A 115,343-nucleotide genomic window follows, 5' to 3' on the forward strand; every position below is an offset into this window, starting at 1 on the left:
TAAAGATCAACAGGCCTACGGCTTAGCCAGTCTGACCAATGCCATGCTCAATGAAGGCACCGGTACTCTAGATGCAGGGCAAATCGCGACACGTTTTGAAGACCTCGGTGCTGAATTTTCCAGTGGCTCATACCGTGATATGGCTGTTGTGACCTTACGCAGTCTCAGCGATCCTAAGCTAAGCACCCCCGCTTTAGAATTATTGAGCCAAGTCGCAGCGCAGCCAAGTTTTCCAGCCAACTCATTGGCACGGATTAAAAACCAACTGCTGGCAGGCTTTGAATACCAAAAACAAAACCCCGGCCAACTCGCCTCATTAGCGCTGTTTGAGCAACTGTATGGTAAACACCCCTATGCCCACTCTAGCTCGGGTAATGCCGAATCAGTGCCTGTAATAACCCGTCAACAATTACAGAATTTTCATCGCACCTACTACAGTGCAGAAAATGCACAGATTGCTCTAGTGGGTGACTTAACGATTACGCAAGCCAAAGCCATCAGTGAAACAGTCTCCGCCCGTTTGCCTCGCGGCACTGCGGCAGCCGTCACAGCAAAACCAATCGCAACCAAAGCGTCCACGACACACATTGAGTTTCCTTCAACACAAACCCATATTCTCTTAGCACAACTCGCAGTGAAACGTGGCGACCCTGATTATCCTGCGCTGTTTTTAGGTAATCAGATTCTCGGTGGTGGTGGCTTTGGTACTCGGTTAATGGAAGAGGTGCGTGAAAAACGCGGCCTAACCTATGGCATTTACTCCAGCTTCAGTCCCATGCAAGCGCCTGGTCCCTTTATGATTAACGTGCAGACTCGCGCACCACTCAGTGAGGCCACGTTGCAACTGGTACAAGAGCTCTTGCGCGATTACATTAGCAATGGCCCCACCGCAGCAGAACTGGCGGATGCTAAACGCGAAAGCCTTGGCAGCTTCCCTCTCAGCGCCGCCAGTAACTCAGCCATTGTCGGTCAGCTGGCCGCCATTGGTTTCTATGATATGCCGCTGACCTGGATGAGCGACTTTATGCAAGATTTGCAAAAACTCAGCGTGGCCGATGTACACGCGGCGTTTAAACGCCATCTTGATCCTGAGCAATTGGTGATTGTTACCGCTGGGCCAACCGTTGCACAGTTACCCCTGCCCGAGCCGGTTGAGCGCTCAGAGCAAACCGCACCTGTGGAGCGCCAGCACTAATGGCTAAGACAGCAACTAAAGCAACGCGTAGCAGCCAAGTTCGTATTATTGGTGGGCAATGGCGCTCCCGTAAACTCAACGTACCGGAGGCGCCAGGCTTACGTCCGACGCCTGATCGCGTGCGCGAAACGCTGTTTAACTGGCTCGCCCCTTATATCCAAGGTGCCCGCGTGCTAGACGCTTTTACCGGTAGCGGTGCTCTGTTTCTGGAGGCTATGTCGCGTGGCGCCAGCACAGGCTTAGCACTGGATTCCAATAGCGATGCGATTAACAACCTGCGCAGCAACCTCGCCTTACTGCAGTGCGATAACGCTGAGGCGCTACGGGTTGATGCCTTGCAGTATCTGGGCTCCAGTAGCGAGCAAGGTTTTGATATTGTCTTACTCGACCCACCTTTTCACCAAGATCTGCTGTTAAAAACCTGTGAGCTGTTAGAAGCCAATCACTGGCTCAATCCGCGCGCGTGGATTTACACCGAAAGCGAACAAGCACCCTCGACCTTAGGTGTACCCAACACGTGGCGTTTGCATCGGGAAAAACATAGCGGACAGGTACACTATGCGCTCTGGCAAACGCTTGCTTAAGCTTTGCTTGCTGACTTAATTCAACAAATCCAGTAACTTACTTATTTTTAATGATGTCATTGGGGTTAGTCGTGGAATCTTTAAAGGGCAAGCTGGCTCTGGGTGTTTTAAAACTGATTGCTTTATTACCTTGGCGCGGCGTGCAAGCTCTGGGTGGCGCAGTGGGTTGGCTGATGTGGAAAATACCGAACCGCTCACGCGAGATTGCCCGTCTTAACCTCAGCCACTGCTTCCCAGAACTGAGCACTGACGACATCGATCAACTGACCGGACGCAGTCTCAAAGGTATTGGTAAATCGTTTACCGAAAGTGCCTGCGCGTGGATTTGGCCACCCGCTAAAACGCTAGAGTACATCCGTGAAGTCGAAGGCTTAGACGTGCTGCAAGAAGCGCTGGCCAGTGGCAAAGGTGTGGTGGGTATTACCAGTCACCTGGGTAACTGGGAGGTGCTCAATCACTTTTACTGCGCGCAATGTAAACCTATTATTTTCTACCGCCCGCCCAAACTAAAAGCACTGGATGACTTATTAAAGACTCAGCGCGTACAACAAGGTAACCGCGTCGCACCCTCGACCCGCGAAGGTATTATTAGCGTGATTAAAGAAGTGCGTAATGGCGGTTCAGTGGGCATTCCTGCTGATCCAGAACCCAGTCGCAGCGCAGGTGAGTTTGTCCCGTTTTTAGGCACCACGGCACTGACCAGTAAGTTTGTAGCGAGCATGCTCGGGGGCAAACAAGACAAAGTCAGCGCAGTGTTTTTACATGCAATCCGCCTCGAAGACGGCAGCGGTTTTAAAGTCATTTTGGAAGCGGCGCCAGAGGCCATGTACAGCACCGATGCGTACACCTCAGTCAGCGCCATGAGCGATGTTCTGGCCAGCTACGTACAGCGCTGGCCAGATCAGTACATGTGGACGATGAAACGCTTTAAGCAGCGTCCAGAAGGCGAAAAGCGTTGGTACTAAGCCTGCTCAGCATGCTCGATAAAGCCTAACCGTCCTCTGCCGCTAAGCTTTATCGAAATCCAAATCCAAATCCTACTGAGCCGACATCGTTAGGCGGTTAAGCTGCGTCTAAAGCGTAGCAAAGCAATGAGGAAAAACACCACCCCAATCGCGATCAACGCCAGCATTTCTGGCCAGACTAGAGCAAGCCCAGCATCTCTAAATAAGATTGCTGTGGATAAACTGACAAAGTGTGTGGTCGGCGACAGTTGCATCACCCATTGCAGCCAAACGGGCATACTGTCGAGCGGCGTAACACCACCCGATAACAGGATCATCGGCATCACCACAGGGATGGCCAACAAGCCAAACTGTGGAATCGAGCGCGCCAAAGTGGTTAAGAAAACGGCAAGGGAAGTACTGGCAAACAAATACAGCCCAGTTACCAGCAAATATAAGCCCATGGAGCCAACCAAAGGCACACCCAAGGCCTTTTTCACAATCAACTCAAGCGACAACCATGTACAGAGCACCACCACCAACAAGCTGGTCCATATTTTTGCTAACATAATTTCAAAGGCAGTCAACGGCAGCACCAGTAAATGCTCTAAGGTGCCATGCTCACGCTCACGCAATAACGCCGTACCGGTCAGTAAAATAGCCAGAATAGTAACGTTGTTAATAATCTGAATAATCGCCAAAAACCAACCACTTTGCATATTGCTATTAAATAATGCCCGCGTTGTCAGCTTAATCGGCTGCTCTATCTCAACGCCGCTTAATTGCTGTAATTCACGTTGAAAAATACGCCCCATATAGCCTGCACCCATAAAGGCTTGGCTCATCGCCGTGGCATCCACATTGACCTGCAATTCAGGCTGTTTACCGGCGAGTAGATCTGCCTGAAACCCCACTGGCACATTGATCACAAAGGTATAACGACCGCTATCCATGACCTCATCAATTTGCGCATAAGGCAACATCACTGGAGTTTTAAACTCAGGTGGACGTAACACTTCCGCTAACTGCCGCGACAAACGACTATCATCTTCATCAACAATGGCCACACTGGCATTGTGCACACCCACGGACGAACCAGATGCGGGCATATAGATCGCCGCACTAAAGGCATACAACATAAACAGCAACAACACTGAGTCATAACGCAGGCTGATCAGTTCTTTAATGCCTAAGCGGTAAATATGAGAGAGCTTATTCATTGCTTAGACCTCCTGCTTTTTCAAAAGAAGCAAACTTAAGCCAGTAAAGGCCAAGAAAAAGCCCAGCAAAGCTAAGCATTGCAGCCAGAGATCACGCAAATTCAGCGCTTTAGTAAAGGTGCCCACGGCAATATCCAAGAAATATCCGGCGGGGAATAAAACCCCCATCCAGGCGGAGCCACCATCCAATGAGGAGCGCGGGGTAATCAAGCCGGAAAATTGAATAGTCGGTAATGTGGTCAAAATCATCGTTCCTAAAATCGCAGCAATTTGCGTTTTAGTAACTGTGGACACCAACAAACCAAAGCTTGTCGTAGCCAAGACATACAGCACACCACCCACCGCTAAGGCCACACCACTGCCTTTCAACGGAACATCAAACAGCCAACGGTTAATTGCCACTAACAGAGCAAGATTAAGCAAGCTCACCACGACGTAAGGTATTTGCTTACCGAGTAAAAACTCTAAACGAGTTAACGGCGTGGCATAAAAGTTGGTGATAGAGCCCAGTTCTTTTTCACGCACCACGCCTAATGCAGTCAGCATCGCGGGAATAAACACTAAAATCAGGGCCATCACCCCGGGGCCAATGGCATTGACGCTACTGACATCTTGGTTATAGCGAAAGCGTGTCTCTAAACGCACCGGCTGCGCTAGAGCAGGCACGGCAGCGCTGCCTTCGTCACGCAAACGCTGCAAACTCTCTTGGTGTACGGCCTGCACATAACCGCGACTGGTTTCCGCACGAAATGGCATACCGCCATCCAGCCACACACCCACTTCAGGATGACGGCCGGCATATAAATCACGACCAAAACCTGCGGGAATTTCTATCGCCAACTTAATATCAGCACGCTGTAAACGCGCATGTAAATCTTGCATATCTTTTAAAGGTTCGCGCTCAGCAAAATAGCGCGAGCCACGATAGGCTTCTAAATAGGCACGACTTTGCGCAGTATTGTCTTGATCTAGGGTAGCAAAGGCTAAGTCTTCAACATCAAGGGAAATACCAAAGCCCAAAATAATCATCATAAAAACTGCGCCCAGCAAAGCAAAACCTAAACGGACACGGTCCCGCAGCAGTTCTTTGCTTTCTCGTACCGCTAACGCGCGGGTCCGTTTTAAGCTAAAACCACGCCGAGGGATCGAGGTTAAGGCGGCCGTTGCGGTACTGGCCAACTCTTGTTGCTGATCACTGAGCCCTTGCGCTTCTTGTAAGCAGGTGACAAAGGCATCTTCAAGGGTCGCACCGGCAAACTGCTGCTGCAGTTCAGCAGGTGTGCCTACCGCAAGCACTTTCGCCGCGTGCATCAAAGAAATACGATCGCAACGCTCTGCTTCATTCATAAAGTGCGTAGAGAGGAAAATCGTTACCCCTTGCTCGCGAGACAATTCAAACAACAAACGCCAGAAATCATCCCGTGCGGCAGGGTCAACACCCGATGTTGGTTCATCAAGAATGAGCACTTCAGGCTCGTGGATCACGGCAACGGCCAAAGATAGACGTTGGCGTAAACCCAGCGGCAACGCGCCCGCTTGCTCATGCTTATACTCGTCTAACTCAAAGCGTTGAATCAGGCGCTGCGCACGCTCGGCACCAACCTCTTTGGGCAGATCAAACAAATGCGCATGCAACTCAAGATTTTGTAGCACCGTCAGTTCGCCATACAACGAAAAGCTTTGCGACATAAAGCCAACACGTTTACGGGTGGCGAGATCATCAGCATCCACCGACTTACCCAACAACCAAGCTTCGCCTTCTGTGGCAGGCAGTAAACCAGTGAGCACCTTCATGGTGGTGGTTTTACCGCAACCGTTGGAGCCTAAAAAGCCAAAAATCTCACCACGCTCAATCTCAAAACTAACTTTATTTACTGCGGTAAAATCGCCAAAGCGTAATGTGAGATCGGTGGCTTTGATCGCAATATCATGCTTATCCGGCGAAAAAGGGCTGATCTGTAACGGTTCAACTGCGCTTGCACCATCACCTTGATAATGGGTAAAGGCGTCATCGAGTTTACCGCTAGGCGTTACCGTCGCCAGCTCTTGGGTCGCACCAGAGGCAATCAAGCGTCCGCGATCCATCATTAAGCAATGTTCAAATTGCGCGGCTTCTTCCATATAGGCCGTCGCCACTAACAAGGTCAACTGCGGACGATCACTGCGCACTCGCTCAATCAAGTCCCAGAAATGTCGACGTGAAAGTGGATCGACACCGGTAGTGGGTTCATCCAGAATCAGTAAGTCGGGGTCATGGATCAACGCGCAACACAGCCCTAACTTTTGCTTCATACCGCCAGATAACTTACCTGCCGGTCGATCAGCAAAGTCAGTGAGATCAGTCGCCGCCAGTAAACTGGTCATGCGTACTTCACGCTCCTCACGACTTAAGCCAAATAACGTCGCGAAAAAACGAATATTTTCAACAATGGACAAATCAGGATAGAGGTTATGGCCCAAGCCCTGCGGCATAAAGGCAATGCGTTGGTACAAAGTCGCGCGATGACGGCGTTTATTAATCGGACCAGCCAACACCTCAAGCTCGCCTTTTTGCAGGATTTTCACCCCGGCAATTAAGCCGAGCAAACTGGATTTACCCGCACCGTCGGGACCAATCAGGCCACAGCGACTGCCCTCCGGCAGACTAAAACTGACATCCTCTAACGCACGTTGTTTGCCATAACGATGAGATATATGCGCGCCATTAATAACTTGCGTATCCATGCTTTACCTAACTGATTAACCCATTCACGACTCTGCTCTCACCGGCACAGTGCCAGCAAGCGCCTTCGACTGTTTGCTGACGTAGCAGTCTTACTGCATCGCCTCAGGCCAAGCAATCGTGGCATCTCGGCGTACATAGGCAGAGCCCGGCATACCCGGCTTGGCTTGCGGTGTAGCAGCAGGATCAGTCAAACGCAGCTTGACGCGAAACACCAGTTTCTGGCGTTCATCACGGGTTTCTACTTCTTTAGGGGTGAATTGTGCTTTAGCGGCGACAAAAGCTACTTGTGCCGGCAGTGGTTGTTCACGCAAGGCATCTAAAACAATTCGCGCCTCATCACCGGCCGCTAAACGCCCCGCTACAGCAGACGGCAGATACACATTCATATATTGATCAGACGGATCAATCAGTAAAAACACGCGTCCGCCAGCACCCAACACTTCACCTGGTTCAGCTAAACGCAACTGTACTAAACCGTTCATCGGTGCACGCAAACTGCTGTCATCAATTTCACTGGATAATTGCGCCACCATCGCTTCAGTCGCAGCAATCGTCGCCTGCGCCGCTTGTACTTGTGCTTTCGAAGCGTCTAACGCTGCAGAAGCAGTATCAAAGCGGGCTTGCTGTTGATCAATCTGCTGACCACTAGCATGTCCACGGGCATACAACTCACGGAAACGTTTTAAATCTTGTTGGGCTAAACGACGCTCACTTTCGCGCAAATGCACAGTCGCTTCAGCAGCAACCACATTTTCACGGGCACGCATCACTTCCGATTGCGCTTGCAGACGCTGCGCTTCTAAGGTGCGCGTATCAATGCGCGCCAAGAGCTGCCCTACCACCACACGATCGCCCTCCGCAACCAAGACTTCAGCTAAACGACCAGGATATTTAGTGGCAACTTGCACTTCGGTCGCTTCAAGACGGCCATTAGCCTCATAGATCCCTTCTGGCAATCGGTCTTGTAAGGACTTCCAATAGCCAAAACCGCCCGCAGCCAACAAAGCAATCACTAAGGGTATGGCAAATAAATGAGAGGGACTTTTGTGCTTTGACATGCTTGCTCCTTGCAAGAAAAACCATGCAGCCCTTAACAGCAGTGCACAGTCTATAAACTAAATAAAAACCAAATTCAGGCATAACAAAGGATTATTTATGTCTCTGCAATACCAAAGAATAATAGACAGCATTGTACCCTGCTCATATGAATCGTCTAGAGTCGCAGTAGGATTGATCTTAGCTAATTACATCGGCAGACAGCATAAAGTCAGTTTGATAAAGGGTTCAGCAACATTCAGTACAATATAAAAACTATTGAACCTTTATTTATGGTTGCAATCATTATCTATTAACGTACGATGCCGCTGTCAACACAGCCTCCATCGCACCCACTTCTATTTGATGGTGCAGCATGTAGGGCTGCTAACTTTTGCTGGAGAGCAAAGTCTCAATGAAACGCAAACCTGATTTAATGTGGATTTTGGTCATCATCCTCAGCTTAGGTGTGGTCACCACCGGTTACACACAAAGCCTATGGGAACGCAGCACTTATCCAAGTACGCCATCTGACGACCAAGCCCAAACTATGTTGTTGCCGCATACCACTGCTGGTCAGTAACCACAGCATGTAAAGGGACATCCCAAGGCGCCAGCGGTAATTGCTCAACACGCTGACACTCATGCGCCAAACCAATGCGCTGCGGTGTGATTAAAGCATCACGCTGATGCAGTTCGGCAAAACAGCGGTCATAAAAACCACCGCCCATGCCCAAACGTCCACCTGACGAATCAAAGCCCACCAAAGGCAAAAACACCGCATCGAGTGTCCATACTGCGCGCTGATCTGCCGCACACCAACGCGGCTGTAAAATACCAAAACGGTTTTTTCCCCACTGCTGTATGGGACGAACACGCTGAAACGTCATAGCTGTTTTTGGCCAACTCGACAGTACCGGCAAATACACATGCTTACCGCGACGCCAGGCTTCGCGGATCAATAGCTGCGTATCGATTTCGCCATCACCGGCAAGATATAAAGCAATATGTTGTGCACGTCGAAAGAGCGGATGCTGAACCAGTTGTTGATACAACTGCTGCGCCGCTTGTGCCTGTTGACTCGGGGATAAACAACGACGCCGTTGCCGCAGTACTGAGCGTAACTGAGCACGGGATAAAGACGTGTTGACTTGCATAATTGAAAAAGACTCCCCGGATGTGCCGCTGTCGACATAGCCCTTGAACCCGAAAGTTCAAGGTGGAGATTACGTCAGATCTTTAGGCTTTCCGCAAGCGGACATGCACACCGATCTAAAAATGTAACCTCCGGGTTGGTGTGAATCGGCTCAGGGACGTAGTCCACTGGCGCGCACTCTAGGGAGACGTCTCCAGTATACACAGTTCTTTGAGCGCCTCAAGCGCACATTATTCAGCGCTATCTAAACTCTTCTGCACGCGCGTTAGCAGCTGTTGGACTTGCTCAGTATCTTGACTGCTAAACAACTCATCATGCTTTCTACTGTGCAACTCATGGGTGATATTGAGTGCGGCCATCACCGCAATACGCTCCGCACCAATAACTTTCCCAGAGCGACGAATATCACGCATTTTTTTATCTAAATACTCAGCGGCACGCTCTAAATTAGTGCTCTCAGAAGCCGGACAGGAAATATGGTAGTCCTTATCCAAAATTCGCACAGTCACCGTCTGGGATTGAGTCATAAGTCCTGCTCCAACGCTTTAAGCCGAGAAATCATAGCCGCAACTTTTTGCTGTGCTATTTCGTTTTTTTCTATCAATTGTCCACGCTCTTCATGCAGCATTTTATTCTGCACTCTAAGTTCGGCGTTACGTTGAATCAGTTGCTCAACGGCCTGCACCAAGGCTTGCAAAGCAGTATTTTTCACCAGCCCTCCTGTCATCACCAAGTCATATCAGACAACTATTACTCTTGTTATTCTAACGCCCGTATGCGCCCGCGCACAGCGCTATACAGCACATCTAAAAAATAAACTTAAGTACCTCTACCTGACAGACCGCTCAATTTATACCCATTATGCGCTGTTACAGATGACCACTTTTTAGAGAACAGTATAGACAGGCTGCAAAGATCACTATTTAGCGCCATACTCAACAACGCGATATACTGTCACGCATTATTTAAACGACCTCCAAAACCACGTAACAGTTCCATTATTTCGGATTTTTCATGCCCCAATCTCAATCTGCTTACACCTCATTTGCCACCTTACTCAACACCAGTGGTCACGCGGTCTCACCCGCTGAACTACAAGGTTTACTCCTCGGACGCTGCTGTGCTGGCGCGGGCTTTACTGCTGAAGGCTGGCTGCAAGAAGCGCAAGACTTATTTGATAGCGAAGTACCCAGTAGCCTACATGCGGCCTTGCTTGGTCTACAAGAAATGGTCAAAACTGAATTAGTGGCTGAGAGCAGCGTGTCTTTAACGCTACTCTTACCCAGTGATGATGATCTGCTGTCAGAGCGAACCATTGCTATCGGTCAATGGGCACAAGGTTTCTTAAGTGGCTTTGGCGGCAACATTGGTAATACTGAGCTGTCCAAAGATGTACGGGAAATTCTCGAAGATTTTATCTCTATCGCACAAATCCAACCCGATGAGGAAGGCGATGAAGACGGCGAAGTGGCCTATATGGAGGTCAACGAGTACTTGCGCGTTGCGCCTTTATTTATCTTTACCGAATGCGCCAATTACACCCCTCCCAGCACTGAAGACGAAACACCCGCCGTACACTAAATTTACAGGAGCCACACCGCATGAGCTCAATCAGCACATTTGAATACGCACAACGACGCCAACAACTGATGCAGCGTATGACGCCCAATAGCATTGCGATTTTATCCGCTGCGGCAGTCAGTACCCGTAACAACAGCGTTGAATATCCGTATCGACAAGACAGTGATTTTTTTTACTTGTCAGGTTTTTCTGAGCCCGAAGCGGTGCTGGTACTTATACCTAAGCGCGAACACGGTGAATTTATTTTATTTTGTCGCGAGCGCAATCCTGAACGCGAACTGTGGGATGGCCTACGCGCCGGTCAAGAGGGTGCCATCGCTGACTATCAAGCCGATGACGCCTTCCCTATCAACGATATTGATGACATTTTGCCCGGTTTAATCGAAGGCCGTGAACGGGTCTACTACTCCATCGGCAATAATCCAGACTTTGATCAACAGATGATGGAGTGGCTTAATAGCATTCGCAGCAAAGCACGTATGGGCGCACAGCCACCCAAAGAATTCGTCATGCTCGACCATCTTTTACACGATGCGCGTCTCTATAAAAGTCCTGCAGAAATTGCCACGATGCAACACGCGGCAGATATTTCCTGCCGTGCGCATATCCGCGCCATGCAAGCCTCTCAACCTGGACTGTATGAATACCATCTGGAAGCCGAGTTGGATTACGAATTCCGCAAAGGCGGTGCACGTTTAGCCGCCTACTCTTCGATTGTCGCCAGTGGTAAAAACGCCTGTATTTTGCATTACACCGAAAACAATGCGCCTTTGCAGGATGGCGATTTGGTGTTGATTGATGCCGGCTGCGAGTTCGACTGCTATGCCAGTGATATCACCCGCACCTTCCCAGTCAACGGTCGTTTTAGCCCTGCACAGAAAGCTATTTACGAGCTGGTTCTTCAGGCCAATCTCGAAGCGATGGATTATATTTCACCACAACACCGCTGGAACGATGCGCACGATGTCACAGTGCGAGTGATTACGGCTGGCTTGCTGGAGCTGGGCTTGCTACAAGGCGAGCTGGACGAGCTGATTAGCAGCGAAGCCTATAAGCCTTTTTATATGCACCGCGCTGGACACTGGCTCGGCCTAGATGTGCATGATGTTGGCGAATACAAGGTCAATGGCGAATGGCGTGCTCTTGAGGCAGGAATGACCATGACTGTCGAACCTGGTATTTATATTGCCGTCGACAATCTTGATGTTGCTGCACAATGGCGCGGGATTGGCGTACGCATTGAAGATGATGTTGTGGTAACCGAAGACGGTTGCCGTGTTCTCACCAATGCCGTCCCCAAAACCGTGGCCGAGATAGAAGGTTTAATGGCTGCCGCACAGCAGCAAGGAGCGTAGTCATGAGCCGAGTGCAGATCGCAATTATTGGTGGTGGTTTAGTCGGCGCCAGCCTAGCGTTAGCCCTACAAGCGGGCGCACGTGAGCGGCAATGGAAAATTGTCCTGATTGAACCTTACGCACCGGGCGATAGCTATCAGCCTAGCTATGATGCACGCGGCTCAGCTTTATCCTATGGCAGCCAACTCATTTATCAGCGTTTAGGCCTCTGGAAGGCCATTGCTCCGCGCGCTGAAGCTATCAAAAACATCCATATTTCCGATCGTGGACGCTTTGCTGCGGCGCGCATCAGCGCTAGCGAAGAAGGTGTGCCTGCGTTAGGTTATGTCGTCGAAAATGCGTGGCTCGGCCATTGTTTATGGGCAGCCTTGGATAGCGATGTGGTTGAGTGGCGTTGTCCGGCACAGGTTGAGCACATGCAAGCGCTCAGCGATGGCTACCAGCTCCGTTTGGATGATGGCAGTAGCATTGATTGCGACTTAGCGATTTTAGCGGATGGCGGTCGTTCAGGGCTGCGCGAACAACTGGGTATTCATGCTAAAAGCACACCCTATGGGCAAACGGCATTAATCAGTAATATCAGTACCGCTCTACCGCATCAAGGCTTGGCTTTTGAGCGTTTCACCGATGACGGTCCACTGGCTTTATTACCCTTACCTGACAATCGCTGCGTACTGATTTGGACCCGAGAGCCCAAGGAAGCGCAACGACTCTATGATTTGCCTGATCAGCAGTTTCTACACGAGTTACAACGCTGCTTTGGTTACCGTCTTGGTGCCATACAGCAGGTGGGCAGCCGTCACCTTTACCCTTTAAGCTTAGTAGAAAGCAGCGAGCAAGTGCGTGCTAACTTAGTGGTGCTGGGTAACGCTGCACACAGCTTGCACCCTGTTGCCGGCCAAGGTTACAACCTTTCTCTACGTGACAGCATGGCGCTGGCAGACTGCTTATTAGCAGGCCCAGCGACACCGGGTGACTTAGCAACATTGCAACGCTTTCAAAGCAAGCAACAACTCGACCAAGCATTTACTATTGGCTTTTCTGATCAAGTCACACGCCTATTCTCTAATGGCCATCCTTGGTTAGCCGGTGGCAGAAACCTTGGTTTATTAGGACTGGATTTACTACCGCCGGCCAAACGCTGGTTTGCTCGCCAAGCCATGGGGCTGGGTGTACGCGGCGCAGAGGATAAAGCCTAGTGATACACGCTAAAAAACTAGCGCGCAAAGTGCGCTTTTTGCGCTGGCTGCTAACTATTTACCCACCCTATTTCGGTGCTGGCATCAAGGTGCGTTATATCAGTCCCGACTTTCGCAAAGTACAGGTAAGCATGGGTTTAAAGTGGTACAACCGCAATTATGTGCGCACTCAATTTGGAGGCTCGCTGTACTCCATGACTGACCCATTTTATATGCTGATGTTGATGGAAAATCTGGGCAGCGATTATATTGTCTGGGATAAAGCAGCGCATATTGAATTTGTCAGTCCCGGCAAAGGTGCAGTACACGCCGAATTCAAAATTGATCAAGCACTGCTTGACGATATCCGTGAACATACCGCCAACGGCGAGAAATACTTACCCAAATATAGAGCGATCGTACACGATGACCAGGGTACCCTCGTCGCACGAGTGGAAAAGACCTTATATATCCGTCGTAAACCTGCAGCGCAGCTTGCTGCCGCCACACAGTAGGACTTCACTATGCACGCAGATTTAATCATCGTTGGCGCCGGTATGGTGGGCAGTACGCTCGCGTTGGCGCTTAAAGACAGCGGTTTAAATATCCTCTTGGTTGACGGCAGTCCGCTTAGTGTGGCGCCGTTTCAGCCAGCACAAGCCTTCGAGCCACGCGTCAGTGCTCTGTCGATTGCCAGTCAACGTATTTTAGAGCGAGTTAATGCTTGGCCGGGCATAACCCAACGACGGGCCAGCCCCTATCGTGACATGCACGTTTGGGATGGTTCCGGCACCGGTAAGATTCATTTTTCCGCCAGTAGCGTGCATGCCGAGGTACTCGGGCATATTGTTGAAAACCGAGTAGTGCAAGACGCGTTACTAGAACAGCTCCACAACTCTGATATCGATTTATTAGCCCACTCACGCGTCGAGCAACTGCGTCACTCGGGCGATGGCTGGCTGCTTAAACTCGATGATGGTAACGAAATACGTAGCCCTTTAGTGATTGCCGCCGATGGTGCGAACTCCGCAGTACGTCGTTTGGCGGGCTGCGCTACTCGCGAGTGGGACTACCTCCATCATGCGATTGTCACCAGTATCCGCTGCGAGAAACCTCATCAAGAAACGGCATGGCAGCGCTTTACCGATCAAGGCCCTCTGGCCTTATTGCCCTTACAACACAGTGATGGCAAACACTGGTGCTCGATTGTCTGGTCTGTACCCAAAGAGCAAGCTGAGCAGATTATGGCCCTCGACGATACGGCTTTTTGCGCGGCTCTAGGCCAAGCCTGTGAGCACCGTTTAGGCGTTATTGAGCACGCCGATCCACGCTACAGTATTCCTCTGCGCCAGCGTCATGCCAAACGCTATATCCAGCCGGGCTTAGCGCTGATTGGCGATGCGGCACACACCATTCATCCGCTGGCAGGACAAGGGGTTAATCTCGGTTTTTTAGATGCCGCAGTGCTCGCTGAAGTACTACTTAACGCCTTACAACGCGGCGAAAATATTGCCAGCGAGCGCGTATTGAGCCGTTTTGAACGCCGACGTATGCCACATAATTTAGCCATGATGGCAGCGATGGAAGGCTTTCAGCACCTGTTTCAAGCCGATGCTTTAGCGGTACGCTGGCTACGCAATAGCGGACTTAAACTGGTAGATAATTTGAGCGAGGCAAAAGCCTTGTTTATTCGCCAAGCGCTAGGCTTAGGGATTGATTTGCCAGACTTAGCTAAGCTCTAGTACCCAGTAGCCACGCTCAAACAGCCTCTCAGCACAGCGTCCTGATGATAGATAAATTGATGTGCAGAGTGTCAGTAAAAGCGATGAAAGAGTTACAAAATTTACGTATTTGGTTGATAAACTAAATGCAAGTAACTATCATTTACATAATTCACCCCAACCCGAGGTTGCTATGTCGATTCGTAAACCCATTCTCGCAGCACTTGCATTGAGTGTTATTGCAGGCCATGTACAAGCAGCAGACGATATCGTTGTGTACTCCTCACGTATCGACGAGTTGATCAAACCAGTTTTTGATAAATACACCGAACAAACTGGCGTTAAGATCAAATTCATTACCGATAAAGAAGCTCCGTTGATGGCCCGTCTAAAAGCTGAAGGTGGCAACACCCCAGCAGATATTCTGATCACTGTCGATGCCGGCAACCTCTGGCAAGCTGAGCAAATGGGTATTTTACAGCCGCTCAACTCCGAAAAAATTAAAGCCAATATTCCTGCTCAATACCGCTCCAGCAGCGATGCATGGACAGGTCTATCTTTGCGCGCACGTACCATCGTGTATTCAACCGATCGTGTGGATCCCAAAGAGCTGAGCACCTACGAAGCCCTAGCAGATAAAAATTGGGACGGCCGTTTATGCTTACGTACCAGTAAAAAAGTGTATAACCAATCACTGACTGCCACTTTGATCGAAACTCATGGTGCAGAAAAAACTGAACAGCTGGTTAAAGGTTGGGTCAACAACCTCGCAACCGATGTTTTCTCAGATGATACGGCGCTGCTTGAAGCCATCAATGCTGGGCAATGTGATGTCGGTATCGTTAATACTTACTACTACGGCCGTTTGCACCAACAAAACCCCGATTTAAAAGTAAAACTATTCTGGCCTAACCAGGATGGTCGTGGTGTACACGTTAACTTATCGGGTGCGGGTATCACTAAATACGCACCGCACCCAGACCAAGCTCGCAAGCTTTTAGAGTGGATGACCACTGCAGAAGCGCAAAGTATCTTTGCTGGAGTCAATCAAGAGTTTCCGGCCAATCCAAGCGTTAAACCCTCTGCAGAAGTGGCCGCTTGGGGTGAATTCAAAGCTGACACTATCCCTGTGGAAGTCGCCGGTAAGCGTCAAGCCGAAGCCATCCGCTTAATGGACCGCGCTGACTGGCGTTAATCGCCGCAAGTCGATCACAACAGACCGCCTCTCGAGGGCGGTTTGTTCGTTTAGGGCAACGTAACTTCGTGCAAAACACTGGCACCGCGGGTGGCCTGACTGAGGATGTCTTGCAGTGCAGCAACCTGTGCGACTGGCACCGCGAGCTGCAACAGTGCACCCTCGGCGTCAAAGATTTCGCTATTGAGCACGGCGCCAGCGTCGGCAAGTCGTACTTTAAAGATATCCAAATAAGCGTATGGACAGTGCCCCACTAAGGTGATGCGCGGCACTAGCACTTCACTGGCGGCCGTCTGCAACACCTGGGTTGCACAGCCACCATAGGCACGCGCTAAACCGCCGGTGCCCAGCTGAATGCCACCATACCAACGTGTCACAACGACTAGCACCTGATCAAACTGTTGGTTTTCAATCGCCGCTAAAATCGGCCGACCGGCAGTACCACTCGGTTCGCCATCATCGTTAAAGCGGTATTGCTCGCCACAGCGCCACGCCCAGCAGTTATGCGAGACATTGGCCGTACTCAACTGTGCAATCAGCTCTGGTGCCTGTTGCGCACTCGACAGATACACCGCTTGTGCCAAAAAACGGCTCTTGCGAATGTCCTCTTGGTAGCTATGTGGAGCCTTGATAATACGCATCAACGTTTTCTTCATTGCTTCGGCATGCTCTGCTGCATACCGCTATCACTTCGTTCAAGCAACACAGCTATCACGCTCAGATAAAAACCCATACTGTGCCGGCTAATGCACAGTTCATGGGCTTAAATAAGCGTGAATAGATCCTCTGCAGCTAAGCGTGATTTCGGTAATTTGGCATTAAAATCAGTCTGCGCACGGTAACCTAACGCTACCGCCGCCACAGCAGTCAAGTCTCGTTCGTTTAAAGCAAACTCAGCATCCAGTATTGCTAGATCAAGACCTTCCATTGGTACCGCATCAATATCTAATAATCCGGCGCCCAACAAAAAACTGCCTATATTTAGATAAATTTGTTTTTCCAACCAGTGCGGCACATCTTTCTTATCGTATTGATGTTCATTTAAATACATCACGCGAGTTTTGTGCGCGGCTGCTTTAATTTCTGGTGCCGTAGCAAAACGGCCATCATGCTCTTCCGCAGCCAGTACCTTTTGTAGATGGGCATCATCAATCTGCGTACGCGCGCAAAACAGCACCACATGCGAGGCATTAAGAATCTTGCTTTCGTTATAGCTGTAACTACCCGCCGCACCTTTAGCCAAACGGGCCTTACCTTGCGCTGTACTGGCGACAATAAAATGCCAAGGCTGAATATTGGTGCTCGATGGGCTTAAACGTAACAAAGCTAAGAGCTGCTCAACCACCTCTTCAGGCAGCGTCTTGCTCGCATCAAAAGCTTTAGTCGCATAACGACGTTTCAAGACCTCAGTTAACTGCATAACATACCTCTTGTTTTAAGTATTCAGGCTTTACCAGCACGCCTCTACGCCTGCTTTCGCGCCTAATCGTGCACAATAACAGCCACATGGACCGACAGTATTTAATAGCCAACAATCATCTGCAACGCAGGTTGGTAAAGTCGCTCTTCGAAAAAACCACTAAGCACCAGCCTACAGTTATTTTGTCGTGAGCTAAAGCAGCCAGCCGTTCGTCTTGCACTTCAAGCTAAACCTTAGAGTCGATAAATAAATCACGATACGTCGTCTGTTCTAATACAAACGCGTTAGTCCAATAACTTTCGAGCGGATTATACTCGATGCAAACAATAATCCGCTTAGGAGATACCATGGCTCGTTTACAAGACAAAGTGATTATTATTACCGGTGCTGCACAAGGTATGGGCGCCACTCATGCTCGTCTCTGCATTGAGGCCGGTGCGAAGGTTGTTCTGACCGATATCAACGCTGAAAAAGGCCAAGCCTTAGCCACTGAGTTGGGTAGCAACGCTTTATTTATCAAGCACGACGTCACCAGTGAAGAGGGCTGGGCGCAGGTTGTGGCAACCACTGAAGCGCAGTTTGGAGCGGTTAATGTGCTGGTCAATAACGCCGGCATTACCATGGCTAAATCGATTTTAAATACAACCTTAGAGGATTACCGACGCATCATTGAGATTAACCAAGTCTCAGTGTTTTTGGGTATGAAGGCGGTTATTCCATCGATGCAAAACAGCCAACAAGGCTCGATTATTAATATTTCATCGATTAATGGTTTAGTCGGCGGTGCTATTGGCTATACCGACTCCAAATTTGCCGTGCGCGGTATGACCAAGGCCGCGGCTTTAGCCTGCGCACCCTACGGCATACGGGTTAACTCTGTGCATCCTGGGGTGATTGCTACGCCGATGGTGATGCAGGACGATACCAGAGCGGCCGTCGAAGCATTTGCCAAGAGCATTCCATTAAAACGCGTTGCCCAGCCGGAAGAAGTGAGCAATCTGGTGATTTATTTAGCCTCGGATGAGTCCAGCTACTCAACCGGTGCAGAGTTTATTGTGGACGGTGGTTTAACCGCACAATAGGCTTGTCTTTGGGCGGCGTTTAACGTCGCCCAAAGCGGCCTTCTACACAAACTAATGCTTATGCTGATGGTCGTGGCAATCACCTTCGTGCAGGCTCGACTCTTCAGCCTGAAGCTCACCCTTTAGGTAAAGCAACACAGCTGTGTCTGGATCACTTTCTTGCGTAATCAAACCTTTAATGCCTTTGCGTGCAAGACGCCTGACCATACCGCTGCCCATTCCTCCAGTGATCAATACATCCGTATCATCTAGCGGGTGCGCTGCATGTGCTGAACTCTCATGAAATGATTGCTCTATAGGCAACTCCAGCAACTGCTTATCTGCGATGGCATTGTCTTGGATACTGTATACCCAAAACTTGCGACAACGACCGACATGCTCAGTAATCGCTTTTCGATTTTGACTGGTAACTGCAATTTTCATACTGCCCCCTTGGCTTCACTACCTGCGACCAACATTCTTAGTGTGTGGCTATAGAAAACAAATAAACTTATATGTTATATAATATCATATATTGTCATACTGATAGAGCCAATAGATAGGACAGATTGCCGCCCTTCACACTAAACGATGATCGATGTAGAGCTAAAGAGTATTTTCACGCATAGAAGCTTGCAGTTCAGGCAGCATAACCTCATCAATACCACCCAGTGCAGGGATATGACTCAAAGGCACCCAAGATATGGCAAACTCAATCGGGCCAAAACCTTCAGATGAGTCACACTCAAAATGCCGCCAAGACGGTGCTGTCGCTTCATTGGTTTGCAAATGAAAAAACCAAGCCACAATGGTTTCATCACGGCCAATATCAGTTAAATCACGCTTAAAACTGCCTAGGCATTTAACCAGTTGCAACCTGGTTAAACCGGTTTCTTCTTGTGCTTCACGCAACGCAGCCTGCACTGGAGACTCACCAGCCTTAACTGTACCGCCAGGAATTTGTGCTTGTAGATAGCGTCCATCAACATACTCGAGAATCAGTAGTTGATCCGCGCGGGTGATATAGGTGAAAACTCGATGGCGCATTACTGTTACTCACAAAACGTCACACTTCACACGCTGTTAAGCCGATCTACCGGCACTGCAGCACACTCACTTCCAGCCCTGGCGCCAGTGCGCTGTATGAGTTAGCTCCTGCCAGTCAATGGCTACAGCCCGATTGGATATCACTGCCTCAAGCAAGCAATGAATCACATTATTTTCTTCATCAAACTCCAACTCAGTCACTAAAAAGTGCTTTTCTTTATTAACCGGATTGACCGCTGTCCACTTGCTGTGCAGTAGTTTTTTAGGATTGATTTTATTCACGGTAAACGCCTATAGAGTTGAATGTATTGCTGTGCATATAACGGATGCCGCTAACAAGCCATTATGATAATGGTTTATCTTATCCACCGAGGTGAAATCAGTTGTTGTTTTTTGTTACTCTTGATTGTGTCAGTGGCTTACTTAGTAACTCATAACATATAAGGTTGATACTGTGCCAGTCGTTCTACCCACTACAGAAAGTCTTACCGTTGAGTTTAAAAGTGATCGCAACGGCTACCCTGATCTCGAACTCATTGAAGCCCTAACCTGTCTGGCCAATACAGCAGGCGGTGAACTGTGGCTCGGCGTTGAAGACGATGGTTCGCTAGGCGGTCTGCATCCAAAGCATCAAGATATCACGCGCTTAACTGCGTTGATTGCCGAGCAAACCGTGCCGTCATTAAAAGTCTCAATCAAAAAATACACCACCAACACAGTGACTGTTGCACAAATTATGGTGCCACAGTCGAGCACGCTGATCGCTACTCAAGAAGGCGAATACTTACAGCGCCGCCTGAAAACAGATGGCACACCTGAGTGCATTCATATCACGCTTGACCTGTAATTTCTCAGCTACCGACACACCTGTAGCGCAGTCTAAGCATCAATAATGCCTGTACCCCGCCCATTATTTTATTCTTTTACACGAATGACTCACTGACTCTTTTAATCCATAACGCTCTCAAAACGCGATCAAGCAATGGTCTTTAAAGCGCCAGACCAGCACATTCCTTATACACTTTAGTCGCCTAAAACCCGCCACAGACAGCGTTATTCAGTCCTATCGAAGAATAATGTTATCGGTACTATTGCTTTCTTACTGAACACTTGTTTAGTATCGAGCTAAGCAAGGCTTTCTATGCAGCTAAGCGATGCGCCTTTAATTACAAAAACGATAAAGAGCGAGAATAACAATGAGCGAGCATCCCACACTACTGGTGCGCCATGACGACGGCGTGACCTGGATTCAACTGAATCGACCTGACCAGCGTAATGCGCTGGATATTCCGACCCTATCGGCATTAACCACTCTGCTTAAGGCACTTGAAGCCGATGCCAGCGTTCGCACTATTGTGCTGACCGGCAGTGGCCGTAGTTTTTGTGCGGGTGCCGATCTAGCAGAATGGGCCGCGGCGGAGGCCCGTGGCGAGCTGGAGTCCTATGGCTGGACCCAAGCAGCGCATCTGTTAATGGTCACGTTACATGATCTAAAAAAACCAACCATTGCTGCGGTGAACGGCACGGCAGTGGGCGCAGGAATGGACTTGACCCTCTGCTGCGATTTTCGCATTGCCGCTCGCTCGGCGCGCTTTAAAGCGGGCTACACCAGCATGGGTTACAGCCCCGACGCAGGCGCCAGCTGGCATTTACCGCGCTTGATCGGACTAGAAAATGCCAAGTTGTTTATTTTCCTAGATGAGCTATGGGCTGCTGAGCAAGCACATGCCGCTGGTCTGGTGGGACAACTGGCTGACGACGACGAGCTCCTCAGCGTTACTGCCACTTTCGCCGCACGTCTTGCGAGTGGCCCGACCTTAGCGCACAGCCTGACTAAACAACTGATGCATGACAGTACTCAACGCAGTCTCGCCGAGCACCTCAATGCCGAGCAAGATGCAGGCTTGATTTGTGGACGCAGTGAAGATGGCGCAGAAGCCCTGCGCGCGATTGCAGAAAAACGTTCTCCAAACTTTATCGGTAGGTAATTCAAGATGGATTTCAATCTAACCAGCGAACAAAATATGCTTGTCGAATCAGTCCGTAGCTTTGTCGAAAAAGAGCTACTGCCTTATGAAGAGGAGGTTGATCGCGCCAACTGTGTATCACCTGAATTGTCTGCACAAATTCGTGAAAGAGCCATCGCAGCCGGTTTCTATGCCTTTAATATGCCGGAAGAGGTCGGCGGTGGCGGTCTTGATTACCTGAGCCAAGCCTTAATTGAGCGTGAGCTGTCAAAATGCTCTTGGGCACTGCATGTGTTTGTAGCACGCCCATCAAAAATCTTAATGGCCTGCCGTGATCAGCAAATCGAAGATTACCTGTTGCCTTGCGTACGTGGCGAAAAAATTGACTGTTTTGCTCTGACTGAGCCAGGCGCAGGCTCTGACGCCAACTCGATTAAAACTCGCGCGGTACGTGACGGTGATGATTTTATTATCAATGGTGCCAAGCATTTTATCAGCCATGCTGGTGATGCTGACTTTGCCATTGTCTTTGCGGTCACCGGTAGCTATGAGCACAAAGGTCGCCAACGCAACAAAGTCACCGCCTTTTTAGTCGACTCTGACGCTGACGGCTTAACCGTTCGTCGTGGTCCTAACTGTGTCAGTAATCGTGGTTATCAAACCTACGAACTATTCTTCGATAACTGCCGTGTGCCAGCCGACAAAGTACTGGGTGAAATCGATAAAGGTTGGGATGTTGCCAACTCATGGCTGACTGCCGGACGTGTAATGGTCGCAGCCAACTGTGTTGGTCAAGCTCAGCGCGCAATGCAGGCGGCGTTGCAGTGGTCAGCTGACCGACAACAATTTGGTCAAGCCATCGGTAACTACCAAGGTATTTCTTTCAAGTTGGCCGATATGGCTACTGAAATTCAAGCAGCAGAGCTGTTGGCTCTAAATGCCGCATGGAAAATGGACCAAGGCACAATGACCGACGGCGATGCCGGCATGGCCAAGCTGTTTGCCAGCGAGGTTTTGGGTCGCGTAGTGGATGAGACCGTCCAGATTTACGGTGGCATGGGTTTGATGGACGAAGGTCCTGTTGAGCGCATGTGGCGTAACGCCCGTATCGAGCGCATCTGGGAAGGCACCTCTGAGATCCAGCGCCATATTATTTCCCGCGAATTACTGCGGCCTTTAATGAGCTAAGGAGAGGACGGCTATGACGGACAATACGATCAACAAAAAAAACAATATTAAGCGTCTTTTGGCTCCTAAACACCTCGCCTTTATTGGCGGTCGCAGCATGGCTAAAGCGCTGCAACGCTGTCTTGAAGGTGGTTTTACTGGATCCGTCTGGCTGGTCAATCCTATGCATAAAAGCATTGAGGGGATTGAGTGTTACCCCTCAGTGGACGCGCTACCAGAAGCACCCGATGCAGCCTTTATTGCCACTAACCGTGAGCAAACCCTAACTACCGTCGCCGAACTGGCAAAACGCGGTGCCGGCGGAGCGGTATGTTACGCCTCAGGTTTTGCCGAAGCCGGCGCTGAAGGCGAGCGACTGCAAGAAAAATTACTCGAAGTCGCTGGAGAGATGGCCTTATTAGGCCCTAACTGTTACGGCTTACTCGACTACTTACACGGCGCCGCACTCTGGCCAGTTGCCCACGGTGGCAAACGGGTCGACAAAGGCGTCAGTATTCTTACGCAAAGCGGTAACTTCGCCTACAACTTGTCAATGAGCGACCGTTCACTGCCGATCGCCTATATGGCCTCGGTCGGTAACCAAGCACAAATTGGTGTGGCTGAGCTGATTGAAGCCATGCTCGATGAGCCAAGAATCACCGCGATTGGCGTGCACTTGGAAGGACTAAACAACGTCCCAGCCTTTGCCCGTGCTGCGTATAAAGCCCTGCAAAAGCAGGTGCCTATTATTATTCTGAAAACCGGCGTGTCAGAAATTGGTGCCGAACTCGCATTAAGCCACACCAGTTCTTTGGCCGGCTCCGATGCTTTATACGATGCCCTGTTTAAGCGTCTCGGCGTGATTCGCGTCAGCGGTCCGGTCAGCTTTATGGAAACCTTGAAGGCGGCAGCCTGTGGACGTTTACCGGCAGGTAACAGCCTCGCCGCACTCGCCTGCTCCGGTGGTGATGCCGGACTGATTGCCGACTATGCTGAGCGCAATGGCCTAGAGTTACCGCGTCTATTGGAGACGCAAAAAATAGAATTGGCAAAAATCCTCCCAGCCTTTGCAAGCTTAGCGAATCCACTCGACTTTACCACCGCAGTCTGGGGCAATGCTGAAGCACTGACACAGCTATTTGAGCAGATGCTGTCTGGTAGTGCTGACGCAACCTTACTGGTATTGGATTACCCCTCTGAAGCCACCGGTGAACGTCCTGAGTGCGACTTAATTCTACAAATATTTTGTGACGCGCTCAAGCGTCATAATAAGCTCGGCTTAGTTGCCTCAGCTTTCCCAGAGTTATTACCGGCGAGCGCGCGTGAACGCTTGCATGCAAACGGCGTAGCCGCTCTACAAGGTGTTGAAGATGCTTTAGCCGCTTGGGCGCGCCTCGCGCACTACAGTCAACAACGCCACATTCTTCTCGAACGTGGTGAAGCCGCCTTACCTTTACTGCCGTCATTCACCCTTGACAATGAAGGCCAAGTATTTGACGAGTGGGACTCCAAACAAGCACTGAAAGCTTATGGTTTGCCGGTTCCAGAGGCCATTGTCAGCAGCCCTGCTACGGTTCTTGAGGATGCCGAACGTCTTGGCTATCCATTGGTACTCAAAGTGCTCAGTGCCGACCTGCCGCATAAAACCGAAGCCGGCGGTGTCGCCCTTAACCTAAAAACCCCTGCCGCACTGCAAGAAGCAGTCGAGCAGATGGCCAAGAGCTTGGCTGAGAAGCATCCTGAAATTCCTTTTCAGCAACTACTCCTCGAGAGCATGGGTGAAGCGCCAGTCGCAGAACTGATTGTCGGCGTCACCCGCTCACCAGGCTTTGGCTTAGCTTTAGTCATTGGTGCTGGCGGCATTTTGGTTGAGCTACTGCGCGACAGCCAAAGCCTACTGCTGCCGACTAATCGCGCGGCAATTGAGGCTGCACTGTTACAACTGAAAAGCGCAGTATTGCTGCAAGGTTTTAGAGGTAAACCGGCCGCAGACATGCCTTCTTTAGTTTCAGCCATTGAGGCTGTCGCTGAGTATGCATGCCAGAATGCCGAACAACTTATAGAGCTCGATGTGAACCCTTTATTGGTTGGTAGTCAGCGCACATTAGCAGTAGACGCGCTACTTCGCCTGGGTAACACTCAAGCGTGATACGGCCTCCGACTAACAATAATAAGCGAGACTTGATCAATGCAAACAGATAAAACCCTGACCGGCGGACAAGCGCTGGTACGTCTGCTAGCCAACTATGGCGTAGACACTGTATTTGGTATTCCCGGCGTGCATACCCTGGAGCTCTATCGCGGCTTACCCGGCAGTAACATTCGTCATGTCTTAACCCGGCACGAACAAGGTGCCGGCTTTATGGCCGACGGCTACGCCCGTGTGACTGGCAAGCCGGGTGTCTGCTTTGTGATCAGCGGACCAGGCGTCACCAACGCCGCCACACCAATTGGCCAGGCCTATGCTGACTCCATTCCGATGCTGGTGATTTCCAGCGTCAACAACAGTGATAGCCTCGGCAAAGGCTGGGGCAGTCTGCACGAAACGCAAGATCAACGGGCGATCACCGCACCGATTACCGCTTTTTCTGCTTTAGCTCTGCACACTGATGATCTACCAGAATTAGTCGCCCGGGCCTTCGCGGTGTTTAATAGCGAACGTCCACGACCCGTGCATATTTCCATTCCTCTGGATGTTATGAGCGCTTTAGTGACTCGTGACTGGAGCGCTGAAGTGCGCCAAGCGCCGAGCCGTGGCCGGCCTTCTGCCGAGGTATTAAATGATGCAGCGCAACGCCTGCAAGCAGCCAAGCGTCCGATGATTATCGCCGGCGGCGGCGCTTTAGCCGCCACTGCAGAAATTCAGCAACTGAGCGAAAAACTTGGTGCGGTAGTTTTCACCAGTGTCGCTGGTAAAGGTATTCTCGCGCCAGCACACCCTCTCAACGCGGGCTCAACACTTTGCCTAGCACCGGGCTGGGAGCTGATCAGCCAAGCCGATGTGGTCTTAGCTGTCGGCACGGAAATGGCCGATACCGATTTCTGGCGCGAGCGCTTACCGATCACTGGCGAGCTGCTGCGCATTGATATTGATTCGCGTAAATTCAATGACTTCTATCCTTGTACGGTTGCGCTACGTGGCGATGCTCAGCAAACTCTAGCGGCGCTCAATGAGCTGTTGCTCGACAGCAACAGCGATCAACAGCTCGCCCAGCAAGCGGTGAGCGATATACGCACAGCGGTCCGCGCTCAACATGAACCTTTACAGCGCGTGCACCAAGCAATTCTTGATGTGGTGGATCAAGTGATGCCGGCCAATACGGTGATCAGTGCGGATATGACGCAACTGGGCTACACCGGTAATTACGCGCTAACATCCCGTGCCGTACGCAGTTGGTTACACCCAACTGGCTACGGCACGCTCGGCTACGCTTTACCCGCGGCGATTGGCGCTAAATTAGGCGCACCGCAGCGTCCAGGCCTAGTCCTGGTGGGTGATGGCGGCTTCTTATACACCGCGCAAGAACTCGCCACCGCCACCGAAGAGCTGGATAGTCCATTGGTGGTTTTACTGTGGAATAACAATGCGCTTGGGCAGATTCGCGACGATATGCTCGATTTAGATATTGAACCGATCGGTGTGTTACCGCGCAACCCTGATTTTCAGTTACTGGGCCAAGCCTTTGGCTGCGTGATGCACAAACCTAACAGCCTCGCTGCGCTTGCTGAAAGCCTGAAAACAGCCTTTGCCTTGCCGGGAGTCTCGCTGGTTGAACTGAACTACATTGATGTGCTCGACGCTGAAAATACCTAGCCATAACCCTCGTCACAAGTTGGCGAGGGCACGCAAACTTATTTCAACAATTGAGCGATTTATCTAGCAGGAGCAATGCGTCTATGCATACCTACAGCGGACTTTTTATCGATGGTGCTTGGTCTCTATCATCAGGCCAAGCCACCAGTAATGTACTTAATCCAGCCACCGAAGAGGTTGTTGGCACAATCCCTTGCGGTAACCTAGAAGATGTTGATCGTGCGGTAAAAGCGGCGCGAAAAGCTTTTCCTGGCTGGTCTCGTACCTCAGCCAGCACGCGCGGCGCCTATATCCAAGCCTTAGTGACTAAACTACGTGAACATAGCCAGCAAATGGCTGCGCTGATTACCGATGAGCTCGGTATGCCCGTACAGTGGTGTCAGAGTATTCAGGTTGAAGGGCCGATCAGCGGCCTCGAAAGCTATATCGCCTTAGCTGAATCCATGGAGCACGTGAGCCAAGTGGGTAATGCACAGGTTTACCGTGAAGCTATCGGCGTCTGTGCCTTTATCAATCCGTGGAACTACCCATTGCACCAACTGATTGGCAAACTCGCACCAGCATTGGCCGCAGGCTGCACGGTAGTGGTCAAACCCAGCCAAGAAACACCATTACATGCATTTTTTCTTGCCGAACTGCTTGAGTCAATCGGTCTACCTGCTGGGGTTTTTAACCTCGTTAGCGGCCCCGGTGCTCTCATTGGTGAAGCGATGGCACGCCATCCCGATGTCGATATGCTGTCATTTACCGGCTCCACTGGTGCAGGGATCAATGTCTCACAAAGCGCCGCAACCACGGTCAAACGCGTCTGTCTTGAGCTCGGTGGTAAGTCGCCACTCTTGATTGCTCCTTCAGCTAATTTAGAGCGCGCGGTACGCCATGGCGTCAACGATATCATGATCAATTCAGGGCAAACCTGTACCGCCTTAAGCCGTATGCTCATTCCAGCCGAGCGCTACGCTGAAGCGCTGGACATTGCCATGGATGAAGTCAGCGGTATGCGCTTGGGCGATCCACAGGATCCACAGACGTTCCTTGGCCCCATGTGCTCCGCTCGGCAGCTACGCACCGTGCGTGAGTATATTGAAGCCGGTCAAGCGGAAGGCGCTCGCCTGCTCACCGATGCTGATGCGGGGCAGCGTTTTGACCGAGGTTACTACCAGAGTCCAGTGCTCTTCGCCGATGTCAATAACCGCATGCGTATCGCTCAGGAAGAAATTTTCGGACCAGTGCTGTGCATGATCCCTTATCAGGGTATCGAGGATGGTATCGCTCAAGCAAACGACTCGCCTTTTGGACTTTCTAGCGCCGTCTGGGCGGGTTCCAGCACTGAAGCCATCACTTTGGGCCGGCAGATTCGTGCCGGACAGTGCTTCCTCAACGGTGCTGATTTTAACTACCAAGCACCTTTTGGTGGCTATAAAGAATCGGGTAATGGTCGCGAATGGGGTGAGCATGGCTTGACTGAGTTTGTCGAAATCAAAGCACTGATGAGCTGAGATGACGCCAACCCTGCGGCAATACAGCAGGGTTGGCGTTCAGGTTTCAAGCCTGTTTTTCGTAAGGGATATCAAAGGCCACAAACAATTTATCAGCGGTAATTTGCTCTAAATTAAACCGCACATTGTTTTCTAGTAGACCAAACAGCTGAGTGAACACTTCAAAAACTTTGCAGTGATCCTCAAAGCCGGTAAAGGGGTTATCAATTTTTTCGGCAATTAAGGGGCTGTCCTGAACCGCATCGTAAACCTGCAGCAAATTAATTTGCTTAGGGTCGCGCGCGAGGGTCAAGCCACCACTGTTGCCTCGATAAGAAATAAGGATACCGGCCTTAACCAACTGTGACACCAGATTACGAACGCGAGTTGGATGCGTTTTTACCCACTTGGCAATGGTATCGGTACTCAAACGTTGCGGGGAGTTAGCTCCCACAAACGAGAGGATATAAGAAGCGGTAATCAAGCGAGTGGACTGGCTCATAATTATTATTGTTCCTCACAAATCTGTAACTATCAGAATAACGAAGTGAGCGCTCTCAGCGCTGTAGCTCATAGCAGCCTAGAGTAATGGCAATGGTTATTGTGCCCATAACAATTAGAAAATGCTCGTACATTCAACTATTTATTTTACAACAGCGTCTGGCATAGCCACGCCGAGAGAGGAAAACCCATGCACAACCTACTGACTCAGCTCACGCAAATACTTGGTACCAGCGGCATTGTTACCGGCAGCGCAGTCGCTGAGCGCATCGGCACCTACTGGCACCCACAACCGATGCAAGCCCTTGCTATTCTACGTCCGGCGAACACCGAGCAGCTCTGCGCCTGCCTAAAACTCTGCCACCAAGTCGGCCAAGTGCTGATTCCTTTGGGAGGCAACACGGGCCTTGCCGAAGCGACAGCCTGTACTGCACAAGACATCATGCTCTCTCTGGAACGCATGCAAGCCATTGAAGACATCGACAGTATTGGTCGTCATGTCACGGTACAAGCCGGTGCTATTCTTGAGCGCGTACAACAGGAAGTGAATAAGCACGACTTGTTGTTCCCTGTCGATCTTGGCGCACGCGGCAGCTGCACTATCGGCGGCATGTTAGCCACCAATGCTGGCGGTTTCGGCGTGCTCTGCCATGGCATGATGCGCGAGCAAGTCCTCGGTTTGGAAGTGGTACTGGCCGACGGCACGCTGATTTCAGCGCTCAATAGTTATCAGAAAAACAACAGCGGTTATGATCTCAAACAGCTATTTATCGGCAGCGAAGGCACCCTAGGAGTTATTACTCGCGCTGTTTTACGTTTGAAACCTTTGCCACGCGCGAACGCCACAGCACTACTCACGGCAAACAGTTTTAGCCAAGTCACCGCATTGCTGCAACACCTCGATCGTCACGGCATGGGCGCGCTCTGCGCGTTTGAGTTGATGTGGAAAAGCTTTTGGGAGATGAATATCGGCGACTACGCTGAGCTCAATCGCTCCTTTACCCAGAGTTATCCGTTCTATGTCCTGGTCGAATTTCAAGGCCAGCACACCGAACAGCTGACTGCGCTATTTGAAGCAACACTCGAGCAGGCCTATGAGCAGGAGTTATTCTGCGATGCCTTGATCGCACAGTCCGAAGCTGAGCGACACACATTTTGGGCAATTCGTGAAGCCTATGAAGCTGAAGAGCGCTACTTCGACCGCACGCAAGGTTTTGATGTCAGCTTAGCGATTCGCGAGATGGATACCTTTGTCAATCTTCTCGACTCGCGCCTGAAGGCGCTCGATCCACGCGCAATACTCTTAGTATTCGGACATCTCGCCGATGGTAATTTGCATCTGACCACTGGTTTTCACCAGCCACTGCCCGATCCGCAACAGGTTGAAGAGATTGTTTATAGCACTCTGGCTGAGTTTAAAGGCGCGGTTTCAGCTGAACATGGCATTGGTCTAGAGAAAAAGCCTTACTTGTCCTATAGCCGCAAACCTGAAGAGATTGACTTGATGCGTCGCCTGAAACACCTGTTGGACCCACAAGGGATACTCAACCCTGGCAAGGTCTTTGACCTGCAACCCAGCTCAACTGAGATACAGCAGACAGCTTTAAATGCGCTGTGTGGCGATCCACAGACATAAGCGTCTTTTAAACTTTCGTCTAAGATCTGATTTTTATCGTAAAAAAAGTATTGTACGGCTTTATTTTAATTGCTAATGTTACTGTGACAGTAACAATTGAATAACAAAGAACTGTCATACGACGTTACTGTCAAGTCGACCCCGTTTTCTATTACAACAACCAAGGGTGCCGCACATGGACAATAAAAACAAAAACAGCAATCCAACAATTTTTCAAGGCGGCACTGACCGTCGTGATTTCCTCAAACTCAGCGCGATGGCTGGAATGATCGGCGCAGTCTGCGCCATGGGTCTGCCCCTCAATAGCTGGGCTGCACAGCCTACGCCGAAAGCAGGTGGCGTACTCAAACTCGGTCTCGCTGGCAGCAGCACCTCAGACTCTCTCGATCCAGGCAGCTGGAGCGATACCTTCACCTTTGTCGGCTTTTCTGCAGTCTACAATACATTAGCTGAAATTGATGTGACAGGGGAAGTAATACCAGAACTGGCTGAATCTTGGGAAGCCTCTCCAGATGCGCGTATCTGGACCTTTAAACTGCGTCCGGGAGTCACCTTCCATAACGGCAAAACTCTGACTACCGAAGATGTGGTTGCCTCGATTCAACATCATCTGGGCGAAAACTCAACATCAGCGGCGAAGACCCTACTCGCTGCCGTGGTCGATGTGCGTACGCAAGGCAGCGATGCGGTGGTCTTTGAGCTGCAATCAGGCAACGCCGACTTCCCCTATATCGTTGCTGATTATCACCTCGCCATTATGCCGAGCGAAGATGGTGTTGCTAACTGGCGTGCAGGTATTGGTACCGGCGGCTATCAAATTAAACAGTTTGAGCCGGGCGTACGTCTCGTCCTTGATCGCAATAAAAACTACTGGAAACCTGGCCGTGCGCACTTCGATTCAGCACTGCTGCTCGGTATTTCTGATGGCGCAGCACGCGTTAATGCGTTAATGACCGGTCAAGTTGACGTAATCAATAAAGTCGACTTAAAAACCGTCGACCTACTTAAGCGTAATCCACGCTTAGTCATTGAAGAAACAAAAGGCTCGCAGCATTACACCTTCCCAATGATCTGCAGCAGTGACGAATTTAAAAATAACCACGTGCGTATGGCGATGAAGTACGGCATTGACCGTGAAGCCATTCTTAAATCAATCCTGCGTGGCTATGGCTCAGTGGGTAATGACCATCCATTGCAACCCAATCACCGCTTTATTAATAAAGATCTTGAACAGCGCCAATATGATCCTGATAAAGCGCGCTTCCACCTGCGTCAGGCTGGGATGGAATCATTCAAGGTCGATCTGCACGCCTCTGATGCCGCTTACTCGGGTGCAGTTGACTCCTCCGTTCTGTTCAAAGAACACGCCCGCAAAGCCAATATTGACCTTAATGTAATTCGCGAACCTGCAGATGGCTTTTTCTCCAACGTCTGGATGAAGCGTCCGCTGACCACCTCGTTCTTTTACAGCAGCCTAACCGCTGACCGTATGTTCAGTCTGGGCTATGCCAACAAGGCCGCTTGGAACGAAACCTACTGGAACAACCCGCGTTTCAATGAGTTATTGCTGCAAGCCCGCGGTGAGCTCAATGATGATTTACGTCGCGAGATGTACAACGAAATGCAGGTGCTCTGCCGTGATGATGGCGGCGCGATCATTCCAGTTTTTGCCAACTCAGTAGCGGCACGCTCAACTCGAGTGACGCACGGTGGAGTCACGGCACCGTACGGCGAATTGGATGGTTTACGCATTATCGAACGCTGGTGGCAGGCCTAAGAGTCTTCTGCTCCTTCGTCGATAACAAGAGGTTAAGTCAATGTCTGTTCTTAAATTACTGGGCCAGCGCATCGCGCTGGGTATCTTTTCGCTGTTTGCGGTTTCAGTGATCGTCTTTCTCGCCGTCGGTATGCTGCCGGGCGATATTGCCGAAGCCATGCTCGGTCAGTCGGCCACACCTGAAACGGTTGCAGCGCTGCGCACGCAATTGGGCATGGATCAAATGCCCCTGCAGCGCTTTATTAGTTGGTTTGGTCAACTGCTACAAGGTGATCTAGGGGTTTCTCTAGCCAACCAACGTCCTATTGCTGACTTAATCTCGACCCGTTTAGGCAACACGCTGTTGTTAGCAGCATTTGCCGCTATCGTCTCAGTTCCCATCGCTCTGACACTGGGCATCCTAACCGCGCTGTACCGTAACTCGTGGTTCGATCGAGTGATGAATACCATGGCTTTAAGCTCGGTATCCTTTCCTGAGTTCTTTGTTGCCTACCTATTGATTTTGCTGTTCTCAATCAAACTTGATTGGCTGCCCAGCATGTCTAATATCTCGCCTGATTCGTCCATCAGCGAAATACTGGTGAGTTCAATTCTACCGGTGATCACTCTAAGTCTCGTGGTTATCGCGCAGATGATGCGCATGACCCGAGCAGCATTAATTAATCTCTTGGCCAGTCCTTATATCGAAATGGCGCGCCTAAAAGGCATACGTCCAGCACGCATTATTTTCCACCATGCCTTACCCAATGCTCTCGCTCCCATTGTCAACGTGGTGGCACTTAACCTCGCGTACCTGGTGGTCGGTGTGGTCGTGGTCGAAGTGGTCTTTGTCTACCCAGGTCTTGGCCAATTGCTGGTCGACTCGGTGGCTAAGCGCGACATCCCTGTGGTGCAGGTCTGCTGTTTGATCTTTGCCATGACCTATATCTCCCTTAACACCTTAGCGGATGTGCTGGCCATTGCCAGTAACCCTCGCTTAATGCACCCAAGAGGTTAAATCATGAAAAAATGTCTGAGATGCCTCTGCCAAGCACCACTGAGCGCAAAAATAGGAATCCTATTAATTATAAGCTACAGCTTTGTCGCGATTTTTGCCCCTTGGTTAGCCCCTTATGGTGAAACTGAAGTCGTGGGCGACGGCTATGCTGCATGGAGTCCAGAGTTCTGGCTGGGCACCGACAACCTAGGACGCGACGTGCTCAGCCGGCTGATTTACGGCGCACGTAACACCATCAGTATCGCGTTTGTCACTACCATCTTGGCCTTCGTCGTCGGTGGGCTGGCTGGTTTAATGGCCGCGATCAAAGGTGGCTGGATCGATCAAGGTCTGTCGCGAGTGGTTGATATCCTGATGGCCATTCCACAGTTGATCTTCGCGCTACTGATTCTCAGTGTCGTTGGCACCAACGCGGTCTCTCTGATCTTAGTGATTGCCCTGCTGGATGCCACTCGCGTGTTTCGCTTATCCCGCGCCGTCGCCATGAACGTCGTGGTGCAAGATTTCGTCGAAGCCGCGCGTCTGCGTGGTGAAGGCTTAGTCTGGCTGATCTGGCGTGAAGTTTTACCCAACACTTTGCCGCCACTAGTGGCTGAGTTTGGTCTGCGCTTCTGCTTCGTCTTCTTGTTTATCAGTGCGTTGTCTTTCTTAGGCTTAGGCATTCAACCGCCGACCGCCGACTGGGGCAGCATGGTGCGCGAAAACGCAGTCATGATCTCCTTTGGTGACTTCACCCCCTTATTGCCTGCCATGGCCGTCGCCTTACTGACGATTGGGGTCAACTTTGTGGTGGATTGGGTGCTGCACAAAACCAGTGGTTTAAAGGGGTAATGACCATGTCAACAGAACAAGAAAAGCATACTGATGTGCTGCTAGAAATACGTAACCTACACCTTGAAGGCTTCTCCGATGAGAAGTGGAAGCCCATCGTTCGCGGTATCGATCTAACCCTGCACCGTGGCGAAGTTCTGGGATTAATAGGTGAGTCCGGTGCGGGTAAATCCACGCTTGGTTTAGCTGCAATGGGCTACACCAAAGATGGTTGCCGTATCACCCAAGGCAGTATTTGCTTCGATGGTATCGACTTAATCAACTGCAGTGCCGATGAACTACGACAGTTGCATGGTTTGCGTATTGCCTATGTCGCACAAAGTGCCGCGGCCTCTTTCAATCCAGCGCACCGTTTAATTGATCAGCATATTGAAACAGCCATTCGTAATGGCGGGATTAAACGCCAACAAGCCAAAGCCGAAGCGGTTGAGCTGTATCGAATTCTCGGTCTACCCGATCCGGAAAATATCGGTCAACGCTACCCACACCAACTCTCTGGTGGTCAACTGCAACGGGCGATGACAGCCATGGCGTTGGCCTGTCACCCAGATCTTATTATTTTTGATGAGCCGACCACGGCGTTGGATGTCACCACGCAAATTGATGTGCTGGCCGCCATTCGTAATGCTGTGTCACGCTTTCATACCGCAGCTATTTATATTACCCACGACCTCGCCGTCGTCGCCCAAATGGCCGACCGCATTATGGTGTTGCGCTACGGACAACTGGCCGAAGAAGCGCCAACCCGCAAGATGCTGAAAGCGCCGGAGAATCCTTACACGCTGTCGCTGTGGGCCGTGCGCTGTTTTAAAAGTGAAGCGAAACCGCGTCCTACTGCCGAAGCACCGCTGCTCGCAATCGAAAATATCTCTGCTAGTTATGGTAAAAACCCAGTCCTGAGTGACGTCTCGATGCAGCTGTTCAAAGGACAAACCCTAGCAGTTATCGGTGAATCCGGCAGTGGTAAAAGCACCACGGCGCGAGTGATCACTGGCTTGCTGCAGCCTGATCAGGGCCAGGTACTCTTTGCTGGAGAAGTGTTACCAAAAGATTTTCGTCAGCGCAGTAAAACCCAGCTGCAACAGATCCAGATGATCTATCAGCACCCAGATACCGCTCTGAATCCGCGCCAGCGCATTAATGAAATTATTGGTCGGCCGCTCGAGTTTTACCTTGGTTTAAAAGGCGCAGCCAAAGAGCAGCGCATTCGCGAACTGCTGAGCATGATCGAACTCGACCCTGAAGAGTTTATGTATCGCCGCCCTAGTGAGCTGTCGGGTGGACAAAAACAGCGCGTCTGTATTGCCCGAGCGCTGGCTGCAGAACCGGAATTAATCATCTGTGATGAAGTCACTTCAGCGCTAGATCAGCTGGTCGCCGAAGGCATCCTCAAGCTGCTGAAACAGGTTCAGGAGCAACTCGGCGTGTCGTATTTATTTATCACCCATGACGTCGCAACGGTACGCGCCATTTCTGATGAAGTGGTGATTATGCAACAGGGCAAAGTTGTCGATTACGGTGCGCGCGAAGCGATCTTTAAGCCGCCGTTCAAGCCCTATACCGACTTGCTGTTTTCATCCGAACCGCAAATGGATCCTGACTGGCTCGACACCCACCTCGCTCGACAGCAGGCGAATTAACGATATCACCCGCTGCCCACGGGCAGCTTAGAGTCCATCTTTGGAGTAAAAACTATGAATGTATTGATTGTCCATGCCCACCCTGAACCAAAGTCATTTACTAGCGCTATGCGTGATCAGGCCGTAACAACTCTAGAAAAACAAGGTCACGCCGTCCAAGTGTCTGATTTATATGCGATGAATTGGAACCCAATCGCCAGCGCTGAAGACTTTAATAACTGCGAAAACCCAGACTATTTGGTGTATGCCCTTGAGCAGCGTCAAGCGGTCAAAAACAAAAGCCTCGCCAGCGATATTCAGCAAGAACTGGACAAATTATTGTGGGCTGACTTGCTGATTCTTAACTTTCCGATTTACTGGTTTTCTGTGCCAGCGATTCTTAAAGGTTGGCTCGATCGCGTTTTGGTCTCTGGCGTCTGTTATGGCGGCAAGCGCTTCTATGATCAAGGCGGTTTACGCGGCAAAAAAGTCTTGGTCAGCCTAACTCTCGGTGGTCGCGAACATATGTTCGGCGAAGACGCCATCCATGGCCCACTTGAAGACATGTTGCGACCATTACTGCGTGGCACTCTCGCTTACACCGGGATGGAAGTGCTGCCGCCCTTTATCGCTTGGCATGTGCCGTATATCAGCCAAGATGCGCGTGAATCTTTTCTCAACGATTTTGCACAACGTCTGGACAATATTGATCAAGACCAAGCGCTAGTGTTCCCTCGCTTGGATCAATTTGACGAGCGTTTATATCCTTTACAGCCGGCTGTGCAGACCAATAACGGCTGATTACTAGGCACATCAACAGAGGTATCTCACTACGAGCACAGACATACACCTTCTATCCACTGCTAATCAATAAAAGTCAGCATTACTACACATCCTGAGAGACGATGACTATGAATAAAAATAAAATTGTCAGCCTAATAGCTTCTCCATTATTTGTTATGCAAGCCGCCTATGCGGCAGATCAAAGCGACAGCGGCTTTATCGCCGACAGCCACTTGTCTGTGTTAAACCGCAACTATTATTACAACAGTGATAATCACAGCGGAGGTAAAGATGGTCGTGAATGGGGGCACAGCATTCTGACTCACTTCACCTCAGGTTATACCGAAGGTTTGGTTGGTTTTGGTTTGGATGCACACGCCTATGCATCCTTTAAGCTGGACTCTGGCCGCGGACGTAATCGTACCGATATGTTCCCACTGCAGAGCAATGGTGATTCACGTGACCAGTCCGGCTCTGCGGGTGGCTCGGTGAAAATGCGCATTTCAAAAAGTGAGCTACATTACGGTAACTTACGTCCTTACAACCCAGTGTTTGCTCTAGCAGATACTCGCCTAACACCTGCAACCGCCACTGGCTTTATGCTGACCAGCAGTGAAATCGACGGCTTAGACTTAGATGCAGGACACTTCACGTCCGGCAAAGATTACAACCAGAGCCACAGTGATGGCGACTTTTATGCCGGTTATGCCGGTGTTAAAGGTGGCAATATCGACTATTTAGGCGGTTCTTACCGTATCAGCGACAACGCTAATGTCACCGCTTATACCTCGCGCTATGAAGACCTCTGGCGTCAGCACTACCTCAACGCCAACTATACGTTTGCCTTGGGCGAGCAGCGCAGCTTAAACCTGGATGCCAACCTCTACCGTACCGATGAGCAAGGACAAGCTTTAGCAGGTGATATCGATGTCACCGCAGGTTCATTGACCGCCGCCTATACCGTTAATGCGCACACCTTCAGCCTCGGCTATCAGAAAATCCATGGCGATCAGCCGCAGGATTACCTGATGATGAGTGGCGGTGGCTTCCAGGATTCGATTTACCTCGGCAACGCTTCACAATATGCCGACTTTAACGGACCCAATGAGCAATCATGGCTGATCGGCTACTCATTAAACCTCGCTTCTTACGGCGTACCCGGCGCCAGCTTCTCGATTCGCCATGTGCGTGGCAGTGATATCGATGGTAGCAAAACAGCAGCAAGCAGCCCTTACGCTTACTACGGCAAAAATGAAAAACACCACACCACCGATCTTGATGCACGCTATGTGGTACAAAGCGGCCCGGCCAAGGATCTGATGGTCCGCGTTCGTCACGCCAGCCACCGCATGACCTCGGGTAAATCAGACATTGATGTTGATCGTTTCCGCGTCGTTGTTGAATACCCTCTGAATATTTTCTAATACACCTTGAGCCTCATACCAGCTCGGCAGGTTGTTGCGAGCTGGTCCCTTCATTCTTCTATGTCGAGAGTCCGATGAACGCTAGTCAGTCAGCCAATATTCTTCTGGAACGGCGCGGCAATATCGCCCTAATTACCCTCAACCGCCCCGCTGCACGCAATGCTTTGGACCTGCAGAGTATGCAGCAATTACTGCAGATCGCCCGCACGCTAGCAGCCGATAGCCAATTGAAAGGCGTGTTATTGCTCGGTCAATCTGGATACTTCTGTGCCGGCGGCGATGTCCACTATTTTCAACAGTTGTGCAGCCTGCCTGAAGCGCAGCGCTTACCACTGTTGCACGATTATATCGCCACAGCGCAAGACGTTATTCGCGTTTTAGCCGCGCTGCCCTGCCCACTGATTGCCTGCGTTGATGGCGCGGCGGCAGGCTTTGGTCTGAGCTTGGCCTGCCTCGCTGATCAAGTCATCACCAGCCAGCGCAGTCGTTTACTACCAGCGTATACCGCCATCGCAGCCAGCCCAGATGGCGGTCTTAGCTATTTACTGACACAGTTAATTGGCGAACGCCGCGCTTTACAGTGGATACTGCACAATCACCCCATGCCTTTAGAGCAAGCGCTGGAGTGGGGCTTAATTAGCGAATTGCAGAGCAATGAAGATTTTACACAACGGCTTGACGCTCTGATTCAGACACTGGCAGCATCGCCAGCCTGTGCCTTTCGCAACAGCAAACGTCTGATTAAACACACATCACTTAGCGCGTTAGATAGACAATTGACCGAGGAACTACAGGCCTTTATAAATAGTGCCATGCATCCTGATTTTGCTGAAGGCATCGCTGCTTTCTCAGAGAAACGAGCAGCGTCATTTGCTCAATAGCTTAATGCTTTGAGCTCAAGCATTAAGCTGAGCTGCCTCTGATTGACAGAGGCGTTGGTAACCTCCCGCAAGTAAACCATCGACCCACGCCTCACAAATCAGCACCCCTTGCGCAGGGGTAAAGGTTTCAGGATCGAGACCATGCTCCAACCATAAGCCATCGATGAGCGCTGTCAGACTGATGGCTGCCAGCTGATAATTAAACTGCTGCCAGCCTTGCTCCAGGGCTAATTGCTCAAGCACCTGTTCTAGAATCGAACGGTACTCTTTGTAGGATTTATCATGTGCTTCACGAATAGTGTCTGCGGTTTTCACCGCTCCCCAAAACGCGAGCCACGCTTCAAGTAGAAAGGTATTCAATAGTTTTTCTGAAAAAGACGCTTGAAAGAAGGCCGATAGCTGGGTGCGTACCCCTTCGCCAACATTTTCAGCCATCGCAACACGCAGCTGCCCCATCACTTTGCGCGTAATGGTTTGGTACGCTTCAGCCACCAGCGCATCCTTACCTGAATAGTGATGGCTGATTAAGCCTGGTGAAACACCGGCCTGCGCACAAATCTTCCGTACAGACATACCTTGGAAACCATGCTGTTTAAGGCAGGTCAAAGTTGCATTAACCAAATGTGCCTTACGCACCTCAGGATCCATTCGCGTGAAGTTCACTTGTGGAGCTACTTTCATGTTCGCCAAGTCCTTGTTAATGGCTCTAAAGTCGACCTACAGTTTATTTTTATTTAATGTAAATACTAAAAATACAGCGCTCAATGAGCGGCTTAATCTGTGTCGTAAGTATAGCGTGATTACTCCCTCGTTGTTGGTCATTGATCAGGTGCGGCAAGACACTCTGACTATTAAATACGGGGCAATTATGATTTACAGACCGAGTCAGCAGCAGACGCCCGCTGTCCCGTAATGATCGGTGATCATGGCTTTTTATTATGCTGTCAGGGATTCACACGTTATCTCTTCGATTAAAATCAATAACCAATCGTCGTAAAGGTTGATCAAATACGTATGGATAGTCTAAAGCCTACGATATAATTAATGGTTATTAGCGATATTCGCCTGCTTTTGGCTCTTTTAGTCAATTTTTAAGCGCTGCTAGTTCAGACAATAGCGCCTGCAGACAAGTCGAATTAAACGTTATATAAAATAAAACTTAAGCATCAGTTCTATAGATAAAACATTAGTTTTGAGCAGCCCTACTTGCGCAGGTAACTGTTTGCTAGGACCACATTTGCTAAGAGAGTCAGCATGCTAACGAGCAATCTTTCCCATCACCGAACGTGGAAACGCATCGGTTTAACTTGGTTGTTTTTTTTAGCCCTTTTGATCACTTACTGGTTACGTTTAGACGCTTTTCATCAAAACGAAATCAACGAAGTCGAGCAAAATGCCAAGTTACGCGCCAGCCAAACGGCTCATGCACTGAGCATGCAAGCACGCTCGCAACTGTTAAGTATTAAGTTTGTTCTTGAACACTTGGCTGAGCACTGGTTCGAGCAAGATAAAACCATGTTTACCCAGCTGATTAAACTGACCAAACAAGGTGTTTTGAAAAACTCGCTGGATCTCATTCTTGTCAGAGACGCTGAGGGCCGTGTGCTGTTTAACAGCCATACGCCACTTGAACAGCCAATACCTAAACTCTCTAAGGCCGAGCGGGATCATTTTCAGCAACTCACTCAAAAAAACCAACCGATTTTTTCGATCAGCGAACCAATACATAATGAGATAACTCAGCGTTGGACGATACAATTTAATCATCGACTTGAGGTTAACGGACAGTTTGCTGGAACAATTACTGCTTCGGTACCTGGCGAATACCTGGCCGACGCATTTAGGCAGATTTATCCGACCAAGGACGACGTGGTCATGCTTACTCTAAATAATGGGCAATACCTTGCACGCACTTATAAGCTCGAAGAATCACTGCATAATAAAATACCGACTGAGATTGAGTTTATTCAGCGACCCGATAAGAGCAATGGTAACTACACTGCAATAGCGCCTCTCGATGGAGTCGAACGTATCTATGCTTGGCACCGTCTTCCAGACTTTCCTATTGTGCTTAATTTAGGCTTAGGGAAAGAAAAAGTGTTGAGCCCTGTATTGCTGTCAATTCAGCAAAGCAGGATACAAAACCTTATAGGTAGCATCCTGCTATTGCTAGCTGCGCTTTGGATTACTCGTTTGGTATGTCTTCAATCTCAGCAAAATAACTCTCTACTACAAGCTCAAGAACGCATAGCGGCACTCCTCAATCGTATTTCCTTCGGCGTTTTGATTGAAGACGAAAACAACTTTATTATCACTGCCAATGAAGCGTTGTGCTCGCTGCTTAACCTTGATGCAGAACCCTCGCACTTGACTGGATTACATCACAGCCAATTTCTAAGTGCTCTAAAACAGGAACAGAAACTGTGGCTACAGATGTCACCCAACACTATAGAGAAGCGCAAACTCGCTGAGGTTGAGGACAGTGCCGGTCATATTTTTGAAATTGATTGGGTTCCGATTCAACGTGGCCATAGTTATTTAGGTCATGTGTGGTTTATTCAAAATATAAGCTCACGCAAACAAAAGGAACAAGAACTGTTCACTTTAGCAACCACAGATACGCTCACCGGGTTGCACAACCGTCGCAGCTTTTTGGATATTTTGCATCAGCAAATCAAGCTTAGTCAGTCACATGCTCCAGGTGCTTTATTGATGATCGATATTGATCACTTTAAGCAGGTCAACGATACCTACGGTCATCCAACTGGCGACCGGGTTATCCAACATGTTACGCGCGCTATACACGATAGCCTGCGGCACGATGATTTTAGCGGCCGTTTGGGCGGAGAAGAGTTTGCAGCGCTGCTGCCCAAAGTAAATCTGCAGCAAGCCTTGCAACTGGCCGAACGTATCCGTGAGCGCATAGCGACAACCCCAACAGTCACCGAAGTAGCAACCATCTACGTCACCATTAGTATTGGCGTGGTATTGCTGTATGGACAAGACGAAACACGCGTACGAGAACAAGCGGATAAAGCGCTATATCAAGCCAAGAACTCGGGTCGTAATCGAGTCTGTAGTGCTGAAGAGATGACGATCAATATGCCTGATGTGTAGGTATTTCAGATGAAAAAATCAGATAAAAGCTGTTGTTGGCTCTCGACTGACTAGGGCTCTAACAAAAATGGCGCGCAATTATTCCAGCGCCATTTCTATACACACGACTCATTAACGACTAGATGGCTATCTTGTTGGATTTTTTCGTACAGAAAGACAAATTCAAAAAATGCTCAAGCGAGTCGTCAAGAATATCCAACCAAGGCTCAGGCAACTCAGGTGCCAAAGTGCCGGTTAAAGTCGAGCGGTAGGCCTTTTCTCTAAAGGTCATAATCCCAGCGTGCTTATCTTTTTGCCACTGCTTTAGAATATCGCCCTGTTTCTCTACGGCAAACTCGGGGTAATCCGTGGCATTGTTTAAATCACGAATATACTTGGCCTGAAAGTCGATATCACCACACACATCACTGACGCACTCATATTCAGCCAACCATTTTTGCTCGTCTGTTTGGCGCGCAGCTAAAGCAGGCAAAGTAATTTTACCGAGAATAACATCGCGCGCATACCAAGCTTGGGCATCAAACATATTGAAGGTGAAATACTGATCCTGCATACCTAAATAAATCAACTGTGGATTGGGCTGCCAGAAAACACCTTTATACAAATTCTCTGGGTATAAACAGTTATGCGTTTGTAAACGCAGCTCATCAGGCAGGAAGGGGAAGTGGAATAAATAGCCGGTACACATAATCACTGCATCAAAGCGCTGACTGCTGCCGTCAGAAAAACAGGCAACATCACCCTCAAAACGCGTAATAACCGGTACTTCTTTAATACTGTCAGGCCAGTCGTAACCCAGCGGCTGACTGCGATAGCTGATCGTGACCGATTTAGTGCCGTACTTATAGCACTGAGTACCAATATCTTCTGCAGAGTAACTACCACCCACCAGCAGAATATCTTTATCTTTAAACTCGAGGGCATCACGGAAATCATGTGCATGCATCACACGCCCCGGAAACTCTTCCAAACCTTCAAAATACGGCATATTTGGCGTAGAGAAGTGGCCCGTCGCAACAACGACATAATCAAACTCATCGGTCTCTTGCTCACCGGTTTTATGGTTCATCACCGTAACGGTAAACATCTTGCTCTCTTCGTCAAAAGTCACCCAACGCACGGGACACTCAAAACGGATGTATTTGCGGATATCCTGCTGATTGATGCGGCCCATGATGTAATCTTTAAGCACTTCACGCGGCGGATAAGACGGGATGGGCTGACCAAAATGTTCTTCAAAAGAATAGTCGGCAAACTCTAGACATTCTTTTGGTCCATTTGACCAGAGATAGCGGTACATACTGCCGTGGACTGGCTCACCGTTTCGATCTAACCCTGTACGCCATGTGTAATTCCACATGCCACCAATATCATTTTGTTTTTCATAACACACAATCTCTGGCAGATCCTTAACCCCCGCTAAACGCGCTGCTTCGAACGCACGTAACTGAGCCAAACCACTGGGACCTGCACCTAAAATAGCTATTTTTTTCTTAGTCAAAAGATACTCACATAAAAATAATCGCTTATAACTATAACACTTTTTAACTATTGGTGTTTTTATGACTAAATAGTCGAAAACTTCCCGCACCACAATTTGCTGCAAACAAAGCAGCCATACAAAATGACACCATAGGTATCGCGACGTAAGGACTCGATGGTGGGCTGAGTGGACACTTCGATTTCAATTAACCAGCCAGAATAGATCAAGGCGGCCATTGCTACTGCAGAGCGAACGAGCAGATGCGGCTATGTTTCAGTACCGCATTTCGGTAACCAACATACTATAACAACCGTTAGTCGCTTACACTTTACGCCATACAGCAGCAACACTGTCTGCACTGCAGATCAACTATTACGCGTATAGCAATGAGGTACGATACATATAGAAGTGACTGACCTGCTACAGTGCAGCAAGTCAGTCAGATGTCATTTTTAATGTAAGTCAGCCAGCTTTACATCTTTCATTTGCAACGCCTGGGCAACGTCATACATCGCTTGATTTAGAATCTTATGCGTGACTTTATCTTTTTCATAACCAGCACTGGCATTGATATCAATCATCACCTGATTATGCAGTTTGTTAGAGAGGGCTTTATCAAACAGATAGCCACTCCAGAAAGCACCATCCGGTGCCACGCCAGCTTCTACCAGTGTTTTCGCTAACTCTACGCCGGAAAGATCAGCCGGTTCTGGCATAATAACTCCCGCTTCACTCGCACGTTTAAGTCCGAATCCGATAGCCATATCCATGCCGCCAATAAAAGTATTAACCTCCTCTTCGCCGTATTGCTTGGTCAGCTTGGCTACTTCTGCGTTGACCGTTTCCTCGCCCAACATGGAAACTAAGGCGTTAGCAAAACTAAAGCTTTCAGCACCTCCGCCCGCTTTAACCAATGCGGCGGTGACAGCTAATGCCGGCTCACCAGTATAGATAGGACCGCCAAACATATTGATCGCTGCTTGCTCATGTTTAACATCCGCCGAATCAACAGATTCAGCCAACACAGGTCCGACAGCAAAAGCAGCCATTGCGGCTGCTAAAAATAGAGTTGTAGTTTTCATTGTTATTCTCCTTTCGGTTTTTAGAATAGTGGAATAATGCGCCAGCTCAGCCAGCCTTAATCATTCCCCTACAATGGAGTTCAGTCATTACATGCAAGGTGACGGCATCACAGCGCTTTCCTGCAAACTCAAAAGCAGTAAACGTATGCTTATCAAATTGCTGAAGTAGGTCATTGCGTAACATTTCGCGCGCTCGTGAGAGGCGTTTCTTAACCGCAGATTCGGTAACCTGCAAACAAAAAGCACTGTCTATAACTGACATGCCCTCGACCGCACGCAACATAAAAACACTGCGATACATTTCTGGTAAGCGCTCAATCGCAGCGTCTAAAAGAGACTTTATTTCTTGTTGGCTAGCCGCTATTTCTGGGGTTATATGATCAACTGCAGATGACACGGCCTGTTTCTCCTCAGGTTGCAAGCCGTGAAGAAAAATAACCTTCTCATCCAGTGAAACGTCAGGGCGCTGTCGGCGTTTGCTGCTAATGGCCTGATTGATGACAATCCGAGTTAACCAAGTCTTCAGTGATGCACGACTTTGATAAGAATCCAGATGTATAAATGCACTCAAGTACGCGTCTTGCACGGCTTCTTGTGCTAGATGCTCATTATTAAGAACACCTCTTGCCGCACGAAATAGCGAACTATTATGGCGTCGAACAATCAGTTCAAAAGCGGCGCCATCACCCAAACGAGCGTGCTCTAGCAAACTCACATCGGTCAAATCAGCGCGTGATATTTTTGCTTCAACGTTTGAGTGATTCATATAGAAACTCTCTAATAAGTTTTTGCTTTTCACACTATTAGACGTGTCAAATCAAAATTGGTGACACTATCTTTAACACGATATTCAGATTGATAAGAGTTGATTAACCCCGACACGTCTTCTCGTCAACCCTAACAGGTGAAATATGAGCATAGGTTATCGTTATCAACGATGAATTTAAGCAAGAAACAGCCAGCTAAGTGACAGCCAACGACTCTACTGTTGCAGAGGTTGCAACGCACTGACGCCTCAGTCATAAGAGGCGCTATAACAGGATTAAGATGTTTTCCAAATCAACGAAGAAAAGCGATTGCAGACTGAGATGTAAGACAGCGCTTGTGACAGTTGCATAAAAACTGCAATAAAAGGGAGTGCTGCTCTTGCGAGACAACTGTCAAAAAAGTGTAGAGAGGTGTGATTGATCTTCAAGAAATGGCGCACCAGGCGGGATTCGAACCCACGACCCCTGCCTTCGGAGGGCAGTACTCTATCCAGCTGAGCTACTGGTGCACGCGGCCGTCATGATACGCATGTGCTTCGCATTCGTCCATGCTATTGCACGCTAGAAGATGCATATTGCTATGTGTCTTCGATAGGCTCTTAGTATTCACGTATCAGTACTAGCTTAACTTGTATTTATTGCTTAGCAGTCGCCTAATAAACTCACTGAGTACGCCAGTCGTTTGTACAACAGCAAACGGATACTCTCATTACGCCGTATTCCGGAGGTCATCATGCTTTTAAGCGATCCCACACTTTTTCGCCAACACGCCTTTATTGCTGGGCAATGGTGCGCAGCTGATTCTGAGCAGGTTATCGCGGTGCATAACCCTGCCAACGCCGAGCGCTTAGGTTCAGTGCCTAATATGGGCGCAGCAGAAACACAACGGGCAATTAACGCGGCTCATAGCGCCCTCCCCGATTGGCGTGGCAAAACTGCAGCGCAGCGTGGGCAGATAATGCGCCGTTGGTTTGAGCTGATCATGCAGAACCAAGAGGATTTAGCGTTATTAATGACCCTTGAGCAGGGTAAGCCCTTGACCGAAGCTCGCGGAGAAATTGCTTACGCCGCATCCTTTATCGAGTGGTTCGCTGAAGAAGGTAAACGCGCGTATGGAGACATGCTACCCAGCCCGTCTAACAGCTCGCGCTTAATGGTGATTAAACAACCGATTGGCGTGTGTGCGGCGATTACCCCGTGGAACTTCCCCGCGGCGATGATCACCCGTAAAGCCGGTGCAGCGCTGGCTGCAGGTTGTACCATGGTGATTAAACCGGCTTCTGCCACACCTTTTAGTGCGCTAGCGTTAATGGTCTTAGCCCAACAAGCAGGCATTCCTGACGGTGTATTATCGGTAGTGACCGGTAGCGCCAGCGCCATTGGTGGTGAGCTGACGGGCAATCCACTGGTGCGTAAGTTGTCGTTTACTGGCTCAACTGAGGTGGGTCGTAGCCTACTGCGTCAATGTGCCGATGATATTAAGAAAGTCTCGTTAGAGCTGGGCGGTAATGCGCCCTTTATTGTCTTTGCTGATGCTGACATCGAGGCTGCAGTAACGGGCGCCATCGCGGCGAAGTTTCGTAATGCGGGGCAAACCTGTGTCTGTGTTAATCGTTTCTATGTGCACGACTCTGTCTACGCAGACTTTGCTCAGCGCTTAACTGCAGCAGTGCAGCAATTGCGTATGGGCGATGGCCGTCGCGAAGGTGTGACCATTGGTCCATTGATTGATCAAGCTGCGGTAGATAAAGCGCAGGCACATATCGCTGACGCCGTACAGATGGGTGCAACGCTAGAGTTCGGAGGACAGGTTACAGAAGGTACATTTTTACAACCCGCAGTGCTAACCGGTGTGCCCCACAATGCACTGCTGAGTCGTGAAGAAACCTTTGGTCCTGTCGCGGCATTAATGCGCTTTAGTGATGATCAAGAAGCCATACAACTCGCCAATGATACCGAGTTTGGTTTAGCAGCATATTTCTATAGTCGTGATATTGGTCGCTGTTTCCGCGTCTCTGAAGCCTTGGAATACGGGATGGTTGGCGTGAATAGCGGAATAATCTCGAATGAAGTAGCACCTTTTGGTGGGGTTAAAGCTTCTGGTCTGGGTCGTGAAGGTTCTAAGTACGGGCTGGATGAATACTTAGAAATCAAATACATCAATTTTGGCGGGATCAGTTAAGCAGGCAGCTAGGCGACCCGTTTTTCTCAGGTCGCCTAGGCTTAATTTTGTACCATTTAATCTTGCAGTAGTAATGGCAAAATCTGTCCGGCAGCACCCACTAAACTGAGCTCACGGGACTGCCGGCAGGGCATCGCCTCGGGATTGATATGCGCAACCCAAGCGCCGCTACGTAAGGCCAACGCAGGAATTTGTGCGGCAGGTTGCACGACACCGGAAGTCCCCACCGAGAGCAATACATCACAGTTTTCGGCAGCAGTAAACGCAGCCTCCAGCGCCACCTGTGGTAAGGCCTCACCAAACCAGACCACGCCAGGACGAATCATTCCTTGGCAATGGCTGCAGATCGGTGGTGCTAACGCGTGTTCATGGCTCATCTCTGGTGCGTGAGTTAAAACGTACGGCTGAGTACAGGTAAAGCAGCGCGGGTTAAAGATACTGCCATGCAAGTGCAACACATCAGCACTGCCGGCTCGCTCATGCAGATCATCTACGTTCTGGGTTATCACCGTCAGTTTCGGCACACGCTGCGCTAATTTAACAATGGCATGGTGTGCAGGATTGGGTTGCGCCTTTAGCAATAATTGTCGACGCCATTCATACCAGCCCCAGACTAAAGCGGGGTCGGCTAAAAAAGCCTCTGGTGTGGCCAATTGCAGCGGATCAAAACGCGCCCATAAGCCAGTTAACGCATCACGAAAAGTACTGACTCCGCTTTCTGCAGAAACCCCAGCGCCAGTAAACACCACCACATGTTTAGCCTTATGCAGCGCATTAAGTAGCTCTGCCGGTACCTGTAAACAGTTTTTCCGCATCATTATTCTCCAGCCAAAGCTCAGCCTAGAAAGGCTGTAAAGTCGTGTTCTAATTATGACCATAGCGTACTGTTAAAAATATACTAGGACAGCATAGCCTTAGCGCTGGATAACCTTCAAAATAGGCACTCCTCTGGCACGGTTTAACAGCGTGTACACGACTTAATTTTCTGCATCACCCATTCCATAGGCAACAACGTGCTCAACTCTTACTCTTCTCGTGCCATTTGCAGTGCCATCCTCAGTGTTATTCTGTTGAGTGGCTGTGCTGGGGTGAAATCTGTCTCAGTCAGTACCAATGATTATATATCGCAACGTCGTGGTGATATTTTAACCACCGGTGAGCTCAGTTCGGCAGTCGGTGTTGCTTTACAAGTTGCTGGCATCAGCGAAAAACAGTGCCGCGCCGCGCCGCAGCAATGCCGTAGCCAGTTGACAGACAATATAGGTCTGGATGATGAGCAACGCATGTCGGCTTTGGCTGAACTCTGGCTGCAAGAAGCACTCTCTATCGATCAGAAGATCAATGAAGGCCTGCTTGCCGATGAGGTCCTCAATGCCTATTTAGAAAGTGCTCGGCATGCTTACGCTTATTTGTTTTTGACCCCTCGCTCCCCGAGCCAGCGTTCACTGGAAGATAGACAAACACAAGTTCGTGACTACTATAACTTTGCCGTACAGCAGACCGTTACGCGCACCTTTAATCATCACTTGCAAAATCTACGCGAGAGTATGGATGAGGATGGGACGTTCAGCGTGACCTCAAAGCAATGGACGATTGCCGGTCAGCTCAATGAAGTGCGTTTGGCCGAGCGCCAGCGAATACCCGAGCAATTGATTCCAGCCTCCTCATTGACCTTTAAAGGCCTGCGCAATCAATACCGCCGCGATGGTATTGGTGCTGAATTAGTGGCCGTTACGGCCAAGCGCGTGGTCAGTAAAAACAGTCGCGAGGAGGCGTTTAGCGAAACACCATTTCCGGCAATTACGGCCATATTACATTTTAAGGGCGACACCTTAGAAGAAGTTCTCCACACTCACGATGTTGAATTACTAGGTTTCGACCCCTACAAGCGTAGCAGTGTGCGGTTATCGGGTACCCAAGTACCGTTGGCAGCCAATTTCACCTCAGGTTACGGCTTATGGCTGGCACGCTCAGGTTTTGCTCGGCAATCGCTGCTGACCTTAGTCGGACGTGGAGAAGTGTTAGAAAAACCTCGCGTCTACTTAATGCAGCCTTATGATCCCAAACGTCGGGTGATCATTATGCTGCACGGCTTAGCCAGTAGCCCAGAGGCTTGGATTAATGTTGCCAATGAGGTGCTCGGCGATGAAGTCTTGCGTAAAAACTTCCAAGTCTGGCAGGTCTATTATCCAACCAATGCGCCGTTAGCGTTCAATCAGCACGCCATTCGCCAAGCGATCCAAGACACTTTGCAAGCGTTTGACCCAAAAGGCCAGAATCGTGCTTCTCAAGATGTCGTGTTGATTGGTCACAGTATGGGCGGTGTCTTAGCCCGTCTCTTGATTTCCGACTCAGGCGATCGTTTCTGGAAGCCCATTGTAAAATCTTATGGATTACAAGGTGAACGTAAGGAGCAAGCACGAAAAAAGTTACTTGATTATGCGTGGTTTAAGCCGATGCCAGAAGTCAGTCGTGCAGTCTTTATTGCCGCACCCCACCGTGGCACACCCTTTGCAGAAAACCGCTTCTCACGTTGGGCAGCGGGTGTGGTTAAGTTACCGGTCTCTGTACTCGGCCGCGTCACTGAAATTGCCCAGTTGTTAGTTGATCCCAGCTCTGCCAGTGCGGCACCGATAACGCGACCGCTGAACAGTATTTCGAACCTCAGCAATCAAGATCCCTTTGTGCGCTTAGCCGCCGACTTGCCGATTGCGGCCAATGTGCCCTATCACTCTATTATCGGCAATGACACACCATCACTCAGCCTGCAACTGTCCAGCGACGGCGTTGTCCCCTATAACAGCGCGCATTTAGCGGGTGCACAATCAGAGAAAGTTATCCGTTCATGGCACAGCGTGCAAGAAACACCGGCAGCTATTGTTGAAGTCAGACGCATTTTGCATCAGCATTTACAAGACACCAATGAGGTTTCTTATGTCAACTAGCCTACGTTCATTGCTGCCAATCAGCTTACTACTGCTATTGTCGTTAACTATTCTCTGCGCTGCGGCATGGGGCACTTTAGCACTCTATTATCAATTGCCTCTGCGTATGCCTTGGCTTGCTGCAGGTCTGTTGCTCTGGGTCGGTTTGTCCATATATGCTCTAGTACGCTTATGGCAGACAGGCCCACTGCAAGGTGCCTTGATCTACCTCGCCCTGCATGCAGCGCTGTTGCTATGGTGGAATAGTTTAACGCCAACCAATCAACACCGATGGGAAGATGATGTCGCTGAAATGACCTCAGGCCGTATCGAAGGCGATCACGTCACTTTATTTAATGTGCGCAACTTTACCTGGCGCTCAAAAACCGATTACACCCCTCGCTGGGAAACCCGCCAATATGATCTCAGCAAACTGCAATCTGTGGATATGCTGACCTCATACTGGGGCATGGATGCAATTGCACACGTTCTCGTCTCGTTTGGCTTTGATGACGGTCAGTTCGTTACCTTTTCGGTGGAGATACGCAAAAAGAAAGGCCAGCAATTTTCCGAAATTGCCGGTTTTTTCAAACAATATGAACTGAGCATTCTAGCCACCGATGAACGTGATGCGATCGCAGTACGCCCCAATGTGCGCGGTGAAGATACGTTTTTATACCGTATTGATATGTCTAAACAGATTGCTCGACAACTGTTTTTATCTTATGTCGAGCAGGCCAATCAACTGATCGAACAGCCACGCTTTTACAACACCGTCACCGCCAATTGCACCACTCTAGTGTTCGGCATGATGCAACATATCAGCGGCAGTTTCCCGCTTGACTCGCGCCTGTTACTGAGCGGCTACCTGCCCAGCTATGTTGAAGAACAAGATGGCCTGACAGATGGCTTTGATTTAGCTCAGTTACGCAGCGCAGGACGCATCACAGAACGCTCAAAGCAGGCCCAAAACAACGACAATTACTCAAAAATCATCCGCCAAGGTGTGCCAGGCTGGTAATCAAAAAAATCAAAAGTGGTGAAAAAATACCATTTTCAACTGCTTTTTAGCGATTACTTAGCCTGCTAAATGTATTTTTTCGTAGATTTACCGCTTAAAAAGAGTGTTTTATCAAAAAAAACAAAAATAATTTAAATGTTTTTTTAAGCGTTTTTAATCTGAGTTTGTCATTCCCGTTTCGGCAAGCTATAGCGCTGCGAAACGGGAATTGCTGTTGATCAAAAAATAGCCTTTTTAGCCGCCTATATAGCCATATTCACATAAATGCGCGGTTGTTATTATTTTTTAAGCTGCCTACTCTAATAAGGCTAAATAAATAACCACAAGGATTTATTTTGAGTTTTGCTACCGTCAAACTCCGTCAACCTACTGACGGTGACGGCCATGCCCTGCATCAACTGGTCGCTCGCTGCCAGCCCCTAGACACCAATTCGGTGTACTGCAATTTACTTCAGTGCACTGACTTTGCGGATACTGCTATTGCTGCGGAAAATGCCGATGGGAACCTGGTGGGTTTCATTTCTGGCTACCGTCCTCCAGCACGCCAAGACACTCTTTTCGTCTGGCAAGTTGCTGTCGACAGCAGTATGCGAGGTCAAGGTTTAGCGCTGCGCATGCTTTTAGCCCTCACTGCACGGGTTGCCGCACAAGGCGTTCGGTTTATAGAAACCACCATTTCTCCGGACAATGCCGCCTCTCAGGCTTTATTTTTAAAAGCCTTTAATCAATTAGGAATCTCTCACAGTACCTCCGTACTTTTCTCAAGTCAGCGGCATTTTGCTGGCCTGCATGAAGACGAAGTGCTGTACCGAGCGGGCCCATTGCCTCTCGATTCCAAACAATAAATATTACAGGATTGAATATGAAAGCTTTTGAACAGAATTTTGAACAGAACGAATCAGGCGTAAGAAGTTATTGCCGCTCATTCCCTGTGATGTTTAAACAAGCACAGGGTGCTGAACTGGTGACCACTGACGGTACACGTTACATCGACTTTTTAGCCGGTGCCGGTACCCTCAACTACGGTCACAACCACCCCGTTTTGAAAAAAGCATTAATCGAATACATTCAGAACGATGGTTTAGCCCACGGTTTGGATATGTATTCAGAAGCGAAAGAGCGTTTTTTAGAAACCTTTAATCGCCTAATTTTGACGCCACGTAAAATGCAAGATTACCTTATTCAATTTACTGGCCCAACCGGTACCAACGCAGTTGAAGCAGCATTGAAACTGGCGCGTAAAGTCACGGGACGTAATAACGTCATCAGTTTCACCAACGGTTTCCATGGTTGCTCAATTGGTGCGCTAGCGGTAACCGGTAACCAACACCACCGTGGTGCTGCTGGCGTAACCTTATCTGATGTCAGCCGTATGCCTTACGCCAACTATTTTGGCGATAAGGTCAATACCATTGCCATGATGGACAAGATGCTGTCTGACCCAAGCAGTGGTATCGACAAACCAGCTGCTGTGATTGTTGAAGTTGTACAAGGTGAAGGTGGTCTCAACGCTGCTTCTGCTGACTGGGTACGCAAGCTAGAAAAACTGTGCCGTAAGCACGATATGCTGCTGATTGTTGATGACATTCAAGCCGGTTGTGGTCGTACAGGTACCTTCTTCAGCTTTGAAGAAATGGGCATTAAGCCTGACATGATCACCCTGTCAAAATCGATCAGTGGTTTTGGCCTGCCATTTGCTATCGTGTTATTACGCGAGAAGCTGGATGAATGGGAGCCCGGTGAGCACAACGGTACGTTCCGTGGTAACAACCATGCCTTTGTCACCGCCGCGGCAGCTTTAGAAGAGTTCTGGCAGGACGATACCTTTGCCAAAAGCGTACGTGAAAAAGGTGAAATGATTGCCAAGCGCATGCATAAAATCACCCGTCGCCACAGCGAACATAATTTGTTTGTTAAAGGTCGCGGCATGATGATTGGTATCAGTTGTGCCAATGGCGATGTGGCTGCACAAATTTGCCAACATGCCTTTGCTAACGGTTTAGTGATTGAAACCAGTGGTAACCACAGCCAAGTCGTTAAGTGCCTGTGCCCTCTGACGATTACCCATGAGCAAATTAATAAAGCCATGGATATTTTAGATGAGTCCTTTGCTGCGGTATTACCCAGCCAAGCAGCGGTGAAAGCGTCTTAAGTGGCCCCGCTCAACACGCTTAACTAACCTTATTTATAAGTGCTGCTGCCACTATTAATAGTCAGCAGCACCCGCAGGAGTTTTTAATGATTGTTCGTACCCTTAAAGAAGCAGAAAACAGTGATCGTCGCGTTGTCACAAAAACGTGGGAAAGTACGCGTATGCTGCTAAAAGAAGACAATATGGGCTTCTCATTTCACATCACGACTATCTATGCCAACACTGAAACTCATATCTGGTATCAAAACCACCTTGAGTCAGTGTATTGCATGAGCGGTAATGGTGAGATTGAAACGCTAAAAGACGGCAAGATCTACCCCATCGAAGCTGGTACTTTATATATCCTAGATAAGCACGATGAACACTTATTACGTGGTGGTAGCGAAGACATGAAAATGGCTTGCGTGTTTAACCCACCGCTTAATGGTAAAGAAGTACACGATGAGAATGGTGTTTACCCACTCTAAGCTCAGTTTTGTGTATTCAGCGTGAAAAATCTAAGCGGCTCTATAGTCATTCTGACGCCGCTTACATTACACTTCGAGTGTCCGTGCCACCTACACGCTTGGTGGCGACACTCAACTATATGGGCAGCGCAGTCTGCGCAAACCCCATTCTTCTTGATTAACTTATTGATAACGGACGCGCATTCATGCATACCGTAGAGAAAATTGGCGGCACTTCAATGAGCTGCTTCAAGGACGTTTTAGATAACATCTTCTTAACTGAACATCCTAAACACGGCCTGTACCAACGTATTTTTGTGGTATCTGCCTATAGCGGCATGACCAACGATTTACTGGAACACAAAAAAACGGGGCAAGCAGGCGTCTATCAGCGCTTTGCCGAAGCCAGTGGTGAAGAAGCATGGCAAGAGCCTCTCGAAAAAGTACGTGAGGCTATGCTGGCAAAAAATGCGGAAATTTTTACTGAGAGCACGCATGCTTTAGAGCAAGCCAATCAGTTTATTAATAGCCGTATTGATGACTGCGCAGACGTCATGCACAGCTTGCACCAACTGTGTAACTTCGGTCATTTTCAGCTGACCGAACACTTGATGAAAGTACGTGAAATGCTCGCCTCTCTAGGTGAAGCGCACAGTGCCTTCAATACCGTGCTGGCATTGAAGCTCAGAGGTGTTAACGCACGCTTTGCTGATCTAACCGGTTGGCAAGCGGCAACACCGCTGCCTTTTGCCGACATGATCGTGCATCATTTTAAAGATATCGACTTCAGCAAAGAGTTGGTAATTGCTCCAGGTTACACCCATTGCACCGAAGGCTTGATGAATACCTTTGATCGTGGTTATACCGAAATCACCTTTGCCCAAATTGCTGCGGCAACTGGGGCCAAAGAAGCCATTATTCACAAAGAATTTCACCTCAGCACTGCAGATCCAAACTTAGTAGGCGCCGATAAAGTGGTGACTTTGGGTATGACCAACTACGACGTTGCCGATCAGCTGTCTAACCTCGGTATGGAAGCGATTCACCCGCGCGCCGGCAAAACCTTACGCCGTGCTGGGGTTGAACTGCGCATCAAAAACGCTTTTGAGCCAGAACATGCGGGAACGCTGATCAGCCAAGATTATGCCAGCGCGACGCCGCGCGTCGAGATTATTGCGGGCCGTAAAGATATGTTCGGCATCGAAGTATTCGACCAAGAAATGCTTGGCGATATGAGCTACGACACTGAAATCACCAACATTATCAAACAGCTCAAGTTGTATGTGGTGAATAAGTCTCGCGATGCCAACAGCATTACTTATTATTGTGCAGGTTCACGCAAGATTATTAATCGCGCGGCACGCATGATTGAAGAGCACTACTCCAGTGCCGAAGTGACAGTACATAACGTAGCCATTGTTTCGGCGATTGGCTCAAACATGAAGGTTAAAGGCATTCTGGCTAAAACTGCGACGGCCTTAGCGGATGCGGGCATCAGTATTCAAGCGTTGCAACAAACCATCCGTCAGGTGGAAATGCAGATAGTGGTGCAAGAAAGCGATTACGATGCGGCAATTATTGCTTTACACCGTGCGCTGATTGAACCAGAAAACTACACTGATGTGATTGTCTTCCCCGAAGCATCCAGAGCTTAATAAGCAACCATCGACCACTGTATCCGCAGGGGTCGATGGCTATCCTTGTGAGTCATTATGTATGTCCGTAAAACCAAATGTGCTTACTTTTAAGCATATTGAACACAGCGCTATCTTGTCACACGCTCTAAAATACAAGTGCACCGGCGTAGATCTCAGCGACAGCCGATAATCCTTTTTGCGCTAGCTGTGCGCCTGCGTTAAGATTGCACAACTTTTTCACGCCCTAAAGGACGTCGCAATGAATCGTGTTTTGTACCCGGGAACCTTCGACCCGATCACCCGTGGCCACAGCGATCTAATTGAACGTGCTGCGCGTATTTTTGACCATGTGATTATTGCCGTGGCCGCCAGCCCGAAAAAAAACCCTCTATTTGATTTAGAGCAGCGTGTGGCTTTAGCTAAAGAAGTCACGGCCCACCTGCCTAACGTTGAAGTACTGGGTTTTAATAACCTCTTAGCGCACTTCGTTAAAGAAGTAGATGCCAACATCCTGATGCGTGGTTTACGTGCGGTATCTGACTTTGAATATGAGTTTCAACTGGCTAATATGAATCGCAAGTTAGCACCTGATGTTGAAAGCTTATTTCTCACCCCATCGGAAAAATATTCCTTTATTTCATCAACTTTAGTGCGCGAAATTGCTGCCTTGGATGGTGATATTTCTGAATTTGTTCATCCTTCGGTGTCCCTTGCTTTAGCAGAACGCTTCAAAAAGTGATTTACAGCAAGCATTCGTCTTGCTAATGCTGCGCGCAAGCTTAGATTGCGGCACAATGACGGTATTCAATTATCATTGTGCCCTTACTGCTCAATAGGAGTCGCTCCATGTCGCTAATCATTACGGATGACTGCATCAACTGTGATGTTTGTGAACCTGAATGCCCAAACAGCGCTATTTCACAAGGTGAAGAGATCTACGAAATTGATCCAAACCTGTGTACTGAGTGTGTTGGCCACTACGATGAACCACAATGTGTGCAGGTTTGTCCTGTCGATTGCATCCCATTAGACGCAAACAATGTAGAAAGCAAAGACGAGCTGATGGAAAAGTACAAAATCATCACAGGTCAGGCTTAACTCGCGCCGTGGCTCGCTTACAAGCTGCTGTACTGAGTGTTCTCCTGTGCTGGTTGGTGGTTGCCTCTGCCGAGCAACTACCCCAGCGCGCCTATGTCAGCAGCGCTCATCCTCTAGCCAGTGCGGTAGGGATTGAGATCCTCAAACAAGGTGGCAATGCCATTGATGCGGCTATCGCCGTGACTGCTGCTCTAGCGGTTGTTGAGCCATATGGTTCTGGCTTAGGCGGCGGCGGTTTTTATCTATTACGTCGTACCGGCAAAAGTGTTGATTATCAGTTTCTTGATGCCCGCGAACGTGCGCCTTTGGCGGCGCATACCAACCTCTACCGCGTTGATGGTGTTATTGAGCCAACGCTGTCACTTGATGGTGCGCTGGCTGCTGCCATTCCTGGCATACCGGCAGCACTCGATGCGCTGAGTCAGCGTCATGCCAAACTCTCGCTAGCAGACAATCTTGCACCGGCGATTGCCTTAGCACGTAATGGTTTTGCCATTGATGCGGTCTATCAAGAACGTGCGGGCTGGCGTTTAGCTGCGTTACAAAATGACCCAGAGTCAGCGCGTTTATTTCTGCATCAACAGGTGATCCCCCAGCAGGGTTGGATACTGCGCCAGCCTGAATTAGCAGCAACCTTGAGTATGCTAGCGCAACAGGGTGGTCGTAGCTTTTATCAAGGCCCCTTCGCTGAAAAATTAGTCAACGCCGTACAAAATGCCGGCGGTATTTGGGCATTGAAAGATTTGACCGACTATAGCGTTAAGTGGCGCGCACCACTCATTGTCTCACTAGCTGAACAGCGTCAATTGATTAGCGCGCCGCCGCCCTCCGCGGGCGGTATTGCCATTGCGCAAAGCTTATTGATGTTGCAACGCTTGCCGTGGCAACAAGCTGAACCGGCACAACGCGCGCACTATCTTGCCGAAGTCTTTAGACGCGCCTACCGCGATCGCGGTTTACTTGGCGATCCTGACTTTATTGATAACCCCGTCCAGACACTACTCGCGCGTCAACATATTGTGCAAATGGCCGACAGCATCCGTGTCGATCAAGCGACCCCTAGCGCCAGCCTAGCACCCAGTCCAGCGCTACATGAAGGTGACCACACCACGCATTTTGCTGTGCTCGACCAGCAAGGCAATGCCGTGGCGGCTACTTTGTCATTAAACATGATGTTTGGCGCAGCCTTTACCGTGCCCGGTACCGGTGTGTTACTCAACGATGAAATGGATGACTTTGCTGCCGATTTAGAAGGCAGTAATGCCTATGGTCTGAGCGCAAGCGTGGCTAATAAAGTGCAAGCCGGCAAACGACCGCTGTCGTCAATGAGCCCCAGTTTCTTAGAGGGTCCTAATGATTTCGCCGCCTTTGGTACACCCGGTGGTAGCCGTATTCCGAGCATGAACGTATTGTCGATGCTGGAATATTTAGACGGCCAAACACCTAATCAATGGGTGGCCAGCCCACGCGTGCATCATCAGTATTTACCCGATGTCCTAGGTTTTGAACCGGGCGCTTTAACCTTAGAGCAGCAACAGCGCTTACAGAAAAAAGGCCACGCACTAGAAGAGTTAACCCGTAACTACGGTAATCAGCAAGTGCTGTGGTGGCAGAAAGACTCAGGTCAGAGCGCGGCCGCCAGTGATCCTCGTGGGCAAGGCGTCAGTCTCAGCCACTAGTCCTGCTAGCGCAGCTGAATCAACGGAAAATCATCATCGTCACCGCCCAAGCGACGTACTTCGCGCAACAGTTCATTTTCACCCACCAAGCCCAACTGCATGACATTGCGTAAGCTTTGCGTAATACGACTGGCATAGCCCAAGTCATTCATTAACGAGCTGGCCTGCATATTATCCAATTGCTGCTTACGCACTTCACTGAAAATACGGTGACGGAAATCTGCATCAAACTTAGCTGCCTGCCCTTCCATCCAGTCCAAGCGACTCCTCCAAACATCATCCGGCAAATCTAATCGCCCGATCTCACGTACTTGCCGTAATACCCAAAGCACATGGCGGCGCAAGTCCAAGTAATGGTTATGGACAAAGGAGTGCTCATCACGCAAATAACGACCCAGATTTTTCTGTAAATGCTTGGCGTCTTTAACTGCATCCACCAGCTGCAAAGCCACCACTTGGCAGGTCATCCAAAACTTTTGATGCTCTTCATCCATCGTCACATCAAGACGACTCATAAAGCCCAGCAAATCCGAATACACACCTTTGATATGACGCTGATACAGCTCTTCGGCATCCAAGCATTCAGTGTCATTCGGGCGTGCGTCTAAGCGCGCTTCATCCACTCGTATGCTGGATAATTGCTCAACCGGTTGATACAGGGCATGACAAATCACTTCTAAACTTAAGCGGCCTAAATGCTGTAACTCTTGCACGACTGCGCGCGAAGCGGTATCCACCGAAGCCAACGCCGCATCACTTAAATAACGTGCGCGGGTTTCCGGCAGTACACGTTGCTCAACAACCGCGCTCTGCCCCGTTTGAGTCTCTACAATCAAGACACTGGGTTCAGCACGATCGGGTAAAAACCGGCACAACCAAACTTCTAAGTAGCGCTGCCAAGGCCAAAATACCAGCACACCGATAATATTAAACACGGTTTGAAACATTGCCAGCTGCAACAAACTGTTATCGCCAACACCCAAACCACTCATAATCCACTGCACCAACCACATCAATGGTGTCAACAGTAAAAAAGTAGTTAAGCCCGTCACCACATTAAACATTACATGCACAGTGGCCAGACGTTGACCACCACGATTACCACCCAGCCAGCCCATCACAGCCACATTTAAGCTGCTGCCCACACTGCCACCAATGGCCATGGACATCCCTTGCCATAACTCTAACTGACCGGCAGCTAAAGCCGCTAGAATCAACATTAAAGTGGCATGACTGGACATCAGCATGGCAGTTAACAGGATACCCATGCCCAAAAAAAGTAGCTGTCCTAAATAGCCACGACTCACCTGCTCAAGAACATCTAGGTGGCTACCAAACTCCACAAAGGCACTTTTAATCTGGTCAATACCTAAGAAAATAAAGGCAATACCTAAGATAATCCGGCTAATGCCTTTGCCTTTAGTTTTATTAAATCCGGCCAGCACACCAAATACCAATAAAGGCAGTGCAATCGGGCTTAAGCTAAAATTTTGTCCGGCCGCGGCAAGTAACCACATCCCGCCACTGGTACCTAAGTTAATGCCCAGTAAAATCGAGATACCGCCCGCCAACTGAATCAGGCCGGTACTGATAAAGGCAATGGTCAACAATGACATTAAGGTGGTGGACTGCAGCACCATGGTGCCACCAACACCAAATAAGAAACCTTTAAACGGTGTTGCCGTACTGCGCTCTAAAAGCTGCTCTAAACGACCGCCGGCCAGTTGTTTCAGGCCTTCTTCAAGGCATTGCATACCAAATAAGAATAAAGCCAAACCGGCACACAACTGCAACCAGCCAGCGCTGTACCAAAAGCTGACAGCCAAAATAATCAACGCTAATATCGGTAATAGAAACGACTTAAGCTTACCCATACACTCACCAAAGCGCAGACAATTATTAAAAACAGAGGAGGCTCAATACACACAGCCTATTACTCGCACTGCGCTCACCTAGAGGTACGACAAACTATCACGTGAATAGAATGTCTTGCACAACACCGCAAGTCCGCCTGGCACGATGTGGACGGCAGAGTATTGCGCACCGCTAGCCCAGCAAAAAATATCCTCGAAGGCTGAGGTGTGCTGATCAGCTCAGCGCTATAGAATCAGTTGTCCTCGACATTAAAGCCCTCTTTGACACAGCCAAGACAGCGTACAAATGCGGCTCGACCCGGTTCGACCACCAGCGCTTTACCGGCGCGATCAACACTGCCACTGAGTGCAGTAAAGGGTAAGGCCACCACAAACAAACCGGCACCAATGATGGTTGCTGCAATCAGTAATGGTCGGGCAATAACGAGATCGGCAACCATCGCGTAAGCCTCAGGTGCTTCCACTTCATAGACTGGATTGCCGCTGGCATTGGTATTGGCAGCAGACACAGGTACGCTTACCAAACTCATAGATAGGGCTAACATTGCAGCAATCACTCGAAACATATTCATAATAGCTATCCTTCAGCAGATTTTATTCAATAATACAGACTTATACAGCAATCTAAGGTTGATCAATACGGCTCTGGTTAAGCCACTGGCAAAAAATAGTTTTGCACTCGTTTTCAAGTTACCGCTGACATTTAGCACAGTACACGCTGGCACGTTGCCCGAGCTTGACGTCTTTTAACTCACTGCCACAGCATAAACAGGGCTGTCCGGCTCGGCCATAGACAAACAGTTTCTGTTGAAAATAACCAGGTTTACCATCACCGCCGACAAAGTCACGCAGTGTGGTGCCACCCTGCTCAATGGCTGCCGCTAAAATACGTTTAATCTCGACGGTCAAGTTGGCATAGCACGCTTTTGAGACACTGCCTGCTTCGCGACGTGGATCAATCCCTGCAGCAAATAAAGCTTCACTGGCATAAATATTACCGACACCAACAACCACCGCGTTATCCATAATAAAGGGTTTAATCGGCATACTGCGAGCACGCGAGCGCTCGTACAGATGATCTACAGTAAAATCATCTAACAAGGGCTCAGGACCCAGCTTTAGTAGCAGTTTATGCTGCAAAGGAGGCTCTGTACTCCAGAGCATCGCGCCAAAGCGGCGGGGATCGGTGTAACGCAAGACCAAACCTGACTCAAGCTCAATATCAACATGGTCATGTTTAGCCACTGGCGTGCCAAATTCAACAATCCGCAAGCTACCAGACATGCCCAAGTGACTGATTAAGGTGCCTACCTCGGCGCCTATCAGCAGGTACTTGGCACGACGCTCCACACTGACAATAGTCTGTCCAGATAAACGTATGTCCAAGTCCTCAGGAATCGGCCAACGCAAACGTGAATTACGCACCACCACACGCTGCACCCGTTGCCCAATCAAATGAGGGGCAATACCGCGGCGCGTGGTTTCAACTTCTGGAAGCTCAGGCACGATCAGTTACGCTTTAATACAAAGGTACTAAAGGTCGTGTGCCCCGGCAACTCCATCACCAGCTCATCACCTTCTTGCAGTGGTCCCACTCCTGCTGGCGTTCCGGTCAACACCACATCACCCGGCTGCAGTGCAAACTGTCCAGCGATATGCTGAATCAACGGCAGCACTGGATAGAGCATTTCACGGCTGTTGCTGTCTTGGCGTACTTCACCATTAATAGTCAAACGCACATCAATATCGGCCGTATCGTTAATCGTCGAACCAGCAACGAACGGCGCTAATACGCAAGCGCCATCAAAAGACTTCGCGACTTCCCACGGCCAGCTTTTCTCTTTCAAACGCTCTTGCACATCACGCAAGGTTAAATCCAAGGCCGGTGCAAAACCTGAAATCGCATCCAAGGTTTCTTCTTCGCTAGGCTGTCGCGATAACGGCTTACCAATCAAGACCGCAATTTCAATTTCATAATGCACCGCACCGCGATCATGCGGAATACTAAAACCGCCTTCGGGCGAAACCACACAGCTGCTCGGTTTAATAAACAACAGCGGCTCAGTTGGCACTGGATTATTCAGTTCTTTCGCGTGCGCAGCATAGTTACGTCCCACGCAAACCACTTTACCCACTGGAAAATGAATCCGCGTACCGTCGATATATTGATGTTGATAGCTCATAAAAAACCCTTAGATAGCGAGAAGCAGCGAACTACGATAACAGTCCACCCGACCATTAAACCGGAAAAATCTTACCCGGATTCATAATGCCATTTGGATCAAAAATAGCCTTAACCGCCTGCATATAAGCAATTTCTTCCACAGAACGACTGTAATGCAGATAGTCACGTTTAGTCATACCCACACCATGCTCAGCCGAGATGGAGCCATTGTACTTCTGCACCGTTTCAAAAACCCACTGGTTAACCACAGCACACTGGGCGAAAAACTCATCTTTGCTGAGATTATCCGGCTTAAGAATATTGAGATGCAGATTACCGTCACCGATATGACCAAACCATACCACTTCAAAATCAGGGTAGTTTTTCGCAACAATGTCATCAATATCACGTAAAAATGCCGGTACTTGACCAACAGTCACCGAGATATCGTTTTTGTAGGGTGTCCAATGCGCGATAGTTTCAGAGATATATTCGCGCAGCTTCCATAGGTTTTCTAACTGCTGCTCGCTTTGACTCATCACCCCGTCCAACACCCAGCCCTGCTCGACGCAATGCTCAAAAGTAGTCAGTGCACGTTCGGCGATTTCATCACTGATTGCTTCAAATTCAAGCAACGCATAAAACGCGCAATCAGTTTCGAACGGCGCAGGTACATCACCACGCGCCAAGACTTTAGCCAAAGCTTTGTCTGAGAAAAACTCAAAGGCAGTTAGATCTAGAGTATTTTGGAAAGCATGCAGTACAGGCATAATCGAATCAAAATCAGGCACACCCAAGACTAAGGCGGTTAGATTTTTCGGCGCCCGATCTAAACGCATGGTCGCCTCGACAACAAAACCTAAAGTGCCTTCTGCACCAATAAATAGCTGGCGTAAATCGTAACCGGTAGCGTTTTTGATTAAATCTTTATTCAATTCAAGCAGATCACCTTTACCGGTGACCACTTTCATACCGGCCACCCAGTTACGGGTCATGCCATAGCGAATCACTTTAATACCGCCAGCGTTGGTACCGATATTACCGCCAATCTGGCTGGAACCAGCGGACGCGAAGTCCACGGGATAGTACAAACCTTTGTCTTCAGCAAACATTTGTAGCTGTTGGGTGACGACACCTGGCTGGCAGACCACAGTACGATCCATGTCATTAAAGGCTAATATTTGATTCATATTATCAAAGGACACCACCACTTCACCGTTGGCCGCTACCGCGCCCGCTGATAAACCAGTACGCCCGCCTGAAGGCACTAAGGCAACCTTATAGTGATTGGCCCAACGCACAATGGCTTGAACGTGCTCAGTAGTTTTCGGAAACACAATCGCAATCGGCGCTGGGGCAAAGTGCTTCGTCCAGTCTTTACCATAAGCATCTAATGAATCTGCATCCGTCAGTACTTTACCGGCATCAACAAGGGTTTTTAGCTCTTCTATAAGGGCAAGATCGGTCATTTTAGGAACTCTCACACTGTTCATGGTCTGCCTGAAGACTCTTCACGTCATAAGGCTGGCTGTTTTTTCTGTTGCTTATGGTAGCATGGGCGTCCCGCTAGTCGCGCCTCACGCCGATTCCCGGGCCGGCTTTATTTTTTGCCGTTCCGGTCAGTTCTCACTGTCCGTCAACTTGCCATTCACATTAGGACAACAGGTCTACGCAGATGAGTAAAACATCGCTTGATAAAAGCAAAATCCGTTTTCTTCTTCTTGAAGGTGTTCACCAGAACGCAGTAGATACACTGCATGCGGCTGGATATACCAATATTGAGTATATTACCGGCGCACTACCAGAAGCAGAATTAAAAGAAAAAATCGCCGATGCCCATTTTATAGGCATCCGTTCGCGCACTCAATTGACGGAAGACGTTCTTGAATGCGCACAGAAACTGATTGCTATCGGTTGTTTCTGCATTGGTACCAACCAAGTCGACCTCAATGCCGCACGTGAGCGTGGGATTGCTGTGTTTAACGCACCCTACTCCAACACTCGCTCGGTCGCTGAACTGGTATTAGCGCAAGCTATTATGCTGATTCGTGGCATTCCAGAGCGTAACGCAGCGAGTCATCGTGGCGGCTGGATGAAAAGCGCTACCGATTCATTTGAAATCCGTGGCAAAAAGCTTGGCATTATCGGTTACGGCTCTATCGGTACGCAGTTCTCAGTACTGGCTGAAGCGCTCGGTATGGATGTCTACTACTACGACGTAGTCACCAAACTGCCATTGGGCAATGCCACTCAGGTTGCAACCCTGAATGAGTTGTTGGCGATGTCTGACGTGGTGTCTTTACACGTCCCAGAGCTACCATCCACTGAGTGGATGATTGGTGAGAAAGAAATTCGCACCATGAAAAAAGGCAGTATTTTAATGAACGCTGCACGCGGTACTGTAGTGGTTATTGAAGCACTGGCTGAAGCCATCAAAGACAAGCATCTACTTGGCGCAGCAATTGACGTATTCCCAGTTGAGCCGCGTGCCAATGGCGAAGAGTTTGAAAGCCCTCTGCGCGGCTACGACAACGTGATTCTAACCCCGCACATCGGTGGCTCAACCCAAGAAGCGCAAGCTAACATTGGTCTGGAAGTTGCGGAAAAACTGGTTAAGTACAGTGATAACGGTACCTCCGTATCGTCTGTTAACTTCCCAGAAATGGCACTGCCATCTCACCCAGGCAAGCATCGTATCCTGCACATCCACCAGAATATCCCTGGTGTGATGGGCGCGATTAACAAAGTGTTTGCTGACAACAAAATCAACGTTTCCGGTCAGTTCTTACGGACTAACGAAACGGTTGGTTATGTGGTGATTGATATTGATGCAGCTCACTCTGAGCTGGCATTAAGCAAGCTGCAAGAAGTGGAAGGCACCATGCGTTGCCGTATTTTGTACTAAGTACTGCGCGCTGTGTGATCGAAAGGGAAGCTTAAGCTTCCCTTTTTTAATGCCCATCCACTAAGCTCGGCGACGAAACCAGCCGGTAATCGATAAGCGATCACGGGTTGCCGGCAATACTTCATGCGGCCATTGCGCTGACATAAACACCATCAAGGTGCCCGCTTGCGGCGCCACATCATAGATCCGTTCATCCTCTAAATACATACGCAATTCACCACCCTGCCCGGGTAACCACTGCTCATTTAAATAGGCCACACAACTGACTACACGTCGGTCATCATCACGAAAACGGTCCAGATGCTTGGCATAAAAGGCACCTGGCGGATAGAGAGCAAAATGACTTTCAAAATCCTCTAACCCTAAAAATAAGGTTTGATTGATTGCTACACGCAATTGCTCAATTAACGCTAAGTAACGGTCGACAGCATGATGATCTCCAGCCTCTAACCATTGAATATGATCGCCGCGGATATTCTCATGTACAATTTTTGCTTCGCCCCGACCTATAGCTGCCGGTTCTAATTCACCGCATTGCGCACGTTTATGGCACTCTTTAGCCAGTTCTGTTGTCAGATCAGTAGGAATAAAAATAGTTTGCTGAGACCAACCGTGCGTGGCCAAATCATCAACAATACGCGCAAACAATGGTGCGATTGGTAGTGTATTCATAGTTAACCCAAGTCAAGAGCTTATGATGTACGTTTTGTACGCTGCTTAGTGAGGGTTACCCCAGCATATCGGCATGCATTTGATGCATAATATGCTGTATTGGGCTAGCCACATATTTATTTCATTGGTAGCGCAGCAGTCGCCCCGAAAAGACTGTCTCTAGGGCATGATCGCGTATTTTTTAATGTTTTCTTTAGGGGTATTTATGCGTTTTTTATTGTTTTTTTGTGTTTTATTCAGCAGCCAAAGTATTTTTGCTGATGCCTATCTTGATCTATACAAACAAGCAGGCTGGCCCCAGCAGCACAGGCATTTTTCTAGTGCTGTACAACAGACTCAACTGCGTTACCAAAACACCTTGCCCAGTGCTATTTATCAAACCTTAGTGGATAACAGTAATAAACGTTTTGCCGCAGAAGCCATGCAACAACGTGCGCAACAAGCATTACGACAGAACTTAGCCAACCCAACAGCCGCTTTGACTTTTTTCCAATCATCGCTGGGTCAAAAAGTTAGCGCGGCAGAAATAGCAGCCTCGCACCCTGAGCAACTTAAGCGTTACGCTGACGGCTTACCATCGATCCAAGCTGACGCGACACGGCGCTTACTGATTCGCCACCTGAGTAACGCTCTGCCGGCCAGCCAAGCGGGAGCAGAAGTCACGCTAGCCTTAGGTAGCGTTGCTGCCGATAGCTTAAGCCAAATGTTGCCAGGCTTAATGGGCTCCGAGCAGGCCAATGCTTTACTGGATAGCCAACGCCAACGTTTAGTTTCACAAGTTGACGTCAATATTGATAATACCTTGCTACACGTCTATCAAGGCTTATCCGATCCTGAGCTTGAAGAGTTTGTCAGCTTTGCCCAATCCACAGAAGGTCAAGCGTACTACCAAGCGGCGTTTAAAACCTTACAAGCAAGCTTACGCTCTGCTCGTTAAGTATGAGTCGTACAACGCTTAACTAAGCTGCTCACGTAAAAAGCTAAAGTACTGTTCGCGCTGTACTAACTCTTCATTGGCTAAATGGTGACGCGCCTCTGGCAGTAGCAATAATCTAGCGTGGTTAAACTTATCATCTAGAAAATTTAAATTGTGCTGCCAATCAACCGTCATATCTGCCTCACCTTGCACGATAATCGGGCTGTGACTACTGCGTTTAGCCTGCTCAATATAAGTAATCCACTGGGCTAATGCTCCGACCCATAGCGTCGGCAATATTTTCGCCTGCAGTGGATCATGACGCACAAAATCGACAAAGGCGGCATCGTGCGAGTTATCCGTATAACGTCGCGGAACACTGGAACGAAAAGGTTTAACCATCTGATAGAGCAATTTTGATTGCTGCCAAGCTCGCGGGCGCACTAGAGGAGCGAGCAAAATTGTTTCACCTAATTGCGTAACCGGCTTCTGAGTCAATAAGTAATCCAACGCAATCGCAGCGCCTGTACTTTGTCCGAGGATATGCCAAGGTTTAGGTAAACGCAGTTGCTCTGCTTTAGCCAGTAGAGCTTGCAACACCTGTTGATACTCTTGAAAAGAGTTAATGCTAGCGGGCGCACCGCTGGACAAACCGTGTCCAGGTAAATCACAACTCAGAACAGCAAAATTTTGCTGCAAAGCCCAATCATAAACATGCCCATACAAGCCCATATGATCGTAGTAACCATGCAGTACCAGTAGTGTAGCTAGGGCCTGTGGCGGCCGATAAACGTGCATTGCAATGCGATAACCTACGACATCAACAACACCTAAACGGCAGTCAAGATCAGTATCGCGCAAAGCAAAATCAATGTTGTAGAAACGTCGCCAAGTGCCTGCTAAATCAGGATCAACACTCTTAACATCAAGCGTTGGTAAGACAGTTTTTAAAGCCTGCGGATTGAACCCTGTCATTAATATACACTCTTATAAACACTCTATACTGCGACATTCTGGACATATAGATTTTAAGCAACTCATGGCACTCTATACTATCCTGTGTGTATGGTATTTATGAAATCATCTATTTGGAAAAAAATACTGATTGGCATCACTCTTATCCTTTGGCTTGGCTCCATGCTAACCGGATTATGGTGGTATAAAACGCGTTTTATCCGGCCATTTAGTGAAACCACCGCAGTATTTAGCGGCCAGGGTTTACGCCTGCCAGACAGCATCGCTGGGCGTGGAGCGATTCGTTTTGTCCACTTTTGGGATCCAAGTTGTCCATGCAATGTCGGCAATCAGCAACATTTAGTGGAAATGATTGCGCGCTATGCCGGCAAAGTTGAATTTTATCACTTACAAAAGCCCGGTAGTCGCGGCCAACTACCCAAAGCACTCAGCAGCATGCGTCATTTAAGTAGCCTCCCAGGTTCTGAAGATTTGCCTGCTAGTCCTGCGGTCGCCATCTGGGATACGACGGGACACTTGGCCTATTTTGGCCCCTACAGTGAAGGCGCTGTGTGTAATTCCAGCAACAGTTTTATTGAGCCAATCTTGGATGCACTACTCGATAATCGCCCAGTTAATGCAGCGAATACATTAGCAGTAGGCTGTTTTTGTAACTGGCAGCCGTCGCCAGACAAATAAAACCCTGCAAAATCTATGCTAGGATGCCTATATACTTATGGCTATAAAAAGCCGCCCACTCACGCTTATTAGTGGAAAATAAAAATGGAACCGCATCCCTTATATCAAAAAATATTACGTGAGCATCACTTGTTTATTGCGCTCAACGAGAGTCAGTTGACGCAGTTGATAGAAGAAAGCCAATTACTCAACCTCGAAAAAGGTGCCTATGTTTTTCATCAAGGCGAAGCCTGCAATAACTTTGGTTTTGTTATTTCTGGTAGCGTAAAAATTTATCGATTAACAGCTGATGGTCAAGAAAAAGTCTTTGAAGTGATTGGTGATCGTAATACCTTTGCAGAAGCCATGATGTTTATGGACACCGGTACTTACGTTGCCACAGCCCAAGCGGTGCTACCGACTCAACTGTTAATGTTATCCAATGCAACCTATACCCGTTTACTACGTGAAAACACAGAAACGGCAATGGCACTGTTAGCGGCTCTATCGGTGCGCATGCATCAGCGTCTCAATGAAATTGAAATCCTTTCGCTGAAAAATGCAACCCATCGCGTCATTCGCTATATTCTTTCGCAAGCTTTACGCTCATGCAGTAAATGCAATACTCCAAGTTTTGAGCTGCCGATGGCCAAGCGTTTAGTCGCGGGGCATTTATCGATTCAACCAGAAACCTTCTCGCGAATTATTCATCATCTCAGTGACGAGGGTATTATTAAGGTTGATGGTCGTTTAATCTGCATTGTCGATCGCGAACGCCTCGAAAACTACGAATAAACATCTTACTTGATAGCTATCAAGCACTCTGTTATGTCATTTATGACAAAATTTATCGAAAAGAGGGGTGCTTATGCCAACGTGTCTATATTGCCAACATAATAACTCTGCTGAGCAGTCAGTCTGTGAAAACTGCGGGATGAATTTACCCCAGCACACTGAGCGCAATGAGGCGCAACGTCTTTTGCGCTTCAAACTGTTTGTAATTGGTCTGACTATCTTTTGCGCCATTATGATTGTCTGGTTACCTCGCAGTAATCCAGCCGGTGGTTAAGCTGACACCTGACGCGCACCCCGACTTTGCCAAAAAACCACCAGTAGTAACAAAAAGCTTAACGACCACAACAGTGTCGCGCCCAACAACCAAATATTGCTTTGTTGGCCAAGCAATGCGGGTATCACCCGCAATACAGCCGCGCAATTGATCAAAACTCCAGCCAGATGACTCAATGGCCGTGCATTCGGATCGCGATAACGCTGCAGCAACTGAGTACGCGCCATCACCGTTAGCGTCAAAGTACCCAGCGCGCCAACGGTTAATGCATGAACGCCCGCGCTGAGCAGCGCAGGTTTAAATAACAGGGCGCAACCGAGCAGACACAAGCCAAGCGCCAGCCACGCATAACCGGCACCCAACAATAATAAATCAGCTCGATCGCGGCAATGCCATAACTGCCAGCGCAGCAGACGTAACGCCGTCAACACGCCGCATAGCAACACCAATACACCCGCGAACTGCTCACTGAAAACACTCGGTAACGGGTAAAGCGCCAGCACCATAAATAGAATAATCAGCACAGCTCCTTCAATATTAGGTTGCACACGTGCTTGCAGAGTGCGCTGCTGTCGTAACAAATGCCCAGCTACGGCTGGCGCGATAATCCGTCCTCCCATAAAGAACATTAACAAGGCTAAACCCAGCAATAGTTCAACTAGGATCTTTTGTCCTTGCCAAGTGGGCTGTGCGGCAAACGCCAGCAAAGTACAGAGAATAAGCAATAACGGTGCGGTGGTTTTATTGCGCCATTTTTTAGCCGAACGAGCAAAGCGCGGTACCGTCCAAGCGGCAGTTAATCCCGCTACCGCTAAAGCACCCGACCATGCCAACGGACTGCCGGGAAAACATAAAAAACCCAGCCGCGCCAGCAGCCAAACAGCTATCAGCAGCCAAACTTTAGGTGCTGCAATCGGTCCTAATAAGTAGCCTGCGACCACCAACATAGCGTAGCCAATCAACATCTCATGGGCATGACCAAAAGCGCTGTACAATCCTACTGGCGCAGGGATACCCATCAGCAACGCTAAACTTGACCAAGGTAAAATCAGCGCAGCGTAAGCAGCCGCCAATGGAAACAAGTACTGACTGGCGGGTCTTTTACGTTTTTTTACCGACGGCTTTGCGGTGGCATTCACCAAAACAACCATCCTCTTTTAAGTCGTTGATTTATACCTATGCTGGCTCACTATTGCGTCAGCTGACGGTATAACTGCGGCAAACGTGTGGGCAAATGTTCGGGTTCACGAATTAAGGTATAACCATTCGCACCAAACATGTACGGCAGGTAGTCAGCCGCCTCGCGGTCAATGGTGATACAGAATGGTATCAAACCCATTTTCTGTGCTTCTAACACGGCTTGGCGAGTGTCTTCGACACCGTAGCGACCCTCATAGAGATCCAGATCATTCGGTTTGCCATCGGTGACTAACAATAAGACGCGACGCTTATGGGGGCGTTCTTTGAGTAACGCGCTGGCTTGGCGAATCGCCGCACCCATCCGGGTGTAATAACCCGGTTTTAAGCCCTGAATAGTCCCACGCACGCTGTCTTCATAGCGCTGATCAAAGCGTTTAATTTCTTGCATACGCACTTGATGGCGACGTAATGAAGAGAAGCCATAGAGAGCAAAATCATCCCCCACAGCCGATAACGCCTCGCCAAACAGCAACATACTGTCAGCCACCACATCAATCACACGACGCTCATCATTGATGTGTGAGTCGGTCGACATGGATAAGTCTGCTAACAATAAACAGGATAGATCACGGTGCTGCTGACGTTTTTCCATAAACAAACCGCGCTCAGCGACTTGGCCGTGCTGACGTTCAACATGGAAATCCAAACAGGCTTGTAAATCGAGCTCATCGCCTTGTGGTTGCTGGTGTAACCAGCGTGGCTCACTGCGTAAGTTCTCAAATTGACGCCGGATGCGGCGTGCCAACTGACTCAAGCGTAACGGTAACGGTGCCGCCTCTTGATCACGCGGCTGCATCATCTGCACATTCACAAAGTCTTCTTGCAGGGCGTTTTTACGAAAATCCCATTCAGGTAACTTAATCCCTTCTCCCAGCGGAATATCATCGACATCCGCTGGCGGTAAATCGAGGTGTAATTTTAAACCACCGCCTTTGCGTTTACGTTTGCGCGATAAGGCAATCTCATCTAAGTCATCGGCAACCCGCGCCGCATCTAAATCTTCGTTATCATCACCACAGCGATCGACATCAATATGCTCAGACCAGCTGAATAAATTTTCTAAACGAAAGAGCAATAAACCTTGCTTACCCGAGTTATCTTCAACCCGCTTCGCCTGTTTACGCACATCACGGCCTTCACCTTGTGCGCTCCCCATCACATCACCTTCGTCATCCTCGCTTTCAAGCTCGCTGGCTTGTGGATCGCCAAGACGTTCAGCCGGATATAACCACAACGGTAGCGGAAACGGCGCACGCTCTGTGACCGGAAAATCAACAACACTGCCTGGCTCTTGCAAGGCTTGACGTAAAGCACGCTCTAAAGCGGCTTCATTTTTCTTTAATGAATTAGGGTCTGGACGTAACGCTAAATGTGCATCCAGTAAACGCTGATAACGTGAACGCAGCGCTGGATACTGTTCCAGCAAATTTTTCGTCCAACGTTGATTATCACGCCCCCAATGGCGCATTTTGTCAGACGTGGCCGCCAGCAATGCCAACCAGCGGTAGAGGTCTCGATTGAGTTCAGGGTCAGGATAGACAGCCAAACTAGCGGGCAGGCGTAAGTTTTCCGCATCAGCCCAGGCCACCGCCAATTGCTGGCTACTGCCGGCGACTTGCTGAATCAGTGAGCGACGCAACACCATTTGTCGTGCACTGGAGGCTTCTACGGCAATCCCAGAAGCGCCGCCTAAGGCGCGAAACAGCACAGCCAAAGAACGCTGCATATCCACTAGTTCAATCTGTGCCTCGGGAAAGCCTGGATCAGCACGTCGGGTAATAAATCGATGCCAAACACCACCGGCCCACTCTTCAACTTCAACTCCAATGCCCATCTGCAACCTCGCTTACTGCTGCGTTACCTGTACAGAAAGCCCATACAGCTATCGCTAAAACAACTTCGGCCCGCTGTACAAGCCGGGCCGAAGATCATGACATCATCACGTTAACTTACGTAATTATGCGTGCCCAGCGACAACGCCAGTGGTCAACGCTGCGCGTCCACGTTGGCGGAAGCTCAACAGGTAGCAGACCAAACCGACCAAGAAGACGACGCCTGCAGCTAAACGGAACCAGTAGAAAATCATCAGCTGATCTTGCGTGGCCATAAAGGACAGTGCAGCACCGTCTTCTGGCATACGTTGCAGCCAGATTTGCACAACACCGGCAGCAGATAAGAACAGTGTGATAAACACCATACTGATCGTCATCAACCAGAAGCCCCACATTTCCAATACTTGCGCTTTGTTATCAGCCGCTTCACCTAAGCCGCGTAACTTTGGCATGGCGTAGGAAATCAAGGTCATCACGATTAAAGCATAGGCGCCATAGAACGCTAAGTGACCGTGTGCTGCTGTCAGCTGTGTACCGTGCGTGTAGTAGTTGACTGGCGCGAGGGTATGCAAGAAACCCCAGACACCGGCACCTAAGAACGCAGTGACCGTAGTACCCATCGCCCATAATGCAGCGGCTTTGTTAGGGTGCTCACGACGACGGCGGTTAATCATGTTGAAGGCGAACAGCACCATCGCAAAGAACGGTAACGGCTCCAGTGTCGAGAAGATCGAACCGACCCACAGCCAAACGGTTGGCGCACCAATCCAGAAGTAGTGGTGACCCGTACCTAAGATACCGGAGATCAGCGCCATCGCAACAATCACATACAACCACTTCTCAATCACTTCACGGTCAACACCGGTGATTTTGATCAATACATAGGCCAGCATCGCCGCCATGATCAATTCCCACACACCTTCTACCCACAAGTGCACCACATACCACCAGTAGAACTTATCGCGCGTCAGGTTATCTGGGTTGTAGAAAGAGAACAGGAACATCACTGCTAAACCGATTAGACCGGTCATCATCACCACGTTAATCGCGGTTTTGCGGCCTTTCAGTACAGTCATACCGACGTTATAGAGAAAGCCGAGGCAGACGACAACGATACCGACCTTAGTGATCAACGGCTGCTCAAGGAACTCACGTCCCATGGTTGGCAATAGATCGTTACCGGTCATTTGCGCCAATCCAGCATAAGGTACAAATAAGTAACCCAAGATGGTTAACACGCCAGCTGTAGCAAATATCCAAAATAAGATCATCGCCAATTTTGGACTGTGTAATTCGCGATCAGCTTCTTCAGGGATCAGGTAATACGCCGCCCCCATAAAGCCAAACAGTAGCCACACGATCAATAAGTTAGTGTGCACCATCCGTGCGATATTGAAGGGAATCAGCGGAAACAAGAAGTCACCGATGATGTACTGCAACCCCATGATCAAACCGAACAAAATTTGCCCAACAAACAGGATCAGAGCAAACACGAGGTACGGCATCGCCACCTTTTGCGAGGTGAATTTTATGTACGGATTATTGGACATAATCAGTTCCCCTTAGACTGCCAAACCACGTGGGCTGACAGTGCGTAAATGTTCGAAAACAATGTAGCAGGCATATCAACCCTCCTTGTTTGGTGGCCAGTTATTGGTATTGATTTTCGAAGTCCATTTGAGGAACTCGGCTAAATCATCTAACTGTGCATCGGTTAAGTTGAACTGCGGCATTTGTCGACGGCCAGGAATGTTGGTGGGTTGTGCCTTCATCCACGCAGGTAAGAAGAATTTGAAACCTTCCTCACCACCACGACGGACAAACACGTTACCCAGCTCAGGTGCAAAGTAAGCACCTTCACCCAGCAAGCTGTGACAGCCAATGCAGTTATTCTCTTCCCAGACGAGCTTTCCACGAACCACTGACTCAGTCAGTAAATGGCTATTGGTGCGCTCTGGAACGGTTCTTTCTGTATGGTAAGTGAGTGCAAGAAAAACCAAGACGAAGAACAAACTTCCTCCATAGTAGATATTTCTCGCCATACCTTTTGTGAAAGTTTCAGACATGACGCCTCCTAATGAGTTATGCACGCCCATCATAGAAACAGTTGGTAACAAAGCCTCTTGATAGTAATCAAGTATTCTTAAGTAGGCCTCTCAGGTATTCCCAAGGCGATTGAAAAAGCCTCGTTGGCGACACCCGCTCATACCCGATAAAGCATTTCTATTATCTTTTTTGTATCAAAATGCGAACATATATTAGTAATTACTGTCTATACTGGTACGTAAGAATTGCTACTACTAACTGTGTGGAATTCTAAGGCGTTTTGAAGAAACATAGGTTTTTTTTGGGAGCCTGCTGCTAAACGACTTTTAGCGACAGCTGTCAATTAAATGGATTTTTTAAGTGCTCGAAAATACATAAGTCCAATGGAGCTAGACACTATGCAAACAAAAACTTTTTTTAAAAACCCTAAATCCCTACTCGTTATTTTAGCTGCAAGTAGTGTATTGACCCTAGCTGGGTGTGCTGGCAATCCGCCAACAGCACAACTCGCGGTGGCGACTCAGGCACTGAATGCCGCAGAGACTGCCGGAGCGACTGAGTTTGCACCCGTAGAAATGCAATCTGCACGTAAGAAGTTAAAAGACGCAGAAAAAGCAGAATTTGAAAAAGATTATAAACAAGCCCAATCTCTCGCAGAGCAAGCCGAATGGGACGCCCGTGTTGCTGAGCGTAAAGCTCAAGCAGAAAAGGTTCAGCGTTCAGTAGACGATGCGAAACGCGGCGTAGAAGAATTACGTAATGAAAGTTTACGTGGCAAGTAACTTACTCAGTCAATTGCTCGCTAACTTTATAGAATTTAAGGATATACCCTATGCGTAAATTATTCGTTGTTCCTAGCCTACTTGTCTTGAGCCTCGGCCTAACCGCCTGTGCCAACCAACCTAATACTGCTTTAGAGCAAGCACGGGTCAATGTAACGCAGTTACAAAACAGCCCAGAAGCATTGAAACTTGCGCCTTTAGAAACTAAAGATGCTGTTAAAATGCTTGATCAAGCAGACAAAGCTTACCGTGATGGCAAAAAAGAAGATAACGTTAATCAACTGGCGTATCTCACCTCTCAGCGCGCTGAGTTAGCCAAACAAACTATTGCTTTGAAAAACGGTGAAGCAGCGTTAAAAAACAAAGCCGGTGAACGTGCACAAGCTATTTTAGATGCACGCGAAGCGGAAATCCAAAAACTACAAGCTAAGCTCAGTGACTTAGATGCTAAACAAACTGATCGTGGCTCTCTTGTGACCTTTGGCGATGTGCTATTCGACTTAAATAAAGCCGATTTGAAGCCAGCAGCACAAAATAACATTCGTAAACTGGCTGAGTTTTTACGTGAAAATCCAACGCGTAAAGTCTTAATCGAAGGTTTCACCGATAGTACAGGTAGCGCCGCCTATAATTTGCAGCTGTCTGATCTACGTGCACAGTCTGTTAAGCGTGCTTTAGTGAAAGAAGGTGTCGACTTTAACAGCATCAACACTATTGGCTTCGGTAAAGAATACCCTGTCGCCGATAACGACACTCCAGCATCACGCTCAATGAACCGTCGTGTTGAAGTCACCATCTCACATGATGACAAAGCCGTTGCGCCACGTCGCTAAGCGTTAAAATGCTTAATAAAAAACCCAGCTGATAAGGCTGGGTTTTTTATTATTATCGATAAAGCATAACTCTAGTAATTAAAACGTGGGGACAACCGCACCTTTATACTTTTCATTGATAAAGGCTTTAGCCTCATCGCTGTGCAACGCTTTAACTAATTTCTGCACGGCTTCAGCGTTTTTATTGTCTTCGCGTGTCACCAAAATATTCACATAAGGTGAATCAGCACCTTCAATCACTAAAGCATCTTTATTGGGGTTTAGACCCGCTTCAAGTGCGTAGTTGGTATTGATCAACGCTAAGTCAACTTGATCAAGTACACGCGGTAAAGTCGCTGCTTCCAGCTCACGCACTTTGATCTTTTTAGGGTTCTCAGCGATATCCCGTGGCGTTGCGGTAATTCCTGCTTCTGGCTTAAGTTTAATCACGCCTGCAGTTTGTAGCAGCAATAAAGCACGACCACCGTTAGTGGCATCGTTAGGAATCACCACGTTAGCGCCCATTTTCAGCTCATCCAGCTGTTTGATTTTGCTGGAATACGCACCAAAAGGCTCAATATGTACACCAGCGACACTGACTAGAGTCGTGCTTTTGGTTTTATTAAACTCATCAAGGTACGGCTGGTGCTGGAAGAAGTTAGCATCTAAACGACCTTCCGCGACTTGTACGTTAGGCTGCACGTAATCAGTAAATACTTTGACATCCAGCTCCACACCTTGCTCGGCTAAAGATGGCTTTAAAAATTCTAAAATTTCTGCGTGCGGTACCGGTGTTGCGGCAACGGTTAAAGACTCTGCCTGCACAGAAAATACGCTTAAGGCGGCTAAAGCTAATAATGTTTTTTTCATAAAATACTCCAATTGCATTGATCATCAGCTATAAGTAGCTGTTTTTATAGTTACTTTCGAGAAAACCGTAACACAAGACGGTCACCGACACTCTGCAAAACCTGCACCAGCAATAACAGTAAAACTACCGTTACCACCATCACATCAGTTTGAAAGCGCTGGTAACCAAAGCGAATCGCTAAATCCCCTAAACCACCGGCACCGACGACACCCGCCATCGCGGTATAAGACACCAGTGTAATCGCAGTTACCGTAGTTGCCGCAATAATGCCTGGGCGCGCCTCAGGCAATAGGGCATTAAAAATAATCTGCCGCGTACTGGCGCCCATGGCTTGCGTGGCTTCAATGATGCCGCGGTCCACTTCACGTAAAGCAGTTTCCACCAGGCGCGCAAAAAATGGCGTGGTGCCCACGACCAACGGTGGAATCGCCCCAGCCACGCCCAGCGAGGTGCCGGTCATTACGACAGTGATCGGAATCATCACAATCAATAGAATAATAAATGGCAAAGAACGCAGCACATTCACTACAAATGACAGCATGGCGTACAAAGCGCGGTGCTCAAACATTTGCCGCGGACCGACGAGAAATAATAAAACCCCAACCGGTAAGCCTAAAATAACGGTGAATAACAGTGAGCCGCCCAGCATCAGTAAGGTATCTAATGTGGCTTGCCAAATTTCATACCAATCAATATTAATCAGTAGTTCACTCATGGACGTAATACCTCGACATGCACACCGGCAGCACGCAGTTGTTGTTCGGCTAACAGCTCTTTGCCGCCAGTTAGGGCTAAGGTGAGCTGACCACAGGCCTGATCTTTAATCCGCCCGATACGTCCAGCTAAAATACTGTAATCAACCCCGGTATCACGGGCCACTTGCCCTAATAAAGGGGCGTAAGTGGCTTCTCCAACAAACGTTAGGCGGACAATACGACCACTGATTTGCTGATAATTCTCATCTATCGATAGATCCGAGTCTTGCTCTGTTTCCTGAACAAAACGCTGCGTAGTCGGGTGCTGTGGATGCAAAAATACATCGCTCACCGATCCTTGCTCGACAATCACACCGGCGTCCATGACCCCAACTCGATCGCAGACACGACGAATCACATCCATTTCATGGGTAATCAGTACAATCGTCAGGCCCAACTCACGATTGATCTCAGCCAGCAGTTGTAATACTTGCCCAGTGGTTTGTGGATCGAGCGCGCTGGTTGCTTCATCGCACAAGAGAATTTTCGGATCAGTGGCCAAGGCGCGGGCAATACCAACTCGCTGCTTTTGGCCGCCGGACAGTTGCGCGGGGTATTTATCAGCATGCTCACTTAAACCAACGCGCGCCAGTAATTCAATCACACGTTGCTTAATTTGCGCTTTGCTAAGTTCACCAGCCAGCTTTAACGGCATGGCAACATTATTCGCCACGGTTTTTGAAGCGAGCAAATTAAAGTGCTGAAAAATCATTCCGACGCGCTGACGAAAACGACGCAAACCTTGCGCATCTAAAGCAGTAACATCAACACCATCCACGACAATACGTCCACCGCTAGGTTCTTCTAAGCGGTTGATCAAACGTAATAGCGTGCTTTTACCAGCGCCAGAGTGGCCAATCAGACCAAAAATCTCACCCGGCTGCACCTGTAAGTTAGTGGGTTGTAAAGCGACAATATTTTGCCCGTTTACTGCATAAGCTTTATGCACATCGTGGAATTCAATCACGGGTTAACCTTGTTAGGGCGATGCCGAAGACTAGTGTGCCCAGCATCGCTTAGCATGAAAAGTTATTTTAAATTCTATCAATAAAATATTTTACAATGATTTATTGGGTGTAATCACCAACTGCGCGGGCTGATCGCTACGAATCACTTCCTGCAAACGTGGTTTAAAGTTGGCATCAAGCTTTTTAACCCGAGCCGATAGCAATGCCGCGACCCAATGAAAATCACGAGTATCAGCTACTTCGATGGTCACTACAGCACGAAACTTGACCACATCAGCGGCAACTTCATCCAGTAAACGTCCCAACTGATGGTCATTACGACTGTTTAGCATGGGCATTGGCACAACGGTATAGGGCGCATCAACATCGAGGATACGCGCCTTCAGCTTGCTACGGGTTGGAGGCAATGACGGAGTTTGCTCTACAAGCTCCGGTAGCTCAATGCTTGGTGCAGGGATAGAGACAGGCTCAGTCGGGACTGGCACTTTTTTCGCGACCGGCTTCTTGGGCGGCGGCACAGGGCGCGGTGCCACCGGTGCGACAGGTTCGACCACTGGCGTTTGCATTGTCGCCAAAGCAGCACTCAAGCCCTCTGTCAAAGCTGGGGCTTGCGGTAATAAACGCTTCGCTTTAATCAAAGCGGCACTGGCCGTATCGACATCAGCGTCTTTAAGCGCCTGTTCGCCACGTGCCAACCAAGCACTAGCGAGCTGCTGTTGTAAGGCGGCAAGACCTTGTTCATCTGGGTGTTGATGACGCAGAGATTCAAGTTGCTGGCCAGCTAAATCCAATTCTTTGCTCGCCAGATACGACTCAAATAACTGCTCAGCCACAGCAAACTGATCAATCGCGGGCTCATTGATCGGCGCAACAGCGCTCTGGCACGCAGTTAACACAAAAATCAAACTACACGCCAGTACACTGCGCGCTATAAAATGTGACATGCAATATATCCCCCTGCCTACAAAACAGCTGGCAGTCTACACTGCTCTGTAATGATGCAGAAGGTACAGCACACTCAACACAAACAAAGCTCAACAAGCTTAGACTGTGCTGAGCCTGATGTTGAGGGGGTTACTCAGCCTTTGCTGACTGTAATTGCTGGCCGCCCGTCCAAATACGGTAGCGCACTTCAAGATTTTTTGGTGCGTAGACTACGATGGGTAATTTACTGTTGTAACGTAGGGTAAAGCTATCACCTTGTGCGGCAACAAAGTCTTCTTTTTCAGTGCCTTCAGGACACGCCATCAGTGTGCTAACAGGTCCATTTACATTTTCTACTTCATAGTAGGTGTAGCCCCAACCGGGCAAGTCTTTAATGGTTAAAGTCGCAACTAAACCGCGAGTATTACAATCGGTGAGCATCACTTGACCGGGCAGTAACTCAACTTTAAATAAATCTTCATTCTCTTTTTCGTCAAGCCAAATCACGTGGCGTGTTTGCCCTTCTTGGGCAGCAGGATAAGGTGCAACATCTTTTAGCTCAGGAATTAAATCAACGTGTTTATTGGGCCCGACTGCACACGCAGCCGTAGCGCTAGACAGCGCTGCGATAAGCGTCATGGTAAGTACCTTATTCATCCTACAGAATCCTTAAATCATCTATTTTGTTAATTAATGAGACCGCGCCTGACCGTGACAGTTCAAGCATAGGTCATGGTTAGCGACGGCGCGGCACGATAAAACTGGTTAAAAATAACGCTGCTGCACAGACCACAATTGAGGGTCCAGCTGGCGTATCGTAGTGCCATGACAGCGTCAAACCGGCACAAACAGCACACATCCCAATCAGTGTTGCGCCTATCGCCATTTGCTCAGGACTGCGCGCATGCCGTTGTGCTGCGGCGGCAGGAATAATTAGCAAGGAGGTAATTAATAGTACGCCAACAATTTTCATCGCGACAGCAATCACCAATGCCATCAATACCATCAATACCAAACGTAGCTTAGCCACCGGCAAGCCTTCGACCTGTGCCAGCTCTTCATGCACGGTAATCGCCAGTAGCGGTCGCCATAGGGCAATAATACAAAGCAAAACCACAACACTACCAACGCCGATCCAGACTAAATCAAGGGCGCTAACGGCTAGCAAATCACCAAATAAATAGCCCATCAAGTCAACACGTACTGACTCCATAAAACTTAAAGTCACCAAGCCTAACGATAAGGTACTGTGCGCTAGAATCCCTAAGATGGTGTCTGAGGCTAATGGTTGACGGCGCTGCAGAGCCACTAAAACAAAGGCTAGCAACAAACAACCGACAATCACCGCCAGCGCCAGATTAATATCAAACAACAAGCCTAGCGCCACACCAAACAGCGCCGAGTGGGCCAAGGTATCGCCAAAATAAGCCATGCGTCGCCACACCACAAACGCACCTAACGGTCCAGCGACAAGCGCTAAAAATAATCCTGCGCATAATGCATATAAAAGAAAATCAGGCATGTGTACAGTCCGGCCCATGTTGGTGAGATTTTGGTGTGAGTACACAGCCATGTAAATCATGCTTATGATCGTGATCATGGTGATAAACGGCGAGATCACTGGCCGCACGCGAGCCAAATAACTCGACAAAGGCAGGATCGCTGCTGACTTGCTCTGGTAGACCTGAGCAACACACGTGACGGTTTAAGCAAATCACTCGATCGGTGGCACGCATCACCAAATGCAAATCATGCGAAATCATCAGCACACCACAGCCATAGCGATCACGCAGCTGACCAATCAAATGGTACAGCTCAAGCTGCCCATTGACATCGACACCTTGTACCGGCTCATCCAGCACCAGCAACTGCGGTTTACGCAATAAAGCACGCGCCAGCAGCACCCGTTGCAACTCACCACCGGAAATACGCTGCAAGGGACTGTTTAACACTTTCGCTGCACCCACTTCAGTCAATGCCGAAATGACGTCATCACGACTGACGCCCGGTACTAAACGTAAAAAACGCAGTACCGATAGAGGTAAGGTTGAGTGCACTTCAAGCTTTTGCGGCATGTAACCAATACGCAAGTTAGGCGCTCGCCACACGCTCCCCGAATCAGACTCAAGCAAACCGAGGAGTACGCGTACCAATGAAGTTTTACCTGAGCCATTGGGCCCCACGATAGTAACAATCTCACCCGCCGCCAGCTCAAGACTGACGTCGATTAAAACGCTCTGCTCAGATAGTGATAAATTTAAATGCTCGGCACGCAGTAATACTGACGGCTTCATACGGCCGCTCGACAGGCAGCACAGGTACCGAGAATTTCGACCATCTGTGTTTCTACAGCAAAGCCCATTTGCTCAGCTTCGGCTGCAATAGCAGTATCAATCGTAGAATGCTGAGCCAGCTCATAGGCGTTATTGCAGTGTTTGCAGATCATAAAATAGCCTTCATGAGGTACTTCAGGGTGGCTGCAGCCAATATAAGCATTAAGTGAGGCCAAACGATGAATCAAGCCGTTCTCTAATAAAAAATCTAAACCACGATAGACAGTTGGCGGCGCGGCGCGGCGGCCATCTTCACGACTCAACATATCTAATATGTCGTAAGCACCCAGTGGCTTGTGACTTTGCCAAACCAACTCTAAAACGCGCTTACGCAAAGGCGTTAAGCGGACACCACGTTGCGTACACAGCGCTTCTGCAGACTCGAGTGCTTGGCTGATGCAGTGTTTATGATGATCATGTGAGTGGCACAGCGTTGATGTTTTTAACATAACAGCAGCATCCTTCTTGAAGAGACGTTATTATATTACCCTTTACTAATGGAGTGTACTGCAGTGTTTCGTTTCTTGCTGATCGGCTGTTTATCTTTATGGGGCATCAGTGCTCAGGCGCAAGTGCAGATTTTAACCAGTATTAAACCCTTACAGCTGATTGCTGCGGCCATTCAAGATGGTCAGGGCAAACCGCAAGTACTACTACCGCCTGGCGCCTCACCGCATTATTTTGTGCTGCGCCCTTCCGATGCCAAGCGTTTAGATAAAGCAGACTTATTTTACTGGATTGGTCCCGATCTTGAGAACTTTTTACCGCGTCTACTCAAGCAACGCAGCCAGTTAAGCGTCGCGGTACAAAGCTTACCAGAGTTACATCTGCAATATTTCGGCGACGATCACCAGCATGCCGATGCACATGCAGACCCGCATGAACACGACGTTATTGCGCATGATCACGCCCACCAACCCGGCACAGTTGACACCCACCTGTGGTTATTGCCACATAATGCAGCGGTGATCGCGCAGCGCATCAGCGCTGATTTAAGCGAACGTGACCCAGCCCATGCCAAACTATATGCAGCCAATCTACATGCTTTTACTCAGCGTTTAGAGCACCTCGATCAACAGCTAAAAGCTCAGCTAGAGCCTCTGCAGGATAAATCATTCTTCGTCTTTCATGAGGCATTCAACTACTTTGAGCACGCTTATGGTTTACAGCATGCGGGCGTGTTTGCCTTATCCGGCGAGCTGCAACCTGGGGCAAAGCATGTGCATCAAATGCGCACCCGTTTACAGCAAGCAGGCCCCAGCTGTGTGTTTAGCGAACCACCGATCCAGCCTCGTCTTGCCCATACCTTGGCTGATGGCTTACCGGTGACCTTAGCTGAACTGGATGCCTTAGGTGCAACCGTCGCCGTCTCTTCTAAAGGTTATGAGCAACTACTGGAAAACTTGGCCCTGCAATTTTCTGCTTGTTTATCAGCCTTATAAAAACCGAATAGCCCACCCGCAATAACTTAAAAACTCAGCAGGCATGCCTTAGGGCGCTCACGCCTGCTGAGTTTGCCAGTCGATAAATCCTCATCGTTGCAGCCTGGGGCCATCACCGGGCAACCGTCCTAAGCTTTATCCGGCAAATTGTGGCAACTGCGCTTTGAATCACGCTATGATAATGGCCATTAGCCACAACCGATTAAACATAGCGACTGACAGTCCAACGTGCTTGTCATCCTCAGCGAGGATCAATCTAGCAGCATCTACTGTCATACCTGCCAAGCCATTGCGGTAAAGGAGCACTATGCTTTCTAAGGAAAAGATCAACGCGCTGATCGCCAGTATTGATTTGAACCATCAAGCACTGCGCGAACGCGAACACCTGCTAGGCTGGCAGGCTGATGACCCGCTGCACTTGAGCGAGGCTGCACACACCATACAGCAAGCACAATCGGACTTTATTCAGCAGTTAGATGCCCACTTTGCCTCATTCCCCGAAGCAGTACAGCAGCTCAAAACTGTTGCTAATACTGAGAGTTTGCAACTCAAGCAAGCCTGGGATAATCAGCAATTATGGCAAAATATCCATAACGACGACTATATACGCCAACAATTACAAGTCGGACTCGAATATCAGTCAGCTGATTTAACACCGCTCTGGTATCTGAGTACTCAGCGTCTTTATTTAGATACGATGCTTAAAGCATTGTGTAGCGAACCGCGTCAAATACAGCAATTTTCTAGTCTGATTAAAGCTGTATTTTTGGATATGTCCTTAGTGCTTGAAGGCTATTGTGCGGCACACAAACAACAACTAAAAGAAAACCAAGCTCGTTTTGAGCGCACGATGTATGGCGCTAACGACGGTTTATGGGAGTGGGATATTGCGAATGACCAACTGCTCTTATCCAGCCGTTGGCTTGAAATGTTGGAGCTGAGCGCGGAGGAATTCGGTTCGCATAATAGTGGCAACTGGTTCGCTCGGATGCATCCCGAAGACCTACCACTCGTACGTAAAGCCTTGGGTAAGCATTTAAGCGGACACAGTAAATTTTTAGATTGTGAGTATCGCATCCGTAAAAAGAACGGCGACTATATTTGGGTTTTATTACGTGGTTTTGCTAATAAAACCCAAATGGGCCGACAGCTACTCTCAGGCTCGCAAGCGGATATTCATGAGCGCAAAGAACAGCAACAGAATATGACCTATGCGGCCTTTCATGATCCTCTAACAGGCTTAGCCAATCGTCGTCGCTTGGATCAACTGCTGCAAGACTCCATGCAACGTACTCAGCAAGCAGGGACGCGGGAAACGGCTCTATTATTTATTGATTTAGATAATTTTAAGCAGGTTAATGACAATTACGGTCATAAGTCCGGCGATTACTTACTGATCGAGATCGCGAATCGCTTACAAAAATGTTTACGCCCGGGTGACCATATCGCTCGTTTTGGTGGTGATGAGTTCGTGGTGTTATTAGATGATCTAGCCTGTTTAAAGGACGCTGAACATGTCGCACAACGCATGCTCGACAGTTTATCCTCAGCGCTGCGTATTAATGGTTATATTCTCTCAGTCAGTGCCAGTATAGGTATTACCGTGTTGCCACATGACACGCCCGCCAGCGAGCTATTGCAAGCCGCCGATTTGGCGTTATATCAAGCGAAAATGGCAGGTAAAGCACAGTTCGCGCACTACACTCAAGACATGCAAGCAGCCGCACAAGCCCTACAAAGCAAACAAGCAGCATTGACACAAGGGCTATCGAATCAGCAGTTTGAAGTGCTTTATCAACCCATTTACAACCTCTCTCAAGACTCCGAACAGAACTCTAGCAGCATTTATGCCGTTGAGGCGTTATTGCGCTGGCATCATGATGGTCACTGTTACAGGCCACAAAACTTTCTTGACCTCCTCGAGCAATCTGATGAAATTCTTGCCGTTGGCGCATGGGTCTTAAAATCAGCCTGCGCTGCCGTGCGTCAGTGGCAGCAAAGCTTCATGCCGCAATTGCACTGTTCAGTGAACCTTTCCTATAAGCAGTTACGCAGCGCTCACCTCGTTTCTTTAGTTAAAACCGCACTTGAATCCAGCGGTTTAGCCGCCTCTTATCTGATTATCGAAATCGCTGAAAATCATTTAAAACCTGAATGTTCACAGTCGTTAGCTAATTTGCGCGAGCTCAGCATGATGGGGATACAAATTGCTCTGGATAATTTTGGTATGGGCCATGCTCCCCTCGGCTATCTGAAGCGCTTCCCTCTGGACATCATTAAAGTGGATAAAAGCTTAATCAGCCACTCTTTAAAAGACAGTTTAAACAAAGATATTGGCCAAGCGATTATCAGCTTAGGACATAGTCTCAATCTAAAAGTGATTGCTGAAGGTATTGAGTCTCCTTACCAATTATCGTTTGTTAAAGGCCGGCAATGCGAGTTTGCACAAGGCTATTTACTCAGCGATCCATTAAGCGCAGAGCAGTTTACGACACTAATAAGTAGCCGCTCGTAGAAAGTATAAAGCAGCAAAATTAAATCAGGCGGTTATACTGCGCAGTGTTGTTAAAACGTTACTGATGAACGAGGTTTTCTTTTGGCCCTCCCTGCCCAACGTCGCTGGTATCCCATTGCCTTATTTTTTGCCGCGCTAGTCTGTTTACCGATCAGCGTTTTATTATTGAGTTGGCACTCTGTCGATACGCAGATCTGGAGTCATTTGTGGGAAACACAAATGGTACGCCTGATCTCTAATACAGCGATACTGATCGGTGGTGTTGGCGTAGGTGTCATCCTCTTAGGTGTCAGTTTAGCGTGGTTAACCAGTCTCTGTGAGTTTCCCGGGCGGCGCTGGCTAGACTGGGCTTTAATGCTACCTTTCGCGATTCCTGCTTATGTGCTGGCTTTTGTTTTTGTCGGCTTATTGGATTTTTCTGGCCCGGTGCAAACCTTACTCCGAGAGTGGCTGGGCAGTGGAATACAGTTCCCTAGGGTGCGCTCCACTGGCGGTGTAATTATTGTTTTCACTTTAGTCTTTTACCCATACGTCTATCTGCTGGCTCGCACGGCATTTTTAGCACAAGGCAAAGGTTTTATGGAAGCAGCGCGGGTCTTGGGTTTAACCCCTTGGCAAGCTTTTTGGCGAGTGGCGTTACCCGTTGCACGGCCTGCTATTGGTGCCGGTGTCGCCCTGGCATTGATGGAGTCTTTGGCAGATTTCGGTGCCGTATCGGTATTTAACTTCGATACCTTTACCACTGCCATTTATAAAACTTGGTACGGTTTTTTTAGTTTATCCAGTGCCACACAGTTGGCCAGCTTGCTGTTGTTGTTTGTTGCTGTCTTACTGTTTGCTGAGCAACGCGCACGCGGTGCGATACGTCCCAGCAATGAGCGCCCACGCGGTAAAGCCTTGTATACATTGAAGGGCTGGAAAGCGGTGTTGGCATCAAGTTGGTGCGGTTTAGTCTTTCTCTGCGCTTTCGTCATCCCAGTTTTACAATTACTGGCATGGTTTTGGCAACGTGGCCGTTTTGATTTAGATGAGCGCTATACCGCGTTGATTACTCACACTCTCTATTTAGGTTTAATGGCCGCAGCATTGACCGTTTCAGCCGCTTTATTACTGGCATTTGCTAAACGTATGACGGCAACACGCCGTATGCACGCACTGGTTGGTTTTGCTAATTTAGGCTATGCCCTACCCGGCTCGGTGTTGGCCGTTGCGCTGATGCTCGCCTTCAGTTATTTAGATGAGCACGCGATCATTCCTTTATCCACATGGCTCGGTGGCGCAGGACGGCCGATTTTGTTGGGCAGTTTAAGTGCATTGTTACTCACTTATGTTATTCGCTTTATGGCGGTGGCTCACGGCCCACTCGAAGGAGCCTTAGCTCGAATTAAACCGTCCTTACCAGAAGCCTCACGCAGTTTAGGTGTCAGTGGCGTGCCTCTCTTTCGCCGCGTATATTTACCTTTATTGTTACCCGGCAGTTTATCGGCGGCCTTATTAGTATTTGTCGATGTACTTAAGGAAATGCCCGCCACTTTGCTGATGCGCCCTTTTGGCTGGGATACCTTATCCGTACGTATTTTTGAAATGACCAGCGAAGGTGAATGGGCACGAGCGTCCTTACCTGCGCTCACTTTAGTGCTAGTAGGTCTGTTACCAGTGATTCTGTTGATTCGTCGCTCAGCGTATCGTCCAGGGCACTAATACAGTAACTGGCAATACGGTCTATACTTACAATCATCGGTGCAGCGCGTCTCTAAGCTCGCTACACTATGTACCGATTGAATTACCCACAGGTACAAACACTGCGTTTGGCCGGTTAGGAGATCCCATGGGATTGCGTACCCCTCTGTATGATATGCACCTGGCCCTCGGTGCAAAAATGGTTGATTTTAATGGCTGGGATATGCCGTTACATTACGGCTCGCAAGTGGAAGAACATCACCACGTACGCAAAGAATGCGGCGTGTTTGATATTTCCCATATGAGTATTTTTGATATTCAAGGCACACAAACCCAAGCATTTTTGCAGCATCTACTCAGTAATGATGTGGCTCTTTTAGACGCTATCGGTCGCGCACAGCATAGCCTTCTGCTTAATGAGCAAGGTGGTATTATTGATGATGCAATGGTGTTTCGTACTGACAGCGGTTATCGCCTCGTCAGCAATGCGCTAACCCGTGAGCGGGTGCAATTGTGGCTCGAGCAGCATGCAAAAAACTTTGCTTGCTCTGTACGGTGGCGTAACGATTTATGCCTATTTTCCATTCAAGGCCCGCTCGCACGTCAACGCCTTGCCAGTATTTTAAGCTCATCACGCGCCAACCTGATTCAAACCTTAGAGCATCATGATGCAGTAATAGACGGTGACTGGCTGATTTCCTGCACCGGCTATACCGGTGAGGATGGCATCGAAATTATGCTACCCGCCAAGCAAGCGATCGACTTTATCAATGAATTAGTCGGCGCAGGTATTGCACCGATTGGTATCGGTGCCCGTGACACCTTGCGTTTAGAGGCGGGTTTTAACTTATATGGCTTTGACACCAATGAACAGGTCTCTCCGCTGACTGCCAATATGGGCGAGCTGATTTGCTGGCACCCTGAATCCCGTGATTTTATTGGTCGTAATGCTTTACAGGTACAGCGTGATAACGGTATCACTGAAAAACTAGTCGGTTTAGTTCTTGAGGAGCGCGGGGTATTACGTGCGGGTCAGCCAGTACGTATTAATGACCAAATTACCGGTGTGATTACCAGCGGCAGTTTTTCACCAACCCTAGGTAAAGCTATCGCTTTGGCGCGAGTACCGATGGACACTGGTGATCGTGGCGAAGTAGAAATTCGCCACAAATGGTTCCCGGTGCGGATTGTTAAGCCGCGCTTTGTTCGTGATGGAAAGATTCTTATTTGATCTTGTGCGCAGAGCGCCAATAGCCTATAAATCACTGTATCAAGCGCTGTTTTAAGCTCAACTATGCTTAAGCTTATGCTGACAAGCTAACTGTCCAACAGCGCATAGACTTATAAAAACCGCATTGCACCTGTTAAGGAAATAAAAACTATGAGCACAATCCCTGCAGACTTACGTTATGCCAGTACTCACGAATGGGCACGTCTAGAGACGGATGGCACAGTTACCGTCGGTATTACCGATCACGCCCAAGAAGCGCTCGGTGACATCGTATTTCTAGAGTTGCCCGCACTGGATAGCAACCTGAGCGCAGGCCAGCCTATTGGTGTGGTCGAATCCGTTAAGGCTGCGTCAGATATTCATGCGCCAATCAGCGGCACCGTGATTGCTGTCAATGACGGCTTAACTGAAGTACCAGAAGGCGTTAATACGCATCCGTACCAAAGCTGGTTTTACCGTTTACAACCGAGCAACCCTAGCGAGTTGCAACAGTTGTTAGATGCTGACGGCTATCAGGCCATTTGCTAAGCATTGCTCTACGTGCGCTGCCACACCTCAAAAGTATAACCCGGCTGTTGATCTTGAGCTGGATGCGCTTGTGCATCTGTCTGGCGCCATTGCTGTGCATCCAGCACGGGGAAAAACGTATCCCCTTCGAGTTCAAGGTCAATACGGGTTAAATAGACCCGTTGCGCCAATTTTAGCGCTTGCTGGTAAAGCTGTCCGCCGCCAATCACCATCACTTCGTCAACACCCTGCTCGGCGGCCCACTCTTGACCACGCTGGATAGCGGCCTCAAGGTCGGCAAAGACGTCTGCCCCCGTCAGCTCAACATCGGCCTGGCGACTGATCACTATATTTAAACGTCCTGGCAGCGGCCGGCCCAGTGACTCCCAGGTTTTGCGCCCCATAATAATGGGCTTACCTAGGGTCTGTTGTTTGAAATAGCGTAAATCAGCAGGTAAATGCCATGGCATTTGATTGTCGCGACCAATCACTTGATTGCGCGTTGCCGCGACAATCAAACTTACTGGCAATGAATCTTGCATACAGATGGTTCCTCAAGAATGTCTAAGCCTATTGTTGTATCTTAAAGGATTTACTCTGCATTAGCGTTATTAAGAGCGCATTATCAGGCACAATAGTGACATTACCGTGACTCAATGGAAGGCTTGTGACTGACTCACTCTCACCCTTACAAACACTCTGGCTGTGCGAAACTGTACGTTTACGCGAGGAGCAAACCGGTCTGCTCGAAGACAGCGAGGCCTGTCGCACAGCGCGCGCGACGCCAGGTTCACTGGCTCAACGTCTACAGGTGCGCGGTTTGTTTCTAGCGCAGCGCGATGGCCTTGTTAGCGCGATGCAGCATTGGTTACAAGGTGCTAGGCTCGCAGTATGGTTATTAATCATCAGCGCAATAGTATCCGGTATTATTCTGGCCAAAACAGCACTCAGTGGTGCACCACAAACAATTAATATTTTCTGGGCGCTGGCCGGTCTGATCGGCTTAAATCTACTGAGTTTATTGCTGTGGTGTTTCAGCATGGTATTTTCCCGGCAAGCCAACTCGCCACTCAGTCAAGTCTGGCTATGGCTAAGTAATAAGCTCGCTCGCGATGCGAAGGCGGCACAACTGGCGCCGGCCTTATTGGTGTTACTGCAACGTCATCATCTGCTGCGCTGGGGTTTAGGACGTCTATTACACGGCTGGTGGCTGTTGACCTTATCCAGCGCTTTACTCAGTTTAGTGGCACTGCTAGCGACACGCCGCTATGGCTTTGTTTGGGAGTCGACTATTGTCGCCAGTGATTCTTTTGTACTGCTGGTCAACAGCCTTGGCCGTCCAGCAGCATGGCTCGGCTTTGCCGTGCCAGACAGCGACCTGATCCGCAGCAGTGGTATGAGCGCATTGGCCACGGAACAGGCTCGACATATTTGGGCCAGCTGGTTGCTGGGTACGCTGTTAATCTACGGCATTCTCCCGCGCCTGCTGTGCAGTATGCTCTGCGAATGGCGTTGGCGGCGTGGCATCAAGCGCTTAGAGCTTGATCCTAGCGATCCACTCTGGCAAGTTTTCCAGCAACGCGTGCAACCCAGTAGCGAACGCTTAGGCATTATCGATGCGGCACCGGACAAGCTGCCCAGCAGCGCGATAGGCTCACAATTAAGCGGGCAAGCAGCGCTGCTCCTCGCGATTGAATTGGATGACAGTATCAGCTGGCCGCCAGAGCATCCAGCCACGGTGCTGGACGCAGGGATTATCGACAGCCGTGAGCAACGCCAGCAAATCCTTGAGCAGCTGACGGCCAATCCGCCGGCGCGCCTGTTAATTGCCTGCAATCCGCAACGCTCAGCTGACCGCGGCACCCTGCATTTAATCGCGGAGTTATCGCGCACAGCAGCACAAACGCGAATGTGGCTACTGCCAACTGAGGTGACTGTTGAACGTTTAAACGACTGGCAAGAACAACTGGATAAATTAAAATTGACGCACAGTCGTTCCGCCCCCTGGGCGTGGTTGGAGCATGGCGATGAGTGAACAATCCGTACCGTTAAAACTCGCGGTAGTCGGCCACACTAATGTGGGCAAAACCTCATTACTGCGCACCTTAACCCGTGATGTCGGTTTTGGTGCGGTCTCACATCGCCCCAGCACCACTCAACATGTGGAAGGCGTGCGCTTATCCGTCGATGGCGAAGCCTTGATTGAACTCTATGACACACCCGGCTTTGAAGATGCTGTGGCGCTGTATGAGTATATTGAACAACTTGGACAAGCCGGTGAGCGTCTCGATGGCCCAGAGCAGGTACAGCGCTTTCTTAACAGTAGCGAAGCTCGACAACGTTTTGAGCAAGAAGCCAAAGTACTCCGCCAATTACTGCAGTCCGATGCGGGCCTTTATGTGATTGATGCGCGTGAGCCAGTCTTGGCCAAGTACCGCGATGAGTTAGCCATTCTAAGCATGTGTGGCAAGCCGATCTTGCCTGTTTTAAACTTTGTTAATGCTGTTGAGCAACGCGAATCACTCTGGCGTGACATGCTCGCGCGTATCGGTCTGCATGCCGTTGTGCGTTTTGACAGTGTCGCGCCGCCACAGGATGGCGAGCAGCGCTTGTATGAAAACCTAGGCCTCGTCCTCGACAGTCAGCGTCCACGCCTGCAACGTTTAATTGACTACAACCTAGCGCAAGTACAGCTGCGCCGTCGCGCAGGTTACCGTTTAATTGCCGAATTACTGATTGATGTCAGCGCCTGCCGACGCAGCGTGCACCCTACTCAGCTCAGTACGGCCATCGAAAGCCTGCATCAGGATGTGCGCCAGCGTGAACAGCTCTGTGTTGAGGCATTATTAAAGCTGTATGCCTTTCGTAAAGATGATGCCAAAGCCAATGCTCTACCGCTTGAAGAAGGCCGCTGGGGTGATGATTTATTTAACCCCGCCACCATGAAGCAAGTCGGCGTGAAAGTCGGCGGCGGGATGGCCGCGGGAGCCGCCACAGGTGTCGGTATTGATCTACTCACCGGCGGTTTAAGTTTAGGGATGGCGACAGTGGTGGGTGCCGCAGTTGGCGGCCTCACCCAGACCTTTCGTAACTATGGCGAGCGCTTAAAAGGTAAATGGCGCGGCGAACGTGAGCTGACGGTGAATGACAGCACCTTACGTTTGTTGGCAATTCGTCAGCAGCGCTTGCTCAACGCTTTAGAACTGCGTGGACATGCCGCACAACAACGCATTCAAATGAATACACCGCTAGAGCAACAATGGCGTGAAGGTGAATTGGCACAACCTTTAATAACCGCGCGAGCCTACCCTGCTTGGTCCAGTTTAAATGGCCACAAAATACGCCACACCCCAGAGCGCACAGAGGTAATTGAGCGTCTAGCGGCCAGCTTAGCTAACCCAGCGCCAACCAATAAGACCTCTTGAAGAGCAGCACAACACTGCTCTTCAAGAGGTTCAATACCTGACGAAGATTTAGTCAGGCTCGCCCATTTGCGTTTGCAAATAATTCTGAATGCCAACTTTTTCAATCAGACCCAGTTCAGTTTCTAACTGGTCAATATGCTCTTCTTCATCATCGAGAATTTTTCTGAATAAATCACGAGTGACGTAATCTTGCACGGTCTCACAATAGGCAATGGCTGCCTGTAAATCTGCACGGGCAATATGCTCTAAAGCTAAATCGCTAGCGAGCATTTCTTGGGTGTTTTCACCGATATGCAGCTTGCCAAGATCTTGTAGATTAGGCAGTCCCTCAAGGAATAAAATACGTTCGATCAGGGTGTCTGCATGACGCATTTCCTCAATCGACTCATTATATTCCCACTTGGCGAGCGCTTTTAAGCCCCAGTCTTTATACATACGTGCATGTAGAAAGTACTGATTAATGGCTACCAACTCATTACCGAGAATACGGTTTAGGTGCTCAATTACTTTACTATCGCCTTTCATATTTGCCGCCCTCATCAATACGAATGATGAACACAGCATAGCAGACTCAATTCAGGCAGCTATAGCAAGACTGATTAAAAGCCACGCAATTAGATACAACGCTCTTAGATAGCGTAAGCCAAATCCTCGGCAGAGGCGATTAGGGTGTCTTTAATGGCATGTTGAGTGATGGTTTTCGCTGAGCAGGCACATTTACCGCACTGCGTGCCGCAACCCGTAACCTCACGAACCTCACGCCAACTGCGTGCCCCATCTTCAACCACTTGACGTATTTTGTGGTCGGTAACACCTTTGCATAAACAGATATACATAGACAGACCCAAGCAAGTAAAACAATTACATTGAATGCTAATGATTCTCATCAATAATTGCAAGTATCAACTTGAATTTTTATTTGCCGGCTTCTCAGCTTAGATAAGCAAGCTAAAACCCTCTCGACACAAGAGCCATCCACGTATGCTGTATAACCCCGCTGAGCCAGTACATACGTGGAGGGGCGGACAGCGTTATTTCTGCAGCATCGCCACAGCACCTAAGAGCATCTGCTCAGTCTTAGCCCAGCCTAAGCAACCATCAGTAATGGAAACGCCATATTGTAAGTTATCGCCGAGTGCTTGCTGGCCATCCATTAAATTACTTTCCAGCATCACTGCGCGCAAACTGCACTCACCCGCGGCCCGTTGGCTCAATACCGACTGTAAAACCTGCGGTTGCAACTGCGGGTTTTTAGCACTGTTAGCATGGCTGCAATCCACCATTAACGAAGCCTCTAAACCGACCTTGCGCATTGCCGCACAAGCCTGTGCAATACTCTGCGCGTCATAATTTGGACCCTGATGACCGCCACGCAAAACTAAATGAGTATCTGGATTACCTTGTGTTTCCACCAACGCTGCGCGCCCTTGCGCATCCAAACCAAAGTGCTGATGAGCATGTGCGGCTGAGCGCATCGCATCGAGGGCAATACCGACACTGCCGTCTGTACCGTTCTTGAAGCCCACTGGCAGTGTTAAACCGCTGACCATTTCCCGGTGAATTTGTGATTCACTGGTACGCGCACCAATTGCCGCCCAGCTTAATACATCATCAAAATAGCTCGCGGCTAACGGTTGTAATAGCTCAGTGGCCACCGGTAAATTCAGCTCTAACATCTGCAACATCAACTGCCGAGATAACTGCAAGCCCTGCGCCATATCGGCGCTGCCATCTAGATGCGGATCATACAACAGCCCTTTCCAACCCACGGTGGTACGCGGCTTCTCAATATAAATGCGCATGGCTAACAGCATGTGTTCAGAAACCTGACTAGATAAATCGGCCAAGCGCTGCGCATACTCATGCGCTTCATCAATATTATGGATCGAGCAGGGGCCAATTACGACCAAGAGACGGGAGTCCTCACCGTTTAAAATGGCTCGTACTTGCTCGCGCTGCTGCTGTACACGCTGTGCTAATGCAGCGCTTAAAGGCAGTTGCTGACGCAGTTCTTGCGGGCTGGCCAGCACGCGTGTTTTGCGACTCGGAGAATTCAAGACGGTCACCTGCGCTGATTCTAAAGTTGCGCTGTGCTGATCGAATGCCAGAGCTGTATTTAAAGCGTTCATATATTTTTTGTCCTTACCTGTGCGACTGTCGCGCCACAGGCTTTATCGAGAAAGTCGTCTTAAACAATGAGGTAATGCCAGCTTGTGGTTGCTAAATCGCCAGCTCAAATCATCAAAACGCTCTGGATAAACTGCATACATTGCCATGTTCCTATCCTCTTAACTGATTAAAACTTAAATTCTAAAAACAAAAAACCCCGGGTGGGAAGCCAACCGGGGTTTATCTAAAGCAGTGGTAGGCGACCCGTTAAAAGAGGCCCGCCTGTATGAGTATCAGGCGCGCCTTTGGCTAAACCAATACCCATAAAAATAATACGCAACAGAGTTGTTCAGTGAACGCACACAGTTAAGCAATACAGCATAGGGCTGTACGACTAACTTCATTTTAATCCTGCGATTCAACATAACCATCTCCAATCAATGCTATTAACATACGGCATGCGTATTCACAGTGCAACCTCGCTTAACGGTCCAAGCGGTAAATTTTATCGCCATTTAAGCTGCGACTCCAGGGTAAACCTGAGTTCTGCCAACCGTTTTGCAAACGCATACCGGTTTGCGGGCCTTCGCTGAGGGCATCACCTTGGAAGCCATGAACAATAAAGCGCGCGTTGGCTAAACCTGCCTCGCGCAACACAACCGCACTAGGCTCACCGCGCTCACTGCCAGAGCGGCACATCGTGATCACTTCAGTGTTGTCATCCCAACCACGCTTTGCCAGTTCGGCTTTAACTTGCGCAACAAACTCAGGATTACGCTGCATAGGGAAGATATTGCGTTCAGCATTCCATTGGGTACGATCGGCCGTCATAAAGGGAATATTGATATCCACCGCATCCGTAAAACCAACAAACATAATTTCGACGGGATCACGCACGTCTACCAACAACAGTGGCTGCGCAGTTTGTTGAGTTTTCGCATAGGCCTCTTCAGCACTGATGGCCAGCTCCACCGCCTGTACAGAGCACATAGCGAGGGACAACAGCACACCGCTGATTAAACTTTTTACACGAGTCATACGCCAGCTCTCTTTATTAAGTTGATATCAATATAATACACAACTATAGATTAATTACAGCTATTGATCAGCCATGCGCCACTATGCCTTGGCCTACGCGCTTAATCACGCAAACTGAGTACCGTCCAACCACGCTGCTCAGCCAGTTCACGCAAGGTATCATCAGGGTCAACAGCCACTGGGTGGCTGACTTGTTCAAGCAGGGGTAAGTCGTTGTACGAATCACTGTAAAAGTAGCTCTCGCCGAGGGTGGCTTGATGTTCGGTCAACCAAGCATTTAAGCGAGTAATTTTACCCGCCTGAAAACTAGGGACATCCACCAACTCACCGGTGTACTGCCCATTCTGCATACCGCACTCAGTCGCAATTAAATGCTCCACACCTAAACGCTGAGCAATTGGCGCGGTAATAAAACGGTTGGTCGCGGTAATAATCAGCAGCAGATCACCCGCTGCACGGTGCTTGGCTAACAGCGCTTCACCTTTGGCAAGGATCATCGGCTCAATGCAATCGCGCATAAAGTCAGCATGCCACTCATCCAACTGCGCTTTGTCGGTACGTCCAAGGATTTCTTGGCAGAAGTTTTGATAGGCCAAAACATCCAACTTACCCGCAACATAGTCCGCATAAAAACCATCATTTTTGGCTCGATAAGCGTCAGCATCGACCAAACCACGCGCGCATAAATACTCGCCCCACTGGTGATCGCTATCACCGGCTAATAAGGTGTTATCCAAATCAAAAATAGCCAATCGCACGGCAAATACCCTAATCAATGATAAAAAGAACGCCCAGCATAACGATTTTCTCCGCGCCTGCCCATTCAGGCAGTAAAGCGCGTTGCCGCCCTTGCGCGCTTTGTGGAACAATGGCATAAGACTTTGAGTTTTGAGTAAAGGATGCGGGCATGATTGATTCAGATGGGTTTCGTCCGAACGTCGGCATCATCCTGACTAATGACCACGGACAAGTGCTTTGGGCACGACGTGTTAACCAAGATGCCTGGCAGTTTCCACAAGGCGGTATTAACCCGCATGAAAGTGCCGAAGAGGCTCTATACCGTGAACTGCACGAAGAAATTGGTTTACAGGCACATGATGTCGAAATTCTAGCTTGTACCCGAGGTTGGTTGCGTTACCGCCTACCGCAACGTTTAGTGCGTACCCACAGTCAACCACTGTGTATTGGTCAGAAACAAAAATGGTTTTTGTTGCGTTTGCGCAGTAATGACGAGCAAGTGCGCATGGATCTAACGGAAAAACCTGAATTTGATGGTTGGCGCTGGGTCAGTTATTGGTACCCTTTGGGGCAAGTGGTTGCATTTAAACGTGATGTGTATCGGCGAGCTTTAAAAGAGCTGGCTTATCAACTCCCTATTCGAGATTAACCTTAAGTTGTCAGACTCGACTCGCACCGACAGTAGCATGCTAAATATGCTGCGTACGATCTCACAAGAAGTCAACGTCGCAAAGGATTTGCCGGCGGCGCTAGCGATTATCGTCAAACAAGTGCGAGTGGCGATGAACAGCCATGTCTGCTCAGTCTACCTCTATGAGGCCGATCGCGATCGTTACGTGTTGATGGCCACTGAAGGCCTAAATAAACGTGCGGTCGGTAAGGTCAGCATGGCCGCGCATGAAGGCTTAGTCGGCTTAGTCGGTAGTCGTGCAGAAACCATCACCCTCGAAGATGCGATGAGTCATCCACGCTTTTTATACTTTGCCGAGACGGGTGAAGAACGTTACGCCTCTTTTTTAGGCACGCCAATTATTCACCACCGCCAAGTGCTTGGCGTCTTAGTGGTGCAACAAAAAGAGCGTCGTCAGTTTGATGAAGGCGATGAAGCGTTTCTCGTCACCATGAGCGCACAGCTGTCAGGGGTGATTGCCCACGCTGAAGCCACAGGCTCAATTCGCGGCTTAGGTAAGCAAGGTAAAGGCATCCAAGAAGCACGTTTTATTGGTGTTCCAGGTGCGCCAGGCGCAGCATTGGGAACCGCAGTGGTGGTACTGCCGGTAGCGGATCTAGATGTGGTACCGGATAAAATCACCACTGATATTCCTGAACAACTGGAGTTATTCGCCTTGGCGCTAGAATCAGTTCGCGCTGATATTCGCAGCTTATCGGCGCGCTTAGCCAAGCAATTACGCCCACAAGAACGCGCATTGTTTGATGTGTATTTAATGATGCTCGAACATACCGCGCTGGCGGGCGATGTGATTCGCGTGATTCGCACTGGGCAATGGGCGCAAGGGGCTTTGCGTCAAGTTGTCAGTGAACATGTGCAACGCTTTGAGCATATGAATGATGACTACCTGCGTGAGCGTGCCTCAGATGTTAAGGATTTAGGTCGGCGTTTGCTGTCATATTTACAGCAAGCACAGCAGCAAGCCTTAATCTATCCCGATAACACGATCTTAGTCAGTGAAGAACTCTCACCGGCGATGCTTGGTGCAGTACCTGCAGAGAAGTTGGTCGGTTTGGTTTCAGTGCTGGGTTCACGCAATTCACATGTAGCTATTTTAGCCCGGGCGATGGGCATTCCCACTGTGGTCGCCGCGGTTGATTTACCCTACACCCGTCTCGATGGTATTGAACTGATTCTCGATGGTTATCACGGCGATGTATTTACCAACCCTAGCGCTTTGCTGCGCCAGCAATACGCTGAGGTGGTTGAAGAAGAGCGCTTAATCAGTAAAGACTTAGACAGCTTACGCAGCTTACCTTGCGTCACGTTAGACGGTCATCACCTGCCCTTGTGGGTCAATACCGGCTTGCTCGCAGATGTTAAACGCGCGCAACAACGTGGCGCTGAAGGGGTGGGACTGTATCGCTCAGAAGTGGCCTTTATGGGCTCTTCACGCTTCCCCAGTGAAAGCGAGCAAGTACAGATGTACCGTGAACAACTAGAAGCCTTCCATCCTCTGCCCGTGACCATGCGCACCTTAGATATTGGTGGTGATAAACCGCTGAGCTATTTTCCCATTAAAGAAAGTAACCCCTATTTGGGTTGGCGTGGGATTCGTATCACACTGGATCACCCAGAGATTTTCTTAGTACAAGTGCGAGCGATGATTAAAGCCAGCGCTGGCTTAAACAATCTACGTATTTTGTTGCCGATGATCTCTGGGGTACACGAATTAGATGATGCCCAACATTTGATTCATCGTGCTTGGGGCGAGCTGACCAGCGAAGGTCTCGACGTAGAGATGCCGCAAATTGGCGTAATGATTGAAGTACCATCGGCAGTCTACCAAGCCCGAGAATTGGCACATATGGCCGATTTCATCTCTGTGGGCTCTAACGATTTAACTCAGTATTTACTGGCGGTAGATCGCAACAATGCTCGCGTCGCGGCCTTATATGACTATTTACACCCTGCTGTCTTAATGGCCCTTAAACAAGTGGTCAGCGCCGCGCATGCAGAAGGCAAGCAAGTCAGTATTTGTGGGGAAATGGCCGGTGACCCAGTGGCTGCTGTTTTGCTACTAGCCATGGGTTTTGACAGTTTATCGATGAACTCTACGCACTTACCAAAAGTAAAGTGGCTGCTGCGCAAAATGACGCTACAGCACGCGCAAGCCTTGCTCTGTGAAGTATCAGCGATGGATAATCCGCAAATGATCCATAGCACACTGAATTTAGCATTAGGTAATTTAGGCTTAAGTAAAGTGCTGAACCCAGCCTCCAGCGTGCAAACTTAGCACTGCGCAACTTTCTTTAGCTGCAGTGCAGGACCACCGACTCACATATCTACAAGTTTAAGGCCGGCACTGAACCGACCTTAAACGATGCTGCTTCAGTTTATTCGCCGCGGTTTGCAGCCTGTGCTGCTTCGATCAGGTCAGGACCAATGTCTTGTTCAAACGTCGACCAAGCGGGACGTACTGCTTCACGCCATGCGCTGCGTTGTTCGCTGGTGAGTGAAATGATCTGGCTTTTACCCGAATCAATAATCGCCTGTTTAGCTTCGGCATTGAGTGCTTCAGCTTGCTGATTCACGTGCACTGTCACCTCGGCAATAATGCTTTCCAGCTCACTACGAATATCCGCCGGTAACGCATGCCAAAACTTAGTATTCGTAATCAGCAGGTAGTTACCCACCGCATGATTGGACTCTGTCATGTACTTTTGTACTTCATGATATTTTTGGCTGTAAATATTCGACCAAGGGTTATCTTGTGCGCTAACTACGCCGGATTGTAAGCCTTGATAAATCTCGGAAAAAGCCATTTTCCGAGGCACTGCGCGTAACACACTGTATTGCGCAGCTTGCAGGTCAGATGGCTGAACACGGAATTTTTGGCCGCGCGCATCAGCAGGGTTTACCAATGCTTTATTCGCGGTGAACTGGCGCATGCCATTCAGCCAATAAGCCAGACCGGTGATCCCTTTAGGTTCCATCGAGGTGAGCAATGACTTGCCTTGAGGTGAGTTTTGAAAGCGCTGAGCCGCTGCCACATCGTCAAATAGGAACATCAAATCAAACAACTGCAATTGTTTGGTGTACTGCTCCAGCTTGGACGGTGCCGGTGCTAACATTTGCACATCACCCAACAGTAGCGCTTCCATTTCTTTGCCATCGCCAAACAACGACGAGTTGGCATACACCACCACTTTAACCTTATCGGCTAAGCGCTCATCAACCAGCTTCTGAAACAACAGCGCACCTTGTCCTTTTGGTGTGCTATCAGCAGTAATGTGCGAAAACTTAATAATGATAGGCTCGGCCGCTTGAACACAAACGGCTGCGCTCAACACTAAGCTGGCGAATAAACCTTTAAGCAGATGGGATCCGGTAAACTTATGCATAAGATGAGTCCTTATTATTGTTGTCAAAACAAAACAGTTAGCACTGATTTGGTTTTTCGACTCTACCTTGTGCATGTAAAGCACGACATTCACATTTTAAAAAGCATCGGTTCGACTTTTACGAAGGCTGGTCTGCCAAACTGATCGATGCTGGCAATAAGTGCTCTAACATTTGCCGAGCTGGCAACGACAGCATTTCTAGATTGCGCACAGCAATGTACAGCTCGCGTTGCGCCCATAAATCCGTCAAAGGGATGCTCTGTAACCCTAAACTTGGCAAATAACTACGCACGGCACGCTCAGGTAGCACCCCGATACCCATACCACGCGCAATCATTTGGCCAATGGCTTCAAAACTGCGTACCTGAATCCGTAAGCGCAAGTGACTGCCCTGCTCCGCAGCGGTCTGCTGCAACAATCGGTGCAGAGAAGCATCCTGACTCAAGCCAATAAAGTCATAATCCATACAGTCGGCTAGAGCAAGGCTGCTCGCCTCTGCCAGCGGATGACCCTGGCTGGTAACAAGCACCAACTGGTCACAGCGATAGGGAAATACCGCCAATCCCTCTACGGTCTGAGTTCCAGCAAAAATACCGATATCGGTCAGACCTTCAGCAACCGCGCGCACAATATCCGAGCTGAATTGCTCTTGCAGATCAATTTTTACTTGCGGATGCAGAGCAACAAAGGCACTGAGATCATCTGGCAAAAACTGAATCACCGACGAGGTATTGGCATGAATCCGCACGTGCCCTTTAATCCCAGCGCTAAACTCACTGAGTTCGGCGGTCAGTTGAGAGAGGTTGTCCATCATTTTACGAGCGTGGTACAGCAAGGCGTGTCCAGCAGGGGTGAGTTCCACCCCCTTGGCTTGTCGATACAACAAGATACTGCCCAGTTGCGCCTCTAGGTCACTAATACGTTTGCTCACCGCAGCTAAGGCTAAATGTTCACGCTCAGCAGCTTTGGTAAGACTACGCTCGGCGGCAACCGCAACAAACAGCTTGAGGGTGATGAAATTAATTTGGCGCATAGTAACGGTATGACTCCCCAAAAGGCGTTAAGAAAAAGCTCAGGTAAATACTTGTCTATTTATTACAGTAAAACAGTTACACCTTCGCATAATACGAAGCAATTCTTAAGCATTAGCCAATTGCTCTGCTTGCTGAGCGCAGCCATGCTGTAACGCAAATAGACAGAACCCGTGAGGCCTTTTATGACCACAAGCACAATCCACCCGATGGCCTTAGACGGCTTAAAAGTCCTTGAAATGGGCCAACTCATTGCCGGTCCCTTTGCCAGTAAATTGCTCGGTGAATTTGGCGCTGAAGTGATCAAAATTGAACCACCCAAGATCGGTGACCCCCTGCGTAAATGGCGCAAGCTGAAAGACGGCACCTCCTTATGGTGGCATGTCCAGTCACGCAATAAGCAATCGCTTACTCTGAATCTAAAAGATGCCGAAGGCCAAGCCATTGTTCGTCAGCTTATTGCCGAAACCGATATTCTTATTGAGAATTTTCGTCCCGGTACGCTTGAAGCTTGGGGTCTTGGCTGGGAAGAGCTATCAGCAATTAATCCACAATTGATCATGTTACGTATTTCTGGTTACGGCCAAACAGGACCATACCGCGATCTACCTGGGTTTGGGGTGATTGGCGAAGCCATGGGTGGTTTGCGCTACTTAACAGGTCATCCCGGTCAAGCTCCGGTTCGAGTCGGGGTTAGCCTAGGCGACTCATTGTCGGCACTCTACGGTGTGATTGGCGTGCTGTTAGCTTTGCAAGAACGCCAGCGCAGTGGTGAAGGGCAAATGATTGATGTGGCGTTGTATGAATCAGTATTTGCCATGATGGAAAGTTTAATTCCTGAGTACAGCACCTATGGTCATATACGCGAGCCAGCAGGCAGTGCCTTACCTGGAATAACGCCGTCCAATTCCTATCTATGCCAAGATGGACAATACGTGTTGATTGCCGGTAACGGTGACAGTATTTATAAGCGTTTGATGACGGTCATTGGGCGCCCCGACTTGGCCGAGAATCCGCAGTTGGCGCATAACGATGGTCGCAGCCAACAGGCAGAGTTAATTGATGCAGCAATTAGCGCATGGACACAAAACCACAATCGCGCACAGGTTTTGAGTGTCTTGCAAGAGGCCGATGTCCCAGCGGGCTTCCCTTATACGGCTGCCGACATTGTGCAAGACCCACACTACCAAGCCAGACAGATGCTGGAAATAGTACAGACCAGTGCCGGCGCGCTGCAGGTACCCGCAGTGTTACCGAAATTGAGTCGCACGCCGGGACGCATTGGTCAAGGCGGGCCAACGCTGGGAGAGCACTCGAATGATGTATTGGCCGGTTTAGGTCTAAGTCCAGAGCAAATTCAAGGCTTACGTGAGCGAGGAGTCATCTAATGTCTGATCGAGTTTATATTCAAGAAGTTGCACTGCGTGATGGCTTACAAAATGAAGCGCTGTTTATCCCAACGGCCGACAAAGTAGCGCTGGTCAATGCGCTAAGTCTATCCGGCGTCAGTAAGATTGAAGTGACCTCATTTACCTCGCCAAAAGCCATCCCTAGCTTGCGCGATGCCGAGCAACTGATGCAATCGCTGCAGCGCAATCCACACGTGTGCTACAGCGCGCTAGTACCCAATGTGCGTGGTGCAGAGCGCGCTTTAACCTGTGCTGTAGATGAAATGAATTTAGTCCTGTCCGCTAGCGACAGCCATGGATTGGCTAATTTACGGATGACCGCCGCGCAATCACTGATTCAGTTTGCGGAGATTGTGCAGCTGTCTCAAGGTCATTCTGTGCGGCTCAATGCGTCGATTTCCACTGCTTTTGGTTGCCCCTTTAGCGGTGCAGTGGCTGATGTGCAACTGATGCGTCTGATTGAGCAATTACTCGATTTAGGCTTAGATGGCATTACCCTGTGTGATACCACTGGCATGGCTGACCCCGCGCAAGTCGCCCAACTCTGCCAACAAGTATTGCAACGCTGGCCAGAGGTACCTTTTACTTTGCACTTTCATGACACCCGCGGCATGGGCTTAGCCAATGCTTTAAGCGCGTGGCAGGTTGGGGTGCGCTATTTTGATGCGTCTTTAGGCGGACTCGGCGGCTGCCCCTATGCACCAGGCGCCAGCGGCAACATATGCACAGAAGATTTGGTGCATATGTTGCAACGGATGGGTATCGATACGGGTGTTAACTTGGCTGCACTACTGGACGCTGCGTCAACCTTACCGGAATTACTGCAACATCCGGTACCCAGTGCGCTCTTAAAAGCTGGGGTTGCCGATCGTCGCTACCCCTTACCCAAAGCAGCGCAAGCTAAGTCATGAAGTAAGCCATTCACTAACTAATAGTTAACCTGCACAGCAATAAAACCGCAGTGCTTGCTCCGTTAAGAAGCATGAACTGCGGCCATAAGCGTTACTAATAAGCTGGATGACAGCGCGATCTATTCACTCAGCTTGGCGACTAGTTCAACGCGCGCATGACCTAAAAAATGCCCATCGGCGGCATAACTGCGCTCATCCAATGACATCCGGCCATCCTCATAACCACGCAATAAACTGATGGCGCGAGTGCCGTAGGTTTCCCCACGAATAAATAGACTCGAGAGCATGCGCTCCATGGGCAAGCCCACACCAGTATCCGGCAGTTGATCATCCTCGGCACGCTGTTCATCCTGCATCAACTCAAACAAAGTTTGATCGGACGCCTCTAAGTTGTGCGCAAAAGCACTGCGGGCACGGACTAATTTAGGCCAAGGGGTATCTAAACTGCCATTGCATAAGCCATATACGCCAGGACTTAAACGTATCGGGCGCGGTTGCGTAGAGCTTAAATACCAAATTGACTGTAAATCACCAACCAATAAGTTAAAGCCACTGTACTGGTGAATATTGGCGGCAACTGTTTGTAAATACGCTTGCGGGCTAAGCTGCGAGGCTAAATAGTCACTGGCTAAAGCACCACGCGAGTGCTCGCCCAATGGCAATGATCTATTGCGAATATTAGTTAGGGTGGCAAAGCGACCTTGTTCAGCGATACCAAGCCACGTGCCACCTGCTTCTAAATCGCGTCCAGCATAAATGCCAGGCTGATCTGCCCACGCCGCCAGTGCTGCGCTGGGGCGCGCATGAATTTCATCTCGATTCGCCAGTAATAACAACGGTTGGCGATGCTCAGGCCGCCAGGCAAAGACCACTAAACACATAGTTCACTCAATATCAGATAGGTAGCGTACTTGAATACAGCAGAGCTGTTGCTTAATCAACAGTGCAGGCTTCAACCAGCAGCACAGTCCCTTGCTGACCCAGCACTCGAACCCGTTGTCCGGCGGGCAAACTCGGGCCATTGACGAGCCAGTAACTGTCACCCGCTTTTATTTTGCCACGTCCGCCGTTAATCGCTTCCTGCAGTAAAAACTCACCGCCAATGAGTTCACTACCGCGCTGATTTAAACGCGGTCCAGCTGCGGCCGGCTGTTTGCGCAAGCGTCGCCACCAAACCCAAGCGGTGACCAATGATAACAACGCAAAAGCGGTGAACTGCCAAGCCCAAGTCAACTCAGGAAAAATCAGCAGCAGCACGCCAACCAAGGCGGCTGCAGTACCAAACCACAAAAAACAGCCTGCTGTGCCAAACACCTCAACAATTAGCAAGAGCGCGGCAAAGGCTAACCAATCCCAAACGGCTAAGTTTTGTAGGTATTCACTCATGCCTTCTTACCGTCAAAAGACGCCTTAACAATTTCACTGATGCCGCCAATAGAACCAATCAACTGGGTGGCTTCTAACGGCATCATAATCACTTTGCTGTTATCGGCTGAGGCAATATTACCCAAGGCTTCAATATATTTTTGCGCAATAAAGTAGTTCACTGCCTGCATGCTGCCACCACTGATAGCTTCAGAGACCATGCGCGTTGCTTCTGCTTCCGCTTGAGCGGCACGCTCACGCGCTTGCGCCTCAAGAAACGCCGCTTCACGTTTACCTTCGGCTTTAAGAATTTGCGATTGTTTCTCGCCTTCTGCAGTCAAAATATCCGCTTGGCGACGTCCTTCCGCTTCTAAAATCGACGCACGCTTTAAGCGTTCGGCCTTCATTTGACTGGCCATCGCTGAGACCAAATCAGCTGGCGGAGTAATATCTTTAATTTCAATGCGGGTGACTTTCACCCCCCAAGGCGCGGTCGCTTGATCAACGGTGTGCAATAAACGTTCATTGATTACATCACGCTGACTGAGCATCTGATCCAGCTCCATTGAGCCTAAGACAGTACGGATATTGGTGATCACTAAGTTTAAAATCGCATACTCCAGATCGCTCACTTCATAGGCCGCCTGCGCGGTATTCACCACTTGGAAAAAACACACGGCATCAATGCGCACGATGGCGTTATCAGCACTGATCGCTTCTTGTGCAGGAATATCCAGCACACGCTCCATCACGCTAATTTTACGGCCCACGGTATCCATCACTGGCACAATAATATTCAAGCCCGGCTTTAAGGTGTCGGTATAACGACCAAAGCGCTCCACCGTCCATTCATAACCCTGTGGCACGACCTTAAAGCCCATGAAAACAACAGCTGCAACCAAGGCCACAAACAAAAATAAAACCAATCCGATATCCATAAAAACTCCATCTCAGCAGCAACATTAAATTTCGATTATAGAGCGCATGCCATAAAAGGCTTGTGTTATTTCTGTTGACTTTGCGGCGTCACTCGAAGAATTTCTTCAATAGTGGTCAACCCTGCAGCAACTTTTTGCGCACCGGACAAACGCAAGCTGCGCATGCCATCGCGAAACGCTTGATTTTTTAGTTGTACTAAATCGCTATCAGCCATAATTAACGGTTTAAGCGCATCGTTGAGTTGCATGATTTCATACACGCCCGCCCGACCACGATAGCCAGTATCACGACACTCTAAACACCCCACTGCCTGCTGTGCACCTTTAGGTAGCGGTGCGCTCCAAGGCTGGGTTAACGCATTCCAATCATCAGCAGATATCTCGACGGGTGCTTTGCAGTGTGGACATAACGTTCGTACTAAACGCTGCGCCATGACACCCAACAAAGTAGCTTTGAGTAAATAGTACGGCACGCCCAGTTCAAGCAAACGGGTAATCGCACTGGGCGCATCATTGGTGTGCAAAGTCGACAGCACTAAGTGCCCAGTCAATGCGGCTTGAATCGCCATTTCCGCCGTTTCTAGATCACGAATTTCTCCGATCATAATAATATCCGGATCTTGGCGCATCAGTGCACGAATACCGCTGGCAAAGTTTAAATCAATATTATGCTGCACCTGCATCTGATTGAAAGACGGCTCAATCATCTCAATCGGATCTTCAATGGTGCAGACATTGACTTGTTCAGTGGCCAACTGTTTTAGGGTGGTATATAAGGTGGTGGTTTTACCTGAGCCAGTCGGTCCGGTGACCAGAATAATACCGTTAGATTGACGGGTCATACTGCGCCAGCGCTGTAAGTCATCAGCAGAAAAGCCCAGTTGATCAAAAGATTTTAATAACACCTCAGGATCAAAAATACGCATCACTAACTTTTCACCAAACGCCGTTGGCATGGTGGAAAGACGCAGCTCAACTTCATTGCCTTCAGGGGTCTTCGTTTTAACTCGGCCGTCTTGTGGCTTGCGCTTCTCCGCAACATTCATTCGCCCCAAGCTTTTTAAACGACTGACCACCGCCATAGTGACTTGTGCAGGGAAGCGATACACCGTATGCAATACCCCATCAATACGAAAGCGCACCGTGCCTTGCTCACGACGCGGCTCAATATGAATATCGCTCGCGCGTTGCTGAAAAGCATATTGGAATAACCAATCGACGATATTAACAATATGCGCATCATTGGCATCTGGCTCTTGATCACTGGACCCTAAATTTAGCAGCTGCTCAAAATTACCCACGCCACTGATAAACTGATCACCGGCCGAGGCACCAGAGACCGAGCGTGCCAGTCGATAAAACTCGGTAGTAAAACGCTGAATATCGACGGGGTTAGCCACCACACGCTTAATCGGCCGGCGCAACACATGGGCTAAGTTGGCTTCCCAGCTGCGCATAAACGGCTGCGCACTGGCAATCGTCACTTCAGTACTGTTAGCAGCAACCGCAAGAATTTTATGGCGTTGAGCAAAGGCGTACGACATCAACGGAGTAATTGCGACCACATCAATTTTCAATGGATCAATCCGTAAATAGGGCTGTTGCGCCCACTCTGCCAACCACAGCGTTAAGCTTTCTAGATCTAACGTACGACCGAGTCGTAAAGCGTCATCCAATTGTTGAGTCGCGATATACTCCAACGGATGCATACTGAGGGTCGCGGCATGCCCACGACGCGCGGCTAAGCAGTGCTCGGCCATATCCTGATCAATGCGCCCCTGCTTAACCAATTCAGCCAAGACTTCATTTAAATCTAGCAAACGTTCAGGCGCAGTTGACGTCATCATTTCTTCCTTGTTCATCTCTTAAATCATCAGCCGCAGGAAATGCATTGCGCGAGTCGCCTGCGGCGCTCATGACTTAAGCTTAACTGCGCAATTGTTTCCATGCATTCAGAGTCAGCACATGACCTAAATGCTCGCGGCGCACCACCAATGCTTCGGCACTTAATGACTGTAAGGCAATGTTGTGCAATTCACGTAAGACACCAAATAAACGATCGCTATCAACCAGTTCAGTCATATGACGCGCTGTCTGCAACCAGACTAACAAGCGCTCAAGACGCGGGGCTTGTTCGGCTAGATCTTCCGGTTGACGCATATAACGATGCACTTGCAACGCCTCTGCTTCGTCTTTTAAGAACTGCAATAACCAATTTTGTAAGGTTGCCGTGCCTTGACGCGTACCGCGTACCGTACGTTTCTTCTGCCACTCTTTATTTTGTAGCCACAGCGCCATTTGCAGAGAAAAAAGCCCCCAACGGGTATGAGTGAGTTCACTAGTAAACTCAAGTGGCGTTGCTTCGCGAACACGTTGATCGTCAGCACCGGCTAGAATACGTACCCGCCAATCATTAATCAGCGCGTCCAACTGCGTACGTAAGGTACTGCTTGTAGCACGCGGCATTGCCTGTCCGAGACTGGTCAATAGCGCACGCAAACCAACCAACTGTTGTAACCATTGCTCCAGTAACTTCCAATGGCCATTAAAGCGGTATTGCTCAGCTAAACGCTGACTGTTACCCAATAACTGCCAAGCAATTGCAGCAAAACCATCATCTAATGGCATCTCAGCGTTTAATTGTGCTGCTTCAGCAGCAACGCTGTAACTATTGGCATCAAATAAACGATAACCACGCTCAGCCTTACTGATATCACACGGCATTAGCGCGACATCAGCAGCTAATTCAAACGCCAATTCAAGCAATGCTGCTGGATCACCTGCACGTAATTCCAGCTCTACTTCACAGATGTCTTCTTGTTGTTGATCGGCAATCACTAGGCCTTGATCCAATGCCACTTCAACCACAGTTTCGACGCCATCACGCAACCAGCGTAACTCTGCAAATTGACGTTTAAAATCAGTACTAAATACCGCTTTCAGTTGTTTTTTATCCAGCTCACGTAAACTGTCTGGCCAACAGGTCTCATCTAAATGGCTGAGCACTAAGCGGTTACTTTTTAACGGCCAATCGAACTCATTACGCTCGGATAATCCAGCGACACTCGCCCCTTTACTTTTCAGGGTTTGGATCAATTGCTCGCCATCACGACGAATGCGTAGTGCGACTTGGCTGTTGGCCAAGGCAAAATCAGCGGTATCGTAATACCGATTAAGCAGTTCACTGGTCTGCCACTGACCCACGCCGCGCGTAGCTAAACTGGGGTGTTCACGCAGCGTAGCAAGGCTTGCAGGGCTGATTCGGAGCTTTATTTCTGTTTCTTTAGCCATGGTATTCTCAATTCAAATTGTTGCTAGTGTATCGCTAGGCTAGTCGAACCCTATGACAGCACCGTATAATCATGGCTGTTATTGGAAACCGAGCGCAGCTCTCTATGTCGATAAACCCGTTTGTTAGTTTGTTTGGTCGTTCGCCCATTGGGCCGATGCAGCAACATATTGCCAAAGCACATGAATGTGCTTCAAATTTGGTGCCTTTTTTCCAAGCTGTCATTGCCGAAGACTGGGCACGCGTTGAGCTTGTGCAGCAAGAGATGTCTCGGCTGGAAAAAGAAGCCGATAAACTCAAGCGCAATGTTCGTATTCACCTGCCAAAAAGTCTATTTTTACCTGTGCCGCGTTCTGACTTACTTGAACTGCTCAGTGTACAGGACAAAGTCGCCAACCGCGCAAAAGACATTGCCGGACTGATGTTGGGTCGGCAAATGGTCATCCCGCAACCATTGCAGCCAATGATTCTGGCCTTTGTTCAGCGTGTTGTTGATGCCAGTGAGCAAGCACTGACCGCAATGAACGAATTGGATGAAATTCTCGAAACAGGTTTTGGTAACCGCGAAGTCAATCGCGTTACCGCCATGATCGAAGTCCTTGAAGACATTGAGCACGATACCGACCGCATGCAAATTGAAGTCCGCCGTACCCTGTTTAAGCTGGAAAGAGAGATGCCACCTGTCGATGTTATGTTTCTCTATACCATCATCGAATGGATTGGTGATGTCGCTGACCGCGCTGAGCGGATCGGCAACCGATTGGAACAATTGCTTGCGCGCTAATCAATAGCGCGCCCCACCTGGAACAAGCGGATTTTTTATGGCTTTTTTAACCGACTACGGCTTCATTCTATTAATGTTGGCCTGTCTTTTTGGTTTCTTTATGGCGTGGGGTGTCGGTGCCAATGACGTTGCTAACGCCATGGGAACCTCTGTTGGCTCAGGCGCTCTGACCATTAAGCAAGCCATTGTTGTCGCGATGGTTTTTGAATTCTGTGGTGCTTATTTAGCCGGTGGTGAAGTTACTGAAACCATCAAAAACGGCATTGTCGATATTGATGTAATGACCGCGGACTTGTTGGTGCTAGGAATGATGTCAGCGCTGCTGGCCGCCGGCACTTGGCTCCTTATTGCGACAAGTAAGGGCTGGCCAGTATCAACAACACACACCATCATTGGTGCAGTGGTTGGCTTTGCCGCCTTTGGTGTGTCATTTGATGCGGTACACTGGAGCGCTATTCTACCTATCACTGCCAGCTGGGTGGTGACACCGTTCCTGTCTGGCGTCTTAGCCTTTGGTTTATTCGTTAGTGTGCAAAAACTGATTATCAATACTGATAATCCTTTTGAAAACGCAAAACGCTATGTGCCTGTTTATATGTTTCTGACCGGCTTTATGGTCGCTTTAATGACTATTTCTAAAGGTCTTAAGCATGTTGGTTTAGAGATTAATAGCGAGCAAAGTGTTCTCCTTGCAGTCGGTATCGGTATTTTAGTGATGCTGTTTGGCATTGTTTTGTTACGTCGTGTCAAAATTGCTCCCGATGCTAACCGCAGTACTTACTTTGCCAGCGTGGAAAAAGTCTTTGCTACCTTGATGATTTTCACCGCCTGCTCGATGGCGTTCGCCCATGGTGCTAACGATGTCGCCAATGCGGTCGGCCCACTCGCGGCAATTGCTGGAGTCATTCAAAGTAATGGCGTTGCTGAGTTGGGTGCTAAATCAGCTGTACCGGCCTGGGTTCTACTCTTGGGCGCCGTCGGTATTGTCATTGGTTTAGCCACTTACGGTTATAAAGTCATTGCTACCGTTGGCCGTGGTATTACCGAACTCACCCCAAGTCGTGGTTTTGCCGCAGAGTTGGCCACCGCCTCGACCGTGGTCGGCGCATCAGCGATTGGTTTACCAGTTTCTACGACGCACACCTTAGTTGGAGCGGTACTCGGTATTGGTTTAGCACGCGGTATCGGTGCACTGAACCTACGGGTGATTGGTTCGATCTTTATGTCGTGGGCGATCACCTTACCGGCCGGTGCCTTCCTCGCTATCGTGTTCTTCAGTATTTTGAAATTGATCTTTCTATAATACTTAGCACTGCGTTTTTTCAGGCACGACGTGATTGCGTATTGTCTGAAAAAACGGCACTGTTTCCATGCAGTGATAACCAGCCGCTGTAGATCTTGATAATCCTTTAGCTGTCGCCATGACTGGATGCACTCATGCACGATTACGTTAACTCGCTCCGCCACTCTCTGCCGTATATCAACGCTCATCGTGAACGCACCTTTGTGGTGATGTTGCCCGGTGAAAGTATTGCCCATGAAAATTTTGGCAATACCCTCCACGATCTGGTGCTATTGCACAGTTTAGGCGTGCGTTTGGTACTGGTGTTTGGCTCACGCCCGCAAATTGAAGCGCGTTTAACCGAGCGCGGTTTGCAATCGCACTACCATCAAGATTTGCGTATTACTGATGCCGCCACCTTAAATTGTGTGCTGGATGCAGTGGGCCAATTACGGGCGTTTATAGAAGCCCGCTTATCCATGGATATGGCCGCCTCACCCATGCATGGTGCGCGTTTACGTGTCGCCAGCGGTAACTTTGTCACCGCACGGCCACTGGGCGTTATCGATGGTGTGGATTATCAGCACACCGGTGAAGTGCGGCGTATTGATAGTAAAGGCATCAAGCGTTTACTGGATGATCGCAGTATTGTCCTGCTACCACCCATGGGTTACTCACCGACCGGCGAAACCTTTAATCTGGCTTGCGAAGACATTGCCACACGCGCCGCGATTGAATTACAAGCAGATAAGCTATTGTTATTCAGTGCCGAGCAAGGTTTGTTAGACAGTTCTGGTCAGCTAATTCGCGAGTTACCAGCACAGCATGCTGAGCAACATATCCAGCGTTTTAAACAAAACAAACAGCTCGAGCAAGCGGAACTGCTACAGGCTGCCGTCAGCGCTTGCCGTGGCGGCGTAGCACGCTGTCATATCATCAGTTACCACCTCGACGGTGCCTTACTGACGGAAACATTCACCCGTGATGGTTGTGGCACGCTCGTCGATCAAGGCCAATTTGAACAAGTACGCGAAGCACAAATTGAAGATGTCGGTGGCTTGTTAGAGTTGATTCGACCACTGGAAGAGCAAGGTATTTTAGTGCGTCGCTCACGCGATTTAATCGAACGTGAAATCAGCCAATTCAGTATTGTCGAACGCGACGGTTTAATTATTGCCTGCGCAGCACTCTATCCATTTCCTGATCAAGAGACGGGTGAGCTGGCCTGTTTGGCTGTGCATCCGGAGTATCGACATGGCGGGCATGGTGATGTGTTGCTGGAGCGCATTGAACGTCGCGCTCGCGCCCTGCAGCTAAATTCACTGTTTGTTCTCACCACCCGTACCGCTCATTGGTTTCAGGAGCGTGGTTTTCAAGCCTGTACACTGGAACAGCTTCCCAGCGCGAAAGCATCCCTGTATAACTTTCAGCGCAACTCCAAGGTCTTTCGCAAAACCTTGGGCTAATAGTCTTTAGTATTAAAAGCTATTAAAGTGCAAACATGTTGCTAGATATTAATCCGATGTTTAGCAACCTGCAGCGCAGCTCTCAACATATAATGTTCTTTGCTGCGTTTATAATAATGAAGGAGTACTCCCATGATCAAAGGCAAAACTCTCGCATGGGCCCTGTCCATGACCCTCGCTGGAATGAGCTTGAGCGGTATGGCACAGGCCGAAGAAAAATACGTCACCATTGGCACCGGCGGACAAACCGGTGTGTATTACGTGGCTGGGCAATCGATCTGCCGCTTTATTAATCGTGATAGCAAAGAAACCGGCGTACGCTGTAATGCTCCAGCCAGTGGCGGTGGTGTAGCCAACGTTAACGGCATTCGCAGCGGCGAATTTAACTTCGGCGTAATGCAGTCTGACCACCAATATAAAGCGATGAAAGGCTTAGCGCCGTTTGAAGCTGAAGGTGCTATGGACGATATGCGTGCACTGTTCTCACTACAAAGTGAAGTGTTTACCGTACTGGCACGTCGTGACTCGCACATTGCCAACTTTGATGATTTAAAAGGTAAGCGTGTCAATATCGGTAACCCAGGTTCCGGTCAGCGCGATACTCTCGAAGAAATCATGGCGAAAAAAGGCTGGGATCGTAAAACCTTCTCCTTAGCCGCTGAACTGAAACCCGCTGAGCAAGCCAGTGCTCTCAATGATAACAACATTGATGCCATGACTTACTTTGTAGGTCACCCAAACGGTGCTATTCAAGAAGCCACCACCACTGTTGATGCGGTACTGATCCCAGTAACCGGTCCAGAAATTGATGCTCTGCTCGCTGAAAAAAGCTACTACACCAAAGCTGAAATCCCAGGTGGCATCTATACCGGTAATGACCTGCCAACCCCGTCGATCGGTGGTAAAGCGGTGCTCTCGACCAGTAGCAAAGTCAGTGCTGATTTAGTCTATCAAGTGGTTAAATCAGTCTTTGATAATCTTGACCGTTTCAAGCGTTTACACCCAGCCTTTAAAGATTTAAACGCTGAAGAAATGATTGAAGCAGGTTTATCAGCACCGTTACATGAAGGCGCTGTGCGTTACTATAAAGAGCGCGGCTGGTTGTAATAACTGACTGCGTGCTCGTTGCATCATCTCGGTACGTCGGCACTTAATCTAGCGCTGACGTATCGGGTTCTTTAGATTCTAAGCAGGTTAACTGCCATGTCAGACAAACACCTTTCCGCCGAAGAACTTATTGCACAAGACTCAGGAGCACGCTTGCCTGACGGTATTATGGCGCAGGTTATCGCTGGCCTTGCGTTACTGTGGTCGCTGTTTCAATTGTGGATTGCCTCACCGCTGCCGTTTATTTTCCGTATTGGTGTGTTTAACGACACTGAGACGCGCTCGATTCACTTAACTTTTGCTCTACTGTTAGCTTTTTTAGCCTATCCTGCCTTTAAAAAATCGCCACGTAATCGTGTACCATTCGCTGATATTGCGCTGGGCTTAGTCGCTGCTGCCAGTGCTGCTTATTTATTTATTTTTTACCAAGAGCTGGCCTTACGTCCCGGCAGCTTAACCACCTTTGACTTAGTCACGGCTTGTATTGGTATTCCACTATTACTGGAAGCCACCCGCCGTACCTTAGGCCCGCCGCTGGCCATTATTGCCTTACTGTTTTTGACCTACAGCGTTGCCGGCCCTTATATGCCAGAGATGCTCGCCCATCGTGGCGTCAGTTTTACCGCTCTAGCCAATCACCAGTGGATCACCACCGAAGGGGTGTTCGGCATTGCGCTGGGCGTATCCACCAGTTTTGTCTTTTTGTTTGTTTTGTTCGGTGCTTTATTAGAGCGCGCGGGGGCCGGTAACTACTTTATCCAATTGGCCTTTAGCTTACTCGGCCATATGCGCGGCGGTCCGGCCAAAGCAGCGGTGGTCGCGTCTGGTTTGACTGGGATGATTTCCGGTTCATCCATCGCCAATGTGGTGACCACCGGCACTTTCACTATCCCAATGATGAAACGCGTTGGCTTCTCCGCCGAAAAAGCCGGTGCCGTCGAAGTGGCGTCCTCGGTTAACGGGCAAATTATGCCGCCAGTGATGGGTGCTGCAGCGTTTTTAATGGTGGAGTACGTTGGTATTCCTTATGTCGAAATCATTAAGCATGCCTTTTTACCGGCAGCCATTTCCTATATCGCTCTACTGTATATCGTGCATTTAGAAGCGCTTAAATTAAACATGCAACCGATCGGCCATTATCAGCCTAAACCTTGGTTGCGTCGATTAACCGGTTTTGCTTTTGGTGCTGCGCTGATTTCCGGCATTTCTTTAGTGGTTTACTACGGCCTTGGTTGGCTCAAGCCAGCGCTGGGTGAGCACGCCCTGTTAGGCATTGGTATTTTATTAGCGATCACCTACTTAGGTCTGTTAAAAATTGCCGCCAGCAACCCTCCTTTGCCGCTCGAAGACCCCGATAAACCCTTGGA

General features: G+C 49.1%; 108 protein-coding genes, 1 tRNA gene and 1 other RNA gene (2 of these 110 only partly in view). 59 read left to right on the forward strand and 51 right to left on the reverse strand.

Features of this window, described 5'->3' with window-relative positions; genetic code table 11:
• The 3 genes from JYJ62_RS09445 to JYJ62_RS09455 form a co-directional block, all read left to right on the forward strand.
• Window positions 1-1,195, forward strand: partial view of a M16 family metallopeptidase gene (locus tag JYJ62_RS09445; RefSeq protein ID WP_420042831.1) — the 3' portion only. It extends 272 nt beyond the left edge of the window; the window shows 1,195 of its 1,467 coding nt (coding positions 273-1,467); its start codon lies off the left edge, out of view; the stop codon is at window positions 1,193-1,195.
• Window positions 1,195-1,779, forward strand: a complete 585-nt coding sequence (gene rsmD, locus JYJ62_RS09450) for a 16S rRNA (guanine(966)-N(2))-methyltransferase RsmD (RefSeq protein WP_205341961.1) — start codon at window positions 1,195-1,197, stop codon at window positions 1,777-1,779. The genes JYJ62_RS09445 and rsmD overlap by 1 nt, the downstream gene beginning before the upstream one ends.
• Before the next feature lie 71 nt (window positions 1,780-1,850).
• Complete coding sequence (locus JYJ62_RS09455) at window positions 1,851-2,744, forward strand: lysophospholipid acyltransferase (protein ID WP_205341962.1); 894 nt, start codon at window positions 1,851-1,853, stop codon at window positions 2,742-2,744.
• Between the two features lie 89 nt (window positions 2,745-2,833).
• On the opposite strand, the gene JYJ62_RS09460 is transcribed toward JYJ62_RS09455, so the two are convergent.
• The 3 genes from JYJ62_RS09460 to JYJ62_RS09470 form a co-directional block, all read right to left on the reverse strand.
• Window positions 2,834-3,943, reverse strand: coding sequence for an ABC transporter permease (locus JYJ62_RS09460; protein WP_205341963.1), 1,110 nt, complete (start codon window positions 3,941-3,943; stop codon window positions 2,834-2,836).
• A gap of 3 nt (window positions 3,944-3,946) precedes the next feature.
• On the reverse strand, window positions 3,947-6,667 hold the full coding sequence (gene rbbA, locus JYJ62_RS09465; protein ID WP_205341964.1) for a ribosome-associated ATPase/putative transporter RbbA: 2,721 nt from the start codon (window positions 6,665-6,667) through the stop codon (window positions 3,947-3,949).
• Window positions 6,668-6,757: 90 nt separating this feature from the next.
• Window positions 6,758-7,726: an HlyD family secretion protein gene (locus JYJ62_RS09470; RefSeq protein ID WP_205341965.1), complete on the reverse strand. Its 969-nt coding sequence runs from the start codon at window positions 7,724-7,726 to the stop codon at window positions 6,758-6,760.
• 392 nt (window positions 7,727-8,118) lie between these two features.
• Between JYJ62_RS09470 and JYJ62_RS09475 the strand changes: the two genes are divergently transcribed.
• A complete protein-coding gene (locus JYJ62_RS09475) occupies window positions 8,119-8,286 on the forward strand; it encodes a hypothetical protein (RefSeq protein ID WP_205341966.1) in 168 nt (55 codons plus the stop codon).
• Here the strand turns inward: JYJ62_RS09475 and JYJ62_RS09480 are convergent.
• From JYJ62_RS09480 to JYJ62_RS09495, 4 genes are all read right to left on the reverse strand, one after another.
• Complete coding sequence (locus JYJ62_RS09480; protein ID WP_205341967.1) at window positions 8,252-8,860, reverse strand: 5-formyltetrahydrofolate cyclo-ligase; 609 nt, start codon at window positions 8,858-8,860, stop codon at window positions 8,252-8,254. The two genes, JYJ62_RS09475 and JYJ62_RS09480, sit on opposite strands and share 35 nt — an antisense overlap.
• Before the next feature lie 9 nt (window positions 8,861-8,869).
• Window positions 8,870-9,048, reverse strand: a non-coding RNA gene (gene ssrS, locus JYJ62_RS09485) — 6S RNA.
• A gap of 41 nt (window positions 9,049-9,089) precedes the next feature.
• Window positions 9,090-9,386 carry a cell division protein ZapA gene (locus tag JYJ62_RS09490; RefSeq protein WP_205341968.1) on the reverse strand — a complete coding sequence of 99 codons (297 nt, stop codon included), beginning with the start codon at window positions 9,384-9,386 and terminating at the stop codon, window positions 9,090-9,092.
• On the reverse strand, window positions 9,383-9,571 hold the full coding sequence (locus tag JYJ62_RS09495) for a TIGR02449 family protein (RefSeq protein ID WP_205341969.1): 189 nt from the start codon (window positions 9,569-9,571) through the stop codon (window positions 9,383-9,385). Before JYJ62_RS09495 ends, JYJ62_RS09490 begins: the two co-directional genes overlap by 4 nt.
• Window positions 9,572-9,873: 302 nt before the next feature.
• On the opposite strand from JYJ62_RS09495, the gene JYJ62_RS09500 reads away from it, so the two are divergent.
• The 6 genes from JYJ62_RS09500 to JYJ62_RS09525 all read left to right on the forward strand — a co-directional run bounded on the left by JYJ62_RS09500 (window position 9,874) and on the right by JYJ62_RS09525 (window position 15,889).
• Window positions 9,874-10,440, forward strand: coding sequence for a UPF0149 family protein (locus tag JYJ62_RS09500; RefSeq protein ID WP_205341970.1), 567 nt, complete (start codon window positions 9,874-9,876; stop codon window positions 10,438-10,440).
• A 20-nt stretch (window positions 10,441-10,460) separates the two neighbouring features.
• A complete protein-coding gene (pepP, locus tag JYJ62_RS09505; RefSeq protein ID WP_205341971.1) occupies window positions 10,461-11,795 on the forward strand; it encodes a Xaa-Pro aminopeptidase in 1,335 nt (444 codons plus the stop codon).
• A 2-nt stretch (window positions 11,796-11,797) separates the two neighbouring features.
• Window positions 11,798-12,994 carry a 2-octaprenyl-6-methoxyphenyl hydroxylase gene (gene ubiH, locus JYJ62_RS09510; protein ID WP_205341972.1) on the forward strand — a complete coding sequence of 399 codons (1,197 nt, stop codon included), beginning with the start codon at window positions 11,798-11,800 and terminating at the stop codon, window positions 12,992-12,994.
• Window positions 12,994-13,488, forward strand: coding sequence for a DUF4442 domain-containing protein (locus JYJ62_RS09515; protein ID WP_420042832.1), 495 nt, complete (start codon window positions 12,994-12,996; stop codon window positions 13,486-13,488). The genes ubiH and JYJ62_RS09515 overlap by 1 nt, the downstream gene beginning before the upstream one ends.
• 9 nt (window positions 13,489-13,497) lie before the next feature.
• Window positions 13,498-14,715, forward strand: a complete 1,218-nt coding sequence (locus tag JYJ62_RS09520; protein ID WP_205341973.1) for a 2-octaprenyl-3-methyl-6-methoxy-1,4-benzoquinol hydroxylase — start codon at window positions 13,498-13,500, stop codon at window positions 14,713-14,715.
• A gap of 172 nt (window positions 14,716-14,887) precedes the next feature.
• A complete protein-coding gene (locus JYJ62_RS09525) occupies window positions 14,888-15,889 on the forward strand; it encodes an extracellular solute-binding protein (RefSeq protein WP_205341974.1) in 1,002 nt (333 codons plus the stop codon).
• A gap of 50 nt (window positions 15,890-15,939) precedes the next feature.
• Here the strand turns inward: JYJ62_RS09525 and JYJ62_RS09530 are convergent, their stop codons facing one another.
• On the reverse strand, window positions 15,940-16,530 hold the full coding sequence (locus JYJ62_RS09530; RefSeq protein WP_232365753.1) for an IMPACT family protein: 591 nt from the start codon (window positions 16,528-16,530) through the stop codon (window positions 15,940-15,942).
• 122 nt (window positions 16,531-16,652) lie between these two features.
• Window positions 16,653-17,309 (reverse strand): oxygen-insensitive NAD(P)H nitroreductase, encoded by a 657-nt coding sequence (nfsB, locus tag JYJ62_RS09535; RefSeq protein WP_205341976.1) that lies wholly within the window; start codon window positions 17,307-17,309, stop codon window positions 16,653-16,655.
• A 347-nt stretch (window positions 17,310-17,656) separates the two neighbouring features.
• Between nfsB and JYJ62_RS09540 the strand changes: the two genes are divergently transcribed.
• A complete protein-coding gene (locus JYJ62_RS09540; protein WP_205341977.1) occupies window positions 17,657-18,391 on the forward strand; it encodes a glucose 1-dehydrogenase in 735 nt (244 codons plus the stop codon).
• 51 nt (window positions 18,392-18,442) lie between these two features.
• Here JYJ62_RS09540 and JYJ62_RS09545 read toward each other — a convergent pair whose 3' ends face one another.
• From JYJ62_RS09545 to JYJ62_RS09555, 3 genes are all read right to left on the reverse strand, one after another.
• Window positions 18,443-18,814: a NifB/NifX family molybdenum-iron cluster-binding protein gene (locus JYJ62_RS09545; RefSeq protein WP_205341978.1), complete on the reverse strand. Its 372-nt coding sequence runs from the start codon at window positions 18,812-18,814 to the stop codon at window positions 18,443-18,445.
• 162 nt (window positions 18,815-18,976) lie between these two features.
• Entirely contained in the window at window positions 18,977-19,417 is a 441-nt protein-coding gene (locus JYJ62_RS09550; RefSeq protein WP_205341979.1) for an NUDIX domain-containing protein, read from the reverse strand.
• Between the two features lie 66 nt (window positions 19,418-19,483).
• Window positions 19,484-19,699 (reverse strand): TIGR02450 family Trp-rich protein, encoded by a 216-nt coding sequence (locus JYJ62_RS09555; RefSeq protein WP_205341980.1) that lies wholly within the window; start codon window positions 19,697-19,699, stop codon window positions 19,484-19,486.
• A gap of 172 nt (window positions 19,700-19,871) precedes the next feature.
• Between JYJ62_RS09555 and JYJ62_RS09560 the strand changes: the two genes are divergently transcribed.
• From JYJ62_RS09560 to JYJ62_RS09585, 6 genes are all read left to right on the forward strand, one after another.
• Window positions 19,872-20,264 (forward strand): ATP-binding protein, encoded by a 393-nt coding sequence (locus JYJ62_RS09560; RefSeq protein WP_205341981.1) that lies wholly within the window; start codon window positions 19,872-19,874, stop codon window positions 20,262-20,264.
• 349 nt (window positions 20,265-20,613) lie between these two features.
• Complete coding sequence (locus tag JYJ62_RS09565; RefSeq protein WP_205341982.1) at window positions 20,614-21,405, forward strand: enoyl-CoA hydratase/isomerase family protein; 792 nt, start codon at window positions 20,614-20,616, stop codon at window positions 21,403-21,405.
• Between the two features lie 6 nt (window positions 21,406-21,411).
• Complete coding sequence (locus tag JYJ62_RS09570; RefSeq protein WP_205341983.1) at window positions 21,412-22,572, forward strand: acyl-CoA dehydrogenase family protein; 1,161 nt, start codon at window positions 21,412-21,414, stop codon at window positions 22,570-22,572.
• A 13-nt stretch (window positions 22,573-22,585) separates the two neighbouring features.
• The gene (locus JYJ62_RS09575) at window positions 22,586-24,700 is read left to right on the forward strand and encodes an acetate--CoA ligase family protein (RefSeq protein WP_205341984.1); all 2,115 of its coding nucleotides are present in this window, start codon (window positions 22,586-22,588) and stop codon (window positions 24,698-24,700) included.
• A 39-nt stretch (window positions 24,701-24,739) separates the two neighbouring features.
• Window positions 24,740-26,365: a 5-guanidino-2-oxopentanoate decarboxylase gene (locus tag JYJ62_RS09580; RefSeq protein WP_205341985.1), complete on the forward strand. Its 1,626-nt coding sequence runs from the start codon at window positions 24,740-24,742 to the stop codon at window positions 26,363-26,365.
• Between the two features lie 83 nt (window positions 26,366-26,448).
• Window positions 26,449-27,864, forward strand: coding sequence for an aldehyde dehydrogenase family protein (locus JYJ62_RS09585; RefSeq protein ID WP_205341986.1), 1,416 nt, complete (start codon window positions 26,449-26,451; stop codon window positions 27,862-27,864).
• 46 nt (window positions 27,865-27,910) lie between these two features.
• Here the strand turns inward: JYJ62_RS09585 and JYJ62_RS09590 are convergent, their stop codons facing one another.
• Window positions 27,911-28,345: an Rrf2 family transcriptional regulator gene (locus tag JYJ62_RS09590; RefSeq protein ID WP_205341987.1), complete on the reverse strand. Its 435-nt coding sequence runs from the start codon at window positions 28,343-28,345 to the stop codon at window positions 27,911-27,913.
• A gap of 189 nt (window positions 28,346-28,534) precedes the next feature.
• Between JYJ62_RS09590 and JYJ62_RS09595 the strand changes: the two genes are divergently transcribed.
• The 8 genes from JYJ62_RS09595 (at window position 28,535) to JYJ62_RS09630 (ending at window position 38,292) form a co-directional block, all read left to right on the forward strand.
• Window positions 28,535-29,980, forward strand: a complete 1,446-nt coding sequence (locus JYJ62_RS09595) for an FAD-binding oxidoreductase (protein ID WP_205341988.1) — start codon at window positions 28,535-28,537, stop codon at window positions 29,978-29,980.
• Between the two features lie 175 nt (window positions 29,981-30,155).
• Window positions 30,156-31,757 carry an ABC transporter substrate-binding protein gene (locus JYJ62_RS09600; protein WP_205341989.1) on the forward strand — a complete coding sequence of 534 codons (1,602 nt, stop codon included), beginning with the start codon at window positions 30,156-30,158 and terminating at the stop codon, window positions 31,755-31,757.
• 40 nt (window positions 31,758-31,797) lie between these two features.
• Window positions 31,798-32,754 (forward strand): ABC transporter permease, encoded by a 957-nt coding sequence (locus JYJ62_RS09605; RefSeq protein WP_205341990.1) that lies wholly within the window; start codon window positions 31,798-31,800, stop codon window positions 32,752-32,754.
• Between the two features lie 3 nt (window positions 32,755-32,757).
• Complete coding sequence (locus JYJ62_RS09610) at window positions 32,758-33,585, forward strand: ABC transporter permease (protein WP_205341991.1); 828 nt, start codon at window positions 32,758-32,760, stop codon at window positions 33,583-33,585.
• Window positions 33,586-33,590: 5 nt separating this feature from the next.
• Window positions 33,591-35,225 (forward strand): ABC transporter ATP-binding protein, encoded by a 1,635-nt coding sequence (locus JYJ62_RS09615; RefSeq protein ID WP_205341992.1) that lies wholly within the window; start codon window positions 33,591-33,593, stop codon window positions 35,223-35,225.
• 54 nt (window positions 35,226-35,279) lie between these two features.
• Window positions 35,280-36,005, forward strand: coding sequence for an NAD(P)H-dependent oxidoreductase (locus JYJ62_RS09620; RefSeq protein WP_205341993.1), 726 nt, complete (start codon window positions 35,280-35,282; stop codon window positions 36,003-36,005).
• A gap of 104 nt (window positions 36,006-36,109) precedes the next feature.
• On the forward strand, window positions 36,110-37,411 hold the full coding sequence (locus tag JYJ62_RS09625; protein WP_205341994.1) for an OprD family porin: 1,302 nt from the start codon (window positions 36,110-36,112) through the stop codon (window positions 37,409-37,411).
• Between the two features lie 74 nt (window positions 37,412-37,485).
• Complete coding sequence (locus JYJ62_RS09630) at window positions 37,486-38,292, forward strand: enoyl-CoA hydratase/isomerase family protein (protein WP_205341995.1); 807 nt, start codon at window positions 37,486-37,488, stop codon at window positions 38,290-38,292.
• A gap of 15 nt (window positions 38,293-38,307) precedes the next feature.
• Here the strand turns inward: JYJ62_RS09630 and JYJ62_RS09635 are convergent, their stop codons facing one another.
• The gene (locus JYJ62_RS09635) at window positions 38,308-38,973 is read right to left on the reverse strand and encodes a TetR family transcriptional regulator C-terminal domain-containing protein (protein ID WP_205341996.1); all 666 of its coding nucleotides are present in this window, start codon (window positions 38,971-38,973) and stop codon (window positions 38,308-38,310) included.
• Window positions 38,974-39,546: 573 nt separating this feature from the next.
• Here JYJ62_RS09635 and JYJ62_RS09640 point away from each other — a divergent pair.
• Complete coding sequence (locus JYJ62_RS09640; protein WP_205341997.1) at window positions 39,547-41,409, forward strand: diguanylate cyclase; 1,863 nt, start codon at window positions 39,547-39,549, stop codon at window positions 41,407-41,409.
• Window positions 41,410-41,527: 118 nt separating this feature from the next.
• Here JYJ62_RS09640 and JYJ62_RS09645 read toward each other — a convergent pair whose 3' ends face one another.
• The 4 genes from JYJ62_RS09645 to JYJ62_RS09660 form a co-directional block, all read right to left on the reverse strand.
• Window positions 41,528-42,910, reverse strand: coding sequence for an NAD(P)-binding domain-containing protein (locus JYJ62_RS09645; protein WP_205341998.1), 1,383 nt, complete (start codon window positions 42,908-42,910; stop codon window positions 41,528-41,530).
• 434 nt (window positions 42,911-43,344) lie between these two features.
• Window positions 43,345-43,974, reverse strand: a complete 630-nt coding sequence (locus tag JYJ62_RS09650; protein WP_205341999.1) for a hypothetical protein — start codon at window positions 43,972-43,974, stop codon at window positions 43,345-43,347.
• A 46-nt stretch (window positions 43,975-44,020) separates the two neighbouring features.
• Complete coding sequence (locus tag JYJ62_RS09655; RefSeq protein ID WP_205342000.1) at window positions 44,021-44,740, reverse strand: RNA polymerase sigma factor; 720 nt, start codon at window positions 44,738-44,740, stop codon at window positions 44,021-44,023.
• A gap of 433 nt (window positions 44,741-45,173) precedes the next feature.
• Window positions 45,174-45,250 (reverse strand) — tRNA-Arg (locus tag JYJ62_RS09660).
• 224 nt (window positions 45,251-45,474) lie between these two features.
• Here JYJ62_RS09660 and JYJ62_RS09665 point away from each other — a divergent pair.
• Complete coding sequence (locus JYJ62_RS09665) at window positions 45,475-46,923, forward strand: NAD-dependent succinate-semialdehyde dehydrogenase (RefSeq protein WP_205342001.1); 1,449 nt, start codon at window positions 45,475-45,477, stop codon at window positions 46,921-46,923.
• A gap of 56 nt (window positions 46,924-46,979) precedes the next feature.
• Here the strand turns inward: JYJ62_RS09665 and JYJ62_RS09670 are convergent, their stop codons facing one another.
• Window positions 46,980-47,741, reverse strand: a complete 762-nt coding sequence (locus JYJ62_RS09670) for an SIR2 family NAD-dependent protein deacylase (RefSeq protein WP_420042833.1) — start codon at window positions 47,739-47,741, stop codon at window positions 46,980-46,982.
• Between the two features lie 195 nt (window positions 47,742-47,936).
• Between JYJ62_RS09670 and JYJ62_RS09675 the strand changes: the two genes are divergently transcribed.
• The 9 genes from JYJ62_RS09675 (at window position 47,937) to ggt (ending at window position 57,880) form a co-directional block, all read left to right on the forward strand.
• Window positions 47,937-49,868 carry an esterase/lipase family protein gene (locus tag JYJ62_RS09675; RefSeq protein ID WP_205342002.1) on the forward strand — a complete coding sequence of 644 codons (1,932 nt, stop codon included), beginning with the start codon at window positions 47,937-47,939 and terminating at the stop codon, window positions 49,866-49,868.
• Window positions 49,858-50,868 carry a DUF4105 domain-containing protein gene (locus JYJ62_RS09680; RefSeq protein ID WP_232365755.1) on the forward strand — a complete coding sequence of 337 codons (1,011 nt, stop codon included), beginning with the start codon at window positions 49,858-49,860 and terminating at the stop codon, window positions 50,866-50,868. The genes JYJ62_RS09675 and JYJ62_RS09680 overlap by 11 nt, the downstream gene beginning before the upstream one ends.
• Before the next feature lie 335 nt (window positions 50,869-51,203).
• Window positions 51,204-51,713: a diaminobutyrate acetyltransferase gene (ectA, locus tag JYJ62_RS09685; protein WP_205342004.1), complete on the forward strand. Its 510-nt coding sequence runs from the start codon at window positions 51,204-51,206 to the stop codon at window positions 51,711-51,713.
• 17 nt (window positions 51,714-51,730) lie between these two features.
• Window positions 51,731-53,020: a diaminobutyrate--2-oxoglutarate transaminase gene (ectB, locus tag JYJ62_RS09690; protein ID WP_205342005.1), complete on the forward strand. Its 1,290-nt coding sequence runs from the start codon at window positions 51,731-51,733 to the stop codon at window positions 53,018-53,020.
• Window positions 53,021-53,106: 86 nt separating this feature from the next.
• Complete coding sequence (locus JYJ62_RS09695) at window positions 53,107-53,487, forward strand: ectoine synthase (protein WP_205342006.1); 381 nt, start codon at window positions 53,107-53,109, stop codon at window positions 53,485-53,487.
• A gap of 185 nt (window positions 53,488-53,672) precedes the next feature.
• Window positions 53,673-55,121, forward strand: a complete 1,449-nt coding sequence (locus JYJ62_RS09700) for an aspartate kinase (protein WP_205342007.1) — start codon at window positions 53,673-53,675, stop codon at window positions 55,119-55,121.
• A gap of 241 nt (window positions 55,122-55,362) precedes the next feature.
• The gene (gene coaD, locus JYJ62_RS09705) at window positions 55,363-55,842 is read left to right on the forward strand and encodes a pantetheine-phosphate adenylyltransferase (RefSeq protein WP_205342008.1); all 480 of its coding nucleotides are present in this window, start codon (window positions 55,363-55,365) and stop codon (window positions 55,840-55,842) included.
• Between the two features lie 107 nt (window positions 55,843-55,949).
• Window positions 55,950-56,201 carry a YfhL family 4Fe-4S dicluster ferredoxin gene (locus JYJ62_RS09710; protein WP_022966930.1) on the forward strand — a complete coding sequence of 84 codons (252 nt, stop codon included), beginning with the start codon at window positions 55,950-55,952 and terminating at the stop codon, window positions 56,199-56,201.
• Window positions 56,202-56,209: 8 nt separating this feature from the next.
• Window positions 56,210-57,880: a gamma-glutamyltransferase gene (ggt, locus tag JYJ62_RS09715; RefSeq protein WP_420042834.1), complete on the forward strand. Its 1,671-nt coding sequence runs from the start codon at window positions 56,210-56,212 to the stop codon at window positions 57,878-57,880.
• Between the two features lie 5 nt (window positions 57,881-57,885).
• On the opposite strand, the gene JYJ62_RS09720 is transcribed toward ggt, so the two are convergent.
• From JYJ62_RS09720 to JYJ62_RS09740, 5 genes are all read right to left on the reverse strand, one after another.
• Window positions 57,886-59,754, reverse strand: a complete 1,869-nt coding sequence (locus tag JYJ62_RS09720; RefSeq protein WP_205342010.1) for a Na/Pi cotransporter family protein — start codon at window positions 59,752-59,754, stop codon at window positions 57,886-57,888.
• Between the two features lie 233 nt (window positions 59,755-59,987).
• Complete coding sequence (locus JYJ62_RS09725; RefSeq protein WP_205342011.1) at window positions 59,988-60,326, reverse strand: multidrug transporter; 339 nt, start codon at window positions 60,324-60,326, stop codon at window positions 59,988-59,990.
• 118 nt (window positions 60,327-60,444) lie between these two features.
• Window positions 60,445-61,260 carry a bifunctional DNA-formamidopyrimidine glycosylase/DNA-(apurinic or apyrimidinic site) lyase gene (gene mutM / locus JYJ62_RS09730; RefSeq protein WP_205342012.1) on the reverse strand — a complete coding sequence of 272 codons (816 nt, stop codon included), beginning with the start codon at window positions 61,258-61,260 and terminating at the stop codon, window positions 60,445-60,447.
• Window positions 61,261-61,262: 2 nt separating this feature from the next.
• On the reverse strand, window positions 61,263-61,937 hold the full coding sequence (locus JYJ62_RS09735) for a fumarylacetoacetate hydrolase family protein (protein ID WP_205342013.1): 675 nt from the start codon (window positions 61,935-61,937) through the stop codon (window positions 61,263-61,265).
• A gap of 55 nt (window positions 61,938-61,992) precedes the next feature.
• The gene (locus JYJ62_RS09740; protein WP_205342014.1) at window positions 61,993-63,387 is read right to left on the reverse strand and encodes an FAD-binding oxidoreductase; all 1,395 of its coding nucleotides are present in this window, start codon (window positions 63,385-63,387) and stop codon (window positions 61,993-61,995) included.
• Window positions 63,388-63,593: 206 nt separating this feature from the next.
• On the opposite strand from JYJ62_RS09740, the gene serA reads away from it, so the two are divergent.
• The gene (serA, locus tag JYJ62_RS09745; RefSeq protein WP_205342015.1) at window positions 63,594-64,823 is read left to right on the forward strand and encodes a phosphoglycerate dehydrogenase; all 1,230 of its coding nucleotides are present in this window, start codon (window positions 63,594-63,596) and stop codon (window positions 64,821-64,823) included.
• Between the two features lie 60 nt (window positions 64,824-64,883).
• Here the strand turns inward: serA and JYJ62_RS09750 are convergent, their stop codons facing one another.
• A complete protein-coding gene (locus tag JYJ62_RS09750; protein WP_205342016.1) occupies window positions 64,884-65,495 on the reverse strand; it encodes a 2OG-Fe(II) oxygenase in 612 nt (203 codons plus the stop codon).
• Window positions 65,496-65,700: 205 nt separating this feature from the next.
• Between JYJ62_RS09750 and JYJ62_RS09755 the strand changes: the two genes are divergently transcribed.
• Window positions 65,701-66,432, forward strand: a complete 732-nt coding sequence (locus tag JYJ62_RS09755; protein ID WP_205342017.1) for a DUF2059 domain-containing protein — start codon at window positions 65,701-65,703, stop codon at window positions 66,430-66,432.
• Between the two features lie 18 nt (window positions 66,433-66,450).
• Here JYJ62_RS09755 and JYJ62_RS09760 read toward each other — a convergent pair whose 3' ends face one another.
• Window positions 66,451-67,386, reverse strand: coding sequence for an alpha/beta hydrolase (locus tag JYJ62_RS09760; RefSeq protein WP_205342018.1), 936 nt, complete (start codon window positions 67,384-67,386; stop codon window positions 66,451-66,453).
• A 99-nt stretch (window positions 67,387-67,485) separates the two neighbouring features.
• Between JYJ62_RS09760 and JYJ62_RS09765 the strand changes: the two genes are divergently transcribed.
• From JYJ62_RS09765 to JYJ62_RS09775, 3 genes are all read left to right on the forward strand, one after another.
• On the forward strand, window positions 67,486-68,064 hold the full coding sequence (locus tag JYJ62_RS09765; protein ID WP_205342019.1) for a DUF6436 domain-containing protein: 579 nt from the start codon (window positions 67,486-67,488) through the stop codon (window positions 68,062-68,064).
• A gap of 84 nt (window positions 68,065-68,148) precedes the next feature.
• Window positions 68,149-68,838 (forward strand): Crp/Fnr family transcriptional regulator, encoded by a 690-nt coding sequence (locus JYJ62_RS09770; RefSeq protein WP_205342020.1) that lies wholly within the window; start codon window positions 68,149-68,151, stop codon window positions 68,836-68,838.
• A 73-nt stretch (window positions 68,839-68,911) separates the two neighbouring features.
• Entirely contained in the window at window positions 68,912-69,112 is a 201-nt protein-coding gene (locus JYJ62_RS09775; protein ID WP_205342021.1) for a DnrP protein, read from the forward strand.
• On the opposite strand, the gene JYJ62_RS09780 is transcribed toward JYJ62_RS09775, so the two are convergent.
• The 4 genes from JYJ62_RS09780 to JYJ62_RS09795 all read right to left on the reverse strand — a co-directional run bounded on the left by JYJ62_RS09780 (window position 69,109) and on the right by JYJ62_RS09795 (window position 74,210).
• Entirely contained in the window at window positions 69,109-70,251 is a 1,143-nt protein-coding gene (locus JYJ62_RS09780; RefSeq protein WP_232365756.1) for an NnrS family protein, read from the reverse strand. The two genes, JYJ62_RS09775 and JYJ62_RS09780, sit on opposite strands and share 4 nt — an antisense overlap.
• A gap of 50 nt (window positions 70,252-70,301) precedes the next feature.
• Window positions 70,302-72,146 (reverse strand): nitric oxide reductase activation protein NorD, encoded by a 1,845-nt coding sequence (locus JYJ62_RS09785; protein ID WP_205342023.1) that lies wholly within the window; start codon window positions 72,144-72,146, stop codon window positions 70,302-70,304.
• Window positions 72,147-72,269: 123 nt separating this feature from the next.
• Window positions 72,270-73,697 carry a cbb3-type cytochrome c oxidase subunit I gene (locus tag JYJ62_RS09790; RefSeq protein ID WP_205342090.1) on the reverse strand — a complete coding sequence of 476 codons (1,428 nt, stop codon included), beginning with the start codon at window positions 73,695-73,697 and terminating at the stop codon, window positions 72,270-72,272.
• Window positions 73,698-73,769: 72 nt separating this feature from the next.
• The gene (locus JYJ62_RS09795; RefSeq protein WP_205342024.1) at window positions 73,770-74,210 is read right to left on the reverse strand and encodes a c-type cytochrome; all 441 of its coding nucleotides are present in this window, start codon (window positions 74,208-74,210) and stop codon (window positions 73,770-73,772) included.
• 363 nt (window positions 74,211-74,573) lie between these two features.
• Between JYJ62_RS09795 and JYJ62_RS09800 the strand changes: the two genes are divergently transcribed.
• On the forward strand, window positions 74,574-74,972 hold the full coding sequence (locus JYJ62_RS09800) for a DUF4398 domain-containing protein (protein ID WP_205342091.1): 399 nt from the start codon (window positions 74,574-74,576) through the stop codon (window positions 74,970-74,972).
• A gap of 50 nt (window positions 74,973-75,022) precedes the next feature.
• Window positions 75,023-75,805: an OmpA family protein gene (locus JYJ62_RS09805; protein WP_205342025.1), complete on the forward strand. Its 783-nt coding sequence runs from the start codon at window positions 75,023-75,025 to the stop codon at window positions 75,803-75,805.
• 78 nt (window positions 75,806-75,883) lie between these two features.
• On the opposite strand, the gene JYJ62_RS09810 is transcribed toward JYJ62_RS09805, so the two are convergent.
• The 8 genes from JYJ62_RS09810 to JYJ62_RS09845 all read right to left on the reverse strand — a co-directional run bounded on the left by JYJ62_RS09810 (window position 75,884) and on the right by JYJ62_RS09845 (window position 82,084).
• Window positions 75,884-76,654, reverse strand: coding sequence for a MetQ/NlpA family ABC transporter substrate-binding protein (locus JYJ62_RS09810; protein ID WP_205342026.1), 771 nt, complete (start codon window positions 76,652-76,654; stop codon window positions 75,884-75,886).
• A gap of 50 nt (window positions 76,655-76,704) precedes the next feature.
• The gene (locus tag JYJ62_RS09815) at window positions 76,705-77,370 is read right to left on the reverse strand and encodes a methionine ABC transporter permease (RefSeq protein WP_205342027.1); all 666 of its coding nucleotides are present in this window, start codon (window positions 77,368-77,370) and stop codon (window positions 76,705-76,707) included.
• The gene (locus tag JYJ62_RS09820) at window positions 77,367-78,377 is read right to left on the reverse strand and encodes a methionine ABC transporter ATP-binding protein (protein ID WP_205342028.1); all 1,011 of its coding nucleotides are present in this window, start codon (window positions 78,375-78,377) and stop codon (window positions 77,367-77,369) included. The genes JYJ62_RS09815 and JYJ62_RS09820 overlap by 4 nt, the downstream gene beginning before the upstream one ends.
• A 90-nt stretch (window positions 78,378-78,467) precedes the next feature.
• Entirely contained in the window at window positions 78,468-79,322 is an 855-nt protein-coding gene (locus tag JYJ62_RS09825) for a hypothetical protein (protein ID WP_205342029.1), read from the reverse strand.
• A 130-nt stretch (window positions 79,323-79,452) separates the two neighbouring features.
• Window positions 79,453-79,959, reverse strand: a complete 507-nt coding sequence (gene eco, locus JYJ62_RS09830; protein WP_232365757.1) for a serine protease inhibitor ecotin — start codon at window positions 79,957-79,959, stop codon at window positions 79,453-79,455.
• Window positions 79,960-80,038: 79 nt separating this feature from the next.
• Window positions 80,039-80,824, reverse strand: coding sequence for a zinc ABC transporter permease subunit ZnuB (znuB, locus tag JYJ62_RS09835; RefSeq protein ID WP_205342030.1), 786 nt, complete (start codon window positions 80,822-80,824; stop codon window positions 80,039-80,041).
• Entirely contained in the window at window positions 80,817-81,596 is a 780-nt protein-coding gene (znuC, locus tag JYJ62_RS09840) for a zinc ABC transporter ATP-binding protein ZnuC (RefSeq protein ID WP_205342031.1), read from the reverse strand. Before znuC ends, znuB begins: the two co-directional genes overlap by 8 nt.
• On the reverse strand, window positions 81,593-82,084 hold the full coding sequence (locus tag JYJ62_RS09845) for a transcriptional repressor (RefSeq protein ID WP_205342032.1): 492 nt from the start codon (window positions 82,082-82,084) through the stop codon (window positions 81,593-81,595). The genes znuC and JYJ62_RS09845 overlap by 4 nt, the downstream gene beginning before the upstream one ends.
• A gap of 48 nt (window positions 82,085-82,132) precedes the next feature.
• Between JYJ62_RS09845 and znuA the strand changes: the two genes are divergently transcribed.
• The 5 genes from znuA (at window position 82,133) to gcvH (ending at window position 89,031) form a co-directional block, all read left to right on the forward strand.
• On the forward strand, window positions 82,133-83,077 hold the full coding sequence (znuA, locus tag JYJ62_RS09850) for a zinc ABC transporter substrate-binding protein ZnuA (protein ID WP_205342033.1): 945 nt from the start codon (window positions 82,133-82,135) through the stop codon (window positions 83,075-83,077).
• A gap of 307 nt (window positions 83,078-83,384) precedes the next feature.
• Window positions 83,385-85,592 carry an EAL domain-containing protein gene (locus JYJ62_RS09855; RefSeq protein ID WP_205342034.1) on the forward strand — a complete coding sequence of 736 codons (2,208 nt, stop codon included), beginning with the start codon at window positions 83,385-83,387 and terminating at the stop codon, window positions 85,590-85,592.
• A gap of 81 nt (window positions 85,593-85,673) precedes the next feature.
• Complete coding sequence (locus JYJ62_RS09860) at window positions 85,674-87,293, forward strand: ABC transporter permease (RefSeq protein WP_205342035.1); 1,620 nt, start codon at window positions 85,674-85,676, stop codon at window positions 87,291-87,293.
• Between the two features lie 127 nt (window positions 87,294-87,420).
• Entirely contained in the window at window positions 87,421-88,503 is a 1,083-nt protein-coding gene (gene gcvT, locus JYJ62_RS09865; RefSeq protein WP_205342036.1) for a glycine cleavage system aminomethyltransferase GcvT, read from the forward strand.
• 150 nt (window positions 88,504-88,653) lie between these two features.
• Complete coding sequence (gcvH, locus tag JYJ62_RS09870; protein WP_205342037.1) at window positions 88,654-89,031, forward strand: glycine cleavage system protein GcvH; 378 nt, start codon at window positions 88,654-88,656, stop codon at window positions 89,029-89,031.
• A gap of 8 nt (window positions 89,032-89,039) precedes the next feature.
• Here the strand turns inward: gcvH and folA are convergent, their stop codons facing one another.
• Window positions 89,040-89,552 (reverse strand): type 3 dihydrofolate reductase, encoded by a 513-nt coding sequence (gene folA / locus JYJ62_RS09875; RefSeq protein ID WP_205342038.1) that lies wholly within the window; start codon window positions 89,550-89,552, stop codon window positions 89,040-89,042.
• Window positions 89,553-89,677: 125 nt separating this feature from the next.
• Between folA and JYJ62_RS09880 the strand changes: the two genes are divergently transcribed.
• Window positions 89,678-91,045, forward strand: coding sequence for a DUF2868 domain-containing protein (locus tag JYJ62_RS09880; RefSeq protein ID WP_205342039.1), 1,368 nt, complete (start codon window positions 89,678-89,680; stop codon window positions 91,043-91,045).
• Entirely contained in the window at window positions 91,038-92,435 is a 1,398-nt protein-coding gene (locus tag JYJ62_RS09885) for a DUF3482 domain-containing protein (RefSeq protein ID WP_205342040.1), read from the forward strand. The genes JYJ62_RS09880 and JYJ62_RS09885 overlap by 8 nt, the downstream gene beginning before the upstream one ends.
• A gap of 48 nt (window positions 92,436-92,483) precedes the next feature.
• On the opposite strand, the gene bfr is transcribed toward JYJ62_RS09885, so the two are convergent.
• The 5 genes from bfr to JYJ62_RS09910 form a co-directional block, all read right to left on the reverse strand.
• Entirely contained in the window at window positions 92,484-92,960 is a 477-nt protein-coding gene (gene bfr, locus JYJ62_RS09890; RefSeq protein ID WP_205342041.1) for a bacterioferritin, read from the reverse strand.
• A gap of 104 nt (window positions 92,961-93,064) precedes the next feature.
• Entirely contained in the window at window positions 93,065-93,271 is a 207-nt protein-coding gene (locus tag JYJ62_RS09895) for a (2Fe-2S)-binding protein (RefSeq protein WP_205342042.1), read from the reverse strand.
• A 195-nt stretch (window positions 93,272-93,466) separates the two neighbouring features.
• On the reverse strand, window positions 93,467-94,564 hold the full coding sequence (locus tag JYJ62_RS09900; protein ID WP_205342043.1) for a 3-deoxy-7-phosphoheptulonate synthase: 1,098 nt from the start codon (window positions 94,562-94,564) through the stop codon (window positions 93,467-93,469).
• 463 nt (window positions 94,565-95,027) lie between these two features.
• On the reverse strand, window positions 95,028-95,582 hold the full coding sequence (locus JYJ62_RS09905; protein ID WP_205342044.1) for a rhodanese-like domain-containing protein: 555 nt from the start codon (window positions 95,580-95,582) through the stop codon (window positions 95,028-95,030).
• A 101-nt stretch (window positions 95,583-95,683) separates the two neighbouring features.
• A complete protein-coding gene (locus JYJ62_RS09910; protein WP_205342045.1) occupies window positions 95,684-96,340 on the reverse strand; it encodes an HAD family hydrolase in 657 nt (218 codons plus the stop codon).
• 149 nt (window positions 96,341-96,489) lie between these two features.
• Here JYJ62_RS09910 and JYJ62_RS09915 point away from each other — a divergent pair, with 149 nt between their 5' ends.
• Together JYJ62_RS09915 and ptsP are read left to right on the forward strand one after the other, a co-directional pair.
• Window positions 96,490-96,969: an RNA pyrophosphohydrolase gene (locus JYJ62_RS09915; protein ID WP_205342046.1), complete on the forward strand. Its 480-nt coding sequence runs from the start codon at window positions 96,490-96,492 to the stop codon at window positions 96,967-96,969.
• A 37-nt stretch (window positions 96,970-97,006) separates the two neighbouring features.
• The gene (gene ptsP, locus JYJ62_RS09920) at window positions 97,007-99,286 is read left to right on the forward strand and encodes a phosphoenolpyruvate--protein phosphotransferase (RefSeq protein WP_205342093.1); all 2,280 of its coding nucleotides are present in this window, start codon (window positions 97,007-97,009) and stop codon (window positions 99,284-99,286) included.
• 100 nt (window positions 99,287-99,386) lie between these two features.
• On the opposite strand, the gene JYJ62_RS09925 is transcribed toward ptsP, so the two are convergent.
• Both JYJ62_RS09925 and JYJ62_RS09930 read right to left on the reverse strand, forming a co-directional pair.
• Window positions 99,387-100,394 carry a DctP family TRAP transporter solute-binding subunit gene (locus tag JYJ62_RS09925; RefSeq protein ID WP_205342047.1) on the reverse strand — a complete coding sequence of 336 codons (1,008 nt, stop codon included), beginning with the start codon at window positions 100,392-100,394 and terminating at the stop codon, window positions 99,387-99,389.
• 118 nt (window positions 100,395-100,512) lie between these two features.
• Window positions 100,513-101,427, reverse strand: coding sequence for a LysR family transcriptional regulator (locus tag JYJ62_RS09930; protein WP_205342048.1), 915 nt, complete (start codon window positions 101,425-101,427; stop codon window positions 100,513-100,515).
• 183 nt (window positions 101,428-101,610) lie between these two features.
• Between JYJ62_RS09930 and JYJ62_RS09935 the strand changes: the two genes are divergently transcribed.
• The gene (locus tag JYJ62_RS09935; RefSeq protein ID WP_232365758.1) at window positions 101,611-102,813 is read left to right on the forward strand and encodes a CaiB/BaiF CoA transferase family protein; all 1,203 of its coding nucleotides are present in this window, start codon (window positions 101,611-101,613) and stop codon (window positions 102,811-102,813) included.
• A complete protein-coding gene (locus JYJ62_RS09940) occupies window positions 102,813-103,745 on the forward strand; it encodes a hydroxymethylglutaryl-CoA lyase (protein ID WP_205342049.1) in 933 nt (310 codons plus the stop codon). The genes JYJ62_RS09935 and JYJ62_RS09940 overlap by 1 nt, the downstream gene beginning before the upstream one ends.
• Window positions 103,746-103,864: 119 nt before the next feature.
• Here JYJ62_RS09940 and JYJ62_RS09945 read toward each other — a convergent pair whose 3' ends face one another.
• The 5 genes from JYJ62_RS09945 to JYJ62_RS09965 all read right to left on the reverse strand — a co-directional run bounded on the left by JYJ62_RS09945 (window position 103,865) and on the right by JYJ62_RS09965 (window position 109,339).
• Window positions 103,865-104,626, reverse strand: a complete 762-nt coding sequence (locus JYJ62_RS09945; RefSeq protein ID WP_205342050.1) for an NRDE family protein — start codon at window positions 104,624-104,626, stop codon at window positions 103,865-103,867.
• Between the two features lie 52 nt (window positions 104,627-104,678).
• A complete protein-coding gene (locus JYJ62_RS09950) occupies window positions 104,679-105,131 on the reverse strand; it encodes an NfeD family protein (RefSeq protein WP_205342051.1) in 453 nt (150 codons plus the stop codon).
• The gene (locus JYJ62_RS09955) at window positions 105,128-106,048 is read right to left on the reverse strand and encodes an SPFH domain-containing protein (RefSeq protein WP_205342052.1); all 921 of its coding nucleotides are present in this window, start codon (window positions 106,046-106,048) and stop codon (window positions 105,128-105,130) included. Before JYJ62_RS09955 ends, JYJ62_RS09950 begins: the two co-directional genes overlap by 4 nt.
• A gap of 65 nt (window positions 106,049-106,113) precedes the next feature.
• Entirely contained in the window at window positions 106,114-107,895 is a 1,782-nt protein-coding gene (locus JYJ62_RS09960) for a GspE/PulE family protein (RefSeq protein ID WP_420042838.1), read from the reverse strand.
• 79 nt (window positions 107,896-107,974) lie between these two features.
• Window positions 107,975-109,339, reverse strand: coding sequence for an inorganic triphosphatase (locus JYJ62_RS09965; protein ID WP_205342053.1), 1,365 nt, complete (start codon window positions 109,337-109,339; stop codon window positions 107,975-107,977).
• A gap of 104 nt (window positions 109,340-109,443) precedes the next feature.
• On the opposite strand from JYJ62_RS09965, the gene JYJ62_RS09970 reads away from it, so the two are divergent.
• The 5 genes from JYJ62_RS09970 to JYJ62_RS09990 all read left to right on the forward strand — a co-directional run.
• Window positions 109,444-110,121, forward strand: coding sequence for a TIGR00153 family protein (locus JYJ62_RS09970; RefSeq protein WP_205342054.1), 678 nt, complete (start codon window positions 109,444-109,446; stop codon window positions 110,119-110,121).
• A gap of 37 nt (window positions 110,122-110,158) precedes the next feature.
• Window positions 110,159-111,424: an inorganic phosphate transporter gene (locus JYJ62_RS09975; RefSeq protein ID WP_205342055.1), complete on the forward strand. Its 1,266-nt coding sequence runs from the start codon at window positions 110,159-110,161 to the stop codon at window positions 111,422-111,424.
• Window positions 111,425-111,558: 134 nt separating this feature from the next.
• The gene (argA, locus tag JYJ62_RS09980) at window positions 111,559-112,869 is read left to right on the forward strand and encodes an amino-acid N-acetyltransferase (protein ID WP_205342056.1); all 1,311 of its coding nucleotides are present in this window, start codon (window positions 111,559-111,561) and stop codon (window positions 112,867-112,869) included.
• Window positions 112,870-113,004: 135 nt separating this feature from the next.
• Window positions 113,005-113,976, forward strand: coding sequence for a TAXI family TRAP transporter solute-binding subunit (locus tag JYJ62_RS09985; RefSeq protein ID WP_205342096.1), 972 nt, complete (start codon window positions 113,005-113,007; stop codon window positions 113,974-113,976).
• Between the two features lie 96 nt (window positions 113,977-114,072).
• Window positions 114,073-115,343 carry the start of a TRAP transporter permease gene (locus JYJ62_RS09990; protein WP_205342057.1) on the forward strand. 1,321 nt of this gene lie beyond the right edge of the window, so only the first 1,271 of its 2,592 coding nucleotides appear in the window; its start codon is at window positions 114,073-114,075; its stop codon lies beyond the right edge, outside the window.

Origin of the sequence: Denitrificimonas caeni (assembly GCF_905120345.1) — a bacterium.
GTDB classification, from domain to species: Bacteria; Pseudomonadota; Gammaproteobacteria; order Pseudomonadales; family Pseudomonadaceae; genus Denitrificimonas; species Denitrificimonas caeni_A.

What these genes read in the sequence shown, in the direction of transcription:
- JYJ62_RS09610 (WP_205341991.1), top strand. Translation starts at nt 32,758, where the DNA reads ATGAAAAAATGTCTGAGATGCCTCTGCCAAGCACCACTGAGCGCAAAA.
- eco (WP_232365757.1), bottom strand. Translation starts at nt 79,959, where the DNA reads ATGAATAAGGTACTTACCATGACGCTTATCGCAGCGCTGTCTAGCGCT.
- JYJ62_RS09795 (WP_205342024.1), bottom strand. Translation starts at nt 74,210, where the DNA reads ATGTCTGAAACTTTCACAAAAGGTATGGCGAGAAATATCTACTATGGA.
- JYJ62_RS09885 (WP_205342040.1), top strand. Translation starts at nt 91,038, where the DNA reads ATGAGTGAACAATCCGTACCGTTAAAACTCGCGGTAGTCGGCCACACT.
- JYJ62_RS09960 (WP_420042838.1), bottom strand. Translation starts at nt 107,895, where the DNA reads ATGATGACGTCAACTGCGCCTGAACGTTTGCTAGATTTAAATGAAGTC.
- JYJ62_RS09490 (WP_205341968.1), bottom strand. Translation starts at nt 9,386, where the DNA reads ATGACTCAATCCCAGACGGTGACTGTGCGAATTTTGGATAAGGACTAC.
- JYJ62_RS09725 (WP_205342011.1), bottom strand. Translation starts at nt 60,326, where the DNA reads ATGAATATGTTTCGAGTGATTGCTGCAATGTTAGCCCTATCTATGAGT.
- JYJ62_RS09720 (WP_205342010.1), bottom strand. Translation starts at nt 59,754, where the DNA reads ATGGGTAAGCTTAAGTCGTTTCTATTACCGATATTAGCGTTGATTATT.
- JYJ62_RS09845 (WP_205342032.1), bottom strand. Translation starts at nt 82,084, where the DNA reads ATGTTAAAAACATCAACGCTGTGCCACTCACATGATCATCATAAACAC.
- JYJ62_RS09740 (WP_205342014.1), bottom strand. Translation starts at nt 63,387, where the DNA reads ATGACCGATCTTGCCCTTATAGAAGAGCTAAAAACCCTTGTTGATGCC.
- ptsP (WP_205342093.1), top strand. Translation starts at nt 97,007, where the DNA reads ATGCTAAATATGCTGCGTACGATCTCACAAGAAGTCAACGTCGCAAAG.
- JYJ62_RS09615 (WP_205341992.1), top strand. Translation starts at nt 33,591, where the DNA reads ATGTCAACAGAACAAGAAAAGCATACTGATGTGCTGCTAGAAATACGT.
- JYJ62_RS09620 (WP_205341993.1), top strand. Translation starts at nt 35,280, where the DNA reads ATGAATGTATTGATTGTCCATGCCCACCCTGAACCAAAGTCATTTACT.
- JYJ62_RS09550 (WP_205341979.1), bottom strand. Translation starts at nt 19,417, where the DNA reads ATGCGCCATCGAGTTTTCACCTATATCACCCGCGCGGATCAACTACTG.
- JYJ62_RS09475 (WP_205341966.1), top strand. Translation starts at nt 8,119, where the DNA reads ATGAAACGCAAACCTGATTTAATGTGGATTTTGGTCATCATCCTCAGC.
- JYJ62_RS09710 (WP_022966930.1), top strand. Translation starts at nt 55,950, where the DNA reads ATGTCGCTAATCATTACGGATGACTGCATCAACTGTGATGTTTGTGAA.
- JYJ62_RS09945 (WP_205342050.1), bottom strand. Translation starts at nt 104,626, where the DNA reads ATGTGTTTAGTGGTCTTTGCCTGGCGGCCTGAGCATCGCCAACCGTTG.
- znuC (WP_205342031.1), bottom strand. Translation starts at nt 81,596, where the DNA reads ATGAAGCCGTCAGTATTACTGCGTGCCGAGCATTTAAATTTATCACTA.
- JYJ62_RS09905 (WP_205342044.1), bottom strand. Translation starts at nt 95,582, where the DNA reads ATGACTCGTGTAAAAAGTTTAATCAGCGGTGTGCTGTTGTCCCTCGCT.
- JYJ62_RS09625 (WP_205341994.1), top strand. Translation starts at nt 36,110, where the DNA reads ATGACTATGAATAAAAATAAAATTGTCAGCCTAATAGCTTCTCCATTA.
- JYJ62_RS09965 (WP_205342053.1), bottom strand. Translation starts at nt 109,339, where the DNA reads ATGGCTAAAGAAACAGAAATAAAGCTCCGAATCAGCCCTGCAAGCCTT.
- JYJ62_RS09595 (WP_205341988.1), top strand. Translation starts at nt 28,535, where the DNA reads ATGCACAACCTACTGACTCAGCTCACGCAAATACTTGGTACCAGCGGC.
- serA (WP_205342015.1), top strand. Translation starts at nt 63,594, where the DNA reads ATGAGTAAAACATCGCTTGATAAAAGCAAAATCCGTTTTCTTCTTCTT.
- folA (WP_205342038.1), bottom strand. Translation starts at nt 89,552, where the DNA reads ATGCAAGATTCATTGCCAGTAAGTTTGATTGTCGCGGCAACGCGCAAT.
- JYJ62_RS09640 (WP_205341997.1), top strand. Translation starts at nt 39,547, where the DNA reads ATGCTAACGAGCAATCTTTCCCATCACCGAACGTGGAAACGCATCGGT.
- JYJ62_RS09600 (WP_205341989.1), top strand. Translation starts at nt 30,156, where the DNA reads ATGGACAATAAAAACAAAAACAGCAATCCAACAATTTTTCAAGGCGGC.
- JYJ62_RS09700 (WP_205342007.1), top strand. Translation starts at nt 53,673, where the DNA reads ATGCATACCGTAGAGAAAATTGGCGGCACTTCAATGAGCTGCTTCAAG.
- JYJ62_RS09500 (WP_205341970.1), top strand. Translation starts at nt 9,874, where the DNA reads ATGCCCCAATCTCAATCTGCTTACACCTCATTTGCCACCTTACTCAAC.
- JYJ62_RS09900 (WP_205342043.1), bottom strand. Translation starts at nt 94,564, where the DNA reads ATGAACGCTTTAAATACAGCTCTGGCATTCGATCAGCACAGCGCAACT.
- JYJ62_RS09760 (WP_205342018.1), bottom strand. Translation starts at nt 67,386, where the DNA reads ATGACAGGGTTCAATCCGCAGGCTTTAAAAACTGTCTTACCAACGCTT.
- coaD (WP_205342008.1), top strand. Translation starts at nt 55,363, where the DNA reads ATGAATCGTGTTTTGTACCCGGGAACCTTCGACCCGATCACCCGTGGC.
- JYJ62_RS09800 (WP_205342091.1), top strand. Translation starts at nt 74,574, where the DNA reads ATGGAGCTAGACACTATGCAAACAAAAACTTTTTTTAAAAACCCTAAA.
- JYJ62_RS09935 (WP_232365758.1), top strand. Translation starts at nt 101,611, where the DNA reads ATGACCACAAGCACAATCCACCCGATGGCCTTAGACGGCTTAAAAGTC.
- JYJ62_RS09545 (WP_205341978.1), bottom strand. Translation starts at nt 18,814, where the DNA reads ATGAAAATTGCAGTTACCAGTCAAAATCGAAAAGCGATTACTGAGCAT.
- JYJ62_RS09805 (WP_205342025.1), top strand. Translation starts at nt 75,023, where the DNA reads ATGCGTAAATTATTCGTTGTTCCTAGCCTACTTGTCTTGAGCCTCGGC.
- JYJ62_RS09895 (WP_205342042.1), bottom strand. Translation starts at nt 93,271, where the DNA reads ATGTATATCTGTTTATGCAAAGGTGTTACCGACCACAAAATACGTCAA.
- JYJ62_RS09540 (WP_205341977.1), top strand. Translation starts at nt 17,657, where the DNA reads ATGGCTCGTTTACAAGACAAAGTGATTATTATTACCGGTGCTGCACAA.
- JYJ62_RS09590 (WP_205341987.1), bottom strand. Translation starts at nt 28,345, where the DNA reads ATGAGCCAGTCCACTCGCTTGATTACCGCTTCTTATATCCTCTCGTTT.
- JYJ62_RS09470 (WP_205341965.1), bottom strand. Translation starts at nt 7,726, where the DNA reads ATGTCAAAGCACAAAAGTCCCTCTCATTTATTTGCCATACCCTTAGTG.
- JYJ62_RS09525 (WP_205341974.1), top strand. Translation starts at nt 14,888, where the DNA reads ATGTCGATTCGTAAACCCATTCTCGCAGCACTTGCATTGAGTGTTATT.
- JYJ62_RS09925 (WP_205342047.1), bottom strand. Translation starts at nt 100,394, where the DNA reads ATGCATAAGTTTACCGGATCCCATCTGCTTAAAGGTTTATTCGCCAGC.
- znuB (WP_205342030.1), bottom strand. Translation starts at nt 80,824, where the DNA reads ATGCCTGATTTTCTTTTATATGCATTATGCGCAGGATTATTTTTAGCG.
- JYJ62_RS09970 (WP_205342054.1), top strand. Translation starts at nt 109,444, where the DNA reads ATGTCGATAAACCCGTTTGTTAGTTTGTTTGGTCGTTCGCCCATTGGG.
- JYJ62_RS09680 (WP_232365755.1), top strand. Translation starts at nt 49,858, where the DNA reads ATGTCAACTAGCCTACGTTCATTGCTGCCAATCAGCTTACTACTGCTA.
- JYJ62_RS09635 (WP_205341996.1), bottom strand. Translation starts at nt 38,973, where the DNA reads ATGAAAGTAGCTCCACAAGTGAACTTCACGCGAATGGATCCTGAGGTG.
- JYJ62_RS09650 (WP_205341999.1), bottom strand. Translation starts at nt 43,974, where the DNA reads ATGAAAACTACAACTCTATTTTTAGCAGCCGCAATGGCTGCTTTTGCT.
- pepP (WP_205341971.1), top strand. Translation starts at nt 10,461, where the DNA reads ATGAGCTCAATCAGCACATTTGAATACGCACAACGACGCCAACAACTG.
- JYJ62_RS09765 (WP_205342019.1), top strand. Translation starts at nt 67,486, where the DNA reads ATGAAATCATCTATTTGGAAAAAAATACTGATTGGCATCACTCTTATC.
- JYJ62_RS09775 (WP_205342021.1), top strand. Translation starts at nt 68,912, where the DNA reads ATGCCAACGTGTCTATATTGCCAACATAATAACTCTGCTGAGCAGTCA.
- JYJ62_RS09670 (WP_420042833.1), bottom strand. Translation starts at nt 47,741, where the DNA reads ATGATGCGGAAAAACTGTTTACAGGTACCGGCAGAGCTACTTAATGCG.
- JYJ62_RS09735 (WP_205342013.1), bottom strand. Translation starts at nt 61,937, where the DNA reads ATGAGCTATCAACATCAATATATCGACGGTACGCGGATTCATTTTCCA.
- JYJ62_RS09520 (WP_205341973.1), top strand. Translation starts at nt 13,498, where the DNA reads ATGCACGCAGATTTAATCATCGTTGGCGCCGGTATGGTGGGCAGTACG.
- znuA (WP_205342033.1), top strand. Translation starts at nt 82,133, where the DNA reads ATGGAGTGTACTGCAGTGTTTCGTTTCTTGCTGATCGGCTGTTTATCT.
- ubiH (WP_205341972.1), top strand. Translation starts at nt 11,798, where the DNA reads ATGAGCCGAGTGCAGATCGCAATTATTGGTGGTGGTTTAGTCGGCGCC.
- JYJ62_RS09755 (WP_205342017.1), top strand. Translation starts at nt 65,701, where the DNA reads ATGCGTTTTTTATTGTTTTTTTGTGTTTTATTCAGCAGCCAAAGTATT.
- JYJ62_RS09915 (WP_205342046.1), top strand. Translation starts at nt 96,490, where the DNA reads ATGATTGATTCAGATGGGTTTCGTCCGAACGTCGGCATCATCCTGACT.
- bfr (WP_205342041.1), bottom strand. Translation starts at nt 92,960, where the DNA reads ATGAAAGGCGATAGTAAAGTAATTGAGCACCTAAACCGTATTCTCGGT.
- gcvT (WP_205342036.1), top strand. Translation starts at nt 87,421, where the DNA reads ATGGGATTGCGTACCCCTCTGTATGATATGCACCTGGCCCTCGGTGCA.
- JYJ62_RS09975 (WP_205342055.1), top strand. Translation starts at nt 110,159, where the DNA reads ATGGCTTTTTTAACCGACTACGGCTTCATTCTATTAATGTTGGCCTGT.
- JYJ62_RS09825 (WP_205342029.1), bottom strand. Translation starts at nt 79,322, where the DNA reads ATGTCACATTTTATAGCGCGCAGTGTACTGGCGTGTAGTTTGATTTTT.
- JYJ62_RS09480 (WP_205341967.1), bottom strand. Translation starts at nt 8,860, where the DNA reads ATGCAAGTCAACACGTCTTTATCCCGTGCTCAGTTACGCTCAGTACTG.
- JYJ62_RS09565 (WP_205341982.1), top strand. Translation starts at nt 20,614, where the DNA reads ATGAGCGAGCATCCCACACTACTGGTGCGCCATGACGACGGCGTGACC.
- gcvH (WP_205342037.1), top strand. Translation starts at nt 88,654, where the DNA reads ATGAGCACAATCCCTGCAGACTTACGTTATGCCAGTACTCACGAATGG.
- JYJ62_RS09750 (WP_205342016.1), bottom strand. Translation starts at nt 65,495, where the DNA reads ATGAATACACTACCAATCGCACCATTGTTTGCGCGTATTGTTGATGAT.
- JYJ62_RS09585 (WP_205341986.1), top strand. Translation starts at nt 26,449, where the DNA reads ATGCATACCTACAGCGGACTTTTTATCGATGGTGCTTGGTCTCTATCA.
- JYJ62_RS09855 (WP_205342034.1), top strand. Translation starts at nt 83,385, where the DNA reads ATGCTTTCTAAGGAAAAGATCAACGCGCTGATCGCCAGTATTGATTTG.
- JYJ62_RS09955 (WP_205342052.1), bottom strand. Translation starts at nt 106,048, where the DNA reads ATGGATATCGGATTGGTTTTATTTTTGTTTGTGGCCTTGGTTGCAGCT.
- JYJ62_RS09770 (WP_205342020.1), top strand. Translation starts at nt 68,149, where the DNA reads ATGGAACCGCATCCCTTATATCAAAAAATATTACGTGAGCATCACTTG.
- nfsB (WP_205341976.1), bottom strand. Translation starts at nt 17,309, where the DNA reads ATGCAGTTAACTGAGGTCTTGAAACGTCGTTATGCGACTAAAGCTTTT.
- JYJ62_RS09665 (WP_205342001.1), top strand. Translation starts at nt 45,475, where the DNA reads ATGCTTTTAAGCGATCCCACACTTTTTCGCCAACACGCCTTTATTGCT.
- JYJ62_RS09575 (WP_205341984.1), top strand. Translation starts at nt 22,586, where the DNA reads ATGACGGACAATACGATCAACAAAAAAAACAATATTAAGCGTCTTTTG.
- JYJ62_RS09815 (WP_205342027.1), bottom strand. Translation starts at nt 77,370, where the DNA reads ATGAGTGAACTACTGATTAATATTGATTGGTATGAAATTTGGCAAGCC.
- argA (WP_205342056.1), top strand. Translation starts at nt 111,559, where the DNA reads ATGCACGATTACGTTAACTCGCTCCGCCACTCTCTGCCGTATATCAAC.
- JYJ62_RS09810 (WP_205342026.1), bottom strand. Translation starts at nt 76,654, where the DNA reads ATGAAAAAAACATTATTAGCTTTAGCCGCCTTAAGCGTATTTTCTGTG.
- JYJ62_RS09940 (WP_205342049.1), top strand. Translation starts at nt 102,813, where the DNA reads ATGTCTGATCGAGTTTATATTCAAGAAGTTGCACTGCGTGATGGCTTA.
- JYJ62_RS09785 (WP_205342023.1), bottom strand. Translation starts at nt 72,146, where the DNA reads ATGGGCATTGGAGTTGAAGTTGAAGAGTGGGCCGGTGGTGTTTGGCAT.
- ectB (WP_205342005.1), top strand. Translation starts at nt 51,731, where the DNA reads ATGAAAGCTTTTGAACAGAATTTTGAACAGAACGAATCAGGCGTAAGA.
- JYJ62_RS09930 (WP_205342048.1), bottom strand. Translation starts at nt 101,427, where the DNA reads ATGCGCCAAATTAATTTCATCACCCTCAAGCTGTTTGTTGCGGTTGCC.
- JYJ62_RS09570 (WP_205341983.1), top strand. Translation starts at nt 21,412, where the DNA reads ATGGATTTCAATCTAACCAGCGAACAAAATATGCTTGTCGAATCAGTC.
- JYJ62_RS09655 (WP_205342000.1), bottom strand. Translation starts at nt 44,740, where the DNA reads ATGAATCACTCAAACGTTGAAGCAAAAATATCACGCGCTGATTTGACC.
- JYJ62_RS09530 (WP_232365753.1), bottom strand. Translation starts at nt 16,530, where the DNA reads ATGCGTATTATCAAGGCTCCACATAGCTACCAAGAGGACATTCGCAAG.
- JYJ62_RS09460 (WP_205341963.1), bottom strand. Translation starts at nt 3,943, where the DNA reads ATGAATAAGCTCTCTCATATTTACCGCTTAGGCATTAAAGAACTGATC.
- JYJ62_RS09580 (WP_205341985.1), top strand. Translation starts at nt 24,740, where the DNA reads ATGCAAACAGATAAAACCCTGACCGGCGGACAAGCGCTGGTACGTCTG.
- rbbA (WP_205341964.1), bottom strand. Translation starts at nt 6,667, where the DNA reads ATGGATACGCAAGTTATTAATGGCGCGCATATATCTCATCGTTATGGC.
- JYJ62_RS09605 (WP_205341990.1), top strand. Translation starts at nt 31,798, where the DNA reads ATGTCTGTTCTTAAATTACTGGGCCAGCGCATCGCGCTGGGTATCTTT.
- JYJ62_RS09695 (WP_205342006.1), top strand. Translation starts at nt 53,107, where the DNA reads ATGATTGTTCGTACCCTTAAAGAAGCAGAAAACAGTGATCGTCGCGTT.
- rsmD (WP_205341961.1), top strand. Translation starts at nt 1,195, where the DNA reads ATGGCTAAGACAGCAACTAAAGCAACGCGTAGCAGCCAAGTTCGTATT.
- JYJ62_RS09630 (WP_205341995.1), top strand. Translation starts at nt 37,486, where the DNA reads ATGAACGCTAGTCAGTCAGCCAATATTCTTCTGGAACGGCGCGGCAAT.
- JYJ62_RS09950 (WP_205342051.1), bottom strand. Translation starts at nt 105,131, where the DNA reads ATGAGTGAATACCTACAAAACTTAGCCGTTTGGGATTGGTTAGCCTTT.